Origin of the sequence: Curtobacterium sp. P97, assembly GCF_023712445.1 — a bacterium.
Taxonomy (GTDB): Bacteria; Actinomycetota; Actinomycetes; order Actinomycetales; family Microbacteriaceae; genus Curtobacterium.
In genome coordinates, this window is record NZ_JAMAYF010000007.1 from 109,594 (window position 1) to 203,862 (window position 94,269).

The 94,269-nt window shown below is 73.1% G+C and carries 86 protein-coding genes (1 of these 86 only partly in view); 45 read left to right on the forward strand and 41 right to left on the reverse strand.

Features of this window, described 5'->3' with window-relative positions:
* Both moaA and M3677_RS09505 read left to right on the forward strand, forming a co-directional pair.
* Window positions 1-881, forward strand: the 3' portion of a protein-coding gene (gene moaA, locus M3677_RS09500) for a GTP 3',8-cyclase MoaA (protein ID WP_251160389.1). It extends 199 nt beyond the left edge of the window; 881 of the gene's 1,080 nt are visible here — the last part of the coding sequence; its start codon lies off the left edge, out of view; it ends in the stop codon at window positions 879-881.
* Between the two features lie 12 nt (window positions 882-893).
* Window positions 894-1,124: a MoaD/ThiS family protein gene (locus M3677_RS09505; protein WP_251160436.1), complete on the forward strand. Its 231-nt coding sequence runs from the start codon at window positions 894-896 to the stop codon at window positions 1,122-1,124.
* A 7-nt stretch (window positions 1,125-1,131) separates the two neighbouring features.
* Here M3677_RS09505 and M3677_RS09510 read toward each other — a convergent pair whose 3' ends face one another.
* From M3677_RS09510 to M3677_RS09530, 5 genes are read right to left on the reverse strand one after another with little or no spacing between them, the layout of a single operon-like run.
* A complete protein-coding gene (locus M3677_RS09510) occupies window positions 1,132-2,154 on the reverse strand; it encodes an ABC transporter ATP-binding protein (protein ID WP_251160390.1) in 1,023 nt (340 codons plus the stop codon).
* Window positions 2,151-2,960 carry an ABC transporter permease gene (locus M3677_RS09515; RefSeq protein WP_251160391.1) on the reverse strand — a complete coding sequence of 270 codons (810 nt, stop codon included), beginning with the start codon at window positions 2,958-2,960 and terminating at the stop codon, window positions 2,151-2,153. The genes M3677_RS09510 and M3677_RS09515 overlap by 4 nt, the downstream gene beginning before the upstream one ends.
* Before the next feature lie 32 nt (window positions 2,961-2,992).
* The gene (modA, locus tag M3677_RS09520) at window positions 2,993-3,826 is read right to left on the reverse strand and encodes a molybdate ABC transporter substrate-binding protein (protein ID WP_251160392.1); all 834 of its coding nucleotides are present in this window, start codon (window positions 3,824-3,826) and stop codon (window positions 2,993-2,995) included.
* Between the two features lie 25 nt (window positions 3,827-3,851).
* Window positions 3,852-5,000, reverse strand: a complete 1,149-nt coding sequence (locus M3677_RS18410; protein ID WP_251160393.1) for a HesA/MoeB/ThiF family protein — start codon at window positions 4,998-5,000, stop codon at window positions 3,852-3,854.
* Window positions 4,997-5,410 (reverse strand): molybdopterin-binding protein, encoded by a 414-nt coding sequence (locus tag M3677_RS09530; RefSeq protein ID WP_066655894.1) that lies wholly within the window; start codon window positions 5,408-5,410, stop codon window positions 4,997-4,999. The genes M3677_RS18410 and M3677_RS09530 overlap by 4 nt, the downstream gene beginning before the upstream one ends.
* Window positions 5,411-5,500: 90 nt before the next feature.
* Between M3677_RS09530 and M3677_RS09535 the strand changes: the two genes are divergently transcribed.
* Window positions 5,501-7,159 (forward strand): glycosyltransferase family 39 protein, encoded by a 1,659-nt coding sequence (locus M3677_RS09535; protein WP_066655896.1) that lies wholly within the window; start codon window positions 5,501-5,503, stop codon window positions 7,157-7,159.
* 52 nt (window positions 7,160-7,211) lie between these two features.
* On the opposite strand, the gene M3677_RS09540 is transcribed toward M3677_RS09535, so the two are convergent.
* The 4 genes from M3677_RS09540 to M3677_RS09555 all read right to left on the reverse strand — a co-directional run bounded on the left by M3677_RS09540 (window position 7,212) and on the right by M3677_RS09555 (window position 11,646).
* Window positions 7,212-8,144, reverse strand: coding sequence for a 4-(cytidine 5'-diphospho)-2-C-methyl-D-erythritol kinase (locus tag M3677_RS09540; RefSeq protein WP_251154473.1), 933 nt, complete (start codon window positions 8,142-8,144; stop codon window positions 7,212-7,214).
* Window positions 8,145-8,179: 35 nt separating this feature from the next.
* Entirely contained in the window at window positions 8,180-9,487 is a 1,308-nt protein-coding gene (locus M3677_RS09545) for an O-acetylhomoserine aminocarboxypropyltransferase/cysteine synthase family protein (protein WP_251160394.1), read from the reverse strand.
* The gene (locus tag M3677_RS09550; RefSeq protein WP_209685568.1) at window positions 9,487-10,533 is read right to left on the reverse strand and encodes an LLM class flavin-dependent oxidoreductase; all 1,047 of its coding nucleotides are present in this window, start codon (window positions 10,531-10,533) and stop codon (window positions 9,487-9,489) included. The genes M3677_RS09545 and M3677_RS09550 overlap by 1 nt, the downstream gene beginning before the upstream one ends.
* 84 nt (window positions 10,534-10,617) lie before the next feature.
* A complete protein-coding gene (locus tag M3677_RS09555; RefSeq protein ID WP_251160395.1) occupies window positions 10,618-11,646 on the reverse strand; it encodes an alpha-L-glutamate ligase in 1,029 nt (342 codons plus the stop codon).
* A 140-nt stretch (window positions 11,647-11,786) separates the two neighbouring features.
* Here M3677_RS09555 and M3677_RS09560 point away from each other — a divergent pair, with 140 nt between their 5' ends.
* A complete protein-coding gene (locus tag M3677_RS09560) occupies window positions 11,787-12,287 on the forward strand; it encodes a hypothetical protein (protein WP_251160396.1) in 501 nt (166 codons plus the stop codon).
* 3 nt (window positions 12,288-12,290) lie between these two features.
* On the opposite strand, the gene M3677_RS09565 is transcribed toward M3677_RS09560, so the two are convergent.
* A complete protein-coding gene (locus M3677_RS09565; RefSeq protein ID WP_251160397.1) occupies window positions 12,291-13,148 on the reverse strand; it encodes a helix-turn-helix transcriptional regulator in 858 nt (285 codons plus the stop codon).
* A gap of 101 nt (window positions 13,149-13,249) precedes the next feature.
* On the opposite strand from M3677_RS09565, the gene M3677_RS09570 reads away from it, so the two are divergent.
* Window positions 13,250-13,990 carry an SDR family oxidoreductase gene (locus tag M3677_RS09570; protein ID WP_209685562.1) on the forward strand — a complete coding sequence of 247 codons (741 nt, stop codon included), beginning with the start codon at window positions 13,250-13,252 and terminating at the stop codon, window positions 13,988-13,990.
* A 148-nt stretch (window positions 13,991-14,138) separates the two neighbouring features.
* On the opposite strand, the gene M3677_RS09575 is transcribed toward M3677_RS09570, so the two are convergent.
* The 5 genes from M3677_RS09575 to rsmI form a co-directional block, all read right to left on the reverse strand.
* Window positions 14,139-14,561 (reverse strand): hypothetical protein, encoded by a 423-nt coding sequence (locus M3677_RS09575; RefSeq protein ID WP_066655914.1) that lies wholly within the window; start codon window positions 14,559-14,561, stop codon window positions 14,139-14,141.
* A gap of 70 nt (window positions 14,562-14,631) precedes the next feature.
* Window positions 14,632-15,480: a 16S rRNA (adenine(1518)-N(6)/adenine(1519)-N(6))-dimethyltransferase RsmA gene (gene rsmA / locus M3677_RS09580; RefSeq protein ID WP_251160398.1), complete on the reverse strand. Its 849-nt coding sequence runs from the start codon at window positions 15,478-15,480 to the stop codon at window positions 14,632-14,634.
* 2 nt (window positions 15,481-15,482) lie between these two features.
* Entirely contained in the window at window positions 15,483-16,421 is a 939-nt protein-coding gene (locus tag M3677_RS09585) for a TatD family hydrolase (RefSeq protein ID WP_066655919.1), read from the reverse strand.
* Window positions 16,418-17,998: a methionine--tRNA ligase gene (gene metG / locus M3677_RS09590; protein WP_251154467.1), complete on the reverse strand. Its 1,581-nt coding sequence runs from the start codon at window positions 17,996-17,998 to the stop codon at window positions 16,418-16,420. Before metG ends, M3677_RS09585 begins: the two co-directional genes overlap by 4 nt.
* A 120-nt stretch (window positions 17,999-18,118) precedes the next feature.
* The gene (gene rsmI / locus M3677_RS09595; protein WP_251160399.1) at window positions 18,119-18,940 is read right to left on the reverse strand and encodes a 16S rRNA (cytidine(1402)-2'-O)-methyltransferase; all 822 of its coding nucleotides are present in this window, start codon (window positions 18,938-18,940) and stop codon (window positions 18,119-18,121) included.
* 53 nt (window positions 18,941-18,993) lie between these two features.
* Here rsmI and M3677_RS09600 point away from each other — a divergent pair, with 53 nt between their 5' ends.
* On the forward strand, window positions 18,994-20,625 hold the full coding sequence (locus tag M3677_RS09600) for a dolichyl-phosphate-mannose--protein mannosyltransferase (protein WP_251160400.1): 1,632 nt from the start codon (window positions 18,994-18,996) through the stop codon (window positions 20,623-20,625).
* Window positions 20,626-20,794: 169 nt separating this feature from the next.
* Here the strand turns inward: M3677_RS09600 and M3677_RS09605 are convergent, their stop codons facing one another.
* A complete protein-coding gene (locus M3677_RS09605) occupies window positions 20,795-21,454 on the reverse strand; it encodes a TetR/AcrR family transcriptional regulator (protein WP_066655923.1) in 660 nt (219 codons plus the stop codon).
* 162 nt (window positions 21,455-21,616) lie between these two features.
* Here M3677_RS09605 and M3677_RS09610 point away from each other — a divergent pair, with 162 nt between their 5' ends.
* The 6 genes from M3677_RS09610 (at window position 21,617) to hrpA (ending at window position 31,851) form a co-directional block, all read left to right on the forward strand.
* Window positions 21,617-23,182 carry an MFS transporter gene (locus M3677_RS09610; RefSeq protein ID WP_251160401.1) on the forward strand — a complete coding sequence of 522 codons (1,566 nt, stop codon included), beginning with the start codon at window positions 21,617-21,619 and terminating at the stop codon, window positions 23,180-23,182.
* A 260-nt stretch (window positions 23,183-23,442) separates the two neighbouring features.
* Complete coding sequence (locus M3677_RS09615; RefSeq protein WP_251160402.1) at window positions 23,443-24,303, forward strand: sulfurtransferase; 861 nt, start codon at window positions 23,443-23,445, stop codon at window positions 24,301-24,303.
* A gap of 90 nt (window positions 24,304-24,393) precedes the next feature.
* Window positions 24,394-25,461, forward strand: a complete 1,068-nt coding sequence (locus M3677_RS09620) for an NAD(P)-dependent oxidoreductase (RefSeq protein ID WP_066655929.1) — start codon at window positions 24,394-24,396, stop codon at window positions 25,459-25,461.
* Window positions 25,462-25,465: 4 nt separating this feature from the next.
* Complete coding sequence (locus M3677_RS09625; RefSeq protein WP_251160403.1) at window positions 25,466-25,996, forward strand: AAA family ATPase; 531 nt, start codon at window positions 25,466-25,468, stop codon at window positions 25,994-25,996.
* A gap of 118 nt (window positions 25,997-26,114) precedes the next feature.
* The gene (locus M3677_RS09630) at window positions 26,115-27,944 is read left to right on the forward strand and encodes a thioredoxin domain-containing protein (protein WP_251160404.1); all 1,830 of its coding nucleotides are present in this window, start codon (window positions 26,115-26,117) and stop codon (window positions 27,942-27,944) included.
* Window positions 27,945-27,981: 37 nt separating this feature from the next.
* Entirely contained in the window at window positions 27,982-31,851 is a 3,870-nt protein-coding gene (gene hrpA, locus M3677_RS09635; protein ID WP_251160405.1) for an ATP-dependent RNA helicase HrpA, read from the forward strand.
* A 6-nt stretch (window positions 31,852-31,857) separates the two neighbouring features.
* Here the strand turns inward: hrpA and M3677_RS09640 are convergent, their stop codons facing one another.
* Both M3677_RS09640 and M3677_RS09645 read right to left on the reverse strand, forming a co-directional pair.
* The gene (locus M3677_RS09640; protein ID WP_251160406.1) at window positions 31,858-32,451 is read right to left on the reverse strand and encodes a YbaK/EbsC family protein; all 594 of its coding nucleotides are present in this window, start codon (window positions 32,449-32,451) and stop codon (window positions 31,858-31,860) included.
* Window positions 32,452-32,486: 35 nt separating this feature from the next.
* Window positions 32,487-33,158, reverse strand: a complete 672-nt coding sequence (locus M3677_RS09645; protein ID WP_066655937.1) for a DUF2461 domain-containing protein — start codon at window positions 33,156-33,158, stop codon at window positions 32,487-32,489.
* Window positions 33,159-33,219: 61 nt separating this feature from the next.
* Here M3677_RS09645 and M3677_RS09650 point away from each other — a divergent pair, with 61 nt between their 5' ends.
* The 3 genes from M3677_RS09650 to M3677_RS09660 all read left to right on the forward strand — a co-directional run bounded on the left by M3677_RS09650 (window position 33,220) and on the right by M3677_RS09660 (window position 35,515).
* Window positions 33,220-33,870, forward strand: coding sequence for a CatA-like O-acetyltransferase (locus tag M3677_RS09650; protein ID WP_209685540.1), 651 nt, complete (start codon window positions 33,220-33,222; stop codon window positions 33,868-33,870).
* A gap of 76 nt (window positions 33,871-33,946) precedes the next feature.
* Window positions 33,947-34,420 (forward strand): nucleoside deaminase, encoded by a 474-nt coding sequence (locus M3677_RS09655; RefSeq protein ID WP_251160407.1) that lies wholly within the window; start codon window positions 33,947-33,949, stop codon window positions 34,418-34,420.
* A gap of 222 nt (window positions 34,421-34,642) precedes the next feature.
* Window positions 34,643-35,515, forward strand: coding sequence for a PASTA domain-containing protein (locus tag M3677_RS09660; RefSeq protein ID WP_251160408.1), 873 nt, complete (start codon window positions 34,643-34,645; stop codon window positions 35,513-35,515).
* A 142-nt stretch (window positions 35,516-35,657) separates the two neighbouring features.
* On the opposite strand, the gene M3677_RS09665 is transcribed toward M3677_RS09660, so the two are convergent.
* Both M3677_RS09665 and M3677_RS09670 read right to left on the reverse strand, forming a co-directional pair.
* Complete coding sequence (locus M3677_RS09665; RefSeq protein WP_235426364.1) at window positions 35,658-36,383, reverse strand: response regulator; 726 nt, start codon at window positions 36,381-36,383, stop codon at window positions 35,658-35,660.
* Window positions 36,380-37,657, reverse strand: coding sequence for an ATP-binding protein (locus M3677_RS09670; protein WP_251154456.1), 1,278 nt, complete (start codon window positions 37,655-37,657; stop codon window positions 36,380-36,382). The genes M3677_RS09665 and M3677_RS09670 overlap by 4 nt, the downstream gene beginning before the upstream one ends.
* Window positions 37,658-37,906: 249 nt before the next feature.
* On the opposite strand from M3677_RS09670, the gene M3677_RS09675 reads away from it, so the two are divergent.
* The 5 genes from M3677_RS09675 to M3677_RS09695 all read left to right on the forward strand — a co-directional run bounded on the left by M3677_RS09675 (window position 37,907) and on the right by M3677_RS09695 (window position 42,640).
* The gene (locus M3677_RS09675) at window positions 37,907-38,863 is read left to right on the forward strand and encodes a tripartite tricarboxylate transporter substrate binding protein (RefSeq protein ID WP_066658604.1); all 957 of its coding nucleotides are present in this window, start codon (window positions 37,907-37,909) and stop codon (window positions 38,861-38,863) included.
* On the forward strand, window positions 38,860-39,501 hold the full coding sequence (locus tag M3677_RS09680) for a tripartite tricarboxylate transporter TctB family protein (protein WP_251160409.1): 642 nt from the start codon (window positions 38,860-38,862) through the stop codon (window positions 39,499-39,501). The genes M3677_RS09675 and M3677_RS09680 overlap by 4 nt, the downstream gene beginning before the upstream one ends.
* A gap of 1 nt (window position 39,502) precedes the next feature.
* Window positions 39,503-41,023, forward strand: coding sequence for a tripartite tricarboxylate transporter permease (locus M3677_RS09685; RefSeq protein ID WP_209685533.1), 1,521 nt, complete (start codon window positions 39,503-39,505; stop codon window positions 41,021-41,023).
* A gap of 146 nt (window positions 41,024-41,169) precedes the next feature.
* The gene (locus M3677_RS09690; protein ID WP_251160410.1) at window positions 41,170-42,177 is read left to right on the forward strand and encodes a LacI family DNA-binding transcriptional regulator; all 1,008 of its coding nucleotides are present in this window, start codon (window positions 41,170-41,172) and stop codon (window positions 42,175-42,177) included.
* Between the two features lie 73 nt (window positions 42,178-42,250).
* Window positions 42,251-42,640: a VOC family protein gene (locus tag M3677_RS09695; RefSeq protein WP_251160411.1), complete on the forward strand. Its 390-nt coding sequence runs from the start codon at window positions 42,251-42,253 to the stop codon at window positions 42,638-42,640.
* A gap of 141 nt (window positions 42,641-42,781) precedes the next feature.
* On the opposite strand, the gene M3677_RS09700 is transcribed toward M3677_RS09695, so the two are convergent.
* Together M3677_RS09700 and M3677_RS09705 are read right to left on the reverse strand one after the other, a co-directional pair.
* Window positions 42,782-43,525, reverse strand: a complete 744-nt coding sequence (locus tag M3677_RS09700) for a triacylglycerol lipase (RefSeq protein ID WP_235426367.1) — start codon at window positions 43,523-43,525, stop codon at window positions 42,782-42,784.
* On the reverse strand, window positions 43,522-44,340 hold the full coding sequence (locus tag M3677_RS09705) for an alpha/beta fold hydrolase (RefSeq protein WP_209685530.1): 819 nt from the start codon (window positions 44,338-44,340) through the stop codon (window positions 43,522-43,524). Before M3677_RS09705 ends, M3677_RS09700 begins: the two co-directional genes overlap by 4 nt.
* A gap of 93 nt (window positions 44,341-44,433) precedes the next feature.
* Between M3677_RS09705 and M3677_RS09710 the strand changes: the two genes are divergently transcribed.
* Together M3677_RS09710 and M3677_RS09715 are read left to right on the forward strand one after the other, a co-directional pair.
* Complete coding sequence (locus M3677_RS09710; RefSeq protein WP_209685528.1) at window positions 44,434-44,982, forward strand: dihydrofolate reductase family protein; 549 nt, start codon at window positions 44,434-44,436, stop codon at window positions 44,980-44,982.
* Window positions 44,983-45,083: 101 nt separating this feature from the next.
* Window positions 45,084-46,415 carry an NAD(P)/FAD-dependent oxidoreductase gene (locus M3677_RS09715; protein WP_235426368.1) on the forward strand — a complete coding sequence of 444 codons (1,332 nt, stop codon included), beginning with the start codon at window positions 45,084-45,086 and terminating at the stop codon, window positions 46,413-46,415.
* A 180-nt stretch (window positions 46,416-46,595) separates the two neighbouring features.
* Here the strand turns inward: M3677_RS09715 and M3677_RS09720 are convergent, their stop codons facing one another.
* Window positions 46,596-47,501, reverse strand: coding sequence for an NAD-dependent epimerase/dehydratase family protein (locus M3677_RS09720; RefSeq protein ID WP_251160412.1), 906 nt, complete (start codon window positions 47,499-47,501; stop codon window positions 46,596-46,598).
* 95 nt (window positions 47,502-47,596) lie between these two features.
* Here M3677_RS09720 and M3677_RS09725 point away from each other — a divergent pair, with 95 nt between their 5' ends.
* The 3 genes from M3677_RS09725 (at window position 47,597) to M3677_RS09735 (ending at window position 50,756) form a co-directional block, all read left to right on the forward strand.
* Window positions 47,597-48,169 carry a TetR/AcrR family transcriptional regulator gene (locus M3677_RS09725; protein ID WP_251160413.1) on the forward strand — a complete coding sequence of 191 codons (573 nt, stop codon included), beginning with the start codon at window positions 47,597-47,599 and terminating at the stop codon, window positions 48,167-48,169.
* 67 nt (window positions 48,170-48,236) lie between these two features.
* A complete protein-coding gene (locus M3677_RS09730) occupies window positions 48,237-49,448 on the forward strand; it encodes an acyltransferase (RefSeq protein WP_251160414.1) in 1,212 nt (403 codons plus the stop codon).
* Window positions 49,449-49,574: 126 nt separating this feature from the next.
* Window positions 49,575-50,756, forward strand: coding sequence for an NAD(P)/FAD-dependent oxidoreductase (locus M3677_RS09735; RefSeq protein ID WP_251160415.1), 1,182 nt, complete (start codon window positions 49,575-49,577; stop codon window positions 50,754-50,756).
* 122 nt (window positions 50,757-50,878) lie between these two features.
* Here the strand turns inward: M3677_RS09735 and M3677_RS09740 are convergent, their stop codons facing one another.
* Window positions 50,879-51,745 carry a UbiA family prenyltransferase gene (locus M3677_RS09740; protein ID WP_066658628.1) on the reverse strand — a complete coding sequence of 289 codons (867 nt, stop codon included), beginning with the start codon at window positions 51,743-51,745 and terminating at the stop codon, window positions 50,879-50,881.
* A 94-nt stretch (window positions 51,746-51,839) separates the two neighbouring features.
* Entirely contained in the window at window positions 51,840-53,060 is a 1,221-nt protein-coding gene (gene fdhA, locus M3677_RS09745) for a formaldehyde dehydrogenase, glutathione-independent (protein WP_251154445.1), read from the reverse strand.
* A 189-nt stretch (window positions 53,061-53,249) separates the two neighbouring features.
* Between fdhA and M3677_RS09750 the strand changes: the two genes are divergently transcribed.
* Window positions 53,250-54,098, forward strand: coding sequence for an aminoglycoside phosphotransferase family protein (locus M3677_RS09750; protein ID WP_251154444.1), 849 nt, complete (start codon window positions 53,250-53,252; stop codon window positions 54,096-54,098).
* 12 nt (window positions 54,099-54,110) lie between these two features.
* On the opposite strand, the gene M3677_RS09755 is transcribed toward M3677_RS09750, so the two are convergent.
* Both M3677_RS09755 and M3677_RS09760 read right to left on the reverse strand, forming a co-directional pair.
* On the reverse strand, window positions 54,111-54,596 hold the full coding sequence (locus M3677_RS09755) for a GNAT family N-acetyltransferase (RefSeq protein WP_251160416.1): 486 nt from the start codon (window positions 54,594-54,596) through the stop codon (window positions 54,111-54,113).
* A 212-nt stretch (window positions 54,597-54,808) separates the two neighbouring features.
* Window positions 54,809-55,723 (reverse strand): DMT family transporter, encoded by a 915-nt coding sequence (locus tag M3677_RS09760; protein WP_251160417.1) that lies wholly within the window; start codon window positions 55,721-55,723, stop codon window positions 54,809-54,811.
* Window positions 55,724-55,794: 71 nt separating this feature from the next.
* On the opposite strand from M3677_RS09760, the gene M3677_RS09765 reads away from it, so the two are divergent.
* The 12 genes from M3677_RS09765 to M3677_RS09820 all read left to right on the forward strand — a co-directional run bounded on the left by M3677_RS09765 (window position 55,795) and on the right by M3677_RS09820 (window position 74,595).
* The gene (locus tag M3677_RS09765) at window positions 55,795-56,643 is read left to right on the forward strand and encodes a LysR family transcriptional regulator (RefSeq protein ID WP_066655983.1); all 849 of its coding nucleotides are present in this window, start codon (window positions 55,795-55,797) and stop codon (window positions 56,641-56,643) included.
* Between the two features lie 71 nt (window positions 56,644-56,714).
* Window positions 56,715-57,914 (forward strand): histidine kinase, encoded by a 1,200-nt coding sequence (locus M3677_RS09770; protein WP_251160418.1) that lies wholly within the window; start codon window positions 56,715-56,717, stop codon window positions 57,912-57,914.
* Window positions 57,902-58,609, forward strand: a complete 708-nt coding sequence (locus M3677_RS09775; protein WP_251160419.1) for a response regulator transcription factor — start codon at window positions 57,902-57,904, stop codon at window positions 58,607-58,609. Before M3677_RS09770 ends, M3677_RS09775 begins: the two co-directional genes overlap by 13 nt.
* Before the next feature lie 33 nt (window positions 58,610-58,642).
* Window positions 58,643-59,455 carry a fructosamine kinase family protein gene (locus M3677_RS09780; RefSeq protein WP_251160420.1) on the forward strand — a complete coding sequence of 271 codons (813 nt, stop codon included), beginning with the start codon at window positions 58,643-58,645 and terminating at the stop codon, window positions 59,453-59,455.
* Between the two features lie 55 nt (window positions 59,456-59,510).
* Window positions 59,511-60,299 carry an HAD family phosphatase gene (locus tag M3677_RS09785; protein ID WP_251160421.1) on the forward strand — a complete coding sequence of 263 codons (789 nt, stop codon included), beginning with the start codon at window positions 59,511-59,513 and terminating at the stop codon, window positions 60,297-60,299.
* A gap of 56 nt (window positions 60,300-60,355) precedes the next feature.
* The gene (locus M3677_RS09790) at window positions 60,356-62,590 is read left to right on the forward strand and encodes a glycosyltransferase family 39 protein (RefSeq protein WP_251160422.1); all 2,235 of its coding nucleotides are present in this window, start codon (window positions 60,356-60,358) and stop codon (window positions 62,588-62,590) included.
* 52 nt (window positions 62,591-62,642) lie between these two features.
* Window positions 62,643-63,365, forward strand: coding sequence for a response regulator transcription factor (locus M3677_RS09795; protein WP_251160423.1), 723 nt, complete (start codon window positions 62,643-62,645; stop codon window positions 63,363-63,365).
* On the forward strand, window positions 63,362-64,936 hold the full coding sequence (locus M3677_RS18415) for a HAMP domain-containing sensor histidine kinase (protein WP_251160424.1): 1,575 nt from the start codon (window positions 63,362-63,364) through the stop codon (window positions 64,934-64,936). The genes M3677_RS09795 and M3677_RS18415 overlap by 4 nt, the downstream gene beginning before the upstream one ends.
* 112 nt (window positions 64,937-65,048) lie before the next feature.
* Window positions 65,049-65,429, forward strand: a complete 381-nt coding sequence (locus M3677_RS09805; protein ID WP_251160425.1) for a hypothetical protein — start codon at window positions 65,049-65,051, stop codon at window positions 65,427-65,429.
* A gap of 76 nt (window positions 65,430-65,505) precedes the next feature.
* Window positions 65,506-66,840 (forward strand): glycosyltransferase, encoded by a 1,335-nt coding sequence (locus tag M3677_RS09810; protein WP_251160426.1) that lies wholly within the window; start codon window positions 65,506-65,508, stop codon window positions 66,838-66,840.
* A 406-nt stretch (window positions 66,841-67,246) separates the two neighbouring features.
* Window positions 67,247-72,811, forward strand: a complete 5,565-nt coding sequence (locus tag M3677_RS09815) for a glutamate synthase-related protein (RefSeq protein WP_251160427.1) — start codon at window positions 67,247-67,249, stop codon at window positions 72,809-72,811.
* On the forward strand, window positions 72,808-74,595 hold the full coding sequence (locus M3677_RS09820) for a sulfite reductase subunit alpha (protein ID WP_251160428.1): 1,788 nt from the start codon (window positions 72,808-72,810) through the stop codon (window positions 74,593-74,595). Before M3677_RS09815 ends, M3677_RS09820 begins: the two co-directional genes overlap by 4 nt.
* A gap of 66 nt (window positions 74,596-74,661) precedes the next feature.
* On the opposite strand, the gene M3677_RS09825 is transcribed toward M3677_RS09820, so the two are convergent.
* The 7 genes from M3677_RS09825 to mvk form a co-directional block, all read right to left on the reverse strand.
* Entirely contained in the window at window positions 74,662-74,829 is a 168-nt protein-coding gene (locus M3677_RS09825; protein ID WP_209685778.1) for a hypothetical protein, read from the reverse strand.
* A gap of 135 nt (window positions 74,830-74,964) precedes the next feature.
* A complete protein-coding gene (locus tag M3677_RS09830) occupies window positions 74,965-75,348 on the reverse strand; it encodes an ATP-dependent DNA ligase (protein WP_066656011.1) in 384 nt (127 codons plus the stop codon).
* Between the two features lie 104 nt (window positions 75,349-75,452).
* A complete protein-coding gene (locus M3677_RS09835; RefSeq protein WP_209685780.1) occupies window positions 75,453-76,643 on the reverse strand; it encodes a hydroxymethylglutaryl-CoA synthase in 1,191 nt (396 codons plus the stop codon).
* Window positions 76,640-77,704, reverse strand: coding sequence for a hydroxymethylglutaryl-CoA reductase (locus M3677_RS09840; RefSeq protein WP_066656017.1), 1,065 nt, complete (start codon window positions 77,702-77,704; stop codon window positions 76,640-76,642). The genes M3677_RS09835 and M3677_RS09840 overlap by 4 nt, the downstream gene beginning before the upstream one ends.
* Window positions 77,701-78,780 (reverse strand): phosphomevalonate kinase, encoded by a 1,080-nt coding sequence (locus M3677_RS09845; RefSeq protein ID WP_209685782.1) that lies wholly within the window; start codon window positions 78,778-78,780, stop codon window positions 77,701-77,703. Before M3677_RS09845 ends, M3677_RS09840 begins: the two co-directional genes overlap by 4 nt.
* Complete coding sequence (mvaD, locus tag M3677_RS09850) at window positions 78,777-79,784, reverse strand: diphosphomevalonate decarboxylase (protein ID WP_251160429.1); 1,008 nt, start codon at window positions 79,782-79,784, stop codon at window positions 78,777-78,779. Before mvaD ends, M3677_RS09845 begins: the two co-directional genes overlap by 4 nt.
* Window positions 79,784-80,773: a mevalonate kinase gene (mvk, locus tag M3677_RS09855; RefSeq protein ID WP_251160430.1), complete on the reverse strand. Its 990-nt coding sequence runs from the start codon at window positions 80,771-80,773 to the stop codon at window positions 79,784-79,786. The genes mvaD and mvk overlap by 1 nt, the downstream gene beginning before the upstream one ends.
* A 101-nt stretch (window positions 80,774-80,874) precedes the next feature.
* Between mvk and M3677_RS09860 the strand changes: the two genes are divergently transcribed.
* Genes M3677_RS09860 through M3677_RS09870 form a run of 3 tightly spaced genes read left to right on the forward strand, consistent with a single transcriptional unit; the run spans window position 80,875 to window position 82,801 of the window.
* On the forward strand, window positions 80,875-81,351 hold the full coding sequence (locus tag M3677_RS09860; RefSeq protein WP_251160431.1) for a MarR family winged helix-turn-helix transcriptional regulator: 477 nt from the start codon (window positions 80,875-80,877) through the stop codon (window positions 81,349-81,351).
* Window positions 81,352-81,376: 25 nt separating this feature from the next.
* Window positions 81,377-81,799 (forward strand): organic hydroperoxide resistance protein, encoded by a 423-nt coding sequence (locus M3677_RS09865; protein WP_066656027.1) that lies wholly within the window; start codon window positions 81,377-81,379, stop codon window positions 81,797-81,799.
* 27 nt (window positions 81,800-81,826) lie between these two features.
* Entirely contained in the window at window positions 81,827-82,801 is a 975-nt protein-coding gene (locus M3677_RS09870) for a zinc-binding dehydrogenase (RefSeq protein ID WP_209685960.1), read from the forward strand.
* A gap of 81 nt (window positions 82,802-82,882) precedes the next feature.
* On the opposite strand, the gene M3677_RS09875 is transcribed toward M3677_RS09870, so the two are convergent.
* From M3677_RS09875 to M3677_RS09885, 3 genes are all read right to left on the reverse strand, one after another.
* Complete coding sequence (locus M3677_RS09875; RefSeq protein ID WP_209685788.1) at window positions 82,883-83,587, reverse strand: DUF4396 domain-containing protein; 705 nt, start codon at window positions 83,585-83,587, stop codon at window positions 82,883-82,885.
* A gap of 112 nt (window positions 83,588-83,699) precedes the next feature.
* Window positions 83,700-85,157 carry a sugar porter family MFS transporter gene (locus M3677_RS09880; protein ID WP_251160432.1) on the reverse strand — a complete coding sequence of 486 codons (1,458 nt, stop codon included), beginning with the start codon at window positions 85,155-85,157 and terminating at the stop codon, window positions 83,700-83,702.
* Between the two features lie 133 nt (window positions 85,158-85,290).
* The gene (locus tag M3677_RS09885) at window positions 85,291-85,800 is read right to left on the reverse strand and encodes a hypothetical protein (RefSeq protein ID WP_066656042.1); all 510 of its coding nucleotides are present in this window, start codon (window positions 85,798-85,800) and stop codon (window positions 85,291-85,293) included.
* A gap of 110 nt (window positions 85,801-85,910) precedes the next feature.
* On the opposite strand from M3677_RS09885, the gene M3677_RS09890 reads away from it, so the two are divergent.
* The gene (locus tag M3677_RS09890; RefSeq protein ID WP_251160433.1) at window positions 85,911-86,816 is read left to right on the forward strand and encodes a LysM domain-containing protein; all 906 of its coding nucleotides are present in this window, start codon (window positions 85,911-85,913) and stop codon (window positions 86,814-86,816) included.
* A gap of 187 nt (window positions 86,817-87,003) precedes the next feature.
* On the opposite strand, the gene pgi is transcribed toward M3677_RS09890, so the two are convergent.
* On the reverse strand, window positions 87,004-88,713 hold the full coding sequence (gene pgi, locus M3677_RS09895; protein WP_066656051.1) for a glucose-6-phosphate isomerase: 1,710 nt from the start codon (window positions 88,711-88,713) through the stop codon (window positions 87,004-87,006).
* Window positions 88,714-88,947: 234 nt separating this feature from the next.
* Between pgi and M3677_RS09900 the strand changes: the two genes are divergently transcribed.
* Together M3677_RS09900 and M3677_RS09905 are read left to right on the forward strand one after the other, a co-directional pair.
* The gene (locus M3677_RS09900; protein ID WP_251154425.1) at window positions 88,948-89,511 is read left to right on the forward strand and encodes a hypothetical protein; all 564 of its coding nucleotides are present in this window, start codon (window positions 88,948-88,950) and stop codon (window positions 89,509-89,511) included.
* Window positions 89,511-89,705, forward strand: a complete 195-nt coding sequence (locus M3677_RS09905; RefSeq protein WP_251154424.1) for a hypothetical protein — start codon at window positions 89,511-89,513, stop codon at window positions 89,703-89,705. Before M3677_RS09900 ends, M3677_RS09905 begins: the two co-directional genes overlap by 1 nt.
* Window positions 89,706-89,770: 65 nt before the next feature.
* Here the strand turns inward: M3677_RS09905 and M3677_RS09910 are convergent, their stop codons facing one another.
* Genes M3677_RS09910 through M3677_RS09920 form a run of 3 tightly spaced genes read right to left on the reverse strand, consistent with a single transcriptional unit; the run spans window position 89,771 to window position 92,586 of the window.
* Window positions 89,771-92,038, reverse strand: a complete 2,268-nt coding sequence (locus M3677_RS09910) for a cation-translocating P-type ATPase (protein ID WP_066656056.1) — start codon at window positions 92,036-92,038, stop codon at window positions 89,771-89,773.
* Window positions 92,035-92,253, reverse strand: coding sequence for a heavy-metal-associated domain-containing protein (locus M3677_RS09915; protein ID WP_066656057.1), 219 nt, complete (start codon window positions 92,251-92,253; stop codon window positions 92,035-92,037). Before M3677_RS09915 ends, M3677_RS09910 begins: the two co-directional genes overlap by 4 nt.
* Before the next feature lie 30 nt (window positions 92,254-92,283).
* Window positions 92,284-92,586: a metal-sensitive transcriptional regulator gene (locus M3677_RS09920; RefSeq protein WP_066656058.1), complete on the reverse strand. Its 303-nt coding sequence runs from the start codon at window positions 92,584-92,586 to the stop codon at window positions 92,284-92,286.
* Window positions 92,587-92,870: 284 nt separating this feature from the next.
* Here M3677_RS09920 and M3677_RS18420 point away from each other — a divergent pair, with 284 nt between their 5' ends.
* Window positions 92,871-94,064 (forward strand): AraC family transcriptional regulator, encoded by a 1,194-nt coding sequence (locus M3677_RS18420; RefSeq protein WP_066656061.1) that lies wholly within the window; start codon window positions 92,871-92,873, stop codon window positions 94,062-94,064.
* The last annotated feature ends 205 nt before the right edge of the window (window positions 94,065-94,269 follow it).

Consider the following 94,269-nt stretch of genomic DNA (forward strand, 5'->3'; position numbering starts at 1 on the left):
TCCCGTCCGACGCGCTCATGTCGGCGGCGGAGATCGACCGTCTGGTCGGCCTCGCCGCCGGCACCCTCGGCGTGCGCAAGGTCCGCTTCACCGGTGGTGAGCCGCTCCTGCGCGCCGACCTCGTCGACATCGTCCGTCGGTGCTCGGCCCACGACGTCGAACTGTCGATCACCACGAACGCGATCGGCCTGGCGAACCGCGCACAGGCCCTGGCGGACGCCGGACTGCGCCGCGTCAACGTCTCGCTCGACACCGTCGACCCGGACGTCTTCGCCGAGGTCACCCGGCGCCCGTTCCTCGACCGCGTGCTCGAGGGCATCGCCGCCGCGGCGGACGCGGGTCTCGGGGTCAAGGTCAACGCGGTGCTGCTCCGCGGGGTGAACGACCACCTCGCCGTCGACCTGCTCGCCTGGTGCCTCGAGCGCGGGCACGAGCTGCGCTTCATCGAGCAGATGCCGCTCGACCCGGGGCACGCCTGGGACGGCGCCACCATGGTCACGGCGGAGGAGACCCGCGCCCTGCTCGGCGAGCACTACCGGCTCGAGCCCGACGAGGCGCCGCGTGACGGCGCCCCCGCCGAGCGGTACCGCGTGTCGACGCTCGACGGCGAAGCGCTCGGCACCGTCGGTGTGATCGCGAGCATCACCGAGTCGTTCTGCGCCGACTGCACCCGCACACGCCTGACCGCCGAGGGACACGTGCGCTCCTGCCTGTTCTCGGACGACGAGGTCGACCTGCTCGGCCCCCTGCGCGCCGGCGCCGACGACGACGTCCTGCTCGACACCTGGCGACGCGCGATGTGGGCGAAGCCGCGGGACCACGGCGACGACGCGGACGGGATCGTGCACCCGTCCCGCGGCATGAGTGCGATCGGAGGCTGACCGGTGACGACGATGCGGTTCTTCGCCGCGGCCCGCGCGGCCGTCGGCCAGGACGAGACCACGGTGCCCGCGACGACGCTCGATGCGGCACTGCGAGGTGTCACGGCGGCAGATCCGGACCGGTGGACGGCGTTGCAGGAGCGGTGCTCGTACCTCGTCGACGGGGTCACGACGCGCGACCGCTCGACGTCGCTCGACGGCGTCGCGACCGTCGACGTGATGCCCCCGTTCGCCGGCGGCTAGGCCACCGTCACGCGGGCGCGGCGACGCTGACCTCGTCCGGGTCGACAGCGACCCGCACGGCCACGCCCGGCTCCAGACCGAGGGCCGCGGCCGACGCGACGGTCACGTCGGCCACCAGGTCACCCGCGTGCACCCGCACCAGCCCGTCACGCGGTTCCACCGCGGTCACCGTCCGTGCCAGCCCCGGCCCGTCACGGCGCACGCGCGCCGCGGTCGGGTGCAGGGCCGCGACCGCGGGTCGGCCGGGAGGCACGGTGTGCGTCGCGGACGCCAGCTCACCGCCGCCGTCGAGCGCGATCCCGGTCGGTGTGGCCGTCCCGGGGACGAGCACCAGTCCGGAGAAGGACGCCGAGAACGGCGTGCGCGGTTGCCGGAGGACGGCCTCGGTGCGCCCCTCCTCGACGACGCGGCCGTCCTGCAGCACGACGACGCGGTCGGCGAGCGTGACGGCCTCGAGCGGGTCGTGCGTGACGAGGAGGGTCGGGCGTCCGCGCAGGGCGGCGCGCAGGGCCGCGCGGACCTCGGTGCGGGCGTCGACGTCGAGCGCCGTGGTCGGCTCGTCGAGCAGCAGCAGCGCGGGCTCCGTCGCGAGGGCACGGGCGACCGCGACACGCTGCGCCTGCCCGCCGGACAGCGTGGTCGGTGACCGGTCGGCGAGACCCGACGCACCGACGGCGGCGAGGGCCGTGGCGGCGCGGTGCCGTGCCTCCAGGCGGCCTGCCCCGGTGGCACGCGGACCGAAGGCGACGTTGCCGACGACCGTGCGGTGGGCGAAGAGGTCCGGGCGCTGTGCGACCAGGCCGACCCGGCGGCGGTGCGTCGGCACGGACGTCAGGTCGCGGCCTGCGAGCACGACGCTGCCGTCGCGCGTGCGGAGGAGGCCGGCGAGGGCCTCGACGACGGTCGACTTGCCGGCGCCGTTCGGCCCGATCAGCGCGACGCACTCGTCGGGGCCGATCGTCAGGCGCACGTCGACGTCCCGCTCGGGCACGAGCACGTGCGCGACGAGCCCCGCTCCACCGCCCGTCACGTCGTCACCGGGCGGGTGCGCACCGTCGTCGTCCCGATCACGACGAGGGCGACCACGACGAGGACGAGCGCGAGCGCGACGGCGGTGTCCGGGTCGATCTCGCGCTGCAGGTAGACCTCGAGCGGGAGCGTCCGGGTGACCCCCTGCAGGCTGCCGGCGAAGGTGAGGGTGGCGCCGAACTCGCCGAGCGCCCGCGCCCCGCAGAGCACCAGGCCGGAGGTGATGCCCGGGAGCACGCGCGGCGTCGTGACGGTGAGGAACGTCCGGGTCGGTCCGGCGCCGAGCGTGGCGGCGACCCGTTCGGCGCGACCGCCGCCGGTGCGGAGCGAGCCCTCGATCGACGACACCAGGAACGGCATCGACACGAAGACCTGCGCCGTCACGACCGCCGTCGTGGTGAAGGCGATCCGGAGCCCGTGCTCGTCGAGGAACGCGCCGAGCACGCCGAGCCGCCCGAAGGCAGCGAGCAGGGCGAGACCGCCGACCACGGGCGGGAGCACGAGCGGCAGGAGGACGAGCGCACGGAGGACCCCGACCCAGCGGGAGGTCGAGCGGGCGAACAGCACCGCCAGCGGGTAGCCGAGGACGAACGCGACCCCGGTGGCGGCGGCCGCGGTGCCGAGGCTCAGCCCGAGCGCGGTGGTCGACGCGGGTGCCGTGACCAGGGCGACGAACGACGACCAGTCGACGCGACCGACCATCGCGGCCACGGGCACGACGACGAACAGTCCGCCGAGGACCGCGGGGACCGGGAGCCACCACGGCACGGGGGTCCGCTGGTGGCGCTGGGGCGGCCTGCTCGTCATCGTCCTGGTCGTCCGGTGCATCGCGGTCGTCGTCAGGGTGCGCCGAAGCCGGCGTCCGTGAGCACCTCGCGTCCGGCGTCGGAGCGGACGAACGCGGCGAACGACGCGGCGGTCTCCGGGTTCGCGGACTCCTTGAGGACACCGATCGGGTACGTGTTCACGGCCTCCGACGACTCCGCGAACTTGACGCCCTCGACCTTCCCCCCGGAGCCCTCGACGTCGGTGACGTAGACGAGCCCGGCGTCGGCCTGCCCGGACTCGACCTTGCCGAGGACGTCGGTGACCGACTGCTCCTCGCTCACCGGTCGGAGCTCGACGCCCGCGGCCCGCTCGACCTCCGCCGTCGCCGCACCGCACGGCACGGGGGCGGCGCAGGTGACGACCTGCAGGTCGGACGCGGTGAGGTCGCGGAGGTCCGCGACGCGCTCGGGGTTGCCGGGAGCGACGGCGATCTCGAGGGTGTTCGTCGCGAAGTCGCGGGGCCACCCCGTCGCCAGGTCGGTCGTCGCGAGCTTCGCCATGGTCGCCTCGTCGGCGGAGGCGAACACGTCGGCGGGGGCGCCGTTGCGGATCTGCGAGACGAGGTCGCTCGAACCGGCGAACGAGAACGTGACCGTGGTCCCCGGGTGCCGCCGCTCGTACTGCTCCCCGAGCTCCGTGAAGGTGCGCTGGAGCGAGGCGGCCGCGAAGACCGTGATCGACCCGGTCGGGCCCGTGCTGCCCGTGGCGGTGCCGCTCGCCGAGGTGCCCGTCGCCCTGCTCCCCGTCGCGCCGCCGGAGGCGGGCCGGGCCGTGCACGCGGCGAGGCTCGTCCCGACGACGACCACGAGCGCGATCGCAACAGAGGTTCGCAGGAGCGTCTTCACGGGGCGATCCTAGCCGCACCTGCGGTCAGGAGGTGATCGGGTGGCCCTCCTGACCCCATGCGGTGATCCCGCCGTCGAGGACCGTGACGGACGACGCCCCCGCCGGCCGGTCCGCGATGGCCTGCCGTGCCCAGGCGGTGGCGCGCTTCCCGGACGCGCACACGACGACCAGTTCGCCGACCGCCCCGGAGCCGCCGAGGTCGTCCGGGGTCCGCGAGCCCGGGATCACCCCGGTCGCGCGCTCCGCCTCGGTCCGGACGTCGACGAGGACGATCCGGTCGCCGGCGACGTCGGCCGCACCGTCGTCACCGAGTCGTCGTGCCAGCTCGGCGGGGGCGATCCGCGGCGGCTCCGCGACCGCCGACGCCGCGGGACGGACCGATCCCGGGCCGCGACGCAGGACGCTCTCGGTCCAGCGCCACCGACTGGCGTCCACCGTGAGCACCCGGCCGAGCAGCGGCTCGCCGAGCCCGGCGACCAGGGCGGTGACCTGCGCCGCCATCACCGCGCCCACCGCGCCGCACAGGGCGGGCAGCACGCCGTCCGCGGCGCAGGAGCCCTCGTCCGGCAGCGCCTCGGGGTGGAGGTCGTGGAAGTCGACCGGGTCGGCGGCGGCGTCGTGGAAGACCGAGACCTGTCCGTCGTAGCCGAGCGCGGTGCCCCAGACGAAGGGCACGCCCGCCGCGGCGCACGCGTCGGAGACGGCACGGGTGACCTCGACGCTGTCCGCCGCGTCGACCACCACGTCGTGGTCGGCGACGTGCTCGGGGCGGAAGCGCTCGGTCAGGGCGACGACCTCGACGACGGCGTCGACGCCGCGCACCCGGTCGGCTGCGCACGCCGCCTTCGAGCGCCCCACGTCGGCGGCAGCGAACAGCGTCTGTCGCGCCAGGTTCGACGTGTCCACCGTGTCGTGGTCGACGATCGTGATCCGGCCGAGCCCGGAGCCGGCCAGGTACGTCAGGACGGGTGCGCCGAGCCCGCCCGCTCCGACGACGAGGACCCGGGCGCCGGCGAGCGCGTCGAGCGCCGCCTGCCCGGCACCGTCGAGCGCGGCCGTGCGCGAGGTGCTCCGCCGCCGGGCGGCGAGCGCTGCGGGGTCGGGCGTGGCCGGGTCGGGCGTGGCTGGGTCGGACACGGCGGGGTCGGGCGTGGCGGGGTCGGGCGTGGTCACCGTGCGCGCTCCGGCTGCTCCGGCACCTCGACGGTGACCATCGTGGCCTTGACGGACGCGACCGCGACGGAACCGACCTCGAGCCCGAGGTCGCGGACGGCCTCGGCGGTCATCAGGGACACCACGCGGTTCGGGCCGGCCTGCAGCTCCACCTGGGCGACCACCCCCTCGACGACCAGGTCGGTGACGATGCCGACGAAGCGGTTCCGCGCCGAGCTGCGGACACCGGACGGGTCGTCGAGCCCGGCGTCACGACCGCGGACGTACGCGGCGAGGTCCCGCCCCTCGACCACCGTGCGGCCGGACGGGTCCTCGGAACGGGGCAGCGTGCCGGCGTCGACCAGGCGCCGGACGGTGTCGTCGCTGACGCCCAGGTACCGCGCGGCGTCTCGGATGCGGAGTGTCGTCATGGTGTCCGTGACCCTACGGCATGGCGAACTCTCACGGAGGGGACAGCGGTACGGGGCACGCGCCCAGCCGTGCGCGCTACCGTCGCGGGCGTGACTGCACCACAGACCGGCACCATCCACGTCCCCGCCTCCGCCGGGGTCGCGCCGGTCCGTACCCGCCTGCGGTCCGCGTCCACGGCCCTGCGTGTCGCAGCAGTCCGGACCCCCGAACTCACCGTGGGTGCGCTCGGCGTCGTCACGGGCGCGCTCTTCGCCTGGGTCCCCTCGCTCTGGTACGACGAGGCCGCGACGGTCACCAGCGCCACGCGCAGCTGGCCGCAGCTCTGGGCCGAACTCCACAACGTGGACGCCGTGCACGGCCTGTACTACGCACTCATCCACGCCTGGTTCTGGCTCGTGGGGTACACGCCGTTCACCCTCCGCTTCCCGAGCGCACTCGCCATCGGCGTCACCGCCGGGCTCGTCGTCGCACTCGGACGCCGCCTGGGTGGTCGTCGGCTCGGCATCGTCGCCGGTCTCGTGTTCCTCGCGATCCCCCGCGTGCAGTGGGCCGGGTCCGAGGGCCGCCCCTACGCGACCGTCACGACCCTGGCCGTCGCACTGACGCTCGTCGGCATCACGGCCGTCCGACGCACCCGGTCCGGGGCGACGCGGGCGTCGAGCATCCGCTGGTGGGTCGCCTACGGGCTGCTCGCGCTCCTGGCCGTCTGCTTCAACGTGTACCTCGCGCTCGCCGTGGTCGCACACGCGGCGGCCCTGGCCTGGACGTGGCTGGCCGAGCGCCGGTCGCGTACGTGGACCCGGCGGTCGGACGCCGGTGACCCGCTCGTGGGCCGTGTCGTCCTCGTCCGCTGGGTCGTCGCCGCCGCAGCTGCCGCGCTCCTCGCGTCGCCGCTCGTGCTCGAGGTCACGGAGCAGTCCAAGCAGGTCGCGTGGATCTCGGGCATCACGCAGCGCACCCCGCGCCAGGTGTTCGCCACCTCGTGGTTCGGCGGGATCGACTCGTACGCCGCGGTCGCGTGGACGCTCCTCGTCATCGGTGTCGTCGTGTCCCTGGTCGCCGCACACCGCCGCGTCCCCACCGTCCGCGCGCTCCTCCGGGCACAGGCGGTCCGGATCGCCCTGCCGCTGGCACTGCTGCCGACCGGGGCACTGCTCGCCGCGACGGCACTCGGCAAGCACCTCTACTCCCCCAAGTACGCATCGCTGAGCATGCCGTTCGTCGCGCTCCTCATCGCGCTCGCGATCACCGCCCTGCGGCGGAAGGCCCTGATCGCCGCGCTGCTCGCGGTCTTCCTCGTCATCAGCGTCCCGAGCGCGATCGACGTCAAGACGCCCCGGTCGAAGCAGGAGTCGACCTGGGCGAACGCCGCGTCGATCATCGCCGCCGAGCGTGGGGCGAACACCGGCGCCAACGAGGGCGTCGTCTTCGGCAGCGTCTACGGGCACCCGACGTCCACCGCGGAGATCATCCGCGTCTCCTACCCCTGGGCGTTCACCGGGATGACCGACCTGGGCATCCGGAAGAACGGCGCCGAGACGGGCGTGCTCTGGAACGAGAACGGCGACCTGGCGTCGACGATCCCGGCACGCCTCGGTGACATCGACACCGTGTGGTTCGTCGGCGGCACCCCGAAGGCCCGCAACATCCAGCCGGAGACGACCGAGGTGCTCGCCGAGCACGGCTTCCACGTCGAGCAGAAGTGGCGGACCGGTCGGGTCGTCATCACGGAGTTCGTCCGCGACTGAGCCCCGACGGCACCGTAGGTCCGGTGGTCAGTCGGCACCGCGGGTCCGGTGGTCAGTGCACGACGCGGGCACCGTGCACCGGGCCGGTCGCCCGGAGCGCGACGAGCCCGGAGGCGCTGAGCTCGACCTGCACCTCGAGCGCAGCATCGCGGTCGGCGACCAGGAACGCGACCGTCGGGCCGCTCCCCGAGACGATGCCCGCGAGCGCGCCGGCCTTCTCCCCCGCCTCGATCGTCGCCGCGAGCCCCGGCTGCAGCCGCATCGCGGGTGCCTGCAGGTCGTTGTGCAGGCAGTCCGCGAGCAGGTCCGCGTCGCCGGCACGGAGCGCCTGGAGCACGTTCGCCTCGACGACGGGGGTCGTGGGAGCCGGGCGGATGTCGGCCCGGTAGCGCTCCCGGTGCTCGTCGAGCGCCCGGTAGACAGCAGGGGTGGAGAGACCGTCCTCGCTGAGCGCGAGGACCCAGTGGAACTCCCCCTTGGCGAGCGCCGGGCTCAGCTCGTCGCCGCGACCCGTCCCCACGGCGGTGCCGCCGGCGAAGGCGAACGGGACGTCCGCGCCGAGTCGGGCCGCGAGCCGCAGCAGCTCGTCCCGCCCGAGGGCGGTGCCCCAGAGGGTGTCGCACGCGAGCAGGGTCGCCGCGGCGTCGGCCGATCCCCCGCCCATCCCGCCGGCGACGGGAACCTGCTTGTCGATGGTGAGCCGGACGCCGCCCCGGTGCCCGGCGGCCTCGGCCACGAGACGCGCGGCGCGGATCGCCAGGTTCGAGTCGTCGGTCGGGACCGCACTGGTGTCGATCGGTCCCGTGAAGCGCACGGAGAAGTCGTCGGCCGCTTCCGCGGTGACGTCCTCGTACAGCGACACCGCCTGGTACGCGGTCGCCACGTCGTGGTAGCCGTCGTCCTGCAGCGCGCCGACGGACAGGAACACGTTGATCTTGCCGGGAGCGCGCACCCGCACGCGGGTCGGTGCGGCCAGCGAGGTCATGCGTCCAACCTATCCTCCCCGCGCCGGGCCGCGGACTACGCCGAGGTCCCCGCCGCCGCGAACCCGCGAGCCAGGTCGGCCAGGATGTCGTCCACGTGCTCCAGACCGATCGACAGGCGGATCATGCCCTCCCCGACGCCGGCGGCCGCGCGTTGCTGCGGGGTCATCTGCACGTGGGTCGTCGACGCGGGGTGCACGACGAGCGACCGGACGTCGCCCAGGTTCGACACGTGGTCGAAGAGCTCGAGCGCGGCGACGAACCGGCGACCGGCAGCGACCCCACCGGCGAGGTCGAACGCCAGCACGGCCGACGGCCCCTTCGGCACGTAGCGCTGCTGCAGGTGGTGCCACGGCGACGAGGGCAGCCCGGCGTAGTGCACGTGCTCGACCTGCGCGTGTCCGTCCAACCACGAGGCGACCGCGGCCGCGTTCGCCACGTGCCGGTCCATGCGCAGCGACAGCGTCTGGATGCCCTGCAGGACGAGGAAGGCGTTGAACGGGGCGATCGCGGGGCCGAGGTCGGCGGACAGCTTCGACCGGGTGCGCTGGATGAACGCGCGGCGGCCGAACTTCTCGGCGAAGGCCGTCCCGGCGAACCCGGACTGCTCGACCGTCGTGAGCTGCGGGTACTTCTCCGCCTGCGCCGCCCAGTCGAAGTTCCCGCCGTCGACGATGATCCCGGCGACGGCGCTGCCGTGGCCGGCGAGGTACTTCGTCGCCGAGTGCACGACGATGTCCGCGCCGTGCTCGATCGGTCGCACGAGGTACGGCGTCGCGATGGTGTTGTCGACGATGAGCGGCACCCCGGCGTCGTGCGCGACACCGGCGACCCCCGCGAAGTCGAGCACGTCGCCACGCGGGTTCGGGATGCTCTCGCCGAAGAACGCCCGCGTCTCCGGACGGACCGCGGCGCGCCACTCGTCGAGGTCCGTCGGGTCCTGCACGAAGGTGAACGTGATGCCGAGGTCGCTCAGCGTCGAGTGGAAGAGCGTGTAGGTCGCACCGTAGAGCGACGCCGACGAGACGACGTGGGCGCCCGCCCGCGCGACGCCGAGCACCGCCAGCGAGGTCGCCGCCTGACCGGACGCCAGCGCCAGTGCTCCGACCCCGCCCTCGAGGTCCGCGACGCGTCGCTCCAGGGCCGCCGCCGACGGGTTGTTGACGCGTGTGTAGGTGTGTCCAGGTGCGTCGAGCATGAAGCGCGCCGCCGCGTCCTCGCCCGAGGGGTACACGAAGGCCGCGCTCTGCGCGATCGGGGGCACGTTCGCCCCGAAGCCCGGGTCGGCCGTGAAGCCGGCCCGGATCTGCCGCGTCTCGAACGCCCAGTCGTCCTCGGCCGCCATCAGGCGACCGGCTCGGCGGGGACGGCGGCGCGGACGAGTGGGATGACCTGCTCGCCGAAGCGCTCCATCTCCTCGGCCTGCGGCGAGAACTGCAGCAGGAGCGTGTCGACCCCGGCGTCCTCGAACTCGCGGATCCGGTCGGCGACCTGCTGCGGCGTACCGACGAACCCGGGGCGCAGACCGCGGTTCGACACCGAGTAGTCCTCGAGCGACGGGACGTGCTCGAGCTGCGACTTCGAGATGAAGTCCTGGTACGACTCGTACGCCTTCCCGTGGCGGACGTCGGTGATGCGGGCGAGCTCGGCCTGCGCCTCCTCCTCGGTCTCGCGGACGATCACGTACGCGGCCATGCCGAACGCCTCGAACGGCGCGGCGCCGGCGTCCTCGCGGCGACGCTTCATCTCGTCGATCTTCGTGCGGAGCTCGTCGACGGTGCCGCCGTGTGTCAGGTACGCGTCGGCGAAGCGGGTGATCGAGCTCTTGCCCGCCTCGCTCTCGCCGCCGGCGTAGATGCGCGGCGTGACCCGCGGCTTCGGCTCGAGGTGCGTGTTCTGCACGTCGTAGTACTCGCCCGTGAACGAGAACGGCGTCTCGGCCCAGAGGCCCTTGAGGATCGCGACGAACTCCTCGGTGCGCGCGTACCGGTCGTCGTGCTCGGAGAAGATGCCACCGTACTGGCGGGCTTCCTCGGCCCACCACGCGCTCACGACGTTGAACGTGAAGCGACCACAGGAGATCTCGTCGATGGTCGCGGCCTGCTTCGCCGTCACCGCCGGCAGGTGGTAGCCCGGACGCATCGCGGCCATGATCTCGAGCCGCTCGGTCGTCGCGGCCAGCGCGGCCGCGAGCGCCCACGCCTCGAGGCTCGGCGCGGCCGTCCCCTTGATGTCGTTGAGGTTGAGCTCCGGCACGAGCGTCAGGTCGAAGCCGATCCGCTCGGCACGCTGCGCCAGCCGCTTCACGTAGTCGAAGGTGACGGGCATGTCCTCGTCCTCGACGTTGCGCAGCCAGCCGCCGAAGAGCGGGGTCCAGTATCCGAATCGCACGAGTGGTTCCTCAGGTGTGTCGTGACGGCCGGGAGGCGCGGGGCGGGCCCGCCACGAGCCTCCAGGCCGGTGGGTGGTGTCGTCTCAGGCCGTGGTCGCCGACGTGGCGTACGCCCGCTCGAGGAGCGCGCCGGTGAAGCGCGCGATCGCGCGCGGACCGGAGACCGGCGCGACCGCCTCGACGGCGGGGTTGTAGTTCGTGTTCGTGTTCACGTCGTAGACGACCGTGCGGCCGTCCGTGGTCTCCATGAACTCGACACCCGCGACCTGGATGCGCTGGTCGGCGAGGAACGTCCGGAGCTGCTGCACGAGCGGGTGGTCGGCCGTGACCTCGTCACGGATGCTGAAGGCGGCCGGTGCGCCCGGTGCCCCGGCGCCGGTCGTCTCGGCGCCGGGCACGTCGCAGACGGCGCCGGCGATGACCTGGGGCACCTCGCACGCGTCGGCCGGGCAGAGCTCGAAGCTGCCGGCGCTCGTGTCGACACGGACCGCGTAGACGAACTCGCCGCCGACGAACTCGGCTCGGGTGATGAACGGCTCGCGGGCGGTCAGGAGCTCCTGGAGCAGCGTGATGCCGTCGACGGGGGCCTCGAACTCGGGGCTGTCGACGTACGCGTCGAACTCGGCGAGGGTGTCGAAACGGCGGACGCCGAGGCCCTTGCCGCCCTGGTTGTGCTTCGTGATGAACGGGACGTCCTGCCCTCCCGTGAAGGTCCGCGCGGCGCCCTTGAGGGCGGCCGACCCGAAGACCGCGGTCGTGCGGGGCACGTCGAAGCCGGCGTCCCGGAGGAGCCCGTGCTGGGCGACCTTCGACACCTCGAGCTCGAGCACGTGGCTGCCGTTCACGACCGTCGCACCGGAGCGCTCGAGCCAGCCGAGCAGCGCGCGGGCGTACTCCTTGCTGTGCTCGTTGCCGCGGGTGTGGCTCGACGCGGACATCCGCGACCAGTAGACGCCCGGAGCCGGCTCGGCGGTGAGGTCGATGCTGCCCAGGGCACCGCCGTCGGTGAGCAGGAGTTCCTCGACCGGCACCCCTTCTGCCGCGAAGGCAGCGGCGAACGGCGGGAACCACTCGGGGTTCTCGTGGATGACGTACACGCGCGGAGTTGTCACCGGGCCACCCTAGGCACGCTCCCCCTGGGGGTGCCAGGTGTGTGACGCGGGATTGCGGCGTGCGTCCGCGCGCGGTCGCCTCGTGCCATCGCGGCGGGGTCACCTCGTGCCGGAGCGCCGGGTGTGCGAGGGTGGAACGCATGTCCTACCCCGCGTACGAGGAGACCGTCCGTCCAGGCCGTGTGATGACCGTCGTGGGGTGGGCCGTGATCGCGACCGCCGTCGGGATCGCGACGCTCGTGCTCGCGGTGCCGGCGGGGTGGCAGGACCAGCCGCCGTCGGCGTCGGACGTCGGCGTGATGGTGGTCACCCTCGCCGTCACGGTCGCGCTCGGCATCGGGATGATGACCATGCGGATGACGGTGCGGGTCGACGAGGTGCTCGAGGTCCGTGTCCGCCCCTGGTGGTACCGGCGGCGCGTCGCCCCCGAGCAGATCACGTCAGCCGAGGTCGTGCACATGACGGGCGGCAACTCCGGCGGGCTCGGCATCCGGCTCGTCCCCGGCGGCACGGCGGTGCTGCTCGACGGCGGACCCGGCGTGCAGGTCGCGATCCGCGGGGCGCGGTCGCTGCGGTTCCGGTGCAACGACCCCGAAGCCGTCGTCGAGGCCCTGCGGGCACGGGGTGCGTCGGCGGACTGAGGATCAGCGCGCGACGCGGTCGGCGCCGAACTGCTGCGTGCCGACGACGCCGAGGAGCTCGAGCTTCTGCGCGTCCTCGCTCCCCGCGGGCGCGGTGAACAACAGGAGCGCCTGCGCCTTGTCGTCCGTGTGGAGCACCTGGCAGTCGACGGTGATCCGGCCGAGCTCGGGCTGCACGATGGTCTTGTCGTCCGACCAGCGGGTCGCGACCTCGTGGCGTTCCCAGAGCTCCCGGAACTGCGGGCTGCGGCGCTGCAGTTCGGCGACGAGCTCCGTCGCCCGACGGTCGCTCGGCCCCGCGAGCCCGACGGCCGCGCGGAGCGACGCGACCACCACCCGACCGAGTCGTTCGTGCTGTTCGGGCGCGTACTTCGCCTGCTCCGTCCCCGAGACGAACCAGCGCCACGCCTGGTAGCGCTCGTTGCCGGGCAGGTCGACGGATCCGCCGAGCAGTGCCCGAGCGAGCCGGTTCTCGACGAGCGTCTCACCGAGGTGGCTCACGACGATCGCCGGGGTGTCCTCGAGCCGGTCGAGCACACGCAGGATCGCGGGGTCCACGTGGTCCGGGCGGTGCATCCGGACCGGCGCCGTGTGCCCGGCGAGGTGGAACAGGTGGTCGCGTTCGTCGAGGCTGCACCGGAGGGCCCGGGCGATCGCCGCGACCATCTGCTCCGACGGCTGCGGGCCCCGCTGCTGCTCGAGCCGCGTGTAGTAGTCGACGCTCATCCCGGCGAGTGCGGCGACCTCCTCGCGACGGAGTCCGGGGGTCCGCCGACGGGGACCACTGCCGAGGCCGACGTCCTCGGGGCGCAGCAGCTCGCGGCGGCGGCGCAGGAAGTCGGCGAGCGCGGGGCGGTCCATGCCCCCATCGTGCCGTCTCGGCCGGAGCGGAGCCAGGGACCGCCGGTCCCCCGATGCCCGCGCCCTGGAGGAGCCCCGCGCGCAGGAGCATCGTGGTCGGCATGGACACCACGAACAGCACCGTCTTCATCTCCGGCGCGACCTCGGGCCTCGGGCTCGCCCTCGCGCAGCGCCTGCAGGCCGCCGGCAGCACCGTCGTCATCGGCGGCCGCCGCCAGGACCGCCTGGACGCCCTCGCCGCCGAGCACGGCTTCGGTACCGTCGCGATCGACGTCGCCGACGCGGACTCCATCGCGAGCGCGGCAGCGGACGTGACGGCCCGCTGGCCGGAGCTCGACACCGTCGTCACGATGTCGGGCATCATGCGCAACGAGGACCTGCGCGACCCCGGACACATCGACGACGCACTCGCGACCGTCCAGACCAACCTGGTCGGGACGATCCGGCTCATCGACGCCTTCCTGCCGCACCTGCTCTCCCGGCCGGCGGCGACGCTGATCACGGTGTCGTCCGGTCTGGCCTTCGTCCCGCTGACCGCGACCCCGACCTACAGCGCCACGAAGGCCGCGGTGCACTCGTACACGCAGGCGCTCCGGCAGCAGCTCGTCGGCAGCTCGGTGGCGGTGCTGGAGCTCGCCCCGCCGGCCGTGCAGACGGACCTGATGGGTGGCGCCGACTTCGGCGGGATGCCCCTCGACGCCTTCACGGACGAGGTGATGGGTCTGCTCGACTCCGGTGCCGCGCCGGAGATCCTCGTGCAGGACGTCCAGCCGCTGCGCTGGGCCGAGCGCGACGGGACGCACCAGCAGATCCTCGAGGCGATGGCCGGCCGCGGTCACTGAGCCACGCACCACGGGCGGATCAGCCCCGGGCGAGGAGACGTGTGCACGTCGACCGTCAGGCCGGGGTCGGGGTCGGGGCCGGTGCTGGTACCGGTGCCGGCGCCGGCGCCGGCGCCGGCGCCGACGCCGGCGGGAGCACGCTGCTCCGTCAGTCGACCTCGCCGGCGGCGCGCCGACGCCGGATCCGCGCGTCGAGACCCCGGTTCAACGCCCAGAGCCCCAGCACGATGGCGGTGACGAGGAGCGACTCGGCCAGCGTCCTGTCCAGCGGCCCACGGAGCACCCAGAAGGCACCCCCGGCCAGGACGGCGACCATCGCCAGGGTGCCGATGGAGCTCCTCGCAGCCCGCGGCTCGGCCCCGGTGGACGCCCCGTCCTCGTCCTCGTCCGCGAGTTGGTTGAACCAGAGCCCCCACGCCGCCAGGCCTGCTCCGAACAGGGCGGCTGCCCAGGCAGCATCGTCGCCGGCGTCACGGACGAGGGCGACGACGGCGACGACCACGACGAGTGCACCGCCCGCGAGGAAGAAGAGCGTGATCGCCAGGGCGAGACGGGAGGTCGGAGCGTGCACGCGGTCAGCCTAGGGCTCCGTCGCCGACACGACGACCACCGGGCCGGAGCGGTGACACGACCGCCTGCCGTCAGGCGGCGGCGAGGACCGTCCGTCCGAGGCGCACGAAGTCGTCCGGCGACAGCGCCTCACCCCGAGCAGTCGGGTCGAGACCGGCCGCGGTCAGCAACTCCGACGCACGGGCGCTGGACCCCAGGACCCCGGACAGGCTCTGCCGGAGCATCTTCCGGCGCTGCTGGAACGCCCCGTCGACGAGCTCGAAGACCTGCGCGCGCAGCGTCTCGTCCCCCGGGCGCTCACGACGGTCGAACCCGACGAGCACGCTGTCGACGTTCGGCACCGGCCAGAAGACCTGGCGGCTGATCTGCCCGGCGGTCGACCACGACCCGTACCAGGCGGCCTTGACGCTCGGCGCCCCGTAGACCTTGCTGCCCGGCCCGGCGGCGATGCGGTGGCCGACCTCGGCCTGCACCATGACGAGCACCCGCTCGATGGTCGGGAAGGTCGCGAGCAGGTGCAGCAGCACGGGGACGGAGACGTTGTACGGCAGGTTCGCCACGACGTGCGTCGGAGCCTCGGGCAGTTCGTCCGCGGTCACCGCGAGCGCGTCCTGGTGCACGACCCGCAGGCGCGCGTCCGGCTGCATCGCCGCGACGGTCGCGGGCAGCTGGGCTGCGAGCCGACCGTCGATCTCCACCGCCGTGACGGACGCGCCGGTCTCGGTCAGCCCGAGGGTCAGGGAGCCCAGCCCCGGTCCGATCTCGAGCACCCGGGAGTCCGACGTGACCCGGCCGGCCGAGACGATGCGGCGCACGGTGTTGGCGTCGTGCACGAAGTTCTGGCCGAGCTTCTTCGTCGGGGTGACGTCGAGCTTGGCGGCGAGGTCCCGGATCTCCGCCGGGCCGAGCAGTGCGCCCACGACTACTGGTCCACCGTGACGGGCTCGGCGTCCCACGCACCGTAGACGAGCTCGGTCGTCGAGGCGATCTGCGCCGCGAGCATCGACGGGTCGGTACCGAGGGTCTCGGCCATCGACCGGAGCGTGAGCGGGATCAGGTACGGCGCGTTCGGCCGGCCGCGGTACGGCGTCGGCGTGAGGAACGGGGCGTCCGTCTCGATCATGACCAGGTGCCGCGGCGCGACCTGCAGGGCGTCTCGGAGCGACTGGGCGTTCTTGAACGTGACGGTGCCGGCGAAGGACATGTACCAGCCGCGCTCGGCGCAGAGCCGGGCGAGGTCGGGACCGCCGGAGAAGCAGTGGAAGACGGTCTTCTCGGGAGCGCCGACGCGGTCGAGCACCTCGACCACGGCCTCGTGCGCGTCACGATCGTGGATCGTCAGCGCGAGGTCGTGCTCCTTCGCGATGCGGATGTGCTCCTCGAACGAGCGGACCTGTGCCGCGCGGCCGTCCTCGCCGGTGCGGAAGAAGTCGAGACCGGTCTCGCCGATCGCCCGGACGCGGGGCAGCGCCGCGAGCCGCTCGATGCCGGCGAGGTGCTCGTCGAGCAGCCCCTGCTCGTCGAGCACGGGCGCCTCGTTCGGGTGCAGCGCGACGGCGGCGAGCACGCGGGGCTCCCGCGCGGCGATCTGCGCCGACCACTCCGACGTCGCGAGGTCGGTGCCGACCTGCACGACGCCGCGGACCCCGACGCTCGACGCACGGTCGAGGTGCTCGCGGTAGTCGAGCGGACCGTCGCCACCCTCGCCGACGCCGTCGGCGATCTCCATGTGCGTGTGGTTGTCGTACACCGGCACCACGAGCGCCTGCGGCAGCGGTGGGTAGCTCAGGTCGCGCTTCGAGCCGCCGGACGCCCCCTCGCCACGCGCCCGGACGTGCGAGCCGTCCGCCGCGTCGGTCACGCTGCGCCCTGCTCGGGCTGCTGCTCGATGCGCGGGAACAGGCCGGACCCGAGCGGCACGACGGTTGCAGCGCCCTGCCACTCGTAGGCGCGGTCGACACGCTGCTCGGTCACCGATCCGCCGGCACCGATCGACGCCCAGAGCTTCTCCGTCGCCTTCGGCATCACCGGGGACACGAGGACGTTCACGGTGCCGAGGCCGCGGAGGGCCGTCGCCAGGACTGTGCCGAGACGCTCGCGCGCCGACTCGTCCTTCGCCAGCGCCCAGGGCTCCTGCTCGGTGATGTACCCGTTCAGCGCGTCGACGAGCTCCCACACAGCGGCGATCGCCTCGTGCGGCGCGAAGGCCTCGACCGCGGCGTCCGCACGCTCGGTGACGGACACCGCGAGCGCGTCGATCGCCTCGTCCGACGGGGTCAGCTCGCCGCGCGACGGCACGGCACCGTCGAAGTACTTCTGCAGCATCGCGACGAGACGCGAGGCGAGGTTGCCGAAGCCGTTGGCGAGGTCGGCCGAGTACCGGGCGGAGATGTCCTCCCAGCTGAAGTTGCCGTCCTGCCCGAAGGTGATCGCGCGGAGGAAGTAGTAGCGGAAGGCATCCGAGCCGAAGGTGTCGGTGATCTCCGACGGTGCGATGCCGGTGAGCTTCGACTTCGACATCTTCTCGCCGCCGACGAGCAGCCAGCCGTGACCGAACACGCGCTCCGGCACGGGGAGGCCCGCCGCCATGAGCATGGCGGGCCAGATCACCGCGTGGAAGCGGGCGATGTCCTTGCCCACGACGTGCACGCTCGGCCAGAGGCGCTGGAACGCCTCGTCGTCGTCCGACCCGTAGCCGAGGGCGGTGACGTAGTTCAGCAGGGCGTCGAACCACACGTAGAGCACGTGGTCGTGGTCCCAGGGGATCGTGATGCCCCAGTCGAAGCTCGAGCGCGAGATCGACAGGTCGCGCAGGCCCTGCTTCACGAAGGAGACGATCTCGTTGCGGACGCTCTCGGGCTGGATGAACTGCGGGTTCGACTCGTACAGGTCGAGCAGGCGCTGCTCGAAGTCGCTCATCCGGAAGAAGTAGTTGCGCTCGGCGAGGACCTCGACGGGGATCGAGTGGATCGCGCAGACCTGCTGCCCCTCGTAGGGACCCGTGCCGGGCACGAGGTCGCTCGGCTGCTTGTACTCCTCGCACCCGACGCAGTAGAAGCCCTCGAACTCGCCGGCGTAGATGTAGCCGTCGTCGTACAGCTTCTGCAGGAACGCGGTCACGCCGCGCTCGTGCCGTTCGTCGGTCGTGCGGATGAAGTCGTCGTTCGCCACGTCGACCGTGTCGAGCAGCGGCTTCCACGCGTCGGTGACGAGCCGGTCGGCCCACTCCTTCGGGGAGACGTCGTTGGCGCTGGCGGTCCGGAGGATCTTCTGGCCGTGCTCGTCGGTCCCCGTGAGCAGCCAGGCGTCGTCGCCCCGCTGCCGGTGCCACCGTGCCATGAAGTCCGCGGCGACCTCGGTGTAGGCGTGCCCGATGTGGGGCACGTCGTTCACGTAGAAGATCGGCGTGGTGATGCTGAACGAGGACCCGTCGGACATGCGGACCATCCTACGGGCGGGCCGGAGCCGCGTGACGCGCCCCGCGCGCCGCCTGTGGAGAACCGGACGGGAGGCGGGTGGCGGGCCCGCCCCGCGCCTCCAGACCGACGGTGGTCGGCGCTACCGCGCGGCGAGCGCGCCCTCGTACAGGTCGCGCTTCGACAGGCCGGTCGCGTCCGCGACCGCCGCGGCGGCCTCCTTCATGCGCGACCCGGCGGCGACCCGCTCGAGCACGAGCCGCACACCGTCCTCGATGCTCGTCACGTCGAGCGCGCCGGTCGAGCCCTCGACGACCACGCAGATCTCACCGCGCACCCCGTCGGCGGCCCAGGCGGCGAGCGCGGCGAGCGAGTCGCGGCGGACCTCCTCGTGCAGCTTCGTGAGCTCGCGGCACACGACCGCGCGGCGGTCGTCCCCGAACCCCGCGGCCATGTCGGCGAGCGTGTCGGCGAGCCGGTGCGGTGACTCGAAGAACACCATCGTCCGCTGCTCACCGGCCAGGGACGCGAAGAGACGACGACGCTCCCCCGCCCTGCGGGTCGGGAAGCCCTCGAAGCTGAACCGGTCGGTCGGCAGGCCCGACACGGCGAGCGCCATGAGCACCGCGGACGGGCCGGGCAGGGCGGTGACGGTCACCCCGGCGGCCGCCGCGGCCTCCACGAGGGGGAAGCCGGGGTCGCTGATCGCGGGCATGCCCGCGTCGGTGAGGACCACCACGTCCTCGTCGCGGGCGAGCTCGACCACCTCGGCGGCCTTCGCGCGCTCGTTGTGCTCGTGGAGGGCGATCAGGCGCGGGCGGTTCTCGATGCCGAGCGCACGCATCAGGTGGATCGCGGTCCGGGTGTCCTCGGCGGCCACCACGCTCGCGTTCGAGAGGGTCTCGACGAGACGACGAGACGCGTCGCCGAGGTTGCCGATGGGCGTTGCTGCGAGGACGATCACCTCCCCATTCTGGTGCCAGGTCCGCCGTGGCGGCGATCCGTAGGATGCAGGCGATGACCAGCGAGCTGACCGACGACCGCACCGCCCTCGTCGACGGACCGGCCGGCTCCCGCCTCGACGACTGGTGGGGTCGGGTCCTCTCGACGTCGCGGCGGGTCGCCGTGTGGCGCTGGACGGGTCCGATCGCGGTGACGCTGCTGGCGGCCGTGCTCCGTCTGGTGGGACTCGGACACCCGCACTCGCTCGTGTTCGACGAGACGTACTACGTCAAGGACGGCTGGTCGATCGTGCACCTCGGCTACGAGGGCACCTGGCCGTCGAACTCCTCCGACGACGGCGCCCCGACGACCGACCAGCGCTTCGCGGACGGCGAGACCGACCTGTACTCGAGGGCGGCGGAGTTCATCGCGCACCCGCCGCTCGGGAAGTACCTGATCGGCCTCGGGATGCTGCTGTTCGGCGCCGACAGCTCGTTCGGGTGGCGGTTCACGGTCGCCGTGCTCGGCACCGCGACCGTGTTCCTGACCGCGGTCATCGCCCGCTCGCTGTTCCGCTCGACCGCGATCGGGACGCTCGCCGGCTTCCTGCTCGCGATCGACGGCCAGGCGATCGTGCTGTCGCGCGTGACGCTGCTCGACGGCATCCTGACCTTCTTCGTCGTGCTCGGCGCGGGTGCGCTGCTGCTCGACCGGCGGTGGACACAGCGGCGGCTCGACGACTGGGTCCGACGCCGGGCGGACGGCGGCGGTGACACGCTCTGGGGGCCGGTGCTGGTCTGGCGGCCGTGGCTCGTCGCGATGGGCGTCGCCCTCGGTCTGGCGTCCGCGACGAAGTGGTCCGGCCTGTACTTCCTGGCGTTCTTCGCCCTGTACTCCGTGCTGAGCGACATGGTGATGCGCCGCCGGGCGGGCGTGACGTTCTGGTCCTCGAGCGCCTTCCTGCAGCAGGCGCCGGTGACGTTCCTGCTCACCGTGCCGGTCGCTGCCGTGACATACCTGGCATCGTGGACGGGGTGGTTCCGGACCTCCGGTGGGTGGGACCGGAACTGGATCGCCTCCGGCGGCGAGCGGTGGACGGGACTGCTCGCGTGGGTGCCGGACCCGTTCCAGAACTGGTGGCACTACCAGTCGGAGATCTACGGCTTCAACATCGGCCTGCACACCCCGCACTCGTACCAGGCGAACCCGCTGCTGTGGCTCGTCATGCAGCGCCCCACGTCGATGTACTACGTCGGGACGAACCACGGGCAGGACGGCTGCTGGGCGGACCGCTGCGGCGAGGCGATCACCGGCATCGCGAACCCGTTCGTCTGGTACGCCTCGGTGATCGCGGCGGTCGCGCTGCTCGTGCTCTTCGTGCTGCGGCGCCGGTGGGAGTACGGCTTCGTGCTCATCGGTGTCGCGGGCGGGTACCTGCCCTGGCTGCTGTACACCGACCGCACGGTGTTCCAGTTCTACACGGTGGCGTTCGAGCCGTTCCTCGTCATCGCCCTGGCTGCGGCGATCGGACTCGTCGCCGGCTCTCGGACCGACCCGCGGCCGCGGCGGACCCGGGCGTTGGTCTGGGTCGGCGTGTACCTCGGTGTCGTCGTGCTCGCGTCGGCCTACTGGTACCCGATGTGGACCGGCTTGCAGATGCCGTGGGACTTCGTCCGGTCGCACTACTGGTTGCCGAGCTGGCTGTAGCGGTGCTGCCGAGCTGGCTGGAGCGGTGCTGCCGAGCTGGCTGGAGCGGTCCGGCCCTGGGGACGTGACCGCGCGGGACGCCGGTGACTGCCGACCCGCTGTCGGCACGGAGGCGCGGTGCCCGGCCGCCACGAGCCTCCCGCCCGGCGCATACCGCGTCAGGCGACCGTCAGGGCTGGCCGTGCAGGGCGCGCTCGATGGCGGTGCGGTCGAGCGGGGCGCCGACCATGGGGTCGGTGGTGCCGCCGGGCAGCACGCCCTCGAGCACGACCTCGGCGTAGCGGCGCCAGGCGTCGGGGTCGTGGGCGCGCGTGGCGTCCGCGACGGCGCCGACCATCGTGGTGAGCATCGGCAGGTCGGCGTAGCTGAACCCGGCCCGCACCACCCCGGACGCCGCCGCTCGCTCGATGATGGTCGCGACCTGGCGCTCGAGCCGGTCCCGCTCGTGCACGATCGACGGCCGCGCCTTCCCCGCGCGGACGATGGCGTCCGCCAGGGCACGGTCGCGCGCGCGGAACTCGAACACGCCCGTCAGGTAGACGCGGAGGGCCTCGCGCGGATCGGTCTCCTGCGCGGCTCGGGCGGCGGCGGCGTTCATCGCCTCGAACTTGGTGGCGAGCAACGCCTCGATCAGGGCGTCCTTGTCGGCGAACCGGCGGTAGACGGTGCCGACGCCGACCCCGGCCTCGTGCGCGATGTCGTTCAACGTGACCGACAGACCCCGCTCGGCGAAGCACCTGCGCGCGGTCTGCAGGATCAGCTCGCGGTTGCGCGCGGCGTCGGCGCGCAGGGGGCGCTCGAGGTCGTGCGCGGTGTCGGTGGTGCTCACGACGTCGACGGTAGTTGACGATTCTGGGAACAAACGGATGCGGTGGCTCCGTTTCGGTCTACACTCGACGCAAACGGATGCACCACATCCGGTTCCACCTCCTCGCGAAGCGCTCGACGGCGCGTGCTCCGCCACCTCCACCCTTCTCCGAAGGAGGCTGCCGTGACGGCAGAACAGACCGTGCCGACCCCGACCGGGTCGGCACCGACGACGACCGGCCGTGCTGCCGGCACCACGACCGGCTCCGGCTCCGACAGGCCGAACCACCGGTGGATCGCACTGGCGGTCATCGCCCTCGCCCAGCTCATGGTCGTGCTCGACGCGACCATCGTGAACATCGCCCTCCCCTCGGCGCAGGCCGATCTCGGCTTCGGCACCGACCAGCGGCAGTGGATCGTCACCGCGTACTCGCTCGCGTTCGGCTCCCTGCTCCTGCTCGGCGGTCGCCTCGGTGACCTGTTCGGCCGGAAGACCACCTTCATCGTCGGCCTGGTCGGGTTCGCCCTGGCCTCGGTGCTCGGTGGTCTCGCCGACTCGTTCGGCCTGCTCGTCGCCGCCCGCGCACTGCAGGGCGTCTTCGGTGCCCTGCTCGCCCCCTCGGCGCTCGGCATGCTCACCACGACCTTCCGCGATCCGAAGGAACGCGGCCGGGCGTTCGGCATCTTCGGGTCCATCGCCGGCTCGGGTGCGGCGATCGGCCTGCTGCTCGGCGGCGTGCTCACCGAGTACGCGTCCTGGCGCTGGTGCCTCTACGTGAACGTCGTGTTCGCGGTCCTCGGGGTCATCGGTGCGCTCGTGTTCATGGCGAAGCCGCCGAAGGTCGAGCGTCCGCGCATCGACGTGGCCGGTGTGCTGACGATCACCGCGGGCCTGGTCGGCATCGTCTACGGCTTCTCGAACGCCGAGTCGAACGGCTGGGACGCCCCGCTCACCATCGTCATGCTCGCCGCGGGCGTCCTGCTCGTCGCCGCGTTCGTGGTCATCGAGACCCGCGTCGCGCACCCGCTCCTGCCGCTGCGCGTCGTCCTCGACCGCGACCGCGGCGGTGCCTTCATCGCGATCGGCCTCGTGGCGATCGGCATGTTCGGCATCTTCCTGTTCCTGACGTACTACCTCGAGCAGACCCTCGGCTTCAGTTCGCTGCAGACCGGTCTGGCGTTCCTGCCGATGCCGCTGTCGATCATGGTGTCGGCGACGCAGATCGGCGGGCGGCTGCTCCCCCGCGTCGGCCCGAAGGTCCTGATCTTCGCGGGCGGACTCGTCGCGGCGACCGGGCTCCTGCTGCTGCTCCGCACCGACGTCGACAGCACCTACGCGGGCACCGTCCTGCCGGCGCTGATCGTCATCGGTCTCGGCATGGGCACGATCTTCTCGTCCGCGATGAACACCGCGACGACCGGTGTCGCACGGGCGGACGCCGGCGTGGCCTCGGCGACGGTCAACACGATGCAGCAGATCGGCGGCTCGATCGGCACCGCCCTGCTCTCGACGATCTTCGCCGACGTCGTGAAGGACAGCCTGTCGGGCCTCTCGGCAGCACCGACGAAGCTGCAGCAGGCCCAGGCGGTGATCGACGGGTACCACGTCGCCTTCGGCATCTCGGCCGGGGTGCTCGTGCTCGTCGCCCTCGCCGGCGGCCTGCTCATCAACCGGCAGTCGGTGCGACTCGCGAAGCTCGAGCGCGCGGCGTCCGCGACCACGGGCAGCATCCCGGCAGCGGCGCACTAGCCGCCCCGCTCCCGCGACCCGAGCCGCTCCGCGCCCGGTCCGCCCCCGGTCCGCCCTGCCCTGCTCTGCCCCCGCTCTGCGACATCCCACGCGTCGATCGACGCGTGGGATGTCGCGTCCTCGGGGCTGGCCGAAGGAACGACCGACCCCGGCCGTTCCGGTGCGCACGGATTCGGCACACCCCGTGGTCGGGACGGCGGCGTTGCGCACTGTGTCGGTCCTCCTGCGGCACATCAGTGGCCCCGGTTACCCTGAGCGCCATGGCCCCCGTCCTGACCTCGCCGCTCGTGTCGACGCAGTGGCTCGCCGACCACATCGGTGCCGACGATCTCGTCGTCCTCGATGCCTCGGTGCACGCCACCGGGGTCGGCACGGCGATGCACTGGCAGGCCGCCCGCGACGCGTACGAGCAGCACGGGCACGTACCGGGCGCCCGGTACGCCGACCTGGTCGACGACTTCTCGACGCCCGACGCGGACGTGCCCTTCACCCGCCCGACGGCGGAGCGTTTCGAGTCCGCCGCGAGTGGACTGGGCGTGACCAACGGCTCGACCGTGGTGGTCTACGACGACAGCGTCGGTGAGTGGGCGGCACGGCTCTGGTGGATCTTCCGCGCGTTCGGCTTCGACGACGTCGCGGTGCTCGACGGTGGGTTCACCAAGTGGCGGGACGAGGGACGGCCCGTCCGCGTCGGACCGCTCCGTGGCAGCACCCGGTCGCCGTCCGCCGAGCCGTTCCTGGCCGGCGAGGAACGCCCCGTGTGGGCCGACCACGACCGTGTCCTGCGCGCCGTCCGCGGCGAGGAGCCCGCGGCGGTCGTCCTGGCGGCTCCCCCGTCGGCGCTGGGACCCGACCACCCCGGCGTGGTCCCCGGCAGCACGGCGATCACCACGGACGACGTGGTCGACCCCGACACCAACACCCTCCGTCGCGGCCCGGCACTCGCCGAGGTGTTCGCGCCGGTGCTCGACGGCGACGAGATCGTGACGTACTGCGGCGTCGGCAGCGCGGCCTGCGTCGACGCGCTCGCCCTGACGGTGCTCGGGCACGACCAGGTGAAGGTCTACGACGGCTCGCTCGCCGAGTGGTGGCGCCTCGAGCCGGAGCTGCTCGCGTCCTGACGCCACAACGTCGGCCACGCCGACCGCGCTGGCCGGGCCGACCGGGCTGGCCGGGCGTCCGGGCCGTCCCCGCGGCACTAGCGTTGGCGCATGAGCACCAGACGCGCGGTCGTCCTCGGCGGTACCGGCGGGATCGGGTCGGCGGTGGTCCGAGACCTCCTCGACGTCTCCGGCCGCGGTGGCGACGACTGGCAGATCGACGTCGTGGCACGACACGGCGGTCCCGCAGCCGATGCGCTGACGGCGGCCGGCGCCTCCTTCGTGGCCGGTGACCGCCGCGACACGAGCGTGCTCCGCGAACTCCTGCGTCCCGGCGCCGACCTGCTCGTCGACACCGTGGGCGCGACCCGCGACGACGCCCTGCAGCTGCGACCGTTCCTCGACGACGTCGGCTCGACGGTGTTCGTGTCCTCGAAGGCGGTCTACGTCGACGACCGAGGGCGGCACGCGAACTCGGTCGGACGGCCGGTGTTCGGCGGCGCGGTCACGGAGCTCCAGCCGACCGTCGTCGCGGGCGACGGCGACCCGACCTCGCGCGAGGGCTACGGCGCCGCGAAGGTCGCCGCCGAACAGGTCCTGCTCGACCACGGCGCTCCCGTCACCGTGCTGCGCCCCTCGAAGGTGTACGGCGTCGGGATCGGCCGCCCCCGGGAGTGGTTCGTGGTGCGTCGCGCGCTCGACGGCCGGGAGCGGATCCTGCTCGCGGACCACGGACGGGGCGTCGACCACACGACGGCGGCGAGTGGGATCGCGTCACTCGTGCGCCTCGTCGCCGACGCTCCGGACCGCCGGATCCTCAACGTGGCCGACGAGACCGCGCCCGACGTGCTGGAGATCGTGCGGACCGTGGCCGGACTCGTCGACCACCGCTTCGACGAGGTCCTGCTCGACGAGGACGCCCCCGCCTTCGTCGGGACGACCCCGTGGAGCTCGCCGTCGCCGTTCGTCCTCGACACGACGGCGGCACGGGCGCTCGGCTGGCAGCCCCCGCGGTACGCCGAGGCGGTGCGGCCCGAGGTCGACTGGCTGCTCGAGACCGCGCACGCCGTGCCGGCCGGCGGCGACGTCCCCTGGGCGGAGGACCCGTTCTGGGAGCGGATGTTCGACTACGGCCCGGAGGACGCCGCCCTCGTGCTGCTCTCGCTCGGCAGGGGCTGAGCCGGTGCCCCGCTCGGAGGTCCTGTTCGTCGGCGGGCGTTCGGGCGTCGGCAAGTCGACGGCGGCCGAGGCGCTCCACGACCTGCTGGTGGCTGCCGACGTCCCGCACGCGGTCATCGAGGGCGACCTCCTGGACCTCGCGCACCCGGCTCCGCACGTGGCGCACCCCGCCGTCCGGCTCGCCGAGCGGAACCTGCGCGCGATGTGGGCGGCGTACCGCGAGCTCGGGCACCACCGGCTCGTCTTCACGAACACCGTGTCCGTGCTCGAGCACGAGCGGCTCGCCGCCGCGATGGGCGACGACCCGCTCGTCACCGCGGTCCTGCTCCGCGCCTCCGACGCCACCACCGCCGGTCGTCTGGCCCGGCGGGCGGGCGGCACGGTCCCGCATGCGCAGCTCGCCCACAGCACGGCGACGGCCGGGAGGCTCGACTCGGCCGTCGCGGACACGGTCGCCCGGGTGGACACCGACGACAGGTCCCCGCTCGAGATCGCGCGACGGCTCGCGTCGCTCACGGGCTGGCTGCCCGGCTGACCGCCGGCCCGGGCACGGTGTCCCGGACTCCACGGCCTGCGCCTGTGGACGAGCACGACCTGTCCACCGGTCACCGGATCGTCAGCACCGTCCAGCGCCCGCGGGGCAGGCTGGACGCATGAACGACAACCGGCTCGGGACCGCCGTCAGCCCGTACCTCCGTCTGCACGCCGACAACCCGGTGGACTGGCGCGAGTGGGGACCCGACGCGTTCGCCGAGGCACGGGAGCGCGACGTCCCGGTGCTCGTCTCGGTCGGGTACGCCACGTGCCACTGGTGTCACGTGATGGCGCGCGAGAGCTTCTCCGACCCCGAGATCGGCGAGCTGCTCCGTCGCGACTTCGTCGCCGTCAAGGTCGACCGAGAAGAGCGGCCCGACGTGGACGCCAGCCTCATGGCTTCCGCGAGCGCCTTCACGCAGCAGCTCGGGTGGCCACTGACCGCGTTCGCGACGCCCGAGGGCCGGGTGTTCTTCGCGGGGACCTACTACCCGCCGACCCCGGTCGGCCAGGTCGGGTCGTTCCGCCAGGTCCTCACGGCGGTGCTCGATGCATGGACCCAGCGGCGGCACGAGGTGGACGCGAACGCGAGCGCGATCGCCGCGGCGATCGCGCAGGGGGCGCAGGCCGACGCCACCGCCCAGGGTGGCGAGCGGTCCGACGCAGACACGCCGCGCCTCCCGTCCGTCGACGCGATCCGCTCCGTGACCGCGCAGCTCGTCTCGGCGGAGGACACCACGTACGGCGGCTTCGGCGGTGCGCCGAAGTTCCCGAGCGCGCCGCTCCTCGAGTTCCTCTCCGACGTCGCGGCCGACGGTGACGCCGCCGCACGCGGGTTGCTCGAGCGGAGCCTCCGGGCGATCCGGACGACCGAGCTGACGGACGCCGACGGCGGCGTGTTCCGGTACGCGACCAAGCGCGACTGGAGCGTGCCGCACTACGAACGGATGCTCTACGACAACGCGGGGCTGCTCGCGATCGCCGGGGCGGAGCAGGCACGGGGCATCGCCGACTTCCTGCGCGACACGCTGCGACGGCCCGACGGCGCCTTCGTCGCGGCGCAGGACAGCGAGTCGACCATCGACGGGCGACGCGTCGAGGGCGACTGGTACCGGCTGCCACTCGACGAGCGCGGGCGGTTCGACGCACCGCCCCTCGACGACCAGGTGCTGACGGGGTGGAACGGCCTCGCGATCCGCGGGCTCGCGCGTGCTGCGGCCCGGAGCGGTGACGACGAGTGCACCGCCCTCGCGCAGGGTGCCGCCGACGCGGTCCTGGCCGCCCACGTGCGCGACGGACACGTGGTGGTCCGGTCGAGCACCGACCACGGCACGTCCGCGGCGCCTCCCACGATCGAGGACGTCGGACTGCTCGCCGAGGGGCTGCTCGAACTCGCGCTGCTCAGCGGCGAGGTCCGGTACGCCGAGACGGCACGCGCGCTCGTCGACGACGGCCTCGCCGGTCGCTTCGAGGTTGATCCGGTCCTGCGGGCAGCCGGAACGACGACGGGTGAGCAGCCGCAGACGGCACTGCGGTCCGGCACCGTCGCACTGGCTGCGACCGCGGCGACACTGGCCGCACTCACCGGTGACCGGGCACTCCGGGACGCCGCGACGCGGCTCGTCGCCGACCGTGCACGCACCGGTACCGAGCGGCCGCTCGGCCACGCCGACGCCCTCGGGGTCGCGCTCGCCCTGCAGCGTCCCTCGCGTGAGGTCGTCGTCGTGTCCGGCCGCGACGACCCGATGCGGTGGACCGGCCTCGCCGCCCGCCGGCCGGGCACCGTGGTCGCGACCGTGACCCCGGACCAGGCACGGGCGTGGGCCGCCGCCGGGTTCTCGCTGTTCGCCGGGCGGGACAGCGCAGCACCAGCCGCCTACGTCTGCCACGACCACGTCTGTGCGTTGCCGGCCCGGAGCGACGCCGCGCTCGCCGAGCAGCTCCGCTGACGACAGCCGCCGCACGGACCGCTATCCTGGAATGCTCATGTCTGCCACGCCCGTCATCACGTACCCGCCCGAACTGCCGGTGTCGCAGCGGCGGGACGACATCGCCGCCGCGATCCGTGACCACCAGGTCGTCATCGTCGCCGGCGCCACGGGCTCGGGCAAGACGACGCAGCTGCCGAAGATCTGCCTGGAGCTCGGCCGCGAGTCGATCGGGCACACCCAGCCCCGCCGGATCGCCGCCCGCACCATCGCCGAGCGCGTGTCCGAGGAGCTCGGCAGCGAGCTGGGCGACCTGGTCGGCTACCAGGTGCGGTTCACCGACAAGGTGAGCGGGAACACCCGGATCAAGCTCATGACCGACGGGATCCTCCTCAACGAGATCCACTTCGACCGTGACCTGGAGCGCTACGACACGATCATCATCGACGAGGCCCACGAGCGCTCGCTGACGATCGACTTCCTGCTCGGGTACCTGAAGCGGCTGCTCCCCCGGCGCCCCGACCTCAAGGTCATCATCACGAGTGCGACGATCGACCCAGAATCGTTCTCGCAGCACTTCGGCGGCGCTCCGATCATCGAGGTGTCCGGCCGGACGTACCCGGTCGAGGTCCGCTACCGGCCGCTCGTCGCCGACGACGCGGCGGACGGTGACACCGGTGCGGACGAGGGCGACGACACCGACCCGCGGACCGACGACAGCGGTGGCCGCGGTGGGAGCGCGGACGACCGCGACGTGCTCCAGGGCATCACCGACGCGCTCGACGAACTCGCGCGCGAGGACCCGGGCGACGTCCTCGTGTTCCTGTCGGGCGAGAACGAGATCCGCGACGCGCAGGAGGCGATCGAGGGCAAGCGGTACCCGGGCACCGAGGTCCTGCCGCTCTACGGCCGACTCTCCGCCGCCGACCAGCACCGCGTGTTCGAGCGCCGGACCACCCCGGGTGTCCGTCGCCGCATCGTCCTCGCCACGAACGTGGCGGAGACCTCCCTGACGGTGCCGGGCATCAAGTACGTGATCGACACCGGCACCGCCCGCATCTCCCGGTACTCCCCGCGGGCGAAGGTGCAGCGGCTGCCGATCGAGGCGATCAGCCAGGCGAGCGCGAACCAGCGTTCCGGACGCGCGGGTCGCACCAGCGCGGGCATCGCGGTCCGGCTCTACTCCGAGGACGACTTCACGCGCCGTCCGGAGTTCACCGACCCCGAGATCCTCCGCACGAACCTCGCGGCGGTCATCCTGCAGATGATCTCCCTCGGCTTCGGCGACATCGAACGCTTCCCGTTCCTGCAGCCGCCGGACTCCCGGGGCGTCAAGGACGGCCTCGACCTGCTGCGGGAGCTCCGCGCGGTCGACCGCGACGGCCGGATCACCAGGTCGGGCCGACAGCTCACCCGGTTGCCGATCGACCCGCGGCTCGGCCGGATGGTGCTCGAGGCCGGTCGCCAGGGCGTCGGGCGCGAGGTCATCGCGATCGTCAGCGCCCTGAGCATCCAGGACCCACGTGAACGACCGCTCGAGAAGCGTGCCCACGCCGACCAGCTGCACGCCCGGTTCGCCGATCCGACGAGCGACTTCCTCACCCTGCTCAACCTCTGGAACCACATCGAGGACAAGCAGGAGGAGCTGTCGTCGAGCGCGTTCCGCCGCCTGTGCAAGGCCGAGTTCCTGAACTACTTGCGCATCCGCGAGTGGCAGGACCTGTACCGGCAGCTGTCCCGCGCCGCGAAGCAGGTCGACGTGCGGGTGGGACAGTCGCGCTCCGAGGACGGCGACGCCGTGCACCGTTCGCTGCTCGCCGGGCTCCTCAGCCAGATCGGGCTGCGGGACAAGGAGAAGCGCGACTACCTCGGCGCGCGCAACGTCCGGTTCGTGGTGTTCCCGGGCAGCGTCCTGGCGAAGAAGCAGCCCGACGCCGTGATGGCCGCCGAGCTCGTCGAGACGAGTCGGCTGTTCGCCCGGACCGTCGGCCGGATCGACCCCGCGTGGGTCGAGCCGCTCGCCGGTGACCTGCTCAAGCGCACCTACGGCGAGCCGCACTGGGAGAAGAAGCAGGGTGCGGTCGTCGCGTACGAGCGCGTGACGCTGTTCGGTGTCCCGATCGTGCAGCGTCGCCGCGTGCAGTACGGGCGCGTCGACCCCGAGCACTCGCGCGAGCTGTTCATCCGCCACGCCCTGGTCGAGGGCGAGTGGGACGCGCAGCAGGCCTTCGACCGGGCGAACCGGAAGCTCCGCCGCGAGCTCGAGCAGCTCGAGGAGCGCACCCGCCGTCGCGACATCCTGTTCGACGACGAGCGTGTGTACGACTTCTACGACGCACGGATCCCTGCGGACGTCGCCACCACGCGCGACTTCGAGGGGTGGTGGCGGACGACCCGTCGCGAGCAGCCGGACCTGCTCACGATGCGGCGGCAGGACCTGCTCGACGAGGACGCCGCCGAGGCCGCCCAGGACGAGCAGGAGTACCCGACGCAGTGGCGTTCCGGTGACCAGCGCCTGGCGATCAAGTACCGCTTCGAGCCGGGCGCGCAGGACGACGGCGTCAGCGTGCAGGTGCCGCTCGCGCTGCTCCCCCGCATGCGCGAGGAGGGCTTCGACTGGCAGGTCCGTGGCCTGCGGAAGGAACTCGTCACCGCACTCATCAAGTCGCTGCCGAAGCAGATCCGGAAGAACGTCGTCCCCGCTGCCGACTGGGCCGAGAAGATCGTCGCCGAACTGCCCGACGACGCTCCGACCGAGCCGACGGAGTCCTTCCGCGCGACCCTCGCTGCGGCGATCCAGCGGATGACGTACGTGCCGGTGACCGAGGCCGACTTCGACCTGTCCCGGGTGCCGGCGCACCTGCTGCCCACCTGGGCGGTCGTCGACGAGCGCGGCCGTCGGGTCGAGTCCGGGAAGGACCTCGCGGCCCTCCAGACGAAGCTGAAGGATCGGACGCAGCAGAGCGTCGCCTCCGCGACGGCGAGGGCAGCGGCCCGGCCGGGAGGCGCGGCGCGCGTCGCCGGGGCCTCCTCCGGCACGCAGGTGGAACGCTCCGGCCTCACCGCCTGGCCGTCCGACGACCTGCCGCAGGTCCTCGACACGAAGCAGGCCGGTGGCGTGATCCGTGCCTACCCGTCGCTGGTCGAGGAGGGCGACGGTCCGAAGGCGACGGTCGGTGTCCGCCTCCTGGCGACCCCCGGTGACCGCGCTGTGAACATGCCCGCCGGCGTCCGTCGGCTCGTCATGCACGCCGTGCCCTCGCCGGTGTCGTACGTGCAGTCGCACCTCACGGCGCAGGAGAAGCTCGCGCTGGCCGCGAGCCCGTACGCGTCGACCGCAGCGCTGTTCGACGACGTGCTGGCCGCCGTCGTGGACGCGGGCATCCGACGCACCCACCCCGACGGTCTGGTCTTCACGAAGGCCGACTTCGAGGCGGTCCGCGATGCCGTGTCCTCCACCGTCGTCGACACGATGTTCACCGCCGTGTCCGAGGTCGCCGCCGTGCTCACCGCGCAGCGGGCGGCCGACAAGGCGATGAAGCAGGCGAACTCGATGGCGCTCCTGCCGGCGCTGACCGACATGCGCCAGCAGGTGGAGCGCCTGGTCTTCCCGGGCTTCGTCGCCGTCGCCGGGCTCGACCGGCTCCGGCGGATCCGGGTGTACCTGCGGGGTGTCGAGGCCCGCGTGCAGAAGCTCCTGCAGAACCCCGGACGTGACGCCACGTGGATGCGTGAGGTCACGGTCGCCACCGACCGCTACACCGACGCCGGTGGCGTGTTCCCGCCGTCGGTCGGGGCCCACGCCGAGCTCGTGCACGCACGGTGGATGCTCGAGGAGTTCCGCCTGAGCCTGTTCGCCCAGGAGCTCGGCACCGCCGAGACGGTCTCGCTGCAGCGGATCACGAAGACCCTGGCCGCCGCCCGCTGACGGGGCTCAGCCGACGTCGGTGGCGTCGGAGGCGTCCGGGGTGTCGGGGGCGTCGGTGGCCTGGTCCTCGACGGCCAGCCCCTCGACCACGGTGACGTTCGGCAGCGCCGCCAGGGTCCGCCCGGGCAGGAACACCTTCGCCCCGCGGAGCCCGGCGCCCACGACGACCTCCGGAGCACCGAGCACGCGGGCGTCGACGTACACCGGCCAGTCCGCTGGCAGCCCGATCGGGGTGATCCCGCCGTACTCCATGCCGGTCAGCTCGACCGCCTGGTCCATCGGCGCGAAGCTCGCCTTGCGGACGTCCAGCAGCTTCTTCACGACCCGGTTCACGTCGAGCTTCGTCGACGCGAGCACCACGCACGCCGCGTGGCGGACCTCGTCGCCGCGCTTCCCCACGACGACGATGCAGTTCGCGCCGCCCTCCAGCGGGTAGCCGTACGCCTCGGAGAACGCTGCGGTGTCGGCGAGGGCCGGGTCGATCGGCGCCGCCTGGATCGTCGACAGCAGGTCGCTCGGCAGTGCGACGAGCGCCTGGGCTACGGGGATCGCGAGGAACCCGGTGGCGACGAGGGCAGGGGAACGATCGAGCGTCGGCATGCCCCGAGCCTAGGGAGCAGCCGACGGACGGGCGATCAGGCGCGCTCGTCGATCGACCGGGCTCCCGGCACGGGCGGCGCCGGGTCGTCCGAAGCCTCCGGGTCGTCCGCCCGTGCCCACTTCACCGTCCACCGGACCAGCGGCTGCACGCGGTCCCACGCCGCGGTGATGTCGTCGAGGGAGCTCTCCAGCGGCAGGTGCACGAGCGCCGCGTAGTGCTGCATCCGGAGCAGGTCGATCCGCGGGTGGTCCACGTCGTACCCGCGCGGGGCGGTCTTCAGCGGCGGTCCGGCCAGCTCGTACCCGGCATCGGTCAGTTCGTCGAGCTCACGCTGCAGCGCGGCCGCGGCCTGCGGGTGCTCGTCGATGGTGGTGCGCGCTGCCCGCAGCTGTGCGCGGGACGGTTCGTAGAGTCCACCGCCGACCTGCAACCCGTCCGCTCCGGCACTGAGGTACGTGCCGCCCGCGGTGAGACCGGTGTCCTCGCGGTAGGGCCGCTCGTCCGGCGTGAAGCGCAGGTCGCGGTGCTGCCGGAGCACCCGTCCGGCACCGTAGCGGCGCTCGGCCTCGTGCAGGAGCGCCTCCATCGGCTCCTGCACGTGCCGTTCCCAGTCGTCGCGGTGCTCCTCGAACCACGACTTCTCGTTGTGCGCGGCGAGCCCGCGGAAGAACGTCGCGAGCGCTGGTGAGAACGGCGTCGAGGGCATGCACCACTGAACCGCCGTCCGGTGCACGCGCGTCGGGAGTCCGGGGGACGAGACTGGCCGGGTGGACCGACTCCGACCGATCGACCTCGACCAGTGGCCCCGCGCCGAGCACTTCGCGCACTACCGGCGGGAGCCCTGTGCGTGGGAGATGACCGTGGAGGTCGACGTCACCGCCTTCGTCGACGCCGCCCGGGCCGCCGGCGCGAAGACGTACCCGTCGCAGATCTGGGTGCTCGCGACGGTCGTGAACCGGCACGACGAGTTCCGGATGCAGCTCACCGAGGAGGGCCGGCCCGCGGTGTGGGACGTGGTGCACCCGACCTTCACCGTCTTCCACCCCGACACGGAGACCTTCTCGGTGCTCGTCACCGAGTACGACCCCGACGCACGGGCGTTCCACGACGCCGTGGTCGCCACGACCGAGCGGTACCGCGACGACCACCGCATGTTCCCGCAGGGCACCGGTCGCACCGACCTCTTCGACGTCTCGACGCTCCCCCGCACGTCGTTCACCGGCTTCGCGCTGCACCTGACGGGCGCCGAGGACCACCTGGCGCCCGTGATCACGCTCGGACGCTACCGGCAGGTGGACGGACGCACCCGCATGCCGATGGCGCTCCGGATCAACCACGCGGCGGTGGACGGCTTCCACGCCTCGCGCTTCGTCACCGAGGTCGAGGAGCTCTTCGCCGACCCGTCCTGGCTCGGCTGACCAGCACCGCGATCCGATCGTCCCCGTCCCCCGGACGCACACCCGACGAGCACCGACCGGGAGCACCGTGGCCGGCATGCACGACGACGAACTCACCGCCCTCGCGGTCGCCCGCGCCCTCGACAACGTCCACGACGGTGGCGAGCCCTTCGCCTGCCTGATCGTCCGCGACGGCGAGGTCGTGGTCGAGGCCGTCAACCACGTCGCCCAGACCGGCGACCCGACCGCGCACGCCGAGATCCGCGCGATCCGCGCCGCCGCCGAGCAGGGCATCACCGACCTCACCGGCCACGAGGTGTTCGTCACCGCGTACCCGTGCCCGATGTGCCTCGGCGCGCTGTACTACGCCCAGCCGGACCGCGTGGTCTTCGCCGCGACGCGGGAGCAGGAGGGCGAGCACTACGAGGACGGCAACCGCCTGATGACGCTCGCCACCTTCTACGACGAGTACGCGAAGCCCGTCGCGGAGCGCGCCCTGCCGAGCGAGCAGGGCCGGGTCGACGACCCGACGGCCCCGTTCCGCGAGTGGACCGCCCGCCACCCGTCCTGACCGAGGTGACGTCTGTCTCCGAGCCGGGAACCGCGCCGACGGTTCCTGGCGACCGAGCGAACTACCGAACCAGGAGTGCAGCGGCTACGGTCATCCTGACCATCACTCATTCAGGAGTCTCCAATGTCCGCACCGTACGCCCCGGGTACGCCGCAACCGCCCATCGCACCGCAATCCCGAGACCCGAGAAATCGGACCGTCCCGCTCGCAACCGCGTCCCTGGTGCTCGGGATCATCGGCCTCGCCATCGCCTTCATCCCGGTTCTGCTCCACTTCGGGTTCATCCTCGGGGTCCTGGCCCTGGTCTTCGGCCTCGTCACACTGCGTCACCGCCTGCAGAAGTCGTTGGCTGGCGTCATCCTGGGCGGTGCTGCTGTTGTCGTCTCCCTCCTCTTCGGGACCATCTACGGGGTGGCGTCGCTCGGTGCTGCCAGCGAGACGGCGGCTTCGTCGACCTCCGCGACCGAGGCCGCCGAGGTGGCGGAAGTTGCGCCAGTGGAGGTGCCTGACGTCGTCGGGAAGACCTTCGACGAGGCAACCGACCTGCTCAAGGCCGCTGGTTTCAACGTCGGCGGGGGCGGCGAAGCTGCCGACACGGTCGCTTCACAGGCACCCGACGCCGGAGCGAGCGTAAAGCCGGGTACCACCGTCCTCCTGACGCCGGCAGCCGATGACGGTTCGAGCGCCGCCAACCCCGCTCCGGCCGGAACCAAGTTCGAGATGACGAGCACGAACCGCCTCGACGGGTCGTCCGCCGACTACACGCAGTGGGTCGACGGCTACAACGACAACTTCACGTCGTCCAACCAGTTCGAGCAGCCGGACGCCGGGATGAAGTACGTGCTCCTGACCGTGCACATAACGGCCACGACCGCGGGAGTCGAAGCGGGATCCGTCGCCTACGACCTCGCGCTTGCTGGCACGGACGGCTCCGTTTACGACTCCGAGTTCATCACCGGCGCGAAGTCGATGCCGAGCGTCACACTCGGTGCCGGCCAGAGCGCGAGCGGAGAGGTCGTCTTCCAGGTCCCAAACACCTTCCACGGCGGAATCGTTTCCTTCGGTGACGGCAGCGTGTTCGCAAAGACGAACTGAGCTGCGCCGCCCCATTCCCCGAGTGGACCACCCGCCACCCGGCCTGACCGGGGTGACGGCTGCCGGACGGGAGGCCCGTGGCGACGCCGCCACGGGCCTCCCGTCCGGCACGGATCGCGACCCGGCTGCCGTGGCCGGGCCTTCAGGGAGCCGGCGTCAGCCGGTAGAGCACCTGCGGGCGGCCTCGACGGCCGTACCGGTGCGCCAGGTCGATGGCGCCCGTCGCGACGAGGTGGTCGAGGTACCGGCGGGCGGTGGCCCGCGAGGTGCCCGTCGCTGCCGCGACCTCGTCGACCGAGCGGGCGACCACGGGGTCGAGCGCCGTCACGACCCGACCGAGCGTGGTGGCGCTGACGCCCTTCGGGAGGGCGTCCTCGGGCGCTCGCGTCGCCGTGCGGTCGGGTCCGACCACGCGCACCGATCCGGTGGCGAGCAGCCGGTCGACGTCGCCCTGCCCCATCGGGACGTCGCGCTGCGCGTCCTCGCGGGACCGACGTTCGGCCGCGTAGGCGCGGAGCCGGTCCTGCAGGGCCTCCCGGTCGAACGGCTTCAGCAGGTACCCGACCGGGTGCGCGGCGAGCGCCTGCCGGACGGTGACCTGGTCGCGGGACGAGCTGACGACCAGCACGTCGGTGTCGTCGACGCCGGCGACGTGCATGCGGTGCAGGACCTCGATGCCGCTGATGTCGGGCAGGCGCATGTCGAGCAGCACGAGGTCGACCCCGCGCTCCACGGATGCCAGCGCGGCGCCGCCGGACGCGACCGCCCCGACGACGGCGAACCCCTCGGTCGCGGCCACCCACCGGGTGTGGAGTGCGCGAGCGCCGGCGTCGTCGTCGACCACGAGCACGCGGAGCGCCGCCGTCACGATCCCGCCGCCATCTCGACGTCGAGCCGGGCACCGCCGAGCGCTGCCGACCGTCCGACGACCACGGATCCGCCGCGGTCGGTGGCGGTGCGTCGGACGAGTGCCAGGCCGATGCCGCGCCCGAGGCCGCTCTCGTCGGTCTTCGACGACCACCCGCGGGTCAGCACGCGGTGCGCGTCGGCCGGGTCGATGCCCGGTCCGTCGTCCTCGACCGTCACCGTCACACGCCCGTCATGCGAGCCGATGGTGCAGCTGACGGTGGCCGCCCCGGCCTCGGCGGCGTTCCGGCACAGGTTGGCGAGGACGAGCAGCACCGCGTCGTCGAGCACGACGTCGTCGGCGATCCGCAGGTCGAGCGTGGTCCCGGCCACGGCGAGCTCCGAGCGCACCGCCGCGACCGACGCCGTCGCCACCGCACCGCGGCGCGGCGACCCGGCACCGCCGCCGCTGGTCAGCCCGGGTGCCACGGCGTCGATGTAGGCCATCGCGTCCTCGTCGTCCCCCTGTTCGACCAGTCCGCGCACCACGTGCAGACGGGTGCCGAACTCGTGTGCCTGCTCGCGCAGCGCCTCGGTCGTCCACCGGACCTGCCGGCTCTCCGCGTCGACCGCGTCGGCTCGGCGGAGCCGTCGGGCGATCACGAGCGACAGGAGCACGCTCGCGAGCGTCGCCGCGACCAGCGCGCCGGTGCTCCACGGGAGCAGGGTGCCGAGGGCCCGTTCCCGGTCCGCCGCGATGGTGGACTCGAGCACGCCGACCGCCACGACGCCGACGACCTCGCCCTCCTCGCCGACGACGGGCACCTTCGCACGCAGGGTCGTCCCGGTCGGGCCGGTCTCGGTGCCGACGAACTCCGCACCGCGGAGCACGGGCGCGATCGTCGTCTCGACGGGCTCACCGCGTTCCGCCGGGTCCGGGTGGGTGATCCGCACGCCGTCGTCGTCGGTGACCACGACGTACGAGACGCCGGCGGCACCCTCGACGAGCGTCGCGATCGGTTGCAGTGCCGCGGTGGCGGAGGCGAGGTCGTCGGCGTCGGCGAGCGCGCCGGGTGCGCCCCGGTCGGCGACCGACGCCACCGCGTCCCGCACCTCGGGCAGGTCGGCCAGGCTCGACGCGACGCCGGACACCTGGTCGACCACGGACGTGCGGATGGCGCGCTCCTGCACCACGGCCGCGACCCCGGTCGTGACACCCGTCGCCGCGAGCACGATGACGCTCGGCAGCGCGAGCACCGCGGTCCGCCGCAACCGCCCGAGACGAGCCCTGGTCACCGTGGCGTCCCCCTTCGGCCGCGACGCCGTGAGCGTCAATGAGCACATCTCCGCCGCCGGGTGCTCGCCCGGTCGGCGGCTGCCATCGTACTTCTCGACCTGCGGCACGACGACGTGCGCAGGAGGGAGCCAGCAATGCCAGAGCAACCAGTGCAGCCGGAGCAACCAGTGCCCGCGGAGCAACCAGTGCCGGAGCAGCCGACGACGGGGACGCCGGGTCCGCCGCGTGCCCGTCGCCCCGTCGCACGCGTGGTCGGGACAGCCGTCGCCGCGGTGTCCATCGCTGTCGCGGCCTTCGGCTCGGTGACGTCGGCAGCGGCCGGAGGCGACCCGACCCGGTCGGTGACCCTCGTGGCACCGGCGGCGGCCGGCGGCGGTTGGGACGGCGTCGCACGGTCCATGCAGCAGGCGCAGCGCGCGAACGGCATCGTCAACTCCGTCCAGGTGGTCAACATGCCGGGCGCCGGTGGCACAATCGCGCTCGGGAACGTCGCTCGGCTCGCCGGACAGACGGACACGCTGCTCGTCGGCGGGACGGGGCTCCTCGCGGCCGAGATCCAGTTCGGTTCCGCGGTCACCCACGACGACATCACGCCGCTCGCGGTCACCGTCGAGGAGTACGACGTCATCGTCGTCCCCGCCGACTCGCCGTACGAGACGCTCGACGACCTCGTCAGCGCCTGGCGCGAGCGCCCCGGCTCGGTGCCGTGGACGGGCGGCGGCTCGTTCGACCAGCTCGTCGTCACCGACCTCGCCGTCTCGGCCGGGATCGACCCGAAGGACACGAACTACATCCCGTCGGACGGCGGTGGCGAGGCCATCCAGGCGCTCCTCAACGGCACGGCGGCGGCGGCCTCGGGCGGGTACCCGGACAACATCGACCAGATCGAGTCCGGTCGTCTGCGCGCACTCGCGCTCGTCGCGGCGGAGCCGGTCGAGGGCATCGACATCCCCACCGCGGTCGAGCAGGGGCACGACGTCACGCTGACGAACTGGCGCGAGATCGCTGCACCGGGCGGACTCGACGACGAGCAGCGGGCGCAGCTGACCGACATCGTGCTGGACACGCTCGACACCCCCGAGTGGGCGGACGCCATGGAGCGGTACCACTGGACCGAGCGGATCATCACGGGTGACGAGCTCGACGCGTTCATCGACGAGGAGCGCGAGCGCATCACCGGGCTGTACGAGGAGCTGGGCCGATGACCCGTCCGAGCAACCCCACGTCGTCCTCCGCGGTCGTCGGACAGCGGCTCACGCTGCGGGCCGACCCCGGCCGCGTCGCCGCGGTGGCGAAGGAGCTGACCACCCCGGCGCTCTTCACCGCCTTCGCGGTCTACCTCGTCGTCGGCATCGTCACGATGGAGGTCCCCGACGGAACCGCGTTCCCCGGGCCCGCGGTGTTCCCCGGCATCGTCGCCGCCGCACTCCTGCTGCTGGCCGCCCTGCTGGTCGTCCGGTCCGTCCGGGCTGTGCGCGGCCGACGGGTCGGGACCGACGGCACACCGTCGGAAGCCCGCACCGACGCCGCCGTCCGCGCCGACGCGCACACCGCCGACACCGACACGACCGGCACCTCGGTCGAGCAGCGCTCGGTCCGCGTCGACTGGCGCTCCCTGGCCTGGGTGGTCCTGTCCTTCGCCGCCTTCGCCCTGCTGCTCGGCGTGCTCGGGTGGATCGTCGGTGCCGGACTGCTCTTCCTCGGTGTCGCGAAGGGGCTCGGCGCCCCGGGGTGGCTGCGTCCGCTCGTCGTCGGTCTGACGGTGAGCGCGATCAGCTACATCGCCTTCGACATGCTGCTCGACCTGTCGCTGCCCTCGGGCATCGTCGGATGGGAGTTCTGACGTGGACGTGCTCGGTCTCCTCGGTGACGGCTTCGCCGGCGCCCTGACCCCCGCCAACCTGCTCTGGGTCGTCGTCGGGTGCCTCCTCGGCACCGCGGTCGGCGTCCTCCCCGGCCTCGGCTCGTCGATGGCGGTGGCGCTGCTGCTGCCCGTGACGTTCTCGCTCGACCCGACCGCGGCGTTCATCATGTTCGCCGGCGTCTACTTCGGCGGGCTCTTCGGTGACTCCACCATGGGCATCCTGATGAACACGCCGGGCCAGGCCTCGGCCATCGCCTCGACGTTCGAGGGCCACAAGATGGCGCTGAACGGACGAGCGGCCCAGGCGCTCGCGACGGCCGCGATCGGCGCGTTCGTCGGCGGCATGATCGCCTCGGTCCTGGTCGTGTTCCTCGCACCGGCGCTCGCGTCGTTCTCGTCGAGCTTCGGACCGGCGGAGTTCTTCGCCCTCGCACTGTTCGCGTTCGTCACGACGTCGTCGGTCGTCACCGACGACGCACTGAAGGGCCTCGGCTCGTTGTGCCTCGGTCTCGGCATCGCGGTGATCGGCGTCGACGGCATCTCGGGTGCGCCGCGCTTCACGATGGGCGTGCCCGAGCTCTTCGACGGCATCTCGCTCGTCACGGTGACGGTCGCGGTCCTCGCGCTCGGCGAGGTCATCTACGTCGCGTGCCTGGCCCGACACCTGAAGGACGGCCGGATGGTGCAGGCGACCGGACGCCCGTGGCTCTCGAAGCGGGAACTGCGCGAGGCGGCGCCCGCCTGGCTGCGGGGCACCGCGATCGGGCTGCCCTTCGGCGTCGTGCCCGCCGGCGGGTCGGAGATCCCGACCTTCCTGGCGTTCGGGCTCGAGAAGCGTCTCGACGCCCGCCGGAAGGACCCGCAGTTCGGCACGGGTGCGATCCGCGGCCTGGCGGCACCCGAGGCAGCCGGCAACTCCACGACCGGCATGGCGATGGGTGCGCTACTGTCCCTCGGTCTGCCGGTGTCGGCGACCGCCGCGATCATGCTCGCCGCGTTCCGCCAGTACGGCCTGCAGCCGGGTCCGCTGCTCTTCGACCGGTCCCCCGACCTGGTCTGGGCGCTGCTGGCGTCGTTCTTCATCGCGATGGTGGTGCTGCTCGTCATCAACCTCCCGTTCGCGATGCTGTGGGCGAAGCTGCTCCGGATCCCGCGGGCGTACCTCTACGCGGGCATCGCCGTCTTCTGCGGGCTCGGCATCTACGCGACGAGCGGTTCGGTCTTCGACCTGCTCATGCTGCTCGGCATCGGCCTCGTCGGGTTCCTCATGCGGGCCCTCGACATCCCGCTCGCACCGCTCATCATCGGGATGGTGCTCGGTCCGCTCGCCGAGACGAGCCTGCGGGACGCGGCGCTGAGCGCCGACGGGGACTTCTCGGTGCTGGTGGCCGGCCCCATCCCGATCGTGCTCTACGCGGTGCTGGCGGTCGTGGTCGCGGTCACGGTGACCGGCCGCGTCCGCGCCCGCCGAGCGGCACGACGCGAGCTGGTCGACGCGTAGCCACGACCGAGCGTCGCCGGCCCGCGGCACGCGGTGCGGGGCGGTCCTGCACCGCACCTCCCGTCCGTCACCGCGACGGACGGGAGGCACGTGGCGGCACCGCACCGCGCCTCCCGTCCGCCGGGTGGCGCGCTACGCTCGTCCCGATGCGCGCGACCGTGCGGGACGTGGCGGCCCTCGCCGGGGTCTCCCCGAAGACCGTCTCCAACGTGGTGAACGGCGGCGTGCCCGTGCGGCCGGCGACACGGGAGCGGGTCGAGCGCGCGGTCGCCGAGCTCGGCTACGTGCCGAACCTGTCCGCGCGCGGCCTGCGCAACGGACGCTCCGGCGCGATCGCCCTGACGCTGCCCGAGCTCGGCAGCGCCTACTCGGCCGAGCTCGCCCAGTGGTTCGTCGAACTCGCCCGCGAGCGCGGCTGGACGGTGCAGCTCGACCAGACCGGACACGACCCCGGACGTGAACGGGACCTCGTCTCCCGGGCCCGGGCCCACCTGGTGGACGGCCTCGTGCTCAACCCGGTGTCGCTCAGCGCGAGCGTCCTGGCCGAGACCGAGGGGCTCCCGCCGACCGTCGTCATCGGCGAGGTCGAACCGGAGCACGTCGACCAGGTGCACGTGGACAGCCGCCGCGCCGCACGCGAGGTCACGACCCACCTGCTCGACCGCGGGCACCGTCGGATCGCGGTCGTCGGGGCCGCCCGCCCGACGGACGCCACCGCCACGAGCGAGCTGCGCGACCAGGGCCACGCGGATGCGCTCGGCGCGGTCGGCCTCGACGTCGACCCCGCCCTGCGCGTACCGCTGCCGACGTGGTCGACGAGTGCGGCGGCGACGGGGTTCGCGACCTGGCTGGACGCGCACCCGCTGCCGGACGCGGTGTTCGCGTACACGGACTCGATCGCCTTCGGCGTGCTGCACGTCCTGGCGGCACGGGGTGTCCACGTGCCGGACCAGGTCAGCGTCGTGGGGTTCGACGACGTCGACGCCGCAGCCTTCGCGATCCCGGCGCTGACGACGGTGTCGTTCGACCGGCGGGCCTTCGCCACGGCGGCGCTCGACCTGCTCACCCGACGCATCGCCGACCCGACGGCCGCTCCGGAGACCGTCGTCGTGCCGCACCGGATCGTCGAGCGCGCGAGCGTCGCCGCCCGCTGACCAGCCGGCGCCCGTCGCGCGGCCGTCGCGGTGCTGGACCGTCCTGTCGACAGGCCCGGGTACCGTGCGCCGCATGAGTGCCGACGACCCCGCGATGCCCGTGCTGACCGCGACCGTCCTGCAGTCCCCCGACCCGGTGCGCCTCGCGCGGTTCTGGGGTGCGCTGACCGAGTGGACCGTGCACGAGGACGGTCCGACCTGGCTGCGGGTGCGCCCGGCCGACGGCGGGGTCGGGCTCTCGGTGCAGTACGACGACGCCTACGAGGCACCGACCTGGCCCCCGGTCACGGGGACGCAGGGCATGCAGCTGCACCTCGACCTGCAGGTGGAGGACCTCCACGCCGCGACCGCCCGCGCGCTCGAGCTCGGTGCGACCGAGGCGGGCTTCCAGCCCCAGGACGACGTGCGGGTGCTCCTCGACCCCGACGGGCACCCCTTCTGCCTGTTCCTGCCCGGCGCCTGACCGCGGCGGCAGCGGCGCGGCACAGCACGGCCCCGAGACTCGGCCAGGCGGACGAGACTCGCGGGCCCCGGGGACGAAAGTGTCCGTCAGCGCGAGTCTCGCGCACGGCCGCCGCACGGCCGCCGCACGGCCGCGCTCGGCTCAGCCCGCTGAGCCCGGGCCCGCGGCCGCGTCGAGCACGACCTCGCGGGTCTGCTGCGCGCCGAGGATCCGGAAGTGCCCGCCGACGGGCACGCGCACGTTCGTGGCCCCGGCGAGCTCGCTGCCTCCCGGGATGAGCGTGTCGAAGACCCCGTAGACGGACGTGATCCGGGCGTTCACGGCGAGGTCGCGTCCGAGCGCTGCGAGCACCGGGTCCGCCGCACGGAAGGCCCGCAGGTGCGGCACGGGCGCCAGCCGGGCGTACACGGACCCGCCGAACGGCGTCGACACCGCCACCATCCGGTCGATGCGCTCCCCCTCGGGCAGGGTCATCGCGTACTTGCCGATCAGACCGCCCTTGCTGTGCGCGACGACCAGCACCCCGCGGAGGTCGTGCTCGTCGAGGTACGCCAGGACCTCGCGCGCCGACTCCGGCACGGGACGCAGGTTGTGCCGCAGGACGGGCAGCACGTGCACCGGGTGCCCGGCGTCGTGCAGGGCGTCCATCAGCGGGCGCATGAAGTGCCAGGTCTCGTAGACGCCGGGCACGACGACGACCGGCTGGCCGTCACCGGTCCGGTAGTCATCGGCGGTCGTCGGTCCGGTGCTCCGCAGCTGCCACCGCGCGGCGTACCACCAGTCGAGGGCGGCCCACCAGGCGCGACGCAGCAGCGGCACACGGCCGGGAGGCACGGCCGCCGTCCCCGACGCCGCTCCCGTCCCCGGGGTGGTCCGGTCCGTCACCGTGCCGGCCCCGTCGTGGTGTCACCGGTCGACGGGCCACCGGCCGCGAGGTCCTCGACGGTCTGCACCCGCCGGAGCTCGTCGACCAGCCGCGCGAACGCGACGGGCTGCCGGTCCTGCACGTGGTGACCGCCGGGGAGCTCGACCAGGACACCCCGACGCGCTGCGACCGCGAGCGCAGCAGCCCAGTCCCGTCGCCCGATCGGGTCGCGGTCACCGCGCACGACGAGCACCGGCTGCGGGAGCTCCGGGACGGTGTCCTCGAGCCGGTAACGGAGCATCGGTCGGAGCTGCCGGACGTACTGTCGCAGGCTCCGCAGGTAGTCGGTGAGCACGACGAGGTTCATCCGCGGGTCCTCGACGAGGCAGTCGCGTCCGAGGTCCGTCGCCTGCTGCAGCAGCGTCCGCCGCGCCGGGTCCACGACGGGCCCGACCAGGACGACCGCGGTCACCGTCTCGGCGTGCCGACGGGCTGCCTCGACGACGACCTGGGTGCCCATCGACTGGCCGACGAGCACGAGGTCCCCGACGCCGCGCGACCGGACGGCTCCGACCACCAGGTCGCCGAGCTCGTGCAGGTCGAGCGGGCGGCCTGCCGGGGGGAGCCCGCCGAAACCCGGCAGGTCGACCGCGACCGTGCGGTGGGTGCGGGCGAGGTGGCGCTGCGTCCGGTCGAAGGAGCGGTGCGACATGCCGATGCCGTGCACGAGGACGACCGTCGGCGCGAGCGTGTCGTGCAACCGCCCGGCCGGCGCGAGGGTCCGGAGCCGCACGGACAGCCCACCGACCTCGAAGGACTCCACCCGTGCGCGCACGGTGCGAACCTACCCGGCGCTCCCCGGCGCGGGGTCAGCCTGATCGGCACGCACCTCTCGACGCGGGGTCGCGGCGGCCCTATGCTCCGCAGCATGCGCAAGGTGACCTCGGGGCTGTTCGCATCGGTCGACGGTGTGGTGCAGGACCCGTACGAGTTCCAGTACGACTCGTTCGACGCCGAGCTCGGGACCGCCATGACGGCGTGGATGGAGCGGACCGAGACGGTGTTGCTCGGCAAGCAGAGCTACCTGGAGTGGTCCGAGTGGTGGCCCCGGCACGAGGACGACCCGTTCGGCCGGTGGATCAACCCGATCGAGAAGCACGTCGCGTCGACCACCCTCGGTGACGACCTGACGTGGCAGAACGCGCACCGGATCCAGGGCGACGTCGACGACTTCGTCCGCGACCTCAAGGCCGGCGAGGGCGGCGACGTCGCGGTCACCGGCAGCGTCACGCTGGTGCGCCACCTGCTGTTCGCCGGACTCCTCGACGAGCTGCAGCTCATGGTGCACCCGGCGATCGCCGGAGCCGGGCGGCGGCTCTTCGAACCGACGGACCCACCCACCCGCCTGCGCCTGGTGCAGAGCGTGGTGACCAGCAAGGGGAACGTGCTGAGCACCTACGCGCCGTTCGACGCCTGACGGCGGCGGGGCGTGCCTCCAGGCCGGACCGCGGGACCGCTCCATCGGCAGCCGGACGGGCAGGTGGACGGACGGGTGCCGAGACCGGCGTACCCTTCTGGGTGGCCGTCGACCGCACCACCCTGGAGAACACCATGTCCGAGGACACCCGCCCGCACGTCGTCATCGTCGGGGGTGGCTTCGCGGGGATCGCGGCCATGCGTGAACTCGCCGACGCGGACGTCCGGGTGACGCTCGTCGACCGCCACGTCTACAACATGTTCCAGCCGCTCATGTACCAGGTCGCCACCGGCGGCCTGAACGCGGGCGACGTGACCTACTTCCTGCGGAGCCTGCGGGCGAAGCAGTCGAACGCCGACTTCCGGCACGGACTGCTCACCGGCATCGACACCGAGCACCGCATCGCCGAGATGTCGGACGGCGAGCACCTGCACTACGACTGGCTGATCCTGGCGAACGGCGTCAACACGAGCTACTTCGGCACCCCCGGTGCGTACGAGTACGCCTACTCGATGTACTCCCGCTCGCAGGCACTCCGCATCCGCGACGAGCTGTTCACCCGCCTCGAGCAGGCCGCGGCCCAGCAGGGCCCTGACGAGATCCGCGTGGTGATCGTCGGCGGCGGCGCGACCGGCGTGGAGATGGCCGGCGCCCTCGCGGAACTCCGCGACCAGGCGCTCGTCGGCGCCTACCCGGAGATCGAGCGCGGCAACATCTCCATCACGCTGGTGCACCGCAGCGGCGAGCTGCTCAAGCCGTTCGCCCCGCGCCTCCGTCGGTACGCGGCCAAGGTCCTCCGGAAGCGAGGGGTCGTGCTCCGCCTGGACACAGGCGTCGCCGAGGTCAAGGAGGACGGGGTCGTCACCGCCTCGGGCGAGTTCATCCCCGCGTCGCAGGTCATCTGGGCCACCGGGGTCGCGGCGCACAAGGAGGTCTCCGGCTGGGGCCTGCCGCAGACCCACGGCGGTCGCATCCAGGTGAACGACGACCTGAGCGTGAAGGGCGTGGAGCGGATCTTCTCGGCCGGCGACATCGCGGCGCAGGACGACGCGCTCGCGCAGCTCGCCCAGCCCGCACTGCAGGGCGGCAAGCACGTCGCGCGCCAGGTGGTGCGGCTGCTCGACGGGAAGCCGACCGAGCACTTCAAGTACTTCGACAAGGGCACGATGGCGACCATCGGGACGAACGCCGCGGTGGCGCAGCTGCGCGGCGGCATCACGATGGTCGGCCCCGTGGCGTGGCTGGCGTGGGTCGCGGTGCACATCGCCTCGCTGCTCGGCAACGGCAACCGGCTGTCGACGCTCTCGCACTTCTTCGTCCGCTACCTGTGGTTCATGCGGAAGCGCTCGATCCCGATCGTCGGGGACGTCCGGCCGGTGCGCCCGAACGGCGACCGCGAGCCCGAGCCCTGGCAGATGCAGAAGGCCGAGTAGGCCGGCCGCCCGGGCCGGCCGGCCCGGCCGGCCCGGCCGGCCCGGCCGCCGGCCCGGCGCCGGCCCGGGCCGAGACTCGACCATGCGGACAGATTCGCGGCGGTTGCGTCGCGAAACTGTCCGCTGTGCCGAGTCTCGCAACCGTGGTGACGAGCGTGACGAGCACGGCGGGCGCGGCCGTCAGCGCGCGGCGGCGTGTGCGTACGCCCCCGCGGCGATGTCCTCGAGCAGGGACGGCCCGACGGGCTCCCACCCGAGCAACTCCTGCGTCGCGGTCGACGACGCCGACATCTCCGCGCCGAAGAACCCGCCAATGAACCCGAAGTGCGCCGACGCGTCCGACGGGTCGATGCTCGTGACCGGCAGCCCGAGCGCGTCGCCGATCGCCGCGGCGATGTCCCGCGTGGGGATCCCCTCCTCGGCGACGGCGTGCAACCGTGCGCCCGCGGGGGCCTGCTCGAGACCGAGCCGCACCATCCGGGCGGCGTCGGTCACGTGCACGGCCGCCCAGCGGTTGCTGCCGTCGCCGACGTGGCCGGACACGCCCCGCTCCAGCGCCACGGAGGTCAGGTACGCGACGAAGCCGTGATCGCCGACGCCGTGCGTGGTCGGGCTGAACCGCGCAGCGATCGTGCGGACCCCCTGGTCCACGAAGTCGAGTGCCCGGTTCTCGCTGCCACCGCGGGGGCTGTCCACGCCCGTGAAGGGAGACGGGTCCCGCTCCTCGGCGGGACGACCCGGAGCCAGGGCGGCGACCCCGGATGCCACCACGAACGGGCGGTCCGTGCCGACGAGGGCGTTCGCGAGGGTCTCGACGGCGGCGCGCTCGGTGGCGTTCGTCGCAGCCTGGTCGGACCAGTCGTGCTTGTTCGCGAGGTGCAGGACCCCCTCGGCACCGGCCGCACCCCGGGCGAGCGCCCCGAGGTCGTCGAGGTCGCCGCGCAGGACCGTGACGCCCTTCGTCTCGAGCGCCGCCGCCGCCGCGTCGGAGCGCGCGAGGCCGGTGACGTCGTGCCCGGCGGCGAGCAGGTCGTCGACGGTGTGGGAGCCGATCCATCCGGAGGCCCCGGTGACGAACACGTGCATGAGTGGTCCCTTCGTGGGGTGCCCGCGACCTGATGTCACGGACTGACATCACCGTAGCACTCGATGTCAGCGACTGTCATCAGTAGGATCGTCCCATGGCACGATGGCGATCGGGCACCCGGGAACGACTGCAGGCGACCGCACTGCAGCGCTTCGCCGAGCACGGCTACGACGAGACGACCGTCGCCGAGATCGCCGCGGCGGCCGAGGTCACCGAGCGCACCTTCTACCGGCACTTCGCCGACAAGCGCGAGGTGCTGTTCGCCGGGCAGGACGACTTCACCGGCATGTTCACCGACCCGATCGCCCAGGCCCCCGGGGGGACACCCGCCCTCGCCCTGGTCGGTCGCGCGCTCGACTCCGCGGCCGCGTTCTTCCCCGACGACCGTCGCGCGTGGTCCCGGGCCCGACAGCAGGTCATCGACGCCGTCCCCGCCCTGGGCGAACGGGAGCTCGGCAAGCTCGCGACCCTGAAGGTCCACCTGGGCGGCGCACTGCGCGCACACGGGATCGACGAGCCGGCGGCCACGATCGCCGCAGAGACGGCGGTCACGGTGTTCCACCTGTCCTTCACGCAGTGGATCGCGGACGGCGAGGACCGCGACTTCGCGGCGATCGTGCGCGAGCGGCTGGACGCACTGACCAGGATCCTGCACCCCGGATCTTGAGCGTCCTCTTACCCGGACAGGGCAAGCTCGTCGTCATCCGTTCGAACGATCCTCACAGGGAGGAAGCGTGGCGACGAACACCCTCGCCCCCGAGCACGCTCGCTCGGTCGACCGCAGCACACCGGTCGGCCGTGGGACCCGTGCTGCCCGGCCGACGCCGCCACCGCCGCTGACCCGCCGCGCTCCGGCGCTCGACGGGCTCCGGACGATCGCCATCGCCATGGTGATCCTGTACCACCTGCACGTGCCGCAGTTCCAGGGCGGCTTCATCGGCGTCACCGTGTTCTTCGCCCTGTCCGGGTTCCTCATCACGACGCTGCTGCTCGGCGAGCACCGGAAGACCGGACGCATCCGCCTCGGGACCTTCTGGCTGAAGCGTCTGCTCCGGCTCTACCCGGCCCTCGTCGCTCTCGTCGTGGTCGGGCTGCTCCTGTGGAACTGGGTCGGTGACTACAAGGGCGCCTCGTTCAGCCCCGGCGAGGCCGCGTTCATCGCACTGACCTACACCGGCAACCTCTTCCGCTCCTTCTGGGACACCACGCAGGGCGTCTTCGCGCACACGTGGTCGCTGTCGATGGAGGAGCAGTTCTACCTGGTCTGGCCGCCCGTCCTGGTGCTCCTCTTCCTGGTCCGCTCCCGTCGACGCTGGCTCGTCGTCGGGCTCGGCGCGGTGATCGTGGCGTGCTCGGTCGTCGCCGGCCTGGTCTACGCGAAGCCGAACAGCGGCGCGACGCCCGACGTCTACTTCTCCCCCGTGCTCGGGGTCGTCCCGCTGGCGACCGGCTGCCTGCTCGCGCTGCTGCTCGACGACGAGCGCATCCGCACGTGGGCCGCCGGGATCGCCGGGCACGTCGCGACCTGGGCCGGGATCGTCCTGCTCGCCGGGACCATGCTGTGGATCGGCGACGACTGGGCGCAGCACGCCTGGACCTTCAGCGTCGTGCTGCCGCTCACGGGCGTCGTCTCCGCGGTGCTCATCGGCGGGCTCGTGTCGGTGCGGTCGCCGCTGTCGGCCGCACTCGCCTGGTCGCCGGTCTCGTGGTTCGGTCGGCGCGTGTCGTACGCCGCGTACCTCTGGCACCCGCTCGTCATCGCGCTCCTCGACCCCTTCGCCGTCGGGCCGTGGGGCAAGGTGCTCATGATCGCGGTCGCCGTCGTCGTGGCGGTCGGCGCCGCGTACGCCGTCGAGGTCCCCGTCGAGAAGGCACAGAAGCGCTTCCGCGAGGCCCGTCGACTCGCCGCCGAGGACCGCGCCGAACGCGCACGCGTCACCACCTGACGACGTCGGCGAGCGTCCGCCGACGTCACGCACCGTCGGACGGGAGGCCCGTGGCGCGCCCGCCACGCGCCTCCCGTCCGACGACGCCTGGGTGGGTCGCCGCGACCGGTCCGTAGGCTCGCCTCCGTGACCACGGAACGCGTCGACGTGCTCGTCGTCGGGGGCGGGCCCGTCGGCCTGTTCGCCGCTGCGCTCCTCGAGCGGGCGGGCGTCACGGTCGCCGTCTGGGAGCGGCGCGACACCGAGCCGACGGGCTCGCGCGCGATCGGGATCCACCCGCCGTCGCTCGACGCCTTCGCCGCGATCGGCCTGGACACCGCGGTGCTCGCCGAGGCGGTGCTCGTCCGCACGGGCGTGGCCCGGAGTCGCGGACGGGAACTTGGGACGCTGTCGTTCGACCGTGCCTCCGCGACGCACCCGTACGTCGCGACGCTCGACCAGCACCGCACCGAGGCGCTGCTGCGCGACCGGCTCGCGTCCGGGACGCTGCGGACGGGCACGACGGTGACCGCCCTGTCCCGCCGCGTCGGGGACGTCGTGGCGCACGGTGTCGGACCCGACGGTGCCCCGGTCGTCGTCGAGGCGGCCTTCGTCGTCGGCGCGGACGGCGCCCGCAGCGCGGTGCGGGACCTGGTCGGCATCGCGACCTCGGGCCGCGACTACCGCGACCGGTACGTGATGGGCGACTTCGCCGACCCCGAACCCGAGCAGGCCCGGTCGTCGGCACTGGTCGACGTCGGACCGGAGGGGGTCGTCGAGTCGTTCCCGCTGCCGGGTGGCAGGCGGCGGTACGTCGCCCTCGTGCCGGACGACCGCACCGCACCGGCCGGTGGCGAACCGGACCCGGACGCCGCCGCCCGCCTCGCCGCGATCGTCGCGGGACGCACCGGCGCCCGGCCCGACCCGGCGACGTGCACGATGACGAGCGGCTTCCGGGTGCGGCGGCGGGAGGCGTCGCACGTCGGTGTCGGACGGGTGGTGCTCGTCGGGGACGCCGCGCACGAGATCAGTCCGATCGGCGGCCAGGGCATGAACCTCGGCTGGCTCGACGCCGCCGCGCTCGCGCCACTGCTCGCCGAGGCCGTCCGTTCAGGCACGGACGGACCGTGGCAGGAGTCCGCGAACGGGTACGCCGTCGGGCGGCAGGCCGCGGCGCGGCGGGCTGCTCGGCAGGCGGAACTGAACATGGCGCTCGGGCGTCCCACGGGCGTGCTCGGGTCGGTGGGGCGGGAGGCGCTGCTCCGCACCGTGCTCGCGCTGCCGAGCGCCGACGGGCTCGCCGGGGTCTACGCGATGCGGTGGGCCTGAGTCAGCCGGTGCCGATGCCGTTTCCGGTGCCGGTGCCGGTGCCGGTGCCGGTGCCAGTGCCAGTGCCAGTGCCTGTGCCTGTGCTTGCGCCTGTGCCGGTCCCGGTGCCGCTTCCGGTGCCGTCAGGCGATCAGTCGGGCGCCGGCGACGCCGAGCTCGACGACGAGGACGAGCGAGGACGCGATGACCAGGCGGAACAGTGCCCGCGTCGGACGACCGGCGAACACGAGGCGGATCCCGACCACCGCGAGCACGACGACCACGAGGGCTCCGACGACCGCCAGGACCGTCCCGGCCGTGCCGACGCCTCCGCCGGCGACCTGGCCGCCGAGCACCAGCGCCGCCGCGACGACGAGCGACCCGAACGCCAGCGTCCCCGCGCCCCGGAGCCCCAGCCGGTGGGGGAACCCACGGACGCCGGTCGCCTCGTCGTCGAGCAGGTCCGGCAGCACGTTGGTGCAGTGGATCGCGACACCGAAGACCGCTCCGGTGGCGATCGCCCACCACGCCGGCCACGAACCGTCGCCCCCGGCAGCGACGGACACGACCGGCAGTAGCCCGAACGCCACCACGAACGGCACGACGGACCAGACCGTCCGCTTCAGTCCGGCGTCGTAGGCCCAGCCGGCCGCGACGAGGACGACGTGGGCCACCGCGGCGACCGGGCCCAGGGCGAGCGACAGGAGCACGGCGACACCCGCGGTCGTCACGGCCGCGGTCCGGACGGTCCCGACGGGGATCAGTCCGCGGGCGACGGGCTTGTCACTGCGGCCGACGGCCCGGTCGCGGTCGGCGTCGATCCAGTCGTTGGCGAGGCCGATCGACAGCTGCCCGGCCACGACGGCGAGCGCCACGAGCACGACGAGCCACCACGGGTGCCCGACGGCCGCGGCGATCACCGCGGCGAGGACCGTCACCGTGACCGTCGGTCCGGGGTGTGACGACGCGAACAGCAGGCGGACGGTCGAGGGCCGGCGGGTGTCGCTCACACCGGCGAGCGTACGGACCGGTGGCTGCGCGAGTGCGACGACGGCCACGGCCCGCGCCGCACCGGGTGTCGATGCGACGCGGACCGTGCGGCGGTCAGGCCGCCGGGATCAGGCCGTTCGGGTTCAGCACGTACTTCGTCGCGGCACCCTTGTCGAACTCCTCGTACCCGCGAGGGGCCTCGTCGAGTCCGATCGGCTTCGCGTTGACGTTCTTCGCGATGCTCGTGCGGTCGTGCAGGATCGCCATCATCAGCTGCCGGTTGTACTTCATCACCGGGCACTGCCCCGTGGTGAAGGACAGCGACTTGGCCCACCCGGTGCCGAGGCTGAGCGACAGGGCGCCCTTCTTCGCGGCCTCGTCGACGCCGCCCGGGTCACCCGTGACGTAGAGCCCGGGGATGCCGAGTGCGCCGCCGGCGGCCGTGACGTCCATCAGGGAGTTGAGCACGGTGGCCGGGGCCTCGTGCCCGGCACCGGAGCCGTGCCCCTTCGCCTCGAAGCCCACGGCGTCGATGCCGCAGTCCACGAGGGGTTCACCGAGGATCTGGTCGATCTGGTCGGCCGGGTCGCCCTTCGTCAGGTCGACCGTCTCGCACCCGAAGCTGCGCGCCTGCGCCAGCCGGTCGGCGTTCATGTCCCCGACGATCACCACGCTCGCTCCGAGCAGGAACGCGCCCGTCGCGGCGGCGAGACCCACGGGCCCGGCGCCGGCGACGTAGACCGTCGAGCCGACCTCGACCCCGGCGGTCACCGCACCGTGGAAGCCGGTCGGGAAGATGTCGGAGAGCATCGCGAGGTCGAGGACCTTCTCGAGGGCCTGGTCGCGGTCCGGGAACTTCAGCAGGTTCCAGTCGGCGTAGGGCACGAGCACGTACTCGGCCTGGCCGCCGACCCAGCCGCCCATGTCGACGTAGCCGTAGGCGCTGCCCGGGCGGTCCGGGTTCACGTTGAGGCAGATGCCGGTCTTCCGCTCCTTGCAGTTCCGGCACCGCCCGCAGGCGATGTTGAACGGCACGGAGACGATGTCCCCCACCTTGATGAACTCGACGTCCGGACCGACCTCGACGACCTCGCCGGTGATCTCGTGCCCGAGCACGAGGTCCGTCGGAGCGGTCGTGCGGCCGCGGACCATGTGCTGGTCGCTGCCGCAGATGTTCGTCGCCACGGTGCGCAGGATCGCGCCGTGGTTCACCTTGCGTCCGACGTTCGCCGGGTTCACCCCGGGTCCGTCCTTGAGCTCGAACGTCGGGTAGTCGGTGTCGATGACCTCGACCTTCCCGGGTCCCTTGTACGCGACTGCGTGGTTGCTCGCCATGTGATCCTCCTCGATCGGTCGGCGGCGGCACGTGCGGGGAGCGCGCAGCACTGCGGTGCGCTCCTCGTCCCGTCGAGGGGCCGTCTCCGTCGACGGGTGATCCGGACTGTACCGCCCGTGTCCGAGGGCGACAAGGACGGTGCGCGACTACCGGATGACCACTCGTCGCGCACGTGCCAGGATGGCGCCGTGGGGTGGGACGACAGCGGGCTGAGCCCGGCGCAGGCGGCGTTCGTCGCGCAGGTGCTCCCCGGGGCGTCGATGGTGGCGGACGAGTCGTGGGGCCTCCTCGACACCCGGGTGCTCCACGTCCGGAACGGTGCCGGGGAGCACACCGTGAAGGCGTCCGGACCGGAGAACACGCACTTCCCGCGGGAGCTGACGGCGCACCGGCAGTGGACCGGGGCGCTCCTCCGCGGTGACGACACGGGCCGTCTGGTCGCCGCGGACGCCGAGAGCCGTGTGCTCGTGCTGGAGCGGGTCCCCGGGCACCTCGCGCTCGGCACCCCCGACGAGACCGCTGCGACCGTGCACCGACAGGCGGGCACGATCCTCCGACGGCTCCACGACCAGGCGGCCCGCACCGATGCGGAGTACCTGACGGCCGAGACCGCGAAGGCACTCCGCTCCCTCGACGCCCCGCACCGCATCGATCCGCAGCTCGAGGACCGCGCGCGGACGCTGCTCCGGTCGTCGACCCCGCACGCCGCGACCCTGGTGCCGACGCACGGCGACTGGCACCCCCGGAACTGGATCGTGCAGGACGGCCGACTGCGTGCGATCGACTTCGGTCGCTTCGGGTTCCGCCCGGCCGCAGCGGACCTCACCCGCCTGGCGGTCCTGCACTGGGAGGACTCCCCCGAGCTCGAGCACGCGTTCTTCGCGGGCTACGGGTCCGATCCTCGTGACACCGACGACTGGCGCTGGCTCCAGCTGCGTGAGGCGGTCGGGACGGCCGTGTGGGCCTTCGCGGTGCACGACGAGCGCTTCGAACGACAGGGGCACCGGATGCTCGAGAACGCCCTCGCCGCCTTCTGACCCGCCGGAGGTTCAGGCGGACGTTCCGGCGAGGGACCTCCGGTACCAGCGGTCGGAGTACGGCTCGTCGTTGAACGGCTGGACCCGCCGGTAGCCGAGCCGCTCGTACAACGCGCAGGCCTCGGCGAGCTCCCCGCGGGTGTCGAGCTGGACCGTGCCGACGCCGCGCTCCGCGCACGCCCGCTCGACGGCGCGGACCATGCGTCTCCCGATGCCCCGTCCGCGGGCCTCGCCCAGGGTGAACACCTTGGTCAGTTCGGCGACGTCCCCGCGGAAGCGCGCGCCGGCACACGCGACCGGTACCCCGTCGTCGAGGGCGACGAGGAGCACACCGGTCGTGCCCGTGAGGTCGTCGGAGGGCTCGTCGTGGAGTGCCTGGTCGACCTCGTCCTCCGTCGCGGGGCGGCCGTACCACCGCGAGGCGACCTCGGACGTGTACCGGCGGAGGATGCGCGCGGCGGCGGGCGCACCGGGGAGCACGGTCTCGATCGTCAGCACGGGGCGAGCGTACTGCCGCGGGGGAGCGCGCCGAGTCCTTCCGGGCGTACCCGGCCGTTCCGGGCGTGCCTGGTCGATCCGGGCGTACCTGGTCGACCCGGGCGTACCTGGTCGTCCGTTCCCACCAGGTACGCCCGGTTCCACCTTCCATCGCAGCCGCTTTGGGAAAGAACGGGCAGCGCCCCGCCCCGCCCCGCCCCGCCCGAGCGACGTCAGGCGGCGGCTGCAGCCCGCGGGGCGCTCCGCCGCCTGCCGCCCAGGACCCCGGACGCCAACGCGATCCCGAGCAGCACCACCACCCCACCCACGGGCTCGTTCCACCGCAGCGGCTCCCCGAGCACGAGGACCCCGAGCGCCACCCCGACCACCGGCGTCAGGTAGGTCACGGTCGAGGCACGCCCCGCGCCCCACGCGCCGACCAGGCGCGTGTTCCACGCGTAGGCCAGCCCCGTGCCCACCGCACCGAGCGCCACCATCGCGGCCACGATCCTCCAGTCCAGGTCCACCGGCCCGGTCGCGATGACCGGCGCGACGAGCAGCATGAGCAGCGCCGCCAGGGTGAGCTGCACCGTCGCGACCGTCGTCGGGTCCTGCCCGCTGCCGACGCCGAAGCGCCGGAGCCACGCCAGTCCGATGCCGTAGGACGCGGTCATGCCGAGCAGTGCGACCTGGCCGGGGACGGTGGCGAGCACGGCGGGGTCGCCGACCAGGTCCCACGGACCGACGAGCACGAGGACACCCACGATCCCCAGCACGACGCCGCCGAGCTGGCGGCGGCTGAGCCGTTCGGACGGCACCAGCACCGCGAGCGCGAGGAGCGTCATGATCGGCGTCGTGGCGTTGTAGATGCTCGCCAGACCCGACGGCACGGTCTGCTCGGCCCACGCCATCAGCGAGGACGGCACGGCGTTGAGGAACACCGCGACGACGAACAGGTGTCCCCAGACGCGCCGCTCGCGCGGCCACCGTCGACGGGTCGCGAGCAGCACCACGACGAGCGTGAGGGCTCCGAGGACCGTGCGGACGGTGGCGACCTGCTGCGGGGCGAGCCCCTCGAGCCCGATCTTCGCGAAGAAGAAGCTCGAACCCCAGGTGAGGGCGACCAGGACGTAGAGGAGGGCGTTCACGAGCGCTAGCATCGGCCACGTCCGGCACATGTGTCGAACGACTGACCTGCATGACGGCATGAAGGACACGCATGACCCTCTCGATCCCGCAGCTCCGCGCCTTCGTCGCCACCGTGGACGCCGGCTCCTTCACGGGCGCGGCCACCACCCTCGGCGTCGGTCAGTCCGCCGTCTCGCACGCCGTCGCAGGGCTCGAGCGCGAGGTCGGCGGGCCCGTGGTCCGGCGCGGCGGCGCCGCGGTCGCCACCCCGCTCGGCGACCGCATGCTGGCCCACGCCCGCAGCGTGCTCGCCTCGGTCGACGCCCTGGAGGCCGTGGTGCGGCCCGCCACGATCCGCGGCACCGTGCGCCTCGCCGCCGTCCCGACGGTCTGCCAGGGCCTGCTGCCGCGGCTCCGCGAGCTGTGGGCGGTGACGCTGCCGGACGTCGACGTGCAGGTCTACGAGGGTGACGACGACGAGATGGCCGAGTGGCTCGAGGGCGGCACCGTGGACGCCGCCGTGCTCGTCGACCCGGTGCCGGCACCCCACGGGGGCGTGGTCGTCGCACGGGACGAGATGGGCGCGGTCGTCCGGCGCGACCACCCGCTCGCGTCGAGTACTGCGCTGACGCTCGACGACCTGCACGAGGACGGGCTGGTCGCCGGTGGCGGAGGCTGCGAGCACCAGATCCAGCGGATGCACGAGCTCGCCGGGCAACCGTTCCGCTGGGCGCACCGCGTGCGGGAGATGAGCACGATGTTCGGGATGATCCAGCGGGGCGAGGGGGTGTCGATCGTCCCGACGCTCGGGCGGGTGATGCTGCCGGACGACCTGGTGATGCTGCCCGTGGAACCGCGGTACGTGCGGACACTCGTGCTCAGCGGACCGGACTCGCGGCCGTGGCACCCGCTGGCCCGGGCCCTCGTCGACGCGGTGTGACCCCGGCCGCCGCCGTTTCTCCGACCTTCGGCCGATCCGGCGCGGGTGCCGGAGTTCCTAGGCTCGGAGCCGTGACCTCGACCATGCTCCGTCCCGTGCCCCTCGGCCGACGCGTGTGGGCGCAGTCGTGGCGACTCGTGCTCGCGGCACTCGTCGGGCTCACCGCGTTCAGCGCGATCTGGTCGACCCTCGACACCACACGGTGGAGCGAGGCCCGGCTCGGTGCGGCGTTGCTCGTCGACCTCGCGGTCGGGCTCACCGCGCTCGTCCTGGTCCCCTTCCGGCACCGGGCGCCACTGCTCGTCGGCGTGCTCGTCATCGCCGGCAGCACCGTGTCCACCTTCGCGGTCGGCGCGGCCGTCCTCGCGCTGGTCTCGCTCGTCACCCGGCGGCGCCCGGCCGAGATCGCGATCGGGAGTGCGGCGTTCGTGGCCGCCTCGATGTTCGGTGAGGGGCTGTACCCGGTCGAGGACGCCACGCCCCTGTGGCAGGTGCTCGTCGCGGCCGTCGTGCTCACCGCCCTGCTCGTCGCGATCGGCATCGCGATCGGGCAGCGGCGGGCCCTGCTCGACGGGTTGCGCGAACGGGCCGCCCTGCTCGAACGCGACCAGCAGCTCCGCGAGGACCGCGCCCGGGAGCAGGAGCGGGCGCACCTGGCCCGCGAGATGCACGATGTGCTGGGACACCGGCTGTCGCTCGTCGCCCTGCACGCCGGGGCGCTCGAGTACCGCGGCCGGTCGCTGTCACCCGACGAGACGGTCGAGGCCGCCGGGGTCGTCCGGGCCGAGGCGCACGCCGCACTCACCGAGCTCCGCGACGTGCTCGGCGTGCTGCGGGAACCCGGGGACACCGCCGCGCTCGCCGGAGCCGCTCCCCCGCAGCCGACCCTGCGCGACCTCCCCGCGCTGCTCGACGAGGCGCGGTCCTCGGGCGCCGTGGTGTCGGCGACCGTCGACGAGGCCGTCACCGCCGCGCCGGACACCGTCGGGCGGCACGCCTACCGGGTGGTGCAGGAAGCGCTCACGAACGCCCGCCGACACGCTCCGGGGCAGCCCGTCACCGTCACGGTCGACGTGCTCCACGGCCCGGCGCTGCGCGTGCGGGTGGGCAACCCGACGGTGGGCCCCGCGAGCACCGGCGACGGCGCTCCCGGCGGTCACGGCCTGCGGGGCCTGGCGGAACGGGCCCGGCTCGTCGGTGGGACCTTCACGGCCGGTCGCGACGACGACGGCACCCACGTGGTCGAGGCGGTGCTCCCGTGGACGGCGTGAGCGCACCGATCCGGGTCGTCCTCGTCGACGACGACCACCTCGTCCGGGCCGGGCTCCGACTGCTCCTGAGCGGCGACGACGGCATCGAGGTCGTCGGCGAGGCCGGCGACGGACTCGAGGCCGAGGGCGTGATCGCCTCCGCAGCACCCGACGTCGTGCTCATGGACATCCGGATGCCCCGCTGCGACGGCCTCGTCGCCACCGAACGAGAGCTCCGGAAGCAGCCGGAGCTGGCCGTGCTCGTCCTGACCACCTTCCAGGACGACGACCTCGTGCTCGGAGCGCTGCAGCGGGGCGCCCGGGGCTTCCTGCTCAAGGACACCCCGCCGCACGACCTCGTCCACGCGGTCCGGACGGTCGCCGCCGGGCGGTCGATCCTGTCGCCGTCGGTGCTCGACCGCGTCATCGCCGTCGCGGCGAGCGCCCCGACCGGGACGGAAGGTGGGACGGCCGCCGTCGCGACCGCCGCGGCCGACGGGGCCACCGAGCGCGCGCTCCTGGCCACCCTGACCGACCGCGAGACCGAGGTCGCCCTCGCCGTGGCCGCCGGAGCCTCGAACGCACAGGTCGCCGCGGACCTGTTCGTGAGCCTGGCCACCGTGAAGACCCACGTGGGGCACGTGTACGAGAAGTTCGGCGTCGACAACCGGGTGCAGCTCGCCCTGGTCGTGCACGCCGCCCGCCGCGGAGCCTGAACACCCGTCGGGCACCGTCGGCAGGATGGACCGGTGCCCGAGATCCACGTGAAGACGTTCCGCGACCCCGACGAGGCGACCGCCGAGGCCGCCGGACTGGCCTGGCTCGCCGAGGCCGAGGAGACCGGCGGCACCCGGATCGCCCGCGTGCTCGACCACCCGGAGCCGACCGTGCTCCACCTCGAGCAGATCCGCGACGGCAGCCCGACGCGGGCGCAGGCCGAGCGCTTCGGTCGCTCGCTCGCACGCACCCACGCCGCCGGTGCCGATCACTGGGGTGCGCCCTCGCCCGGGTTCCCGACCCGCGGCGGCCTGCGGATGGGCCGGTCACGGACGCCGTTCACGAGTGCCGCCGACGCACCGGCCACCTGGGGCGCGTTCTTCGCCGAGTACCGCATCCGGGACTTCGTGCAGCGCATCGTCGACCGCGGTGGCTTCGACGCTGCCGAGGCCGCGGTGTTCGACCGCGTGGCCGACCGGCTCGAGGACGGCACGCTCGGCTCCCCGCAGCCCCGGCTCGTCGGCGACGCTCCGGCGCGCATCCACGGCGACCTCTGGGCGGGGAACGTCCTGTGGCCCACGGACTCCTCGGAACCGACCGGTGCGGTGCTCATCGACGCAACGCCGCACGGCGGGCACGCGGAGACCGACCTGGCACTGCTGGCGCTGTTCGGACTCCCCCGGCTCGAGACGGTGCTCGCCGGGTACGACGCCGAGTCCCGCTTGGCGGACGGCTGGCAGGAGCGCGTCGAGCTCCACCAGCTCGCGCCGCTGCTGCTGCACGTGTACCTGTTCGGCGGCTCGTACACCGACCACGCGTTGCGCGCCGCCCGCCGCTACGCCTGACGCCGCGGGGCGTCCACAGCGGCGGGGACGCAGGTGTGTCACCTACGCTGGCGCGATGGCGGTGGAGCAGACGGGTGGCCCGGTCCTCGCGTTGTTCGACGTGGACAACACGCTCGTGCACGGCGCGAGCGCCTTCCACCTGGTCCGTGGCCTCCGGGCCGCCGGACTGATCACCCTGCGCGACATCGTCAGCGCCGGGTGGAAGCACGCGCGGTTCAAGGTGCGCGGGGAGGACGACCGGCACCTCGCCGCGGCGCAGACCCGCGGGCTCGAGGTCATCACCGGCATCACCGTCACCGACATGGCCCGGTTGGCCGACGACGTGTGGGAGCGCCACACGGAACCGAGCGTCTGGCCGGAGACCGCCGCGCTCGCGCGGGAGCACCTCGCGAAGGGCCACCAGGTCTGGCTCGTCACCGCGACGCCGACGTTCCTCGCCGACGTGATCGCGCGGAGCCTCGGCCTGACCGGTGCCCTGGGCAGCGTGTTCGAGGTGCAGGACGGCGTGTACACGGGCCGCCTCGACGGGGCATTCCTGCACGGCGAGCAGAAGGCCGTCGCCGCCCGGGCGCTCCTGGCGAGGACCGGTGCCGACCCCGCGATCTGCTGGGCCTACTCGGACTCGCGGCACGACATCCCGCTCCTCTCGCTCGTCGGGAACCCCGTCGTGGTGAACCCGGACCAACAGCTCGCGACACACGCGCGCACCGCTGGGTGGCCGTCGATGCGGCTGCAGCGCGCGAGCATCCGCCAGGCCCGCCGACGGGTCCGCCGCGAGGCCGCCTCCGGCACCGGTACCGCTACCGACACCGGCACCGGCACCGGCACCGTGCAGCGCTCTTAGGGAGCACCGAGGGAACACATCGGATCGGCCGACCCGGACCGGCGATCGTCGTCGACATGACCACCTACCCGACCCCCGCGACCGACCGTCCGGGCCGCGCCCACCCCGGTGGGAGCACCGCCGCCCGGGTCCGTCGACGCCAGCCCCTCGTCCGTCTGTTCGCCGGCGAGCGCGAGGACGCCCGCTGGCTCCGCCCGGCGTTCTGGGCGCTCCTCGTCCTGACCGCCGTCGTGTACCTGTGGGACCTCAGCATCTCCGGGTACGCGAACAGCTTCTACGCCGCCGCCGTGCAGGCCGGCACGAAGTCCTGGAAGGCGTTCTTCTTCGGCTCCCTCGACTCGTCGAACTTCATCACCGTCGACAAGCCCCCGGCCTCGCTGTGGGTGATGGTGCTGTCAGCCCGGGTGTTCGGCTTCTCGTCGACCAGCCTGCTGCTCCCCCAGGCGCTCATGGCCGTCGGCTCCGTCGCCCTGGTGTGGGGCACGGTCCGGCGGACCCTCGCCCGCCTCGGTGCGACGACCGCGAACGTCGGTGCGCTGCTCGCCGGCTTCGTCGTCGCCGCGACCCCGGCCGCCGCGCTGATGTTCCGCTTCGACAACCCGGACGCGCTCCTCGTCCTGCTCATGACCGCGGGCGCGTACTGCACCGTCCGGGCGCTCCCGAGGGGCAGCTGGCGGTGGATCGCCCTCGCCGGTGTCGCCCTCGGCTTCGCGTTCCTGACGAAGATGCTGCAGGGCCTGCTCGTCCTGCCGGCGTTCGGCCTCGTGTACCTGTTCGCCGCACGCACGAGCTGGGGCCGGCGCGCGATCGGCCTCGGCATCGCCGCGGTCTCGCTCGTCGTGTCCGCGGGTTGGTGGGTGGTCGCCGTGGCGCTGTGGCCCGCGGAGTCGCGCCCGTACATCGGTGGGTCCACCGACAACACGGTCCTCGACCTGGTGTTCGGCTACAACGGCCTCGGCCGCATCTTCGGCGGCTCGGGCAACGGCGGCGGCGGGGGCGGCACGGGCGGAGGCGGCACCGCGGGCTCGTCGTTCGGCGGTGCGACCGGGTTGAACCGCCTGTTCTCGTCCGAGATGGGCCTCGAGATCTCCTGGCTCCTGCCCGCCGCGCTCGTCGCGCTCGTCCTCGGCCTGGTGGTCGTCGGTCGTCGGCACCTCGCCGATCCGGCACGCGCCGGTCTGGTGCTGTGGGGCGGCTGGCTGATCGTCACCGGTCTGGTCTTCTCGTTCATGTCCGGCACGATCCACCCGTACTACACGGTCGCGCTCGCCCCGGCGATCGCCGGCCTGGTCGGCACCGGTGGTGCGCTCCTCTGGCACGCCCGCGAGCGTGTCACCGGTCGCCTCGGCCTCGCCGCGATGGTCGGCGGGACGGCGTTCTGGAGCTGGTGCCTGCTGAACGAGGACCCGACCTGGCTGCCCTGGCTCCGATGGGTGGTGCTCGCCGGTGGGCTCCTGTCCGCCGCGGCGATCGTCGTCGGCAGCGTGCCCACCCTCCGGAAGGCCGTCACCGTCGGCGTCCTCGCCGGCACCCTGTTCGGGCTGACCGGCACGACCGCGTACGCGCTCGCCACGACGACCGTCGCGCACTCCGGGTCCATCCCGAGCGTCGGCCCGGCGGGCAGCGGCTCCGGTGGGACGGGCGGCGCAGCAGGATTCCCCGGCGGCGGTGGCGGTGGACAGCCGGGAGGCGCGGGAGGCCCCGGCGGGTCGACTGACGGCACGCAGACGGACGGCTCCCAGGACGGTGGCGGCCCGGGCGGGCAGGGCACGCAGCAGGACGGGACGGACGGCTCCCGGCAGGGCCCGGACAGCGGCGGGCAAGCGCCGACCGGCTCGGCTCCTGCGGGGACGGGCGACGGCGTCCCGACGATGCCGGGCAGTTCCGGCTCCGGCTCCGCGACCTCGGAGGACGGTGCCCCGACCGGCGGCGGCGGGATGGGTGGTGGCGGTGTGACGACGTCGTCGGCACTGACGAAGCTGCTCGCCGCCTCGGACGCGAAGTGGTCGGCCGCGGTGAACGGCTCGCAGTCGGCCGCGCAGCTCGAGCTCGACACCGACACCGCCGTGATGGCCATCGGCGGCTGGTCGAGCGACCCCACGCCGACCCTGGCCGAGTTCCAGGCCTGGGTCGCGGCCGGTGACATCGGCTACTACGTGTCCTCGGGCTCCGGCGGCGGGATGGGTGGCGGCTCGTCGACCGCGAGCGCGATCCAGGAGTGGGTCGCCGCGCACTACGAGGCGACCACGGTCGGCGGCCAGACCGTCTACGACCTGAGCGCGTCGAAGTGACGGCATCGACGTGACCGACGACGAGGACACGGCGGTGGCTAGGCTCCGGTGCATGGCGGCCCGACCACTCCGACGCACCGACGGCAGCCCCGTCCGGGTCCTCGTCGTCGACGACGAGCACGCGCTCGCCGATGCCGTCGCCCTCGCGTTCGAGGGCGACGGCTGGGCCGTGCGGGCGGTGCACCGCGGGCGGGACGTGCTCTTCGCGGCGCGGGAGTTCCTGCCCGACGTGCTCGTGCTCGACGTGATGCTGCCGGACATCGACGGCTTCGAGGTGCTCGAGCGGCTCCGGGACGCCCGGGACCCCGTGCGGGTGCTGTTCCTCACCGCCCGGGACGCCCCCGAGGACCGGCTCGCCGGACTCACCGGCGGCGGCGACGACTACCTGACGAAGCCCTTCGGCATCGACGAGCTGCTCGTCCGCGCCCGCATCCTGGCCCGGACCGCACCGCAGGTGGTCGCGGCACCGGGGTCGTCCGCGGTCGTGGTCGGCGACCTCCGGCTCGACGAGGAGGACCGCTCGGTGCTGCGCGACGGCGAGCCGATCGAGCTCACGCCGACCGAGTACGAGCTCCTCCGCCACCTCGCCCGGAACGCGAACCGGGTGCTGTCCCGCGAGCAGATCCTGGCGAGCGTGTGGGGCATGGACTTCGGCACGTCGTCGAACCTCGTCGACATGTACGTCTCGTACCTGCGGCGGAAGCTCGACGCCGGACGCGAGCCGATGCTGCAGACGGTCCGGGGCGCCGGCTACGTGCTGCGGCCGACGCCGTGAGCCGTCCCGACGGGGCGGGGCGTGCCTCCCGACCGGTGCGCACCCCGTCGCTGCGCTGGCGGATCGTCGGAGCCGTGGCGCTGCTGCTCGTCGCGACGAACGTCGTCGTCGGCGCGGTGACCGTGATCGCGTACCGCGAGTACCTGGTCGGACGGCTCGACGCGGAGCTGGCGACGGCGGCGGGCCGGACCCCGGGCGGGCAGCCGCCGTCCGGACCGCCCCCGGAGTCCTCCGGCGGTCAGCAGGACCCGGACAACCGGTTCATCGGGGCGCCGGGACAGGCGGCCGACACCGTCGTGGCGGTCCTGCGCGACGGTGACGCCGTGCTCGCCGGGTACACGGACGGTGCCGGTGCGCAGCACGGTCTCAGCCGAGCGCAGGAGGCCGTGCTCGCGGACGTCGCACCGGATGCGACCCCCACGACGGTCTCGCTGGGGTCGCTCGGGGCGTACCGGGCGCAGGCGGTCACCCGCGGCGGCGACGTCTTCGTGACGGCGCTGCCCCTCGGGGACCTGCGCGCGTCGGTCGTCCGACTCGTCGTCGTCATCGGGAGCACCACGCTGCTCGCACTCCTCGTCGCGGCGTGGGCGCTGACCCTGGCCGTCCGACGATCGCTGCGTCCGCTCGAGCGGGTCGCCTCCGTCGCGTCGAGCGTCACCGCGCTGGACCTCGAACGCGGAGACGCCGACATCGCCGCCCGGGTGCCCTCCGTGGACCTCGTGGTCAGCCGCGAGGTCGGGCAGGTCGGCACCGCGCTCAACCGGCTGCTCGGCCACGTCGGCCGCGCGCTGACCGTCCGACGGGACGCCGAGCGGGGCATGCGCACCTTCGTCGCCGACGCCTCGCACGAGCTGCGCACGCCGATCGCGACCGTCCGCGCCTACGCCGAGCTGTCGGCCGGTTCGCAGGACGTCGCAGCGCTGCAGCGGAACGCCGAACGGATCGGCCGCGAGGCGGTGCGGATGGGCGACCTGGTCGAGGAGCTCCTGCTGCTCGCCCGGCTCGACGCCGCGACACACGACGGCGCGGCGCCCGACGCCGCGGCCCTCACCGCCCGGCCCGGGACGGTGCACGAGGAGGTCGACCTCACCGCCACGGTGGTCGAGGCCGTGATGGACGCACGAGCCACCGCACCCGACCACCGGTGGATGCTGCAGCTCGCCGACGACCGCCCGCTGACGGTGTCCGGCGACCCGGGGCAGCTGCGGCGCGCCGTCACGAACCTGCTCGCGAACGCGCGGACGCACACCCCGGCGGGGACGACCGTCGTGGTGTCGCTGCAACGGGTCCCGCGCACCGGGGGCGACGAGGCCGCGACGGGTGGGCTCGCACGGCTGGTCGTGGCGAACGACGGACCCCCGATCGACGCCGAGGTCCTGCCGGTGCTGTTCGACCGCTTCACCCGGGGCTCGTCGTCCCGCTCGCGGGAGCACGGGACGAGCGGCCTCGGACTGGCGATCGTCCGCGCGGTCGTGACCGCACACGGTGGGAGCGTCCGGGTCGTGTCGGAGCCGGGACGGACCGCGTTCACGGTCGACCTGCCGGAGGTCGGCGACCGATCCGACGCATGACGATCCCGGTGCACGATCCCCGCGGACCGCGAACCAGGATCGTCACGCCTACCCGCTCCCGCTTCCTCGTCTGCCACGGGTACGCTGCGGGCACCGGCGGAAGGGGAACGCGATGGACCAGCGACACGGCGACCTGCGGGACGGCGACCTGCGCAGCGGCGACCTGCGGGACGGCGACCTGCGCAGCGGCGACCTGCGGGACGGTGACCCGCGCGGGACGGACCAGCGGTTCACCCGTCTGCCGGAGCGTGCCCGACCCGAGGACCTGGTCGTCGAGGTCCCGGCGTTCGAGGACGACCGACCCCAGCCCGAACCCGAGCCGCCGGCCGCCGCCCCCGAGCTCGTCGCCGCGACCCGCTTCGCGCAGACCTCGCACGCGATGCCGACGATCCGGCGGACGCAGACGCGCGCGGGGCTCTGGATCGCGGGCGTGCCGATCGCGGCGCTCGCCGTCGTCGCGATCGTGCAGATCGTGCTCGGCGTCACCGGCTGAGCCCTCCGACCGCTTCTTAGGGGCACCACAGGGTGCTGCTGCGGTCCGCATCGACGCGCTGCCGAGCCTGGGCGGCATGACGGAAGCAGCCACCCCCCACGACAGCAGCACCCCGCTCGACAGCAGCACCGCGCTCGACATCGACATCGTCGTGCCCTGCCACGACGAGCAGGGCACGCTCGCCGCCCACGTCCGACGTCTGCACCACTTCTGCCGGACGTCGTTGCCGCACACCTGGCGCATCACGATCGCCGACAACGCCTCGACCGACGACACCGGGCGCATCGCCGACGACCTCGCCGCGATGCTGCCCGAGGTGCACGCCGTCCACCTGCCGCTCAAGGGTCGCGGCCGCGCCCTCAAGGCGGTCTGGGCAGCATCCCCGGCCGCCGTGCTCGTCTACGTGGACGAGGACCTGTCGACCGACCTCGCGGCGCTCGAACCGCTCGTCGCACCGCTGCTCTCCGGCCACTCCGACGTGGCGATCGGCACGCGGCTCGCGGGGTCCTCCCGGGTCGTGCGCGGCGGCAAGCGCGAGTTCATCTCCCGCTCGTACAACCTGCTCCTCCGCAGCACGATGGGCGTGTCGTTCTCCGACGCCCAGTGCGGGTTCAAGGCGATCACCCGCCAGGCCGCCGACCACCTGCTGCCCCTCTGCGAGGACGACGCGTGGTTCTTCGACACCGAGCTCCTGGTGCTCGCCGAGCACGCGGGGCTGCGCGTCCACGAGGTCCCGGTCGACTGGGTCGACGACGTGGACTCCTCGGTGCACATCGCGTCGACCGCAGCCGAGGACCTCAAGGGCATGTGGCGGGTCTCCCGGGGGCTCGCGACCGGGCGCATCCCGATCGACCCGGTGTACGACGCCATCGGCCGGCAGCCCTTCACGACACCGCACGTGGGGATCGTCGGTCAGCTCCTGCGCTTCGGGACCATCGGCGTGCTGTCCACGGTCGCCTTCGCGCTGCTCTACGCACTGTTCCGGCCCGCGATCGGTGCGCAGACGGCGGACTTCCTCGCGCTGCTCCTCACCGCGATCGGCAACACCGCTCTGAACCGCCGCTTCACCTTCGGAGTCCGAGGGCGGGCGGGGGCCGGCGTCCACCACGTGCAGGGACTCGTCGTGTTCGGCATCGCCTGGGCGATCACCGCCGGGTCGCTCGTCCTGCTGCACACGACCGTGCCCGGGGCGTCGCACGGCGCCGAGGTCCTGGTGCTCACCGGCGCGAACCTCGTCGCGACCCTGGTGCGCTTCGTCCTCTTCAAGGCGTGGGTGTTCCGTACGAGGCGGCGTCCCGTGCTCGTGCGCCCCGGCGGCCCCACGGCAGCCGTCGCCGACGCTGCCGGCCCGATCGCGACGACGGCGACCGCCGCGTCGGCGGCCCGGCGGGTCGACGAGCCGGCGGCCTGAGCCGCCGCAGCAAGCGGCGCACCGTGGACGGCGCGGCACGCGGCACGGCGCTCGCGGCACAACCGGAAGCACGTCGCGCCACGGGTTCCCGTGGCGCGACGTGCTTACGGTTGTGCCCAAGCAGACAGAACCGCGGGAGCAGAACGGCACCGGCACCGAGAACGGCACCGGCACCGGCACCGGCACCGGAACCGGCCGCGCACCGGACGGGAGGCGCGTGGCCGGACCGCCGCGCGCCTCCCGTCCGGCCGGTCTGTTGCACCCGCGGTATACCAAGCCGTAGCATCGGCTCACCGCACCACCCCCACACAGGGCCACGACCGCCACCACCGGTCCGCCCGCGGCGAGCGCTCCACCGATGCAGCCCTGGCCGTCCGCTGCCGTCTGAGCCCCACTGGACCCGCACGTGAACCCCTCCCCCTTCGGTCTGTACGACCCTGCCCGCGAGTCGAGCGACTGCGGCGTCGGCTTCATCACCCGCCTCGACGGGGTGCCGACCCACGACGTCATCGTCCGCGGTGACGAAGCGCTCTGCTCGATCCCGCACCGGGGCGGCAAGTCCGCCGAGGGCGTCGGTGACGGCGCCGGCGTGAGCATCGACCTGTCGGTGGAGTTCTTCAGCGCGATCACCGGCGAGGAGCTCGTCGCCGGGCACTTCGGCGTCGCGAACTGCTTCGTGCCGGCCGACCCCGACGAGCGTGCCGCCGCCGTGCAGACCGTGACCGACGCGATCGAGCACGAGGGGTTCACGCTGCTGCTCGTCCGCGACGTCCCCGTCGACCACTCGGTCGCCCGTCCCGAGGCCGAGCAGTACCAGCTGCCGATCGTGCAGTGGGTGTTCCGCGCGCCCGAGGGGTGGTCCCGCACCGACGTCGACGCCGCGGCGAACCGCGCCCTGCTCGCCGTCGAGCGCGTGTCCTACACGCAGGCGGCCGAGGCCCGTGCCCCGCACGCCGCGCTCTACCCGCTGTCACTCAGTGCCCGCACGCAGATCCTCAAGGGCCGACTGAACTCGGGCGAGGTGATCTCGTACTTCCGCGACCTCACGGACCCGCGGCACTCGGTGCGCACGCTCTACTTCCACACGCGGTTCTCGACGAACACCGAGCCGCACCCGACCATGGCGCAGCCGTTCCGGTTGATGGCGCACAACGGTGAGCTCAACACCGACCGGAAGAACCGGCTGTCGGACGAGGCACTCGCCGCCGCCCGCACCCGCAGCATCGTCCGTCCTCCCGGACAGTCGGACTCGAGCCGGCTCGACCAGACCCTGCAGAGCCGCGTGTTCGACGACGGGCTCGAGATCGTCGAGGCCGTCGTCACGCTCATGCCGCCGGCGTGGGAGAACGACCGCACCCTGACGGCCGACGTCCGGGACATGCTCGAGTACTTCTCGCTGTACGAGGAGAAGAACGACGGCCCGGCTGCCGTGATCTTCAGCGACGGCGACGTCGTCGGCGCGCGGCTCGACCGACTGGGGCTCCGTCCCCTGCGGACCGTGCAGACGGACGAGTACCTCATGGTGGCGTCCGAGTCCGGCCAGGTGACGTTCCCGGCCGACGAGGTCGTGCACCGCGGTCGCATCGAGGCCGGCGGCATGCTCGTCGTCGACCACCGCACCGGGTCGGTGATGCGCACGGACGAGGTCCTGCGGATGCTCGCCGCCCGTCGCGACTACGGGACGCTGCTCGACGCCGCCCGCGTGCACCTCGACGACCTGCCGGCGCCGGCCTACGACCGCGGCACCAGCACGCTGGGCTACGACGGCGACCTGTCGCTCGCGGGCCGCTACGTGGCGTACTCGCTGAACCAGGAGAGCTTCCGGTTCATGCTCGACCCGATGCTCGCCACCGGCTCGGAGCGCATCTCGGCGATGGGCTACGGCAACGCCATCAACGCGCTGAGCGACACCGAGGGCGGCATGGCGAAGTACTTCTCGCAGCGCTTCGCCCAGGTGACGAACCCGCCGCTCGACTCGATCCGCGAGGCCGACGGCATGTCGATGCGGGTCGCCCTCGGCAGCAAGCCGGACGGTACGGGCAGCGCGTCCGGCACGTCGAGCCGGCAGATCGTCGTGGACTCCCCCGTCCTCGGGCACCTCGACATGGTCCGCCTGCGCGACCAGACGATCGTGCCGCTCGAACGGTTCGACATGCTCTACGTGCCGGTCGTCGACGACGAGCAGGCGAACGCGGACGCCGTCCGTACCGCGACCGAACGGCTGGCCGGTGCCGTCGTGGCCTTCGCCGAGCGCCAGGGCGGGATCGCGGTCCTGACCGACCGCTCGGTGTCGTCGACGCACGCACCCCTCCCCGTGATCCTCGCCGTCGCCGCCGTCAACCAGCGACTCATCGAGACCGGTCTGCGCCTGCGGGTGTCCGTGGTCGCCGAGTCCGGCCAGCTGCCGTCCTCGCACCACGTGGCCACCGCCCTGGGCTTCGGGGCCTCGGCCGTGTACAGCCTGTCCGCGCGGCTCCGCGCGGAGGAGAAGTACCCCGCCGCCCCCGCACCCGCCGGCCAGCTCACCGAGACGGATGCCGCCCTCGAGCGCTTCCGCAAGGCGGCCGAGAAGGCGCTGGCGAAGACGATGGGCCGCGTCGGCCTGTGCACCGCCGAGAGCTACATCGGCGGCGAGTTCTTCGAGCCGAACTACCTCGACACCGGCGACGACCTGTTCGCCCGGGTCTTCCCGCACATGGCCGCTCCGGTCGGCGGTGTCGGCTTCGCCCGCATCGCCCAGGCGTCCACCGAGTGGCACGAGCGCGCGCGCTCGGTCGCCACCGAGGGCCAGGTCCCCCTGCTCGGCCTGTTCAAGGAGCGGTCGGACGGCGCCGGACACTCGTTCGGCGTCGCGAGCGTCCGCGGCTTCGGCGGCATGACCGAGGAGCGCCCGGCCTTCGAGCGCTCCGGTGACTCCGACGCGCTGCGGCTGCTCACGCTCCGGCAGCTCGACGACTCGTTCGGCATCTCGGACACGGCGTACCGGAACACCGGCTACGACCGGCTGAGCGACGCCGAGATCGACGCGCACCGCGTCACGCCGGGCTACGTCACGTTCCTGCAGACCACGCACGACGAGCGTTCCCGCCGCCCGGCGGCCCTGCGCGACGTGCTCGCCCTGCCCGCGGACGTCACCGGCATCGACGAGGCGTCGGACTTCGCGCGCGAGCTCGGCCGCTTCTCGACCACCGGGAACGCGAGCATCACGGTGCGCGGGCTGTCCGGCTCGCGGTCTTCCTCGGAGGACTCCCTGCCGGGAGGCACGACCCGCTTCACCCTGCGGCTCACCTCGACGGGGCCCACGGGCGCACTGCGCCACCGGGCCCTCGCGGACGGGCTCGCCCTGCTGCACCCCGGCACGGTCGACGTCGACGTCGTCGCCGACGACGAGGTGACGCTGCGCGCCACCGGTGCGGCCGCCGACCTGCTCGGCCTGCTGCAGCAGGCACCGGCGAGCGTCGACGTGGCCGAGGTCCAGCCCGCGCACGAGATCACCCGGACCCTGGCGTCCGGTGCGATGAGCCACGGCGCCCTCGTCGCGACCGCACACGAGGCCGTCGCCCACGGCACGAACATGGTCGGCGGCATGTCGAACTCGGGCGAGGGCGGCGAGCACCACTCCCGCTACGGCACGATCCGCGGCTCGCGCATCAAGCAGTTCGCCTCGGGTCGGTTCGGCATCTGGGCGGGCTACCTGGCCGACCCGATGCTCGAGGAGCTCGAGATCAAGATCGGCCAGGGCGCGAAGCCCGGCGAGGGCGGGCAGCTCCCCGCACCCAAGGTCACGGTGGACATCGCCGCGGCCCGGGGTGGAACGCCCGGCGTCGAGCTCATCTCGCCGCCGCCGCACCACGACACGTACTCGATCGAGGACCTCGCGCAGCTCATCCACGACTGCAAGGCCGCCCGGGTCCGCGTGGTCGTGAAGCTCGTGTCCTCCGAGGGCATCGGCACGATCGCGGTCGGCGTCGCGAAGGCCGGCGCGGACGTCATCAACGTCGCGGGCAACACCGGCGGCACCGGCGCCGCGGCCGTCACGAGCCTGAAGTACGCCGGACGCTCCGCGGAGATCGGTGTGGCCGAGGTGCACCAGGCCCTCGTCGCGAACGGCCTGCGCCAGAAGGTCACGCTCCGCTGCTCCGGTGCGCACCAGACCGGCTCGGACGTCGTCACGAGTGCGCTGCTCGGCGGGGACTCGTTCGAGTTCGGCACGACCGCGCTCATGATGCTCGGCTGCGTGATGGCGAAGAACTGCAACGTGAAGTGCCCGGCGGGCCTGACCACGAACGCCGAGGCCTTCGAGGGCGACCCCCGAGCGCTCGCGCAGTACCTGCTCAACATCGCGCACGACGTCCGGCAGATCCTCGCGCGACTCGGCCTGCAGTCCCTCCGCGAGGCCCGGGGTCGCACCGACCTGCTGCAGCTCCTCGACCACCCGGCGTCCGTCGGCCGGCTGGACGTGCGGAACCTGCTCGCGCAGGTGCCCGAGAAGGTCGTCACCGACCCCGAGTACCTCGAGAAGGACTACCGCACCGACGACGCCCTGATCGACCAGGTGCGGGCCGCGCTCGTCGACGGGCACGAGCACGCCCTGACCGTGGACGGCATCGGCCTGGGCAACGCCGACAAGTCGGTCGGCGGGCAGCTCGGGATCGACGTCGAGCGCCTCCTCAACCACGAGCTGCGGGACGTCGACCTGTCGGGCCACCCGGCGGTCACCACCGACGACCGCGGTCGCCGTCGCCTGGTCGACGGCGCGGTGACGGTCCGCACCCACGGCGCTGCCGGGCAGTCGTACGGCGTCTTCACGAACGACGGCACGACGCTCGAGCACACCGGCACGGCGAACGACGGTGTCGGCAAGAGCCAGTCCGGCGGACGCATCGTCGTCCGTGCCCCGGGCGGCGGGAGCGCCGAGCGCGGCGGCAACGTCCTCGTCGGCAACTTCGCGCTGTTCGGCGCCACCGGCGGACGCACGTTCGTCGAGGGCGAGGCCGGCGACCGGTTCGCCGTCCGGAACTCGGGCGCGACGGCGGTGGTGGAGGGCCTCGGCGACTTCGGCTGCGAGTACATGACCGGCGGCGCCGTGCTCAACCTCGGCGGCTACGGCAAGGGCCTCGGCAACGGCATGTCCGGCGGGTTCCTGTACCAGTACGACCCGTCGGGAGCGGTGACCGAGCGCGCGAGCACCGACTCGCTCCTCGTCTTCCCCGTCACGGAGACCGAGCGCGGTGCGTTCCACGAGGCCGCGGCGAAGCTGCTGCTCGAGTGGCACCTCGAGGCCACCGGGTCCGCCCTCGCCGAGCGGCTGCTCGCGGACTGGGCGACCACCCGCGAGCACGTGTTCGTCGGGATGCCGCGCGCGCTCCTGCTCAGCCAGGACGCCGACGAGATCCTCGCCGCCGCGACGCGGAACGAGCTCCTCGACGAGCTCGCGACCTCGGTGGCGACGGCCAAGCTCCGGGCGTTCAAGGTGGACTACCGCGACCAGCGGACGGTGCTCGACGGCCGCGCTCCGGCGCTCGGTGACCAGGGCGAGGACACGTTCTCGCTGCTGTCGTCGTACACGGTGCTCGGGGTGGCGCAGGACGTCGCGCAGGAACGTGTGCCGGGTGCCGCGCCGAGCGACCCCCGGGTGACCGAGGCGGTGCGCAACCTCGTCCTGACCGAGGACTTCCAGGTGAAGCAGCGCGTCGTCAAGTACCTCCGCGGCACGTTCGACCGGTTCGCCGACGACGAGCTCGCGACCCTCATCGCCGTCAAGCGGCTCGACGACGCCAAGCGTGCCCTCGCACAGCGGAACAACCGCAGCGCGGACATGCCCGGTACCACGGGGTGGATCATGCACCAGAACGCCAAGAACGCCGGCCGTGTCCGCGCCGCCCGCTTCGACGAGCTGCTCGCGACCGCGGCGCTCGAGGACATCGCCGCCCGCGCCCCGCAGGCCCCCGTCGAGGCGGTGTCGGCATGAGCACGCTTCCCCCCACCGGGCAGCTGATCCCGGTCGACGCCCCGTTCTCGGCAGCGCAGGAGTCGTGGCTCGCCGGGTTCATCGCCGGCATCGCGGCCGCGGGCAAGCGTGCCACCGGCGGTGCCCCGACCACGACGGTGGACGTGCTCTTCGGGACGCAGACCGGCAACGCCGAGTTCCTCGCCGACGAGCTCGTCACCGGCGCGAAGGCGCGCGGGCTCGGCGGACGGGCGACACCGCTCGACGCCGTGACGCCGGAGCAGCTCGCCGGCATGTCGCACGTGCTCGTCGTCACCTCGACGTACGGCGAGGGCGAGATGCCCGACAACGCCGGCCTGTTCTGGGACGCGGTCCAGGCCTCGACGGTCCCCCGGCTCGAGGGGCTGCAGTACGCGGTGCTCGGGCTCGGCGACACGAGCTACGACGAGTTCTGCCAGGCCGGGAAGCTCCTCGACCTGCGGTTCGAGCAGCTCGGCGCGACCCGCATCCACGACCGCGTCGACTGCGACGTCGACTTCGAGGATCCCGCGGCGCTCTGGAGCGCGGCGGTCCTCGACCGGCTGGCGGCCGAGGCCGGAGCGCAGCCCTGGGCGGACGGCCCCGCCGCAGCCGCGACCACGTCGTCCGCCGCAGCGGGCGCGTCGGAGGCGGGCCGCGCCTCCCGGCCGGGATCGCAGTGGAACAAGCGCAACCCGTACCGAGCCCCGCTCGTCGTGAACCGGCTGCTCTCCTCGCCGCGCAGCGCGAAGGAGATCCGGCACGTCGAGTTCGACCTCGGCACCTCGGGCATCGAGTACCGCGCCGGCGACGCCCTCGCGGTGGTACCGCACAACGACCCCGCGCTCGTCGACCAGCTGCTCGAACACCTCGGGGCCGACGGGGCCGCCGTGTTCGACGGACGGCCGCTCGCCGAGGTCCTGCGCACCGAGCGCGAGATCCGGACGCCGTCGAAGGACCTCGTGGCCGACCTCGTGCAGCGCGCACCGGCGTCGGAGCTCGCGGCGGTCGTGTCGCACGGGGACAAGCACGAGCTCGACCGGTGGCTCTGGGGCCGCGACGTCCTCGACCTGCTCCGGGACGCCGGTACCGCGGCGCCGTCGATGGAGGAGCTGCTCCCGAACCTCCGCGGGCTGCAGGCGCGGCAGTACTCGATCTCGTCGAGCCCGCTGGCGCACCCGGACCGCATCCACCTGACGATCGCGTCCGTCCGCTACGGCGACGCGCACCGGTCCCACGCCGGCGTCGCGTCGACGTACCTGGCCGACCGGGTGCAGGCCGACGGTGAGGTCGACGTGTACCTCCAGCCGAACGCCGCGTTCGGGGTCCCCGCCAACGGCGACGCCCCGATGGTGATGATCGGCCCCGGCACCGGCATCGCCCCGTTCCGCGGGTTCCTGCACGAGCGGGCAGCGGCCGGTGCGACCGGGCGGAACTGGCTGTTCTTCGGCGACCAGCACCGCGAGACCGACTTCGTGTACGAGGACGAGCTCACCGCGATGCAGGCGTCGGGCGTGCTCACCCGGCTCGACCTGGCGTTCTCGCGCGACCAGGCCGAGAAGGTCTACGTGCAGACGCGGATGCGCGAGCAGGCGGCGGAGCTCTTCCGGTGGCTCGAGGACGGGGCGCACGTGTACGTGTGCGGCGATGCCTCGCGCATGGCGAAGGACGTCGAGCAGGCGCTCCTGGAGGTCATCGCGACCGGTCGGGGCCGCGGGGACGACGACGCGCAGGCGTACCTGGCGGACCTGCGGCGCGCGAAGCGCTACGTCCGCGACGTCTACTGAGCGGCGCCGCCGCCGAGGCGTGCCCCGGCCGCCGAGGGACCGACGGCCGGGGCACCCGAGGGACGGTCACCCGGTGACGGCGACCGACTCCGCATCCCGCACGACGAAGAAGTCCGAGTACAGCGCGCACCCGTCCGGCTCGACCAGGAGACCCCTGATCCAGATCTCGTGTCGACACTCCACCTCGACGACCGTCCCGGCGCGGTCGTCGACCGTGTCCTCCGTCGCGGACATGCGGTTCCCTCCGTCCGCGGTCGCAGCCGGCCGGCTCCCTGACGCCGGCCGTGGGGACTGTGCGTCCAGCGGCACCCGTACCCTACGGAGGCGCCCGCGACGACCGGAACCCGTTGACCCGGCTCGGCCGCTGTGCTACTCCGTGTCGCCGGCGGACGCGGACTCCGCCGCCCCCGGGACGACCGCCCGGGACCACGCGGAGTCCGCCGCGGTGCTCGTGTCCGGTGGCTCGGGCACGAGCACGAGCCCGGCACCGGAGGTCGCCGCCGCGTAGAGCTCCTCGAGCCAGCTGCGGTTGATCGCGGGCACCCGGCTGCCCGCGAAGGTGAACCGCAGGCTGACGTTCGGGTGCAGCCAGACGGAGCTGCGCCCGTCGCCGTGGAGCACGTCGTCCTTCCACGAGAACACGAAGCGGTGGTCGCGCCGCAGCATGTTCACGATGACGATCTGCAGGTGCGTGAGCGCGCGGTCGTCGACCCGCAGGTCGAGCACCTCACCGTCGTAGACGATCTGACCCATGAGGATCCTTCTACACCGTGCGGGCGAGCGAGGGACGGGTGCGGGGACGGACGGGAGGCGCGGTGCCGGCCGGCCCCGCGCCTCCCGTCCGTCGTGGGGTCGCGTCAGTCCTGCGCGGTCGCCTCGTAGTGCCGCGCACCGCCGCGCACACCCGCGAAGCGGTAGGGCGCAGCCGTGACGCGGGGCCGCTCGACGTCCTCGCTCGTGGCGGCACCGGCAGCGTGCAGCTCCCGGTACGCGTCGACCGTCAGCGGGGTGCGCGCCGCGAGCAGTGCGCGGACCCGGCCCTCGCGGCGGTGGGAGCGGTAGTCGGGCCGGACGATCCCGGTGATGAGCTCACCGACGCTGCCCGAGCCGTAGCTGAACAGGGCGATCCGCTCGCCGCCCAGGTCGTCGTCGAGGTCGAGCAGCGCCGCGAGGCCGATCCAGAGCGACGCCGTGTAGGTGTTGCCGGTCTGCTTGTTGTAGGTGAAGCCGATCGCGAGCTCGGACTCGTCGAAGGGCACCCCGACGTGCTGCGTGAGCTTCCGGTGCGCCTTGAGCGCCATCTTCGTGAACGGCTGGTGGTGGACGAAGCGCACGATGTCCTCGTACGCCGGGCCGCCCTGCGACGCCAGGTCGTCCCACGCCCCGACGAACGCGTCGACGTACGCGCTGACCGACAGCCGGCCGTCGACGAGCGCCGTCGAGCGGTCGTTCGGTCGCCAGAAGTCGTCGACGTCGGCGGTGAAGACGCCCGCGGCGGGCTCGATCTCGATGAGGTCGGGGTCCGCGGACACCAGGATCGCGGCGGCCCCGGCGCCCTGGGTGGGCTCGGCGGCGGTGTCGACGTCGTACCGGGCGACGTCGGCGGCGATGACGAGGACCCGCTCGTGGGGTGCGCGCGCGATGATGCCCAGGGCGAGCTGCACGGCCGCGGTGCCGCCGTAGCAGGCCTGCTTCAGCTCGACCACGCGGACGTTCTGCGGGAGGCCGAGGAGCCCGTGCACGTAGACACCGGCGGCCTTGGACTGGTCGACGCCCGACTCGGTCGCGAACAGCACCGTGCGGATGCCCTCGACGCCGTGGCGGTCGATGACCTCCTTCGCGGCGGCGGCACCCATGGTGACGATGTCCTCGTCGGGCGCGGGCACGCTGAACGCGTCCTGCCCGATGCCGACGTGGTACTTCGCCGGGTCGACGCCGAGCCGTTCGGCCAGGTCGTCGAGCTCGAGCACGTGGTGGCCGGTCGCGATCGCGATGTCGTGGATGCCGACGGACAGCGGCTGCCGTGCGTCGCGCTGCTGGGCGCTCATGCTGCACCTCCTGCGGGCTTCGACCCGCGACGTTCCATGGCGACGTGCGCCGCCATCAGCTCGCCCGGGTTGGTCTGGGCGGCGAGCAGGGACAGCTCACCGCAGAGCACCGTCGCCGCGCACAGGGCGGCCAGGCGGCGGGCGTTGGCACCGGGCTCCCGGTCCTCGCGGCAGCCGAGGCGCACCAGGGCGTCCTCGACGACGGGCAGGTCCCCGCCCTTGCCGTTGCCGACCGTGCCGACGATGAGGTGCGGCAGCGCCGTGGAGAAGTAGAGGTCGTCACCGCGGGCCTCGGCGTAGGTGATGCCCTGCGAGCCCTCGACGATGTTGGCGGCGTCCTGCCCGGTGGCCAGGTAGAAGCCGAGGAGCATGTTCGCGTAGTGCGCGTTCGCGGAGCGCAGGGCCCCGGCGATGGTCGAGCCGACCAGGTTCTTCGCCACGTTGAGCTCCGCGATCCGCGCAGCGCTCGACCGCAGCCGCTTCTCGACGATCTCCCCCGGGATCACGATCTCGGCGATCGTGTTCCGGCCGCGACCGCGGATGCCGTTCACCGCGGTGGCCTTCTTGTCCGTGCAGAAGTTGCCCGAGACGCTGACGTAGCGCAGGCCCGGCTCCCACGCGAGGATCGCGGGCAGGAGCTTGTCCGCCGCCTGCGTCACCATGTTGTGGCCGGAGGCGTCGCCCGTGGTGAACGCGAAGCGCAGGAACAGCAGGTCGCCGACGATCTCGGGGTGCACCTCGATGAGCTTCGCGAAGCGGCTCTGCCCGGCGACGATCTGCTCGAGTTCGTCCTGGCGCGCGAGGATGCGGCCTGCCGCGATGTGCGCAGCGGCGGCGCTGTCGGCCTTCACGACGACCGAGCGGGTCATGCGCTCGTCGACGACGGTCGCGACGATGCCGCCCTCGACCATGCGCGAGATGCGGGCACCGCGACCGACGGACGGCCACAGCGGCGACTCGTACGTGGCGAGGGGCACCTCGTGCTCGCCCTCGACGGCGTTGCCGCTCACGCGGATCGGCCCCACCCACTTCGTGGGGATCGGGGTCAGCAGGTCGGTCATTCGACGCTCCCTTCGGGCGCTTGCACCGCGACGCTGAGGTGTCTGATGTCGTGCGCCTCCCAGGCGCGGTGGATGCCGGCGAGGTCGGTGTCCGCCGGGACGAGCGCGATGCCGCAGTCGCCGCCGCCGGCACCGGACGGCTTCGCCGCCCCGCCGGCCGACTCGACGACGTCGCACAGGGTCGCGAGCCGCTCGGTCTCGATCTGCGAGCCGACGGACGCGCCGAGGCGCTGCATGAGCACGCGGGCGCGCCGAAGGGCATCGAGCGTCATCGCCGCGTCGCCGGTCCGGAGGCCCGTGGTCAGGTCGTCGACGCAGGCGCGACTGTCGTCGAGGAACGCCTGGTACCCGCCGTTGCGGTGCTTCCGGACCACGCTGACGAGCTTCGTCGTCGACGCCGGCGAGCCCGTCCAGCCGACCAGGAGTTCGAGGTCCGCCGGCGCGGGCAGGCGCTGCACGTCGAAGCCGGTCCAGGCGTCGGTGTCGTCGAGGATGGCGGTCACGGAACGGCGGTCGAGCATGGCCACCAGGCGCTCGCGGTCCGGTGCGCTGTAGCGGAGCCAGCCGCCGAAGGTGCTCGCGGCGAGGTCACCGCCGGACGCGCGCGGGTTGACCCGGACGGTCGCGAGCAGCGCGACCCGGAAGCGGTCCCGCTGCGAGAGCCCGATGCCGTAGAACCGGTCGAGTGCGCCGACCGTGGCGACGGTGACCGCGGCCGAGGATCCGAGTCCGAACTTCCGACCGCTGGCGTCGTCGAGCTGGCTCTCGATGCGGAGGTCGTGGAACCGCGGTGCGATCCCACGCTCGGCCCGGAGCTTCTCGACCAGGTCGATCGTCGCCATGACGTAGTCGTAGGGGTGGTGCTCGCGGTCCAGCGCCAGGCCGTCCTCGTCGCGGGTCCACGTCAGCGGGAGGTGCCCGTACTCCTCGGAGTGCACGCTCCCGGAGCCGTGCCCCTCGCGCACCCGGGCGGTGATGGCCCGGTCGAGGGCGATGAGCACGGACGGCTGCCCGGGCTCGACGACGGCGTACTCGCCCGCGACGAACAGCTTGCCGTGGGCGCGGAACTCGATCACTCGGCGGTCTCCTCCGGTCGGACGGCACCCACTCCGGGTGCCTCCGTCCCTTCGGAGCGGACGACCCGTGCGCCTGGTCCGGTGCCCGACTCGATGACGTCTCCGAGACCGGCGAGCGCCGTGGCGACGGCACCGCGGTCCTCGGGCTTCGTGAGCACCACGACGTTCGGGCCGGCGTCGGCGGTGGCGTACGCCTCGGTCCCGGCGGCACGGAGCTCGGCGACGGCGTCGAACACGGCGACGCTGCGGGCGTTCAGGTACCGGATGGGCGGGAAGGCGCCCTCGATCGTCGCGTGCATGCGGAGCGCGTTGCTCTCGGTGAGCTCCCCGATCCGGGTGAAGTCACCGGCGGCGCAGGCGTCGAGCATCTCCCCCACGGTCTCGGTCGTCGACGTCACCCACGCCGGGTAGAACGGCGAGGTCGCGATCGTCCGGCGCATCGCCTCGCGCGAGCCGATCGCCTTCTCGCCGGCGGAGATCGTCACCACGACCATGGCCATCGGCGGGGCGGGGACGCGCTCGGCGTAGGAGCCCTGGTCGTCGCCGGCGTGCCAGACCGCGACGCCGCCGGGGATCGAGCGCGTGGCGGACCCCGAACCGCGTCGGGCGAGCCGGGAGAGGTCGCGCTCGGACAGGTCGAGCCCGTAGGCCGCCGACGCGGCGGTCGCGAGGGCCGCGAAGCCGGACGCGCTGGAGGCCAGCCCGGCGCCGGTCGGCACGGTGTTCTCGGAGACGACGGCCGCGCGGTCCGACGACCCGGCGAGCTCGCGCACGAGGTCGAGGAACTGCTGCACGCGGAGCAGCGCACCCTCGGGGGCCGCGCCGCCGTTGAGCACGAGCGAGTCGGCGTCCGCCGCGGCGTCGAGCGTCACGGTCGTCGTGGTCGGGAAGACGTCGAGGCCCATCGACACGCTGCCGGTGGCGGGCAGGGCGAGCTGCGCGTCGGCCTTGCCCCAGTACTTCACGAGCGCGATGTTGGGGTGCGCGACGGCGGTGGCGGTCATCAAGCGCGGGCTCCGATCGTGGTGGTCCAGGTCTCCGTCGCGCCCGCGGCACGGAGTGCGGCGGACACGCGGTCGGCGTGCTCCCCGTCCGCGACGAGCGCGAGGACGCATCCGCCGCGCCCACCGCCGGTGAGCTTCGCGCCGAGGGCGTCCGCACGGCGTGCGGCGTCGACGAGCCGGTCGAGGTCCGCGCTCGACACGTCGAGTTCGGTGAGCAGTTCGTGCGCGGCGTCCATCGTGGCACCGAGGGCCTGGGCATCGCCATCCTCGAGTGTCCCCCGTGCGCGTCGCGCGAGGGCGCCGATGGCGTCGACGACGCCGTCGACCGTGGCGGGGTCGGCGTCGTGCCGTTCCCGGACGGCCGCGACTGCCTCGCGCGTGTGCCCCGGGACACCGGTGTCCGCGACGACGAAGGTGAACACCGCGCCGAGCGGGACGGGCTCGACCACGCCGCCCTCGAACCACACGGGCACCTCGGCGACGACCCCTCGGGCATCGAGTCCGGAGGGGCGGCCGTGGGCGACGCGCTCGCACTCCTGCACGAGTTCGTGGTGCTCCTCGGGGTCGAGGGTCCGACCGAAGACGTCGGCCACGGCGGCGGTCACGGCGGCGGCGACGGCGGCGCTCGAACCCATGCCCCGGGCGGTCGGCACGGCACTGTCGACCCGGACGTGCACGTGCTGCTCCTCGGCGCCGAGGTGCCGGAGCGTCGCGGTCACGGCGGTCACCGTCGGCAGCACGGCCGCCGGTGCGGCGTCGAGGGGTCCGGTGTGCACGGTCGACTCGAGCCGGCTGCCGTCGCCGGGCGCCACCGGGGTCACCGTCGCGGTCACCCGCACGTCGAGCACGGGGAGCACGAGCGCGGGTACGCCGTACACCACGGCGTGCTCGCCGATCAGGATCGTCTTGCCGTGGGACGACGCTGACCCGGTGCGGAGGCTGGGTCCTGCTCCCGGGGTCGCGGTGCTGTCGGTGTCGTTGCTGGTCATCGTGGCTCAGGTCAGCCTAACCGGCCGTGCGCGCGACCGCCCGTGCCCACCTGTGAACAACCTGGTTGTGCACAACTGAGTTGCGTGCCACACTGGTGGGCATGCCGGTGACCGACGAGATGGTGTGCTTCTCGCTCTACGCGGCGTCCCGGGCGACCACCCAGGCGTACCGCGCACTGCTGGAGCCCTGGGGACTGACGTACCCCCAGTACCTCGTCCTCGTGACCCTGTGGATCGAGGGCGACCAGACCGTCTCCACGCTCGGCGAGCACCTGCAGCTCGACTCGGGCACCCTGTCGCCGCTGCTCCGGCGCATGGAGCAGGCCGACCTGGTCCGCCGCGAGCGCCGCAGCACCGACGAGCGCGTCGTGACCGTCACGCTCGGCGACCGCGGTCGCTCGATCCGCCCCGAGCTCGCCCACGTCCCCGCGCGCATCGCCGCGGGCATGGGCCTGTCCGACGAGCAGGCCGCCCTCGAGCTCATCGCGACGCTCCAGCGCCTGACGGCGACCATGCACGCCGCGGCCGACGACACCGCCACCACGACCACCGACGCCCCCACAGCGTCGGACGACTGACCCCACGAAGGAAGGAAGGACCCCCATGGACGTCCTCTACACCGCCGAGGCGCTCGCCACCGGCGAGGGCCGCAACGGCCACGTCGCCACCAGCGACGGCCGCGTCGAGCACGACCTCGCCATCCCGAAGGAGATGGGTGGCTCCGGCAACGGCGCCAACCCCGAGCAGCTCTTCGCAGCCGGCTACGCCGCGTGCTTCCACTCCGCGCTGCAGGGCGTCGCCCGCGCGCAGAAGGTGAAGATCACCGACTCGACCGTCGGTGGCCGCGTCTCCATCGGCCCGAACGGCCAGGGCGGCTACCAGCTCGCCGTCATGCTCGAGGTCGTCATCCCCGGCCTGGAGCACGACCAGGCCCAGGCCCTCGCAGACGCCGCGCACCAGGTCTGCCCGTACTCGAACGCCACCCGCGGCAACATCGACGTCACCATCGTCGTCTCGGAGGACTGACCCATGACCGACACCACCCCCACCACCATGCGTGCCGTCGTCCACGAGACCTTCGGCGAGCCGGCCGACGTCCTGACCGTCGCCGAGCGCCCCGTCCCGCAGCCCGGCCCCGGCCAGGTGCTCGTCCGCACGGTGCTCTCCCCGATCCACAACCACGACCTGTGGACGATCCGCGGCACCTACGGGTTCAAGCCCGAGCTCCCCGCGGCCAGCGGCACCGAGGCGCTCGGCGTCGTCGAGGCCCTGGGCGAGGGCGTCGACCGCCTGCAGGTCGGCCAGCGCGTCGCGGGCGGCACCTTCGGCGTCTGGGCCGAGTACTACGTCGCCGACGCCGCAGGGCTCGTCCCCGTGCCGGACGCCATGCCCGACGAGTCCGCCGCGCAGCTCGTCTCGATGCCGTTCAGCGCGATCAGCCTGCTGCACTCGCTCGACCTGCACGAGGGCGACTGGATCATCCAGAACGCCGCGAACGGCGCCGTCGGCCGCATGGTCGCGCAGCTCGGCAAGGCCCGCGGCATCAACGTGATCGGTCTGGTCCGTCGCGCCGAGGGCGTCGAGGAACTGCGGGAGCAGGGCATCGACCGCATCGTCGCCACGGACTCCGAGGGCTGGCAGGACCAGGTCCGCGAGCTCACCGGCGGTGCCCCGATCATCGCGGGCGTCGAGTCCGTCGGCGGGAAGGCCGCGGGCGACATCGCCTCGGTCATGGGCGAGAACGGCACGCTCGTCGTCTTCGGCGCCATGGCGTCGCCGACGCTCGAGATCCCGTCCGGCAAGGTCATCTTCGGCCAGCTCACCGTCAAGGGGTTCTGGGGCGCCGTCGTCAGCAGGACCATGCCGGCCGAGCTCAAGGGCCAGCTCTTCGGCGAGCTCATCACCCGCGTGCTCGACGGATCGCTGACGCTCCCCGTCTCCGAGACCTTCGTGTTCGAGGACGCCCGCGACGCGGCGCGTGCCAGCGACACCGCCGGCCGTGTCGGCAAGGTGCTGCTGCGCCCGTAGCGGTCCAACACCCCGGGACGGACGGGAGGCGCGGTGCCAGCTGGCACCGCGCCTCCCGTCCGTCGCGGTGTGCGCCGGAGGTCACATCGCCTCCTTCAGCCCCTTCCGCACCAGGAGCGCGTTCATCGGGTACGAGCAGACGAACCCGGCGACCATCGCGACCTGCATCGCGACCCAGAACTCGGGTGTCAGCACGCCGACGCGGCCACCGAGCACTGCCGGCAGCAGCGCGAACTGCAGCACCGCCATCGCGCCGTACATGCCGACCTGCCACGCGGTGATGCTGAGGGTGTCGGCCTTCAGCGCGGCGACGAGCCCGTCCCGCCAGCCGAGCCCGCGCATCGGCGCGATCGCCGCGTACTGGAACGCGATACCGACGACGAACGCGATGACGAAGTCGATGATCCACCCGGCGAACATGCGGTCCTGGTAGAGCGTACCGAGCCCGACGAGGGTGCCGAGGGCCGGGAAGGCGACGAGCCCGAACTCGCCGACGAGGTCACCGAGCGCACACCCGGCGCCGCAGTGGCTCGTGTCGATCGCGGTGCCCGCCCACCGGCCGTGACCGCCCACCGTCGCACGGCCCCGGCGGAGGTAGAAGACCAGCCACACCACGCTGCCGAAGAGCATCGTCAGCGGCCAGACGAGCGCCATCACCCGCATGTGCGGCGGGTGCCGGACGACGTCGACCGCGACGACGAGCGCGCAGCCGACCGCCACCACGAGGAGCACCGCGCAGACCGCGGTCAGCGTCGTCGGCAGGTCGCCCACCTGCAGTTCGGTCATCGCGTGCGCCTCCCGTGATCGTTGTCGCCCGACAACGGTGCACCGTACACACCCGTGCCGGAGCCCCGGTCGAGCAGGCGTCCCCCGGCGTCGGTCCGCGTGGCAGCGCGAGCTACCGCTGCGCCTGCTCCGCGGCGACGGCGGAGACGGCACCGGAGGGGAGCCCCTGCTCGACCTCCTCCAGGGTGCGGCCCCGGCTCTCGGGCACGAACCTCCGGATGAAGAGCAGGGCCAGGACGCCCACCGCGGCGAACCCGAAGAAGGTGCCGGTGATGCCGGTCGCCGCGACGATCGTGGGGAAGGTCAGCCCGAGGAACGCGTTCGCGGTCCAGAGGCAGAAGACGGCGATCCCCATGCCGAGCGCGCGGATCTGCGTGGGGAAGATCTCCGACAGGATCACCCACGTCGCGATGTTGAGGAACGCCTGCATCGAGCCGACGAACGCGACGACGAGGACCAGGATCACCCAGGGTCGAGCGGGGTTGCCCTCGACCAGGGTCATCGACGCGATGCCGATCAGGAAGTGGCACACCGTCGTCAGCGAGTACCCGATGACGAGCGTCGTGCGGCGGTCGATGCGCTCCATGTTGGCGAGGGCGACCACCCCGCCGACCACCGCGATGACCCCGGGAGCGATGTTCGCGATGAGGGCCGCCGACTCCTGGAAGCCGGACTCGACCAGGACGGTCTGCCCGTAGTACATGATCGAGTTGATGCCGGTGAGCTGCTGCGCGACACCGATGCCGGACCCGACGAGCACGGTCCGGACCAGCCACCCGCTGCCGAGCAGCGTGCGCCACCCGCCGCCGTGCCGGGCCTCCGCCTCGCGCTCGTTCGCGCGCTCGATCTCCTCGAGTTCGGCCGTGGCGCGCTCCTCGGAGCGGACCTGCACGAGCACCGCACGGGCCTCCCCGTACCGGCCCTTCGACGCGAGCCACCGCGGCGACTCCGGCACGCGCAGCATGCCGACGAAGAGCGCCACCGCAGGCAGGGCGCAGACGGCGAGCATGACGCGCCAGACGCCGTCGCCCTCGCCCCAGAGGGTGCCGATGACGGCGTTCACCACGAAGGCGGCGAGCTGGCCGATCACGATCATGAGCTCGTTGCGGCCCGACAGCGATCCACGGATCTCGTACGGTGCGAGCTCGGCGAGGAAGACGGGCACGACGGTCGACGCCCCACCGACCGCGAGCCCGAGCAGGACCCGGCCGACGACCATGACCCCGAACGTCGGGGCGAGGACGCAGGTCAGCGTGCCGACGAAGAAGGCCACGGCGAGCAGGACGATCGTCCTCCGACGTCCCCAGCCGTCCGCGATCCGACCGCCGAGCACCGCACCGACCGCAGCGCCGAAGAGCAGCGAGCTCGTGACGACGCCCACGGTCAGGTCCGTCAGGCCGAGCTCCTGCTGCATCGGGAGCAGCGCCCCGTTGATCACACCGGTGTCGTAGCCGAAGAGGAGGCCGCCGAGGGTCGCGACGAGGGCCAGGACACCGAGACGGCGGCGGTGGGGGCCCTCCCCCACCGGGGGGAGAGCGACCTTCGGTGCTGTCGGCGCGGTGTCGACCATTGCGTGGCTCCTTCGTCGGGGGACCTCGCGACGGTGCGCGCGGCGATCGTGTCCCGTTCCGTGTCCCGTCGACCGGACCGCTCACCCGTGCGGCCGGCCGATCCTCCGACCGGTCGGCGGAGGCCGGTGCTGCTCAGTCGGAGTCGGCCGGACCGTCGCCGAGCACGTCGCCGAGTGAGGCCATGCCGGCCCCGTGGTCGGTGTAGCGGCGGACGGTCCGTCGGGCCGCTGCACTCGCGGCCCCGCCGAGCGCCGGGTTGCGCCGAGCCGCGTCCGCCACCCGACCCGCGTGCCCGGCGGTGGACAGCAGGACGTTCGCCAGTGCGCGTGCGGCGCCGGACTCCGGGACCCCGGTGACCGTCCAGGCGCTCCGGAGCTGCTCGTCCGGTGTGACCCCGCGACGGGTGCCCATCCGGTGCCAGTCGGAGAGGGCGCCCTCGGTGCGCTCAGCGGCCCGCTCGACCTCTCCTGCACGCCGGCGCTGGACCGCGCGGACGGCGTCGGCCGAAGCATCGTCCGTCCCGTGCTCGCGCCCCTCGACGGCGGCGGCACGCTGCCGGGCGGCCGTGTCGTCACCGCCCGCCTCGGCGATGCGAGCGGCGTGGGCGGCGGCTGCGGCGGCGAGGATGTCGTGGCGGTCCATGCCTCGACGGTAGCCGCTCGCGCCGACAGCTACGTCCCTCGACACATCCGCTCGCCGCCGCTCCCTGCCGCGCCGGGTCCGCCGGTAGCATCTCGAACCGAGGGGGAATCATGAACCGAACCGTTGCGACCGGTGCCACCGCTGTGGTCGTCGCCGTCGCGCTGTCCGGTTGCTCGCTGCTCGGCGGGTCCGACGGAGCGCTCCCGGCGCCCTCGGCCCCGCCGACGGCGAGCCGGACGTCCACCCCGTCGCCGACGGCGACCGAGGACCCGGACGCCGCCCGGCTCGAGGCCTCGGCGACCCCGCGCGCGCCCAGCCCGGTCGCGTCCGAGGCTGCCGTCCCCGACCCCGTGCTCACCCCGATCCCGGCCGGGACGGTGCTGACCGAGGGCGACGTCGCCTCACCGAAGGGCAGCATCCACTTCCACTACCGCGTCGTGGCGGACGGCGACGACACCTTCACCGCACAGTTCAGCGGCGTGACCTCGTCGCTGCCCGTCCCGATCGGGGCCGGGTTCTTCGAACGCGAGCGGACGGTGGGCGACGGACTGACCTACGCCGGCGTGGGCGACACCGTGCTCGGCGGTCCGACCTCCGCGCCGGTCGCGAAGGACGTGCCGCTCGACGGCTCGGGTGTCGACCCGTCGGGGCTCGTGACGCTCGTGGTGTCCTCGGCGGCCGACCCCGGCCAGGCCGACCTGCCCATCGAGATCGCGGCCGGCAAGGTGCTCGCGGTCGCGCCGGTGCGCTGGTCGGTGCCCGAGCGGCAGACGAACGTGCACCCGGTCGACGGCGGAGCACGGTCGAACGCCTCCGGTCCGGTCACGGCGACGACGGCGTCCGGTGCGCCGCGCTCCTACACGGTCGCGCCGGACGACCTGATCGGCGACGTCGCGGCACGCTTCGGCATCAGCGTGAAGGCGCTCGTCTGGTTGAACGCCGACGTGCAGGTGTTCGGCGACGACCAGTACCTGTACGAGGGGACGACCCTCAACCTCGACCCGCTCGCGCGCTGACGCCGGCTGGTCGCACGCCCGCCGAGTCTCGCGCAGGCGGACGTGTTCGCGGCCCTCGAGCCGCGAAGGTGTCCGCGGGGCCGAGTCTCGGGGCCGAGGCCGCCCCGCGGCAAGCGCGACCACGCACCGGACGGGAGGCGCGGTGCCAGCTGGCACCGCGCCTCCCGTCCGTCGTCAGGTGCGTGGGCTACTCGCCGCGCAGCTCCAGGTACTTGGCGATGAGCGCCTTCGTCGAGGAGTCCTGCGACGCGAGCGCGTCCTGGTCGCCGTCGACCGCCGGGGCGATCTGCAGCGCGAGCTGCTTGCCGAGCTCGACACCCCACTGGTCGAACGAGTCGATGCCCCAGATGGTGCCCTCGGTGAACACGATGTGCTCGTAGAGGGCGATGAGCTGACCGAGCACGCTCGGGGTGAGCTCCGGCGCGAGGATCGACGTCGACGGCTTGTTGCCCGTGAAGGTGCGGGCCGCGACGATGCCCTCGTCGGTGGTGCCCTCGGCGCGGACCTCGTCGGCGGTCTTGCCGAACGCGAGCGCCTTGGTCTGCGCGAAGAAGTTCGCCAGGAACAGCGCGTGGACGTCCTGGCCCGGCTGCACGGCCTTGCCGTCGCCCGACTCGTCCTTGAGCGGACGCGCCGGCTTCGCGACGGTGATGAAGTCCGCCGGGATCAGGCGGGTGCCCTGGTGGATGAGCTGGTAGAACGCGTGCTGGCCGTTGGTGCCCGGCTCGCCCCAGAAGACCTCGCCGGTGTCCGTCGTGACGGGCGAGCCGTCCCAGCGGACGCGCTTGCCGTTCGACTCCATCGTGAGCTGCTGCAGGTACGCGGCGAAGCGGTGCAGGTACTGCGTGTACGGCAGGACCGCGTGGCTCTGCGCACCGAGGAAGTTCGTGTACCAGACGTTGAGCAGACCCATGAGGACGGGGACGTTCTGCTCGAGCGGCGTGGTGCGGACGTGCTCGTCGACGGCGTGGAACCCGGCGAGGAACTGCTCCCAGTTCTCCTTGCCGATCGCGATGACGACCGAGGTGCCGATGGCCGAGTCGACCGAGTAGCGGCCGCCCACCCAGTCCCAGAAGCCGAAGGCGTTCTCGGGGTCGATGCCGAACGCGGCGACCTTGTCGAGCGCGGTCGAGACGGCGACGAAGTGCTTGGCGACGGCGTTCGACTTCTCGTCGTCCGACGCGTCGGTCAGGCCGAGGCGCTCCCACAGCCACTGGCGGGCGAGACGGGCGTTGGTCAGGGTCTCGAGCGTGCCGAAGGTCTTCGACGCGACGATGAAGAGCGTGGTCTCCGGGTCGAGGTCGACGGTCTTCTCGTAGATGTCGGCGGGGTCGATGTTCGAGACGAAGCGCGCCTCGAGGCCCTCCTGCACGTACGGCTTGAGCGCCTCGTAGACCATGACCGGGCCGAGGTCGGAGCCGCCGATGCCGATGTTGACGACGGTCTCGATGCGCTTGCCGGTGACACCGGTCCACGAGCCGTCGCGCACCTGCTCGGCGAAGGCGTAGACCTTGTCGAGCGTGGCGTGCACGTCGGCGTCGACGTCCTGGCCGTCGACCACGAGCGCCGGCTCGATGCCCCGCGGACGGCGGAGCGCCGTGTGCAGGACGGCGCGGTCCTCGGTCACGTTGATGTGCTCGCCGGCGAGCATCGCCTCGAAGCGCTCGGCGACGCCGGTGTCCTTCGCGACCTGGAGCAGGGCGGCGAGGATCTCGTCGTCGACGAGGCCCTTCGACAGGTCGACGGTCAGGTCGGCGGCCTGGAACGTGTAGCGCTCGGCGCGACCGGGGTCGCTGTCGAACCAACCGCGCAGGTCGGGGGTGAATCCGTCGGCGATGCCGGCGAGCTTCTTCCAGCCGTCGGTCGATGTGGGGTCGACGGGAGCGGATTCGGTCACTTCGGTCCTCCTGGGTACCTTCTGGACGTACTGGACCGCGGGTCACCGCAGCGCTGCGTCGCGGACCACGTCCGAGCGTAGTGCCGCAGCAGTGCGGTTGCGCACAGCTCGGTGGGGCGAAGCGGCGTAACAACTCGTCGTACTGAGATTTCACACTTCAGAATCGACGTTCCGACCCCTACGGTCAGGAGTCCGGGGAGCACTCAGCTCTCGGACCCCAGAGGAAGGAATCGCATGTCGAAGGTCAGGACGTCGCTCGCCATCAGCGCGACCAGCGTCGCACTCGTCGCCGCAGGGCTGATCGCTGCCCCTGCAGCCAACGCCGCAGACACCACCGCGGGCGCGCAGGGCGCTGCTGCCAGCGCCGACGCGTTGCAGCACTTCACACCCGCTCAGATCGACGATGCGATCGAAGAAGCCCGAGCTGGCGGCTACGTCGAGCGGCAGACGGTCGACGACGACGGGAGCATCCGCACGACCCTGGACCTCGGGCAGGGAATGACCTTCGATCTCGTCCAGGAGGGTCCGACATCGCGTCTGAGCGCCGGTCGGGACAGCAGGGGCACGTACGTGGCGTTCAACAGCACCGACCAGAACCTGATCATCAGCGGAGCAGCATTCGGGCTCGGTGCCGGACTCTGCGCCATCAGTGCGGGAACGTTCTGCGTCGTCGCCGGCGCGATCCTGACCGCCGCGACCGTTGCGATCACCTCGAACGGAGGAGTGCGGTGCAGCGGCGGCAAGGCTCTCCGGGTCTACCCGTTCGCTGGCGGCAAGGTCAAGCCGCGCTGCGCCTGATGAGCAAGCGCGCAGTCTGCGGGGTTGCCTCGAGCGTCCCGTTCGCCGTCGCCGTCAGTCTCGTCCTCGTGGGCGTCGGGTCCGTACTCGCCAGCTCCGACTCCTGGCTCGGGAAGCTCGCCCTGGGGGCCGCTCTCTTCGTCGGGATCGTCCTCACCGGGTTCGCGGTGCGGAGGCACCAGCGACGCAGATGACCGACGGACCACCGTGATCGGCTGTCCCCGCGCCCCCGGAAGGGCGCGGGGACACTCGTCGGGCGTCAGCCGAGGGCCCGGAAGCGACGCAGGCGCAGACTGTTCGTCACCACGAAGACGGACGAGAACGCCATCGCCGCACCCGCGAGCACCGGGTTCAGCAGGCCCGCCATCGCGAGCGGGATCGCCGCGACGTTGTAGGCGAAGGCCCAGAACAGGTTGCCGCGGATCGTGCGGAGCGTCGCCCGGGACAGCCGGACCGCGTCCGCCACGACGGTGAGCCGACCGCTCACGACGGTGATGTCGCTCGCGGCGATCGCCGCGTCGGTGCCGGCCCCCATCGCGATGCCGAGGTCCGCCGCCGCGAGCGCCGCCGCGTCGTTGACCCCGTCGCCGACCATCGCGACCGTCCGCCCCTCGGCCTGCAGTCGCCGGACGGTCTCGAGCTTCGAGGCCGGGGTCGCACGGGCGTGCACCTCGTCGATGCCGACGCGCGCCGCGACGGCGCGCGCGGCGCCCTCGTTGTCCCCGGTGAGCAGCACCGGGCGCAGGCCGAGCGCGACGAACCGCCGGACGGCCTCCGGCGCCTCGGGCTTCACCGTGTCGCCGACGACGACGGCGCCGAGCACCGAGCCGCCCCGGCCGACGAGGACCGCGGTCCCGCCGTCCGACTCGGCAGCGGCGACCCGCGCGGCCAGCGCCTCGTCCACCGGCAGTGCCCAGGCCTCCGCCAGCCACCGGGCGGTGCCGACGACGACCACCTCGCCGTCGACCACGGCCTGCACGCCCGCGCCCGGCGTCGCAGCGAACTGCTCCGCGACCGGGACGTCGAGTGCGCGGTCCCGCGCGGCCCGGACGACCGCACGCGCCACCGGGTGCTCGGAACCGTCCTCGACCGCCGCCGCCACCGCGAGCAGCGATCCGTCGGCGTCCGGTGCGCCGTCGACCGGCAGGACCGCCGTCAGGCGCATCTCCCCGGTCGTCACGGTGCCGGTCTTGTCGAGCACGATCGTGTCCACGGCGCGGGTGCGTTCGAGCGCCTGGGGGCCGCCGATCAGGATGCCGAGCTGCGAGCCACGACCCGTGCCGACGAGCAGCGCGGTGGGCGTCGCGAGCCCGAGGGCGCACGGGCAGGCGATGACGAGCGTCGCGACCGCGGCGGTGACGGCAGCGGTCAGGGACCCGCCGGCGACGAGCCACCCGACGAACGCGACCACGGCGAGGCCGATCACGACGGGTACGAACACGGCGGAGACCCGGTCGGCGAGTCGCTGCACCGCGGCCTTGCCGGTCTGGGCGTCCTCGACGAGGCGTCCCATCCGGGCGAGCTCGGTGTCGGCACCGACGGCGGTGACCTCGACCACGAGCCGACCACCGACGTCGATGGTCGCGCCGGTCACACGGTCGCCGGGTCGCACCTCGACCGGGACCGACTCACCGGTGAGCATGCTGAGGTCGACGGCTGACGAGCCCTCGCGCACGATGCCGTCGCTCGGGATCCGCTCCCCCGGTCGGACGACGACGACGTCACCGACGACGAGCGACGCGGCGGACACACGGGTCTCGACGGGACCGGACGGCCCGTCGCGGAGCACCGACGCGTCCTTCGCGCCGAGCTCGAGCAGCGCGCGCAGCGCCGCCCCGGACCGCTGCTTCGCCCGGGCCTCCATGTACCGGCCGGCCAGGATGAAGACCGTCACGGCCGCGGCCACCTCGAGGTAGAGGTCGCTCGCCTCGGGGTCCGTGGCGAACCACGAGAAGGTCATGTGCATGCCGGGGGCACCGGCGTCGCCGAGGAACAGTGCGTACAGCGACCAGCCGAACGCGGCGACGACGCCGAGGCTGACCAGGGTGTCCATGGTCGCGGCGCCGTGTCGGGCGTTCACCCACGCGGCACGGTGGAACGGCAGCGCTCCCCAGACGGCGACCGGTGCCGCCAGTGCCAGGGCAGCCCACTGCCAGTTCGGGAACTGCAGGACCGGCACCATCGAGAGCAGGACCACGGGCAGCGCCAGGACGGCGGAGACGACGAGCCGCTGCCGCAGGGGCGCGGTCGCGGCGTCGGGACCGGTGGCGTCGTCGACGTCGTCGGCAGAGCCCGGAGTCGGCTGCCGCACGTGGACGGTCGCCCCGTACCCGGCGGCCTCGACCGCCGCGACGAGCGCCGCGGTGTCGACCGTGTCCGGGTCGGTCACCGACACCTGCGCCTGCTCGGTCGCGTAGTTCACGGTCGCGGAGACGCCCGGCAGCTTGCCGAGCTTCCGCTCGACGCGGTTCGCGCACGAGGCGCAGGTCATCCCCGTGATGTCGAGCTCGACGACGCCCTCGCTCACCGGGACACGACCTCGTACCCCGCCTCCGCGATCGCGCCGCGGAGGGCCTGGTCGTCGATCCGGTGGTCGGACGTGACGGTGACGGACGACGACCCGCCGGGCACGAGGTCCACGGTGACGTCGGTCACGCCGGCGAGCTCGGAGACCTCCTCGGTCACGCTCGCCACGCAGTGCTCGCAGGTCATCCCGGTCACGGCGACGGTCTCGGTGGTCATGGGTCCTCCTCGGTGTGTGGTGCGGTGGGGTCAGGAACGGACGAGTCGGGCGATGGCGTCGCTCGCCTCGCGGACCTTCGCGTCGGCGGCGTCGCCGCCCTCGGCCACGGCCTCGGCGACGCAGTGGCGCAGGTGGTCCTCGAGCAACGACAGGGCGACCCGTTCGAGCGCCCGGTTCGCCGCGGAGATCTGGGTCAGCACGTCGATGCAGTACGTCTCGTCCTCGACCATGCGCGCGATCCCGCGGACCTGCCCCTCCGCGCGGCGCAGCCGCTTGAGCAGGTCGTCCTTGTCCTCGATGTACCCGACGTGTGCGTGCGGTGCTGCTGGCATCCTGACCTCCATCCCCCCCAACAGGGTACCCCCCTGGGGTATTTCGTGCTCGTCGATCCCTCGGGAGGCGCAGAGTTGTCTGAGAATTCGTCATTGAGGGGCGGGATCGCTCGTCGCTGCGGGCGAGGGTCGGCGCGCGCCGACGGATCCCCGCCGTGGCGCGGATCGAGCCGGTACCCACCGGACGGGAGGCGCGTGTCGCGGCCGCCACGGGCCTCCCGTCCGGCAGCGCCCACCCGGGACGCGGAAGCGCGCATCCCGGACAGTGCTGGCATGATGCGCGGGTGAGCACCTCGTCGACGAACGGTTACCGCCGCCTGCGGTTCACCGAGAGCGACGGCACCGACTACGGCCGGATCTTCTCGGCCGAGTACAACGGCCGCGACCTCGGTACCGAGACCTACGTCGCCGAGGGCACCCGGTACGAGTACACGATCGTCGGCGACGACGACGTCACGCTCCGCACCATGCGCGCCGAGGGTGGACGGCGCGGTGGCGTTATCGGCCCGCGCAACGACCACGTCGTGTTCTGGCTCACCCGCGGACGCCTCGAGATGCACTTCGCGGACCGGACGCGGGTGATCGAACCGGGGAGCCCCTACATCGCCTCGGCGTCCGAGGCGTACCGGTTCGAGTCCGCCGACACCGTCTACAACGGCCTGCACGTGTCGGACCCGTTCCTCCGGTCGGTCGGCGCGGAGCTCGGCTACCGCCTGCCGGACGGCCCCCTGCTGTTCGACCAGCAGGACGAGGCGATCGCCCGGCGCGAGCCGCTCCGCCGCCTGGTGCAGGACCTCGCGCCGGCGCTGCTCGACGACCGCGTGGTCGGTCCGATGCGCACGGCCCTGAACCGGCGGCTCGCGGTGGTCGTCCTCGACACCTTCCCGATCCGCAACCGGGGCCAGGACGTCCCGGTCGCGAACCGGCTGCGCGACGCGGTCCGCCACATCGAGGCACACGCACAGGACCGACCGTCCGTCCCCGAGATCGCGGCCGCGTGCGGACTGAGCCAGCGCGGCCTGCAGGACGTCTTCGCGCGGACGCTCGGCACCACACCGAACCGGTTCATGCGCGACCACCGGCTCGACTGCGTCCGTCGTGAACTGCTGCGCGCCGCCGGCGACGAGGGCGTGACACCGGTCGCCCGACGATGGGGCTTCACCAACCCCGGCCGTTTCGCCGCGGCCTACCGGGAGCGCTTCGGTGAGGACCCCGCGGCGACCCTGCGCGGCTCACGGGCCGCGCGACCCGACTCCGGCCGGACGTCCTGGCGGGTCCGACGTGCCGTCGCGCACATCGTCGAGCACGCCGACGGCGACCTGACCGTCGACGAGATCGCGGACGCTGCGGGGGTGCGTCCCCGCCGGTTGCAGCAGCTCTTCCGACAGGAGTGCGGACTGTCGCCCATGGCGTACGTGCGCTCCGTGCGGGACGCTGCGTCGCGCAACACCGGGGCCGGTATCGGCGGCACCGGCTGACCCTCCGCCGTCGGGGTACACGGAGAACCGGCGTTCTGGCGCTTTCCCTGAAGGAGCGCTGAATCCCACCGGACCCGTGTGACGAATCTCGGTGTCAGCCCGTCTCATCCGTGAACAGCAACCGCTGGGAACGAGTCCCGGCGGGTCCTCGAAGGGAGACACCAATGGCTGACACCACCACCACCTCGACCACTCCGGCGACCGC

Excerpts from the sequence above, each read along its gene's own strand:
- M3677_RS09600 (WP_251160400.1), top strand. The coding sequence starts at position 18,994 with ATGACCAGCGAGCTGACCGACGACCGCACCGCCCTCGTCGACGGACCG.
- M3677_RS09545 (WP_251160394.1), bottom strand. The coding sequence starts at position 9,487 with ATGGCGGCCGAGGACGACTGGGCGTTCGAGACGCGGCAGATCCGGGCC.
- M3677_RS09900 (WP_251154425.1), top strand. The coding sequence starts at position 88,948 with ATGTCGAAGGTCAGGACGTCGCTCGCCATCAGCGCGACCAGCGTCGCA.
- M3677_RS09905 (WP_251154424.1), top strand. The coding sequence starts at position 89,511 with ATGAGCAAGCGCGCAGTCTGCGGGGTTGCCTCGAGCGTCCCGTTCGCC.
- M3677_RS09690 (WP_251160410.1), top strand. The coding sequence starts at position 41,170 with ATGCGCGCGACCGTGCGGGACGTGGCGGCCCTCGCCGGGGTCTCCCCG.
- M3677_RS09920 (WP_066656058.1), bottom strand. The coding sequence starts at position 92,586 with ATGCCAGCAGCACCGCACGCACACGTCGGGTACATCGAGGACAAGGAC.
- M3677_RS09530 (WP_066655894.1), bottom strand. The coding sequence starts at position 5,410 with ATGACGACACTCCGCATCCGAGACGCCGCGCGGTACCTGGGCGTCAGC.
- M3677_RS09790 (WP_251160422.1), top strand. The coding sequence starts at position 60,356 with ATGACCACCTACCCGACCCCCGCGACCGACCGTCCGGGCCGCGCCCAC.
- M3677_RS09710 (WP_209685528.1), top strand. The coding sequence starts at position 44,434 with ATGCGCAAGGTGACCTCGGGGCTGTTCGCATCGGTCGACGGTGTGGTG.
- metG (WP_251154467.1), bottom strand. The coding sequence starts at position 17,998 with ATGTCCGACGGGTCCTCGTTCAGCATCACCACGCCGATCTTCTACGTG.
- M3677_RS09505 (WP_251160436.1), top strand. The coding sequence starts at position 894 with ATGCGGTTCTTCGCCGCGGCCCGCGCGGCCGTCGGCCAGGACGAGACC.
- M3677_RS09640 (WP_251160406.1), bottom strand. The coding sequence starts at position 32,451 with ATGCCGACGCTCGATCGTTCCCCTGCCCTCGTCGCCACCGGGTTCCTC.
- M3677_RS09835 (WP_209685780.1), bottom strand. The coding sequence starts at position 76,643 with ATGAGCGCCCAGCAGCGCGACGCACGGCAGCCGCTGTCCGTCGGCATC.
- M3677_RS09885 (WP_066656042.1), bottom strand. The coding sequence starts at position 85,800 with ATGGACCGCCACGACATCCTCGCCGCCGCAGCCGCCGCCCACGCCGCT.
- M3677_RS09825 (WP_209685778.1), bottom strand. The coding sequence starts at position 74,829 with ATGTCCGCGACGGAGGACACGGTCGACGACCGCGCCGGGACGGTCGTC.
- fdhA (WP_251154445.1), bottom strand. The coding sequence starts at position 53,060 with ATGGCGAGCAACCACGCAGTCGCGTACAAGGGACCCGGGAAGGTCGAG.
- mvaD (WP_251160429.1), bottom strand. The coding sequence starts at position 79,784 with ATGACCGCCACCGCCGTCGCGCACCCCAACATCGCGCTCGTGAAGTAC.
- M3677_RS09655 (WP_251160407.1), top strand. The coding sequence starts at position 33,947 with ATGCACGACGACGAACTCACCGCCCTCGCGGTCGCCCGCGCCCTCGAC.
- M3677_RS09765 (WP_066655983.1), top strand. The coding sequence starts at position 55,795 with ATGACCCTCTCGATCCCGCAGCTCCGCGCCTTCGTCGCCACCGTGGAC.
- M3677_RS09565 (WP_251160397.1), bottom strand. The coding sequence starts at position 13,148 with ATGGACCGCCCCGCGCTCGCCGACTTCCTGCGCCGCCGCCGCGAGCTG.
- M3677_RS09795 (WP_251160423.1), top strand. The coding sequence starts at position 62,643 with ATGGCGGCCCGACCACTCCGACGCACCGACGGCAGCCCCGTCCGGGTC.
- M3677_RS09725 (WP_251160413.1), top strand. The coding sequence starts at position 47,597 with ATGGCACGATGGCGATCGGGCACCCGGGAACGACTGCAGGCGACCGCA.
- M3677_RS09830 (WP_066656011.1), bottom strand. The coding sequence starts at position 75,348 with ATGGGTCAGATCGTCTACGACGGTGAGGTGCTCGACCTGCGGGTCGAC.
- M3677_RS09840 (WP_066656017.1), bottom strand. The coding sequence starts at position 77,704 with ATGACCGACCTGCTGACCCCGATCCCCACGAAGTGGGTGGGGCCGATC.
- M3677_RS09720 (WP_251160412.1), bottom strand. The coding sequence starts at position 47,501 with ATGCACGTGTTCGTCACCGGGGCCTCCGGATGGATCGGCTCCCACACC.
- M3677_RS09615 (WP_251160402.1), top strand. The coding sequence starts at position 23,443 with ATGGCCCCCGTCCTGACCTCGCCGCTCGTGTCGACGCAGTGGCTCGCC.
- M3677_RS09570 (WP_209685562.1), top strand. The coding sequence starts at position 13,250 with ATGGACACCACGAACAGCACCGTCTTCATCTCCGGCGCGACCTCGGGC.
- M3677_RS09860 (WP_251160431.1), top strand. The coding sequence starts at position 80,875 with ATGCCGGTGACCGACGAGATGGTGTGCTTCTCGCTCTACGCGGCGTCC.
- M3677_RS09810 (WP_251160426.1), top strand. The coding sequence starts at position 65,506 with ATGACGGAAGCAGCCACCCCCCACGACAGCAGCACCCCGCTCGACAGC.
- M3677_RS09880 (WP_251160432.1), bottom strand. The coding sequence starts at position 85,157 with ATGGTCGACACCGCGCCGACAGCACCGAAGGTCGCTCTCCCCCCGGTG.
- M3677_RS09695 (WP_251160411.1), top strand. The coding sequence starts at position 42,251 with ATGAGTGCCGACGACCCCGCGATGCCCGTGCTGACCGCGACCGTCCTG.
- M3677_RS09540 (WP_251154473.1), bottom strand. The coding sequence starts at position 8,144 with ATGACCTCGCTGGCCGCACCGACCCGCGTGCGGGTGCGCGCTCCCGGC.
- M3677_RS09620 (WP_066655929.1), top strand. The coding sequence starts at position 24,394 with ATGAGCACCAGACGCGCGGTCGTCCTCGGCGGTACCGGCGGGATCGGG.
- M3677_RS09645 (WP_066655937.1), bottom strand. The coding sequence starts at position 33,158 with ATGCCCTCGACGCCGTTCTCACCAGCGCTCGCGACGTTCTTCCGCGGG.
- M3677_RS09630 (WP_251160404.1), top strand. The coding sequence starts at position 26,115 with ATGAACGACAACCGGCTCGGGACCGCCGTCAGCCCGTACCTCCGTCTG.
- M3677_RS09785 (WP_251160421.1), top strand. The coding sequence starts at position 59,511 with ATGGCGGTGGAGCAGACGGGTGGCCCGGTCCTCGCGTTGTTCGACGTG.
- hrpA (WP_251160405.1), top strand. The coding sequence starts at position 27,982 with ATGTCTGCCACGCCCGTCATCACGTACCCGCCCGAACTGCCGGTGTCG.
- M3677_RS09805 (WP_251160425.1), top strand. The coding sequence starts at position 65,049 with ATGGACCAGCGACACGGCGACCTGCGGGACGGCGACCTGCGCAGCGGC.
- M3677_RS09515 (WP_251160391.1), bottom strand. The coding sequence starts at position 2,960 with ATGACGAGCAGGCCGCCCCAGCGCCACCAGCGGACCCCCGTGCCGTGG.
- M3677_RS09680 (WP_251160409.1), top strand. The coding sequence starts at position 38,860 with ATGACCCGTCCGAGCAACCCCACGTCGTCCTCCGCGGTCGTCGGACAG.
- mvk (WP_251160430.1), bottom strand. The coding sequence starts at position 80,773 with ATGACCAGCAACGACACCGACAGCACCGCGACCCCGGGAGCAGGACCC.
- M3677_RS09915 (WP_066656057.1), bottom strand. The coding sequence starts at position 92,253 with ATGACCACCGAGACCGTCGCCGTGACCGGGATGACCTGCGAGCACTGC.
- M3677_RS09875 (WP_209685788.1), bottom strand. The coding sequence starts at position 83,587 with ATGACCGAACTGCAGGTGGGCGACCTGCCGACGACGCTGACCGCGGTC.
- M3677_RS09865 (WP_066656027.1), top strand. The coding sequence starts at position 81,377 with ATGGACGTCCTCTACACCGCCGAGGCGCTCGCCACCGGCGAGGGCCGC.
- M3677_RS09560 (WP_251160396.1), top strand. The coding sequence starts at position 11,787 with ATGTCCTACCCCGCGTACGAGGAGACCGTCCGTCCAGGCCGTGTGATG.
- M3677_RS09820 (WP_251160428.1), top strand. The coding sequence starts at position 72,808 with ATGAGCACGCTTCCCCCCACCGGGCAGCTGATCCCGGTCGACGCCCCG.
- M3677_RS09890 (WP_251160433.1), top strand. The coding sequence starts at position 85,911 with ATGAACCGAACCGTTGCGACCGGTGCCACCGCTGTGGTCGTCGCCGTC.
- M3677_RS09870 (WP_209685960.1), top strand. The coding sequence starts at position 81,827 with ATGCGTGCCGTCGTCCACGAGACCTTCGGCGAGCCGGCCGACGTCCTG.